We start from the raw sequence: 115,343 nt of genomic DNA, 5'->3' as shown, positions 1-115,343 counted from the left end.
CATTTACCGGCCGGCTGCTGGCACAGGCGGTATTGGAAAAACGGGTGAAACTAACTGACGATATCCGGAAGTACCTGCACGGAACTTATCCTAACCTGCAATTTAAGGATAAACCAATTCAATTGATCCACCTGGCGAATTTGACATCCGGTTTGCCCGACAATCTACCCGAGGTGATGCCCCCGTTCGCAACTAAAGATGACAGCGCCCGGCTTTTTGAAGTTCAGCGGTTTCATAATAGTTATACCAAAACGCAATTTTTAGCTGATTTACACGGCGTTAAGTTAAAACGAACTCCTGGCATGTCGCCTGCTCATTCCAACACCGCCGCCGAACTAATGGGCTTCCTGCTGGAAAATATTTATGGGATGAGCTATGAGGTTTTACTGAAAAAGTATATCACAATTCCGCTACAAATGAGCAGTACTTATGTAACAGTACCGAGTGCTAAAACTGGGCTCAGGGCTAAAGGATATAACCGAAAGGGAATTTTAATGCCGATAATTCCGAAGGATGCCGGCAGTGCAGGTGTACTAACTTCGAGTTTGAACGATATGGTGAAATACCTGGGTTACCAATTGGAAGAAAACGACAGCGAGTTGAAATTAAGCCATCAGGTGAGCTGGGGCGATACCGATACTTATGGAATTGCCCTAAACTGGCAAACTAAAACAAATTTTGACGGTGAACGGATGCTTTGGGGATCGGGTGGTACATTCGGGTTCGCGAGTTATATGTTATTTTATCCGGAAAGAAAATTTGGAGTTGTATTGCTGAGCAACGAAAATGACAACAGTGCCGAAGACGCACTATCGGGCCTGGCGCATGATATTTACGATGCTGTTTATTTTACCCAGGTACAACGCGCCGAAGTTGGCTTTGGGTTTTCAAAGTCGTTGAATACATTGTTGGCAGAACTGGACAAAAGAGGATTTGCAAATGCTGTAGAGGTATCCGGAAATCTGAAACAAAACAATACAAGTTTTAAACTCACAGAGGATGAATTGAACAATTTTGGTTACCGCCTGATTGGGCTTGGGCGAAAGCAGGACGCGCTTGAATTATTTAAGCTGAATGTGGCATTGTTTCCGAAAAGTGCGAATACGTACGATAGTCTGGCAGAAACTTATGATGCTTTAGGCGATACAGCTAATGCAGTTAAATATTATAAAAAAGTATTAGAATTAGATCCGGGAAGCCAGAACGCCGCAGCTTACCTGAAAAAGGTGTTTTAATAGCACGATAAATCAATGGGAGGTTATACTATTTGCAGCGGAACACTTTATAAACTAATAAAAGGCTCCCCTTCAGTGGCGATTATTCGCGATTTGTTTTTTAATGGTGCTATTAGGGCTGCGCTGTTTAGAGGGGTCCGAGCTCCCTATTTCACCAGCTCAAAGCCCCAGTCTTTACCTTTATCCACAGCGGGTACACCTTTGGCCATCCAGACAGGCATCGGTGCGCCTTTCAAAAAATGGTCAAAATATTGTTGCTCGCGTATGGTAATATCCTTGCGGTTTTGCCGCTGAACCAGGTTATGTGCTTCGCCGTTATATTGCAGCAGCCAAACCGGTTTGCCCAGGCGGCGCAGGGCTGTAAACATTTCTATCCCCTGGTACCAGGGGACCGCGCCGTCAGCATCGTTACTCATGATCATTACCGGGGTTTGTACTTTGGGTAATTGGAATAATGGCGAGTTCTCGATATACAACTCTGGCTTTTCCCATAATGTAGCACCAATGCGGCTTTGTGTTTTCTCGTATTGAAATTGCCTGTTAACACCCGACTCCCAGCGAATACCGCCGTATGCCGAAGTCATGTTGGCAACCGGGGCACCGGCCCAGGCAGCGGCATACATATTGGTTTGGGTAACCAGGTAAGCCACCTGGTAGCCGCCCCAGCTTTGCCCCTGGATACCTATATGCGCGCCATCAACCCATAAATTCTTTTTCAATGACTCTACCCCCGAGTTGATGAATTCAACTGCCGAAGCGCCGGGACGGCCGGTTTCATAACTGATATCAGGTGCAAAAACCAAATAGCCGTTACTTACAAAAAATGAAATGGGCAGGCGCGACGGTGTAGGCGCTGGAGGCAGGTAATTATACAATCCCTCGGACAGCCTCTCGTAAAAATATACTATCATGGGGTATTTTTTATTAGCGTCGAAATCCTCGGGCTTATATAAAATACCGGTCGACTTATAACCCTTAGGAGTAGTCCAGTGCACCAGTTCGGCCGTTCCCCAGTTGTATTGGGCCTGCTGGGGGTTGATGCTGCTTAGCTTAGCCTCTTTTTTCAGGTCGGTTGACACGTATAAATCAGGCGAAGATTCGTAATTGGCTTTGGTGTAGATGTAAATTGCCGCCTTTTTAGCCCGGGTTAAATCGCCATAGCTGTATTTGCCCCAGGTTACCTTCTCGGGCGGCACTTTACTATCGGGCATTTTTGTAAAGTATCCCCATTGCTTTGTTTCTTCATCTTGTGCCGATAACCACATTGGCTGTTTTGCAGGAATGAATTTTTGTTCTGGATCGGTAATATCGTACCTGATAATGAGTTTATTTTTGCGTCCTATACCATTGGTGAAGTTGGTGGCTTCGCCGGTTGCAGGATCAATGCTCCATATATCGTACCTGTCGTAAATTAATACAGCCTTATCGTCTTTCGTCCAGCCTGCTAAGCCGTAATCCTGGGCATAGTTGGGTACATCATTCAATTCGTCGCCCATTTTTGTGCCGATTGATTTAGTCAGGTTGGTTTTGGCGCCGGTCATAATCTGGTAGCTGTACCACTGCTGATCGGCAAAATTGAACCATACCACAAATTGGCCGTCCGGCGAGATACGATAGCTCGCTTTTACACCTTGGTTTATCAGCCGTTTGTTGCCGCTTTTGGTATCAATTAAAATGGCCTGTTGTTTGGTGTCGCCTTCCCATTGGGATTGTACGCGTGCGCCGGTATCTGTAACCCCTAAAACATAACGCGCGTCCTTATTCTCGGCCACAAAAACTTCGGGGATTGCCTTGCTACCCAATTGCAGCTGTTTGGACGTTGGGTCTTCGGGCCTGATTACAGCCAAATAGCTTCTTTTGAGTTCCTTTTGCAGGTTTTTGAGCTGTTGGGGCTGCAGGTAATCATCTTTATAATTCCAGATATCAAGCCTGGCTACTTCAAAATCAACAATGGTAGTATCGGCCGGTTTGGGGATAGGGGCAGTGCCAAAAAATAGGTTTGTGCCGCTCTTGCTGAAATATATTTTACCATCGCCGCTCACGGTCCATTTATCGGGCATAGTTTCTAATCCTTCGGCGGCTATCACCGTAGCACTGTCGCGGGTTAGGTTGTAATAATAAAGTTTAAACGGTTTTACCAGGGCTTTCTCAGGGCTCTTTTCAGCGGCAAAAGCAATCTGCCTGCCGGCGTCATCAATGGTTATATTGTGGTAATTGCCCCTGCCTTTGCTGATAGCTTTTACAGCATTTTTTTCTACATCAAAAACATAGAGACCAGAGGTAACTTGCTTTTGCTTTGTCGGCGCTGTAACCGCAAAAGCCACCAGCTTACCATTCTTGCTTACCTGGTAATCGGTAACGTATTTAAATGTATGGGTTATAGTACCCGCCAATTGTTTTACTGTAAGGTCGGCACCGTCTTGTGTTGACGGTGCGGTAGTTTCTTTAATAGCTTTTTTGGAGGTGTCGCCGGGCAATGGCTTTTTTATAGTATCAGCAACAGACAGATAGGCGATTACATTGGCGCTCTCGGCTATTTTAAAGTTTCTGACTGAGGGTATTTTGATGATGTTTTGTGTGGAAAGCGAAATAAATCCTAAAGTGTCCTTAGGGAATTCCGACTGTTTTTTCTTCTTGATCTTAGCCTGCCTGATATCTTTAAAAAAAGGCCTAATCTGGAATACAGCGAATTTACCATCGCTGCTGAAACGCGCAGTATCGGCGCGTGGTATTTGCAATTTGGCAGTGTTTTTCGAATCAGTTATCACCATCTGGGCATCGCCTTCCTGCGGTTTCACAACATACATAATCCATTTACCATCATTACTTATCCGCTGGCCAGTTATGCTTTGCCACCCGTCAAAAACAGAATGGTCTAACGGTTTTTTTGAGATTGTTTGAGCGGATAGGCTAACATAGATAGCCGATAAAAGGGTTATTAGTAAAAGTTTACGCATATCAACTTTGTTAACCATTAAATATGCTCAAAATAGCCCGCTTATAAAAATTAGCCACGGGAAAGTTACAATGTAAAGGGAACAAGAGAGGGCTAATCCGAAAAGTAAAAGCTTAGTTACTTTAGGGTAATTTGTTACATTTGATGAAGGATGAAATACTATTTTAAATACGGAAGAACCTTAAAATATAACAGTTTTAGCGTGTTAGTGTGGTTATTCATCTGTTGGAGTCATGTGTTTTGGCCGCGAAGTAGTGAGCATGGGCACTTTTATTTATGGGCCGGTATTTTTTGTGTCATGGGGGCATTCCTGATCATTAAAAGAAATTATAATTTAATCAAACTTGCACTAACTAAACAGGCAATTTTAGAGGTTGATGAGACTTGCATTTTTGATAGGGTAAATAACATGAAATATTATTGGGATGATATCGAAGAAGTAACCGCAATCGACGATATACTTCTTTTATTAATGTACCAACCCCAGGAATACACAGCGAAAATAAGTGCTATAAAGCGATTTCGCATTTACTCTAAAAAGAAAAAGGCCTTTAGGATTGACTTAGATTGTGTTAAGTCGACTCGTAAAGACCTTGTAAATACGCTTGATGATTTTAGCTTAAGGGCTATTGAAATTCAGCAAGCCAAAATATAATCGCTATATCATTGCCTTATTTAGTGCCTTAATAGCTTCGGCGAAATCTTCTCTTGCAACTAAAAATTGGATGTTTACTTTACGCAGCGCAAAGCCGCAGCTTTTAATATTGATGCCTTTTTGCGCCAGTGCCGTTGCCGATTTGGCCAATAAACCAGGTTGATCCATATTGGAACCGATGAGGCATACCATGGCCATTTTTTCGACAGTTACTTTCTCGTAATCATCTTCCAGTTCCTGTATCAGTTTTTTATTGAAATCCTTATCCCATATCACAATAGAGATACTGTTGGCGCTGGTAGCCTTAAAAGTATAGCTTACGCCATATTTATAAAACAGTTGCATGATATGAAAATCGGTACCTACGTTGCCCACCATCGATGGGTCGTATATATCAATCATCATTACGTGCTCGGTGCCGGTAATTACTTCAACCCTTTTTTTATCGCATATGTACTCGCGTGTGATTAGTGTGCCCGGGTGTTCGGGCTGGAAAGTGTTTTTTATTCTCAGATCGATATCATTGATCTCTAATGGTTTGGATGCTTTTGGGTGGATAGCCTCCATGCCCACATCGGCCAATTGGTCGGCCACATCGTAGTTGGTATTGCCCACGGGGAAACAATTTTCAACACCTACCAATTGCGGGTCGGCGGTACATAAATGGTATTCTTTATGGATTATGGCTTCCTGTGGTTTTACTTCAACGGCTATTTTACTAAAAGTAACTTCAGAATAGCCGCGGTCAAACTCGCGCATAATACCTTCGGTGCCTTTGGCATAACCGGTTACGATGGTGATGGTGCCGGCAAAATCTATATGCTGCAGATCCTTCCGGATGCGCTGATCGATAGTTAAGGACCGGTGATCATGGAAGCCGCTCAAATCTACAAAAGTGGCATTGATGCCCATATTTTGTAGGATATTGGCAAAAACAAAGGCCGAATGACTTTCGCCTATCGATGCCAGAATTTCGCGCGCCGCAAGTAAAACATCAGCTTTATTTACATAGCCAGAGGCAAGGATGTTGGCAATATTTTCCAGGTAAGTTTGTGCGTCTTTAAGGCGTTGCTCAATAAAAGCATCGGCCAAGGCAAGGTTTAAGCCAAGCCCTTCATAGTTTTTATTGAGTTGTTTTAGTTTAACAATAAGTTCTTTAAGGGGCTTGTGGAAATCCTTATAAGTTGCCAAACGGTGATAAACACCAGGGGCCTTGGTTTTCTTATTTTCGAGCAGAAGGTTGGTTACCCCCGAAAATGCCGATACTACAAAGATGCGGTTGTAAAGCTGGTCGCCGCTGCGCTCAAACAGGATAATGTTTTTGATCACATCACCCAATGCGGTCATGGATGTACCGCCGATTTTTTCTACTGTTAACATTATTTTAAAACACGAATAGACACGAATTTTGTCGAATTACACGAATAAAAAACAAATTTCTGTCTATTTAGATATGAAAACTTTATATGATATAACTGCCTTTACGCTAATCAAATTCGTAAAATTCGAAAGAACTGGCACTAATTAGTGTATTGCAGGATTGTCTTGAAACCAATCTAATTCGTGTAATTAGAAAAGATTTGTGACAATTTGTGTGTCAAAATTAATGCTCTTCTTTTTTATAAAGGTCGCCGGCCTTCTCTGCAGATAACTTGATGCCCTTTATCATGGCCGAACTAAAGCCATTGTGTTCCATTTCGTTAAGGCCGGCAATGGTACAACCGCTTGGCGATGTTACCTTATCAATCTCCTGTTCGGGGTGCGATGATAGCTGCAGCAACAAATCGGCAGCGCCTTTAGCAGTTTGCGCTGCCATTTTTAAGGCATCACCCGCGTGAAAACCAATCTCGGTACCGCCTTGCGACGCAGCGCGGATAGAGCGTAAAAAGAAAGCAATACCACAGGCACAAAGTGCGGTAGCTGATGTCATTAATTCTTCATTAATCTGGATACTTACGCCAACGGTATCAAAAAGTGATTTTACCAGGTTAATGTTTTTATTGGTTCCGTTATCAGTGGCAATACAAGTCATGGAGTGGCCAATGGCTATTGCTGTATTGGGCATAGCACGCACCACCTGCACGTTTAATTCCAGTTGCTGGCGAATGTCGCTGCAACTAACGCCGGATATTACTGATATCAGAAGTTGTTTTTCGGGCTTAATTGCAGGCCTTATCTCGTCAAGTAACTTATTCAATTGCTGCGGCAAAACTGCCAAGACTATGATATCCGACTTTTTAACGGCTTTTAAATTGTTATCGGTGGTATGGTAGCCCAAAGCGGCATAATCTGCCAATGCGCCTACATTTCTGCGTGTTAGAGTAATTTGCTGAGGTTTGCAAATACCTGCTTTAACCAACCCTTTGGCTAACGAAAGCCCGATGTTTCCAGAGCCTAAAATGGCTATTTGCTGTGATGCGTTCATGTGGTTTTACTTAAACGAGTTCCAAATGGTTTGTTGTTCTTTATATTTCCTAAATCGTCGCTTTTGCCAATTATTACAGCTTTTACGCCGCAGGCTATCGCTGTAAATGCATTATCGAGTTTAGGCAGCATACCGCTGTGTATAATCCGTTCTTTTTTTAATTCTTCGTAATGCTCCGGGTTTATCTCCCGTATTAATGAGTCATCATCATCAATATCCTGCAAAACCCCTTTTTTTTCAAAGCAATATATCAGGGTTGTATCATATAACGATGCCAAATTCACCGCTAATGCCGATGCAATGGTATCGGCATTGGTATTTAATAACTGCCCTTCGCCATCATGCGTTATCGCGCAAAAAACAGGGGTAAAGCCCGCTTCCATCAGCTTGCTTATATTACCCGGGTTGATTGAATTTTCGTCGATATCGCCCACAAAACCATAATCAATAGTTTTTACCGGGCGTTTTTTTGCTTTAATAAAATTACCATCTGCGCCGGTAAGCCCTATAGCGTTATTGCCAAAACGTTGTAACTGTGCCACTATATTTTTATTGATGAGGCCGCCATATACCATGGTAACCACCTTTAGCGTTTCTATATCGGTTATGCGCCGGCCATCAACAAGCTTTGCTTCAATGCCTAAATCCCCTGCTATTTGCGTTGCTATCTTTCCTCCGCCGTGCACCAATATTTTATATCCATCCAGCGTTTCAAAATCTTTCAGGAAATGATATAAGTTTTCGGAGTTATCTATTACATTTCCGCCGATTTTGATAACATGCAGACTTTTTTTGCCCGCTATTTCGGTGGATTTAATAGAAACTGTATCACTTTTGTTCATTCTTCACAATAATTTAACACGGCGCTTGTTAATTTGACCGCATTTTAAATAGAAATCTGTTAAAAATAAGAAATTATAGTCTATTTCTTGTAAAAATGATTCAAAAATGATTGTTTGGTTACAGTTATGTAAGTTTACAATTTGATTATGAAATAATTAGTATACATCAATTTAAGGCATTAAACTTGCTGTAAATTTTTCCTATGGATAAAAAGAAAGGTACAAAGCCACGTGTCGTGATCATCGGCGGCGGTTTTGGAGGACTTGAATTAGCTAAGAACCTTAAAAATGCACCGGTAGATGTACTGCTGCTTGATAAACATAATTACCATACATTTCAGCCTTTGCTGTACCAGGTAGCGGCCGGTTCTATCGCCGCCGATTCTATCGGTTTCCCAATCCGGAGGATTTTTACCAAGCAGGATAATTTCAGGTTTGCACTTGCCGAGGTTGAACAGATACACCCTGAAACCAATACCCTTACCAGCAATATAGGCACGATATATTACGATTACCTGATTATTGCAACTGGTTCAAATACCAATTTTTTTGGCAACAAAGAAATTGAACACTTTGCTATGCCGATGAAGAATATCCCGGAGGCTTTAAACCTGCGTAGTTTGATATTACAAAACCTCGAGATGTCGTTAGTAACCAAAGACCCGGAAGAGAAAGCAGCTTTAATGACTTTTGTTGTAGTAGGCGGAGGCCCAACCGGCGTGGAGCTATCCGGCGCGCTTGCCGAAATGCGCCAGCTGATTTTGATGAAAGATTATCATGGTTTGCGTAAGCATAATATGAAAGTTTACCTGGTTGAGGGTAAGGATGTTGTGCTTGGCGCCTTCTCGCCGGCAGCATCGGCAAAAGCAAAAAAGTTTTTAGAAGATATGGACGTCACCATTTATAATAGTGTGCACGTACAGAGTTACGATGGCGTCTTGCTTAAAATAGATGACGGCACAACTATACTTACCCGCAATGTTTTATGGGCTGCCGGCGTAAAAGGCGAGGTGCCTGCCGGTTTACCATCAACTAATATCACAAGGGGCAACCGCATACAAGTTGATGAAATTAATAAAGTAAATGGCTACAGTAATATTTTTGCCATTGGCGATGTGTCGGCCATGATTACTACTGAAACACCAAATGGGCATCCGGGAGTGGCTCCTGCGGCTATCCAACAGGGAGAGTGGCTTGCCAAAAACCTGGTGAGGATATTGAATAACCAGGCTACAGTTCCATTTAAATATAAAGACAAAGGATCGTTAGCTACAATTGGGCGTAATAAAGCGGTGGCCGATTTGGGTAAACTGCATTTCCAGGGGTTTTTTGCCTGGTTATTGTGGGGATTTGTGCATTTAATGTCGTTAGCGGGTTTTACCAATAAGGGAATTATATTTTTTAGCTGGGCTATTAACTACTTTAATAAAAACAGCGACAACCGCCTGATTGTACGTTATTTTGATACGGAAACCCGGATGACCGATCCTGAATCTAAATAATAGCGCTTGTTTTAAAACATTGCGACGTTTATTTTATTAGTCAAAAAGTAAACGCCTATGGATTTATTTATTGTAATTGCTTTATTGGTTATTGTAAGCGCATTTTTCTCCTATTTAAATGCACGCTTTATAAAGCTTCCGGGTACCATCGGAATTGTTTTGATAGCTACCATAGTTTCTATCGGAATATTAATTGTTGATAAACTGGACCCAACAACGGCCAGGTATTTAACTACCCTGGCAAAAAATATCGATTTTTCCAAGGTGGTGCTTAATATTATGCTGGGTTTCCTGTTGTTTTCGAGCGCTTTTAATCTCGACGGAAAAAAGCTAAAAAAAGAAATGCGGCCTGTGTTGGTACTAAGCACGTTAGGCGTGATATTATCTACAGCTATTTTTGGTTTTCTCTTATACTACCTGGCTCCATTTTTTCATATCCACATGCCTCTTATTTATTGTTTACTGTTCGGCGCGTTGGTATCACCTACCGACCCGGTAGCGGTTTCGGCAATTGTTAAAAATTCAAAATTGCCTGCGCACCTGGAAACCATTATTTCGGGCGAATCGCTGTTTAACGATGGCGTAGGTTTGGTGTTATTTGTGATTTTACTTGAAATAACCAATGTAGGCGAAAAAAATATAGAGGCTTCGAAAGTAGTTGTACTCATTTTAAAGGAAGTTTTGCTGGGGATTATAGCAGGAGCTGTTTTTGGGTACCTTGCGCAACGACTGATGAAATCGGTAAAGGATTTTCAAACCATTGTGCTTATCTCGTTGGCATTGGTGATGGGCTTATCGGTATTGGCCACCATTTTTGAATTTTCGATACCGTTAGCAGTGGTGACCGCAGGTCTGTTTGCCGGGAGCCATTCCATCAACCAGGATAATAAAGAGCGGTCGCATGAATCGTTGGAAAAATTTTGGCAATTGGTTGATGAAATGCTGAATACTATTTTGTTTGTAATGATCGGGTTACAGCTTATCAATTTACCATTCGTCAACAACTATTGGGTTACCGGGAGCATATCTATTGTGTTTATCTTGATAGCGCGCTGGCTGAGTATTATGCTGCCGCTTACTTTTTTAAGGCGATCATTAAAGGTAAATTACAGCAATATTAACGTAATGACCTGGGCTGGCTTAAGGGGAGGTATCTCCATAGCACTGGCGCTAACTCTGCCAAATACGCCTTACCGTCATCTTATTCTCTCTGGAAGTTATTTTATAGTGATATTCTCGGTAATAGTTCAGGGACTTACACTTAATGCTATGATAAACAGGGCATCTAAGTATATCGAATAAATGCTATTTTAATTTCGACATATATTTGGCGATCTCGCTTTCAACGGAATCCTCGCTTTTACTTAGCGTGTTGATGATGTTTTCACGCTCAAGTACTGATCTGTTCTGACTTAGCTTTTGTTTGCCTTGCAAATCGTCGACGACGATTTCAAATGCCACAATGCCTTTCATCATCTTTTGTTTGTAATCATCGGGCAGGTTATTCCATTGTTGCAGATAGCCCGCTTCATAGTTGTTTATCATTTTAGCTAACAATTCGGCAGTTTCATTTCCTTCGGCTAATAAACTTGCTTTTCCGTAGGCGTGTACAGCTAAATAATTCCAGGTAGGTACATTGGTTTCCTTTTCGTAATTAGCAGGGGATATGTAAGCATGTGGTTCGGTGAATATCACCAATACCGGTTTATTAATTATAGCGAATGCTTGTGGGTTTGCTTTGGCAAAATGAGATAACAGCACCAGTTTACCATTAAGCTGCTCAATCAAAAAGGGGAGGTGGGTAGCAACCGGCACATCATGATCAGCAGTAATAATAGTGGCAAAGCTGTAGCGTTGCATAAAACTTACGGCCTCTTGCTGGTCGGGAAACTTATTGAAAGCCGGTATGTACATAGTTCTCGAGAATCAAGAGTTAAGTTTTTGCTAAATATGTGCATCTATAAAAGCTAACTACAAGCTTTCCAGCATTTGCTTTAGCACAGCCTGCGCCGCCCAAACGCGGTTACCAGCCTCATGTACAACAATGCTGTTAGGCCCGTCCAAAATTTCGTCAGACAGCTCTAAATTGCGGCGAACAGGTAAGCAATGCATCACCTTGGCATCATTGGTTAATTTCAGTTTTTCGTTGGTCAGCATCCATTCCTCATTTTTACCCAATATATTACCGTACGGCTCATAGGCCGACCAGTTTTTTACATAGATAAAATCGGCGCCAGCCAAGGCCTCATCCTGGTTATAACTGATGGTTGCACCTTGGGTAAAATCGGCACAAAGCTCATATCCTTTAGGCTGCACGATGGTAAAATCAACATCGGCCTTGCACATCCACTCAGAAAATGAATTTGGTACGGCTTGCGGCAGCGGTTTAATATGCGGTGCCCAGGTTAATACAACTTTAGGGCGGGCAGTGGTTTTTAATTCTGTTATGGTAACCAAATCTGCAAGGCTTTGCAAAGGATGGCGGGTAGCCGATTCCAGGCTCACTACCGGTACTTTGCAAAACTCTACAAACTTGTTGAATATCATTTCGCTATAATCTTCCTCCCTGTTACGCAGGCCCGGGAATGAACGTACGCCGATAATATCGGCATATTGGCCCATAACACCCGCTGCTTCGCGGATATGTTCAACCGTTGTTCCGTCCATTACAACGCCATCGCGAAGCTCCAGTGCCCAGCCTTCTTTATCGATATTGAGCACCATTACGTTCATGCCCAGGTTAAGGGCCGCTTTTTGGGTGCTCATGCGGGTACGCAGGCTTGGGTTTAAAAACACCAATGCAAGGGTTTTATTTTTGCCCAATTCCTGGTTGGCATAAGGGTTTTGCTTAAGCGCCAATGCCTCTTTTACAAGGGCATCAATATCAGTAACGTCGTTTACAGAAGAAAATAGTTTCATCGGTCGGGATTATTATATATTGCGATCTATTGATTTAAAACATCTACAAAAGCTTCCAAAAATCTATCGGCATGCGCCTTTGTAAGGTTCAGCGCGGGCAACAACCTTACCACGTTTGGCTTAGCCTCGCCTGTAAAAATATGGTGTTTAAATAAAAGCTCTTTACGTGCATGCGCCAATTCTTCTGGTAATTCAATGCCAATCATCAGGCCACGGCCTCTTACTTCTTTTACCTGCTCCAGTTTTTTAAGTTCCTTTATCAGGTACTCGCCAACGGTGGCAGCATTTTGCATTAGGTTATCCTGCTCCATTACTTCCAACACGGCTAAGCCGGCGGCGCAAGCCAAATGGTTGCCACCAAATGTAGTGCCCAGCATACCATAAGCTGGCTGTATTTTTGGCGAAATGATGATGCCGCCAACAGGGAAACCATTGCCCATTCCTTTTGCCATGCTGTATATATCGGCATCAACTCCGGCAAAATCCTGCGAGAAGAATTTACCGGTACGGCCGTAACCGCATTGAACAGAATCAGCTATAAAAACAGCGTTATACTCATCGCATAACGACCGGATTTTTTGCAGAAAACTTTCTGGTGCTACCTGGATACCGCCAACGCCCTGGATGCCCTCGATAATTACAGACGATATTTCGTTATCGGCAAAAGCCTGTGCCAAAGCAGCCTCATCAGCCCAGGGTAAAAATATTACATTGTTGGTTTCGTTAATAGGGGCAACAATCTTTGGGTTATCGGTAACCGCAACTGCTAAAGATGTACGGCCGTGAAATGCCTTGGTAAATGCGATAACCTTCTTTTTGCCATTATAAAACGATGCCAGTTTTAAAGCATTTTCGTTTGCTTCAGCACCCGAATTGCAAAGGAATAGTTGATAATCTTCTTTGCCTGATACCTTACCTAATTTGGTTGCAAGCTCTTTTTGGATAGGGATTTCGATAGAGTTGGAATAAAAACCCAGTTTGTGCAATTGATCTTCTAAGCGCTTCACATAGTGGGGATGTGTGTGCCCGATAGATATTACAGCGTGACCGCCGTACATGTCAAGGTATTCGTTGTCCTGGGCATCGTACACAAGGCTACCCTGGCCCCTTACTATATTTATTGGATTGATAGGATATACGTCGAATAATTTCATTTTCGTTGAGCTTAAAGGTAAAAGCTTAAGGCAGAAAGCCTTTGTTTTCTTAGCGTTTGATAAGGCCAATCAGCATGGCTTTAACGTTGTTAGTTGACTTATTTGTTTGCTGAAACAGATCTTTTTATCGTTGGCAACTGCCTTTAGCCCTAAGCTTAAAAAGCAGCCGCCTTAAGTCGTAGTCCCGTGCGCTCGTCCAGTCCGAACATTAAGTTCATGTTTTGTACTGCCTGGCCCGAGGCACCCTTAAGTAAATTATCCATAATACTGACAATGAATATTTTATTGCCATGTTTTTGTACTTGAATAAAGCATTTGTTGGTGTTTACAATTTGCTTTAAATCGATATTTCTGTTGGTTACATGCGTAAACGGATGTCCGTCATAATAACTTTGGTAAAGTGCTAAAGCCTCACTCTCTGTAAGGTCGCTTTCGGTATATATTGATGCGATAATACCGCGTGTAAAATCGCCACGATAAGGCACAAAGTTGATGGCTTTATCGAAACCAGACTGTAGCTGCTTTAACGATTGCCCTATCTCATTCAAATGCTGGTGATTAAACACCTTGTAAACAGATAAGTTATCGTTACGCCATGTAAAGTGCGAAGTGGCTGCCAGGCTTTGGCCTGCGCCTGTTGAACCGGTAGTCGCGGTAATGTGTACTTCGTTGTTTAACAATCCTTTTGATGCAAGGGGCAATAATCCTAATTGCAAACAAGTAGCAAAACAACCCGGGTTGGCTATGTTTTCTGCCGTTTTAATCGTTTCCCTGTTTAACTCAGGCAAACCGTATGTGAAGTTTTTACTTTTTAATTTTGAATTTTGACTTAAACGAAAGTCCTGGCTAAGGTCAATAATCTTTACTTCGTCTGGAATTTCGTTTGCATCCAAAAACTTTTTAGCATCACCATGGCCAACACAAAGGAATAACACATCTATATCGGTATTAAACTCCGCGGCGAATTTCAGGTCGGTATCACCAAACAAATCGGTATGTACCTCGTAAACATAATTGCCCGCATTGCTGTTGCTATGTACAAACGCAATATCAACGTTAGGGTGGTTAATGAGGATACGCAGCATTTCGCCGCCGGTATATCCCGCGCCGCCAATAATGCCTGCACGTATTTTATTTAATGTTGATCCTGTCATTATTTGTTGATGGATATGAATATAAAATAAACTCCAGGTCACTTTGATCATTGTTGCTGATGAAGTGTTTTTGCCCCGGTAATATTTCGATGCCCTGCTCGGGTTTTAAAACGGTTGTTTCTCCATCAATGGAGAAAGTTGCCCGCCCCTTCAAAATGAAGAACAACTGAGTTGCCTTTTCATGATAGTGCAATTGTTCGGCCGTGTCTGGCGGCATTAGCTCCTGTTTTACAGATAATGCTTCGGTATCAATAAAAGTCCAGCCGTGGCAGTCATCGCCCCAGTTATAATGCTTCAGGCATTCTCCTTTTGAAAAGGTTACGTTCATCATTTGCCTTCGCCGTTTACTTTATGATAGATCATTACCTGGTTACCAAATATTTTGGAGAAACCTTTAACGTCTTCGCCGCTCCAGGAGTTATTCATTTCGCCGTAGCTGCCAAATTTATTCGACATCAAATCATGATCCGATTCAATACCTACAACCTGGAAACGGTATGGATTTAATTGTACAAATACTTTGCCACTTACATTTAACTGTGTATCGGCTAAAAAAGCCTCCATATTGCGCATAATAGGATCATGGAACTGCCCTTCATGCAGCCAGTTACCGTAGAATGCAGAAAGCTGATCTTTCCATGATAACTGCCATTTGGTTAGCACGTGTTTCTCTAAAGTATGGTGAGCCTTTATAATTACCATTGGTGCAGCGGCCTCAAAGCCCACCCGGCCTTTAATACCAATAATGGTATCGCCAACGTGAATATCCCTGCCAATGCCATATGGTTGCGCTATAGCCTGCAAAGCCTGGATGGCTTTGGTTGGGTGATCATATTTTTCACCGTTAATACCAACTAATTCACCTTTTTCAAATTCAAGTACAAGATCTTTCACTTCAGATTCGGTTACCTGGGTTGGCCATGCTTCTTCAGGTAAGCCTAAGTTTGATGTTAAAGTTTCCTTACCACCAACTGATGTTCCCCAGATGCCTTTGTTAATTGAATACTTTGCTTTCTCGAAGTTCATTTCCACACCATGATCTTTCAGGTATTGAATTTCCTCTTCGCGACTTAATTTTAAATCGCGGATAGGAGTGATGATCTTAACTTCCGGAACCAGGATATTGAAAATCATATCGAAACGTACCTGGTCGTTACCTGCGCCGGTGCTGCCGTGGGCAACAAACTCGGCGCCAATTTCTTTGGCGTAGTTAGCAATAGCAGTTGCCTGGCTAACACGCTCGGCACTTACCGAAAGCGGATAAGTGTTATTTTTTAGCACATTACCATAAATCAAAAAGCGAACGCAGGTGTCGTAAAAGTTTTTAGTCTCATCAACCACATGGTGCGATGTAACGCCCATTTTATAAGCGCGTTCTTCAACCCCTTTTAGTTCTTCGTCGCTAAAGCCGCCGGTATTTACAATTACCGAATGAACTTCATAACCAAGGTCCTGTGTTAAATATATACAGCAAAATGAGGTGTCTAATCCGCCGCTGTATGCTAATACTACTTTTTTCTTCATTCTTTTTAGAGGTAAAAGGTTAAAGGCGAAAGGTTAAAGGTTCTCGCCTCGTAATTTTTTGGTAAAAGGTTAAAGGCGAAAGGTTAAAGGTTTTCGCCCCGTAAAAATTTTATGAAGCCAATTAACATGGCTTTTATCTCGTTTATTGCTGTATTAGTATTTTCATAAATTTCTTTTGATATAAATCCCAGGTCATAAATCAGGTAACATGTATATTCTACTTCATGCGCAGATCCTAAAGCATTGTCAAGATAATGAACAAAATCACGATCCGTATTTTTTCCACAACCTTCTACAATATTCAAAGGAATGGAGTATGTTGATCTGCGCAATTGGTTGGTTAAAGCAAAACGTTCTTCCATAGGCATTATAGGTAAAATGTCAGCATACACCTGCTTCGTAAGCAAATGTGATTTTTTCCAAACATCTAACTTTTTATAATCCCTCATTTAATTCTTCTTTTCTACCTTTCGCCCTTAACCTTTCGCCTTTTACCTAAAAAGTTAATCGTGGTGAATTCGTTTCTTAATCGCATTTTCTATCCTTTCAAGCAGCGTCGCCTTATGCGTAATGCGTTTCATTTTTTCCTCGTCCTGCTTCATTTTTTCGGCCGGATCGAATAGCATGGCGGTGCACATACAGTTTTTGCGGCCCTTGCTCATCAGGATATCGTAATTAACGCAGCTTTTGCAGCCTGCCCAAAAGTTTTCGTCCTGCGTAAGCTCGGAGTAGGTTACTGGTTCGTACCCAATTTCTGAGTTTATCTTCATTACCGCCAGCCCGGTGGTTAGTCCGAATATTTTGGCTTCGGGATATTTTTTACGCGAAAGCTGGAAAATAGCATGCTTAATCGCCTTTGCCAAACCCACTTTGCGGAAATTGGGGTTAACAATTAAGCCTGAATTGGCAACAAAATCGCCGTGGCTCCAGGTTTCAATGTAGCAGAAGCCGGCCCAGGTACCGTCTTTATGAAGAGCGATAACTGCTTTGCCTTCCAGCATTTTGTTGGCAACATATTCTGGCGAGCGTTGTGCAATACCCGTTCCGCGCGCTTTAGCCGACTCGGCCATTTCATCGCAAATCATTGTGGCATAATCTACATGCTGAGCTGTAGCAACCTGAATATCAAAATCTTGTATGGTCATTTAAATAGATAATTACCGTTAAATTAATTGGCTTTTGATCGCCTTAATAATTAGATGGCTTTTTTACAAAGAAGTTTAATAAGATCTTTGAGGGGTTTAGTACGGGAAATTAATTCAAACCCTTGGCATATAGGGCCTTCGTCGGGAAGGGCAGGATAAAAAAACAGTTGAACCCAAAGCAGCGGCAATGGGAGCAAATGTTGCTCTTGTTGCGGGCTTATTTAAGCTTGGTTGATTCATTTTTTTTGAGGTATTACTGTGTTTTTAATTTGGGTGCAAATTAGGCCATAAATTTTTACTTATCCAAGAAAAAACTTACATTATAACATTTAAATAGAATTGAGGTAGCCTGGCCGCTATCATCCATTTGAAAAACAGTTAAATAACGTTATCGCTATTTAATTCTGGTGTGCCATGAAATACTGTAAAAACGATATACAAATACTCAAAATTATGCCAAAAAGACGGCACAAAAGTCCAATTAATTTCAACTTTTGTGCAACTAATTGACACTTTTACGCAACTGCCAATAAATCGAATAATTTGGGGACGGGGCACGACGCCGGATGACTTTATTTTCCCTGCGCGATAAGCCCGATAGCGTCTTCGCGCGATTTATTTTCAATTGCCATCACAAATTCTATCGGGCCGCCGCCTTTGCCGCAGCCAAAACATTGAAACATATTTTTTTCTTCGTAAACCATTAATGAGGTAGCCTGGTCTTTGTGGAAGGGGCATTTACCTTTAAGGGCTTTCCGGCTTACTTCGAGCAGGATATATTTGGAGACGATTTCTACGAGGTTGGGTTGGACAGGGGTGGAGATAGATTCTGACATAGACATATAAGATGGGCGAAAATAAGAATTAATATGTGGGAGGTTAAAACTTTTCGTTAGTTAATCAGGATGCTTCGGGATTGTTAACTGAAGAAAGAATACTTATTTTGGCAAAGCGCAAGTCTGGTTAAATATATAGGCCATTTTTAGACGAAGCGTACATCAACAACCAATTGCCGTACTTAACCTTTTAACATTTACCTATGGATCGCGTAGCATTTAAAATGAAACTTTTTCCCGGCTTCGAGCAGGAATACAAAAAACGGCATGATGAAATATGGCCCGAATTATCGGCGCTGCTAAAAGATGCGGGGATAAGCGATTATGCCATCTTCCTTGATGAGGAAACCAACAGCCTGATAGGTGTTTTGAAAGTAGCCGACAAGACTTTACTGGATAACTTACCAGCAGAGGCCGTTATGCAAAAATGGTGGGCCTATATGGGCGATATTATGGAAAGCAATCCTGATAACTCACCGGTAAGCATCCCGTTAAAAGAAGTTTTTTATCTGCCATAAGTATTTAGATATTTTGAAGCTCCTGGCGTTTACGCGTCGAAATTGCCCAATAAATAAATCTACATGTCAGTATTCAACAAAAACTTCAAAATAGCCCTTGTTTTAGTACTTTTAATAAGTGCCGAGGCCGCAACCGCGCAGGTAACATGGCCTGTAGTTACCAGGCAAACCAAACCCTGGGCCCGCTGGTGGTGGGAAGGCAGCGCGGTAAATAAAAAGGACCTTGCTTGGAATATGCAAAGCTACCATGACGCCGGTTTAGGCGGAATGGAAATAACGCCTATTTACGGCGTTAAAGGACACGAGCGTGAGTTTATACCTTATTTGTCGCCACAATGGGTTGATATGCTGAAATATACACTGCAGGAGGCTAAACGTTTGGATATGGGTATTGACCTGGCCAACGCCACAGGCTGGCCTTTCGGCGGCCCCTGGGTAACAGATCAGGATGCGAGTAAGGAACTCTTCTGGAAAAATTATGACCTGAAGGGCGGGGATAAATTAAATGAACCTGTTGTGTTTGTACAACAGCCCCTGGTACGGGCCGACGGCCAGGCGCCAAAGATCACCGACCTAATTGAGCCCATCAGCAGTAATAAAAACCTGCAATTGATGGGCCTTGACCAGGTGCGATTTGAAAAACGCATACCACTCACTGTTTTAATGGCCTACGATGGCAAAGGGCAGGCCCTGAACCTGACCGATAAAGTTGAGGCCGATGGCAAACTGAACTGGACCGCACCTGCCGGTAACTGGAAGCTATATGCGCTTTTTATGGGATGGCATGGTAAAATGGTGGAGCGGGCCGCTCCCGGTGGCGAAGGTTATGTGATTGATCATTTTTCGAAACCGGCACTGGATCATTACATGGATAGGTTTAACCAGGCATTCAAAGGCCAGGATGTAAGTGCTATCCGCGCGTTTTTTAACGACTCGTACGAGGTAGACGACGCCCGCGGGCAATCAAATTTTACCCCACAGTTTTTTGATGAGTTTATTAAGCGCCGTGGCTATGATCTTCGGGATCATTTACCGGCCTTATTTGGTAGTGACGACAAAGAAAACAATAACAGGATATTGTGCGATTACCGCCAAACTATATCCGATTTGTTGCTTGACAATTTTACCAAACCCTGGCATGAGTGGGGTAAATCAAAAGGTGCTTTAATCCGTAATCAATCGCACGGTTCGCCATCCAATATACTGGATCTTTACGCGGCTATTGATATTCCTGAAACCGAGGGGAATGATATCCTGCGATTCAAGTTTGCTACCTCGGCGGCACACGTTACAGGTAAACCGCTGGCTTCATCCGAGTCGGCAACCTGGCTTAATGATCATTTTTTGTCGTCATTAGGCGATGTTAAACAGGCTATTGATGAATATTTTGTAGGCGGCGTTAACCATATTTTTTATCATGGTATCAGCTATTCACCAAAGGATGCCCCCTGGCCCGGTTGGTTGTTTTATGCCGAAGTACATTTTAACCAGACCAATCCATTCTGGAACGACTTTTCAACTCTTAACCAATACATAACCAATTGCCAGTCGTTTCTGCAACAGGGCAAGCCGGATAATGATGTGCTGGTTTATTATCCTTTGTTCGATAGCTTTTCGGAACGCGGCGAAAAAGGTTTACTTAAGCATTATGATGCCATGAAACCCGATTTTAGCGGTACAGGTTTTGAAAACTCAACCCAGGAGATGCTGAAAAAGGGCTACACTTTTGATTTTATATCAGACAAGCAGATAATGGCACTGCAAGCCACCGGCGCCCACATCGCCACCGGTGGAATCAGTTACAAAACCATTTTGCTGCCCGATTGCAGGTATATCCCGCTGGAAACATTCGGTAAAATAATGGATCTGGCAAAGGCAGGAGCAACAGTGGTGGTGTATAAGAACCTGCCGTTAGATGTGCCTGGATATGCCCGTTTAAATGAGCGCGAAAAAGCATTTAAGGATTTACAGGCCGGGTTAAACTTTACCCCGGGGGCCAATGGGGTTAAAACGGCTGCTATAGGCAAAGGAAGGTTTTTAATTGCCGATGATATAATGCCCCTGCTGGATGCCGCGGGAATAAACAGGGAGCGAATGACCGATGATGGCCTTCAATTTGTACGCAGAACCTACAAAAATGGCAACAGCTATTTCATCGCCAATAATAGCGATAAAGCGGTAGATGGCTGGGTAGAGTTATCCGTTGATGCAGCATCAGTAGTGGTATTTGATCCGATGACCAAAATTTACGGGTTGGCCGGCAGCCGGAAACAAGGCAAAGGCCAAACCGGTGTTTACCTGCAACTACAGCCCGGGCAAAGCTGCATTTTGCAAACGTTACCTTCAAAAGTTAATATCGCAAATTATAAATATTACCAGCTTGCAGGTAAACCGGTAAATGTAAATGGCATATGGGCGCTTGCGTTTACCCAGGGCGGCCCAACCTTGCCGCAACCGGTAAAAACCGGTGACCTTAAATCATGGACGGCATTAGGGGGCGATGAATTTAAAGCGTTCTCGGGAACAGGGAGTTATTCAATCACTTTTAAAAAGCCAACCCTAAATGCGGTAGCCTGGCAGCTGGATCTGGGCAAGGTGCATGAAAGTGCCGAAGTTTATCTCAACGGTAAAAAGTTAGTTACACTTATAGGTCCGCAATACACGGTTACTATACCTTCTGTACAGTTAAGGTCGGTCAATCAGTTACAGGTAAAAGTAGCCAACCTGATGGTGAACCGCATTATAGATATGGATAAAAGGAATATCCCCTACAGGATCTTCTATAATACTAATTTTCAGTCACATAGCCCCGGATCCAAAGGCCCGGATGGGCTTTTTACCGCAATAAACTGGCAGCCAAAGCCATCTGGTTTGGCTGGGCCGGTTACCCTTAGGCCGGTTAAATATTTGCTTATTAAATAGTTATATCATGATAAAACCATTAAAATCCATTTTTATCCTGTTAATTGTAGCTTTCGCAGCCCTGGCGTTTGTTAATCAGCAAAAACCAACACTGTACCTCACCGGGGATTCCACAACCCGCAACAGCGATAAGGAAACATGGGGTTGGGGCAGTATTATTCCAAACTATTTTAACCTGGCGAAGATCAATATTGAGAACCATGCGATGGCCGGCCGCAGTACGCACGGGACCATCAAAGGCATTGGCGCCGAGGAACAGGAAATATACAACCCGGTAAGGAAAATACAGGAGGTGGTACATACCTGCGGCTGGTATATGCGCAAGTACATTGCTGATATAAAGGCCAAAGGCGCTACGCCGATTATTTGTTCGCCTGTACCGCGCAATTTTTGGAAGGAGGGCAAGTTTGCCGGCCACAGGAATAAAGACAGCTACGGCCAATGGGCCAGTGAAATAGGCGAAGAAACGGGTACTTATTTCATCGATCTAAATAAAATGATAGCCGATGATTACGAAACGGAGGGCAAAGCAAAGTAAAGGCGACCTATTTGGGAACTGATGTTACCCACACTTTTGAACTGGGTGCATAGTTAAATGCAAAAACCGATCCAGGGAATCAGGTCGTTCAATACTTTGGCGTTGAACAAATATTTGAAGCAGTAACTGTTATGACATTGTTGCAAATGGGGCTGTAGAGACGCATAATTGCGTCTCCCCCAGGACATTCAGGCTTTGCAAGGCCGATTTGCATGTGTGATTTGCATGCGGGAGACACAATTATGTGTCTCTACATTGATTGAAAAAATAACCTTGATAAACAGTAACTGATAATTTGTTACCCCTCCAGCTACCTTGCCGGTACAAAAAGCACGGCATCTGCAACTGTGGCCCCGTTGGCATCTTTGTTGGAGATTTCTACGTAAGCCTGCTTGCTTTTTGATAAATTGTATGGTCCCAAAGCAACCCATTCGCCAGATGTTTGCCCTTCAACCCGGATAGCTGCCTGATCAATTATTTTTTCAGTTGTACTTGTTCCGTCAAAAATGGTGATGTGTGTTTTTGCTGAACCGTTTTTAGTTTTTGGGAAATAAACGTAAACATTATAGCCGCCGCTTTTAACAATATCCGGCCTGAACTTAACCGAGCTGAACGCGCTTGTATTGGCCGTATCAATAAAATAAGTTGGGCCGTAACCGCCAGATTGTGCAACCTTCCAATCCCCGGTGATTTGAACGTGAGCGGTATCATCATTATCAACCAATACCTCGGGCGTGCTGCCATCTGCAAGCGGATTGCTTTTCAATAGCTTCTGCACCGCTGTAACATCCACCAGTTGCACGGGTATTTTTCTGTCAATAGCCTGGCAGGCGGCAACGGCAGCCGATTGACCTAATACCATAAACACGGGTTCCATGCGGATGGAACCGTAAGCAATGTGCGAAGCCGAAAGGCAAACCGGCACTAAAATATTTGAAGCCTCTGCCGGTTTGGGAACAATGGCCCGGTACGAAACCGGGTAGGGGCCAAAACCTCCCACTTCAACGTTGCCTTCGTTTTTAACCATGCCATCAACCACCTGCCTGTCGCAATTATGCGAGTCCATGGTATAGGCCGCCATGCCAACACCATCATTGGCGACCTCTTTTCCCTGGCAGTATTGCTGGGTCATCACCAGTTGTCCTGTCATCCTGCGGGCTTCCCTGATATAAAGCTGGGGAGTCCAGTTTCCATTATCTGTATATTCATCTTTTGGGTAGCCCCATTGTTTCATTTCATTACGGATGTTAGCCGGTATCCGCGGATCGTTACCAAGGAAATATAGAAAGCCTTTGGTATAGGTTTCATGCTCTTTCTGGATTTTTAGCCGTTTTTGATAATCAGCTTCGGGGTAATCCCAGTTCATGCCTATCATATCGGTAGAAAAACCACCCTTATTATTAATGTCAGTCTTCCCATTAGGCATTTTGCTTATGATAAGCACATCGTTAATTGATTTCCACGGGGCTTTTTCCTTCAAGCGAAGCAGCAATTCATATTTTTGAGGATCGTAGTTTTTCGGTTTTGCAATGTCTATCCGATTTTCAGGTGCGTTTGTTAACGTAATGCGAAAGTTATAAGCCTGTACTTTTTTATCGCCCGAGCCGGTTGCCTGTAAACTTGTTTCAGATATCCCCCATAATAAACCGCTTTTCGGGTCGCCGGGTATTTTATATGGGTCGATGCCGTCGGGAAACTGGTGCCCATCCATTAATTCAACGCCGTTGATGGTTTCATGGTACTGGCTGTTTGCTTCCCGCCCAACGGTGTAAGAAACGCCCGAACGGGCCATCAAATCACCTTCATAGGTGCAGTCAATAAATTCTTTTGCTCTAATTGTTATATTGGTTGCCGTTGTAGGTTTCAATGAATTTTCAACTACCATTCCGGTTATCACGTTGCCGCTCTTATTTACTTTGATAAGGCGATTTTGCAATAAAACGGTAAATCCTGCTGTTTTGGCGTATTGGTTAAAAATGGCTTCGGCCACCTTTGGTTCAAATATCCATTGCTCGAATTTTCCGTAATGTTGCCCAATTTTCCGGTAAAAATCCCTGGCCAGGCCGGTAACCACATATTTGTTGCCGATATCGGTATAGCCTAAGCCGCCTGATGTCATGCCGCCCAAATGATTTCCCGGCTCAACCAATACCACAGTTTTGCCCATTTTTTTTGCTGTGTACGCCGCTATTACACCGGCACAGGTGCCGCCATATACACAAACATCTGTTTCAATTGCTTTGACGCCTTGTGCATAAGGCGAAAAAATCGCGCAAAAGTTAATTAGTATGATCAGCAGGATGATTGCCTTAAAGTTTTTCATGGGTGATTGTTTAACATGGTCCAATAATCAGGTATTGCCGGGTATATTTAATCCGGCACCTGTACTGCACTGTCATTAATTACAAAAGGATGCTTTTGCAGCATACGGTAAATTTCGGCCCCTGCCAGTAAAACCGGGCCATAACCGTGTGCTGCATAGTTATTAACAGGTCGGTAGTAATAAAAAGCAGGATCGAACCCCATACCAGTGCCCACGCAGGTGCCTTCTACCTGGCCTTTGTCATTTACTTTTGTACCCACCGCGTTCCAGGCGAGCAGCGCCGCAGGACCGTAAGCTTTGGCATCCAGCCATCCTTTGTTAATAGCTCTTGCAAAGCAATAGGCATAAATTGCCGTTGCCGAAGTTTCAAGATACGAATCGTTCCGGTCAAGCAGCTGGTGCCAAAAACCGGTTGCGTCCTGGCGCTGCGCAAGGCCTGCTGCATGTTTTTTTAGCATTTCTAATAAAATCGCTCGTCCGGGATGGTCCTGCGGCAGGGCATCAAGTAATTCAATAGTTGTTAAAATAGCCCAGCCATTTGCCCTGGCCCAATGAAACTGGGGGTGCGGGTCCATATCCTGCACCCAACCGTGCATATATAATCCGCGTTCGGGGTTAAACATTCGTTTACTGAATAATTGGTATTGCTTCACAACTTCGTCAAAATACTTTCTGTCGCCGGTAAGCGCGCCCATTTGTACCAATGCCGGAAGGCTCATGTACATATCGTCAAGCCATAAGGTATTTGGGTGTGGCCTGTTGCGGGCCAGCGTTCCATCGGCCAGGCGAAATTGTTTTGTGAGGATATAATTGATGTAGTTGTCAATTATCGGCCGTAAATCTGTCTTTACGGCCCCGGTTTTTACAGCTTTGATCATCGCCGCGGCCATTGATCCTGCATCGTCAAGCGCTTCGGGTGTAATGGTTGATTTTACAGGTGTTACTGCCTGAGGGGATGTTTTGACGTAAGCTTTAAACGCGGCAACGGCGGTACCAATATAACTCAACCGGTTTACGGTGTATTCTGTAAATTTTTTATCCCCGGTTGCTGCGCCGGCTTCCAGCATTCCTGTATAAGTTACACCCCATTCATAGCTGATTAGCCTGAAATCGCCGGCTGCAAAAACACTATTGGCGTTTACATTGGCGAAATTATTAATTGCCTGCCCGCCCGGTTTGTCAATGAGCTGATAGGGGGTAACCTCATCCAGGTAATGGTATACTTTATCCAGCACGGCTTTAACGTCGGCTTGCTTGGTTTCTCCGTATGGCGTTATGTAGGCCGGCTTAAGCAGATGTAAGGGTGTGGTTGCATCGTTGTTTTTCGAAACCGAAGTTTGACCATAGGATGCAAATGATATTGTTTGTATTAAAAGCGTAATAACAAAGCAGTTTATAACAAATTGTAAAAGCAGGCAATTGCCGGGTGTACTGTTAGATTGGCTCATGAAATAATGTAATTGGTGGCTGGTTGATGTATTCGGTTATAAAGTTATGATATTAGATGTTCTTCGGGGAAACATTAAGTCAAAATTCAAAAATCAAAATTCAAAAATGATTTTTGGTTTATAGTGGGAAGCTATTAAAAAACGTGAGTGCTGCGGATCTACTCATCATGTAATGGTATTTACACAAATATTCGTTTGAACGCTGGCTACGACTCACCCCGACGAGGCTACGCCCGTCTGCCCCTCTCTCCGCTTCGCGCATAGAGGGGCTAAAAGATCATTTTTATTTTCTCGACCCTCTTTGCGGCGCCAGCCGGAGAGAGGGTCGGCCAGCGTAGCGTAGCCGGGGTGAGTCTTCGCCGCCATGCGATATACGCCAATACCCCTTTCAGAGCGTTTCACGTGATAATCAGCAAGATAGAGTAAGGGCATTGTGCCCGTATTTATAGCCTTTCGTGCGGCGAAAAAATTGCGTCAAAAAAAACAAATTTTAAAACAATTTCTTGAATATTTGTTTTATTTGCTGTCTAATTGCCGATGCTTTATTATACCTGAAAAATATTTTCTTTTTAAATATTTTAGCCTTAACCGTTTAGAAATTTACTGTCGCTTTTTTATCTTTACTATGCCGGATTTAACCATGCGTTGTTTCCTGTTGTTTATGTAACAGCTATTTTAATTAAACTGATCACAATTTAACTCTTCTCATGAAGGACGACATTTTAGAAAACATCTTGAATGAAGCCGGCGTTACACAGGCTGACACCGAGACCCTTGACCTTAAAGAATTACTTAAAGTACTGTCACTTGTTAAAGGGGGCAGGCTTAATGTGCGCATGCCGGTAACCCAGGCCGGCATCAACGGCCGCATTTGCGAAGTGCTCAACGATATTATCGACATGAATGAGCGGTTTGTGGCCGAGATATCTGCTGCCGAGAAAACCATCGGAAAAAGGGGTAACCTGGGCAAACGTATCGAACTATCGGATGCCAAAGGTGAATGGGCCAGCGGTGTAAATTCATTAAACAACCTTATAGAAGATCTTACTTCGCCTACGCTGGAAATTGCGGGGATGATTAATTCCGTAGCCAACGGAGATTTATCTAAACATATCCCATTAGAGATCAAAGGCCATCCGCTAAAAGGGGAGTTTTTGCGCATAGCTAAGGAATCAAACCAGATGCTTTCTAAACTACAGCTGTTCTCCATGGAAGTAACCCGTGTAGCCCGGCAGGTAGGTTCGGAAGGTAAGCTGGGCGAGCAGGCCAAAATTAAAGGTGTAGCAGGCGTTTGGGCCGAACTTACCGATTCGGTGAACCAGATGGCCGGTAACTTAACGGCCCAGGTGCGTAACGTAGCGGCAGTAACCACGGCTGTGGCCAAGGGCGACCTTTCGCGCAAGATCACGGTAGAGGCTAAAGGCGAGATCTTGGAGCTCAAAAATACCATCAATACCATGGTAGATCAGCTCAACTCTTTTTCATCTGAGGTAACCCGTGTGGCGCTTGAGGTAGGTACCGAAGGTAAGCTGGGCGGGCAGGCCAAGGTGCCTGGTGTTGCCGGTACCTGGAAAGATTTAACAGATTCTGTAAACCGTATGGCGGGTAACCTTACCTCGCAGGTACGTAATATAGCCGGTGTAACCACCGCGGTGGCCAATGGCGACCTTTCTAAAAAAATTACGGTAGACGTAAAAGGCGAAATGCTCGAGCTGAAAAAAACCATCAACACGATGGTGGATCAGCTCAACTCCTTCGCATCCGAAGTAACGCGTGTGGCGCTCGAGGTAGGTACCGAGGGTAAACTGGGCGGCCAGGCAAGGGTGAAAGGAGTAGGTGGTGTTTGGAAAGACCTGACTGACTCGGTAAACCAGATGGGAAGTAACCTTACCGACCAGGTGCGTAATATTGCGGGTGTAACCACGGCCGTGGCCAAGGGCGACCTTTCACGAAAAATTACGGTGGACGCCAAAGGCGAGTTGCTGGAATTGAAAAATACCATCAATACGATGGTGGATCAGCTTAACTCTTTCTCTTCGGAGGTAACCCGTGTGGCCCGTGAGGTGGGTTCCGAAGGTCAGTTAGGTGGCCAGGCCAATGTGCCGGGCGTAGGTGGTACCTGGAAGGATTTGACCGACTCGGTAAACCAGATGGCCGGTAACTTAACCGGGCAGGTACGTAACATTGCCGAAGTAACCACCGCGGTGGCCAAAGGCGACTTATCCAAAAAAATTACGGTTGACGTACAGGGAGAAATGCTGGAACTGAAGATCACCATCAATACCATGGTGGATCAGCTGAACTCCTTCGGTTCGGAAGTAACGCGTGTAGCCCGTGAGGTAGGTTCGGAGGGACAGTTGGGTGGCCAGGCCAATGTGCCGGGTGTAGGCGGTACCTGGAAGGATTTAACCGACTCGGTAAATAAAATGGCCGATAACCTTACCTCGCAGGTACGTAATATAGCCGAGGTAACCACGGCAGTGGCCAAGGGTGACCTTTCCCGGAAAATTACGGTAAATGCTAAGGGCGAGTTGTTGGAACTGAAGGATACGATCAATACCATGGTTGACCAGTTGCGCGGTTTTGCATCCGAAGTAACCCGCGTGGCGCGCGAGGTAGGCTCGGAAGGTCAGCTTGGCGGCCAGGCCAATGTGCCGGGTGTGGATGGTACCTGGAAAGATTTAACCGACTCGGTAAATAAAATGGCCGGTAACCTTACCGCGCAATTAAGAAATATTGCCGACGTATCGATTGCGATTGCAAACGGCGACTTATCTAAAAAAATTACGGTTGACGTTCGGGGCGAGATTCTGCAGTTGAAAGAAACCATCAACACGATGGTTGACCAGCTGCGTGGTTTTGCGTCCGAAGTAACGCGTGTGGCGCGGGAGGTGGGTACCGATGGTAACCTTGGCGGCCAGGCCTTTGTGCCGGGCGTTGCCGGTACCTGGAAGGATTTGACCGACTCGGTAAACCAGATGTCGAGTAACTTAACATCGCAGGTGCGCAACATTGCCGAGGTAACCAAGGCGGTGGCCAGCGGCGACCTTTCCAAAACGGTTATCATCGACGTAAAAGGCGAGATCATGGACCTTAAAAACACCATCAACACCATGGTGGATCAGCTCAACTCTTTTGCATCCGAAGTAACGCGTGTTGCCCGTGAGGTAGGTACCGAAGGTAAACTGGGTGGCCAGGCGCACGTAAAAGGTGTGGCCGGTACCTGGAAAGATTTAACTGACTCGGTAAACCAGATGGCATCCAACTTAACCGGGCAAATCCGGGGTATTGCCAAGGTGGCTACCGGTATTGCCAAAGGAAACCTGAAACAACGCCTCTCGATCAACGCTTTGGGTGAGGTGGCCCAGCTTACAGATACCATAAACGAAATGATTGATACCCTGGCGGTATTTGCCGATGAGGTAACCACCGTAGCCCGTGAAGTAGGTGTGCAGGGCCGTTTGGGCGGACAGGCCAGCGTGCCTGGTGCTTCGGGTACCTGGAAGGATTTGACCGAAAACGTAAACCAGCTGGCACAAAACCTTACCGTACAGGTGCGCTCCATATCTGAAGTAGCATCGGCAGTAACCAAGGGTGACCTTACCCGTACCATACGTGTGGAAGCCAAAGGCGAGCTGGAAGCTTTGAAGGATACCATTAACCAGATGATTGCCAACCTGAAAGGGACAACCTTACGTAACCACGAACAGGATTGGCTAAAATCAAATTTAGCCAAATTCGCGCAAATGCTTCAGGGACAGCGCGACCGGAACGCAGTGGCCAACAAAGTACTATCGGAGCTTGCCGAACTGGTGAATGCCCGTTATGGCGCGTTTTATATACTGGAGCAGCCCGAAGCCGCGGACGAGCCCAAACTGAAACTTTTTGCAGGTTATGCCCAAAAGAGCCGCAAACTCATCAACCAGGAGTTTTCGCTGAGCGAGGGGCTGGTTGGGCAGTGCGCTACGGACAAGGAAAGGATCAGGCTTGCCAATGTACCAAATGAATATTTACAAATTAGTTCGGGCATAGGCAATGCGGCGCCTATCGACCTGGTGATATTACCGGTACTGTTTGAAAATAATGTAAAAGCAGTTATCGAGTTGGCTTCGTTTGAAAACTTCAGCGATACCCATATCGACTTCCTCGATCAGCTTACCGAAAGTATCGGTATCGTGTTGAACAACATTGAAACCAATACCCGTACCGAGGAATTATTGAGCCAATCGCAGTCATTAGCCAGCGAGCTTTCGGCACAGCAGGAAGAGTTAAGACGGGCGAACGACGAATTGCATGATAAAGGCCGATCATTGGAGGAAAAGGCCGAGCAGCTTACGCTTACCTCTAAGTACAAGTCGGAATTCCTTGCCAATATGTCGCACGAGTTGCGCACGCCGCTTAACAGCTTATTGATATTGGCCCAGCAGTTGTTTGAAAACCCCGAAGGTAACCTTACCGAAAAGCAGCGGATGTTTGCCAAAACCATCCATTCATGCGGGGACGACCTTATCCAGCTGATTAATGATATCCTCGATCTGTCGAAGATTGAATCGGGCGTAATAGCAGCCGATGTGATGCCGGTTAGCTTTAAAGAAATAGCCTCGTTTGCTGAGTCAACCTTTAAACCGATATCAGAAGCTAAAAACCTGAAGTTTGAGATCGAAGTAGAGGAAACCCTGCCCGAAATGATGGAGACCGATATGCAGCGCCTTAACCAGATCCTCAAAAATCTGCTCTCCAACGCGTTTAAGTTCACCGAAAAAGGACGGGTTAAACTTCATATTTTCCGCCCTGCGGCGGGTCATGAAAACCCAATTGGCTTGCCTGGCGAAGTAATCGCCTTTTCTATCGAGGATTCGGGGATCGGGATCTCTAAAAATACGCAGGGGATCATTTTTGAAGCATTTCAGCAGGCCGAAGGTTCAACCAGCCGTAAATATGGCGGTACCGGCCTTGGCTTATCCATCAGTAAAGGCTTTGCTGAACTGTTAGGCGGAACGATTACCGTGGGCAGCGAATTGGGCAAAGGGAGTACATTTACCCTTTACCTGCCGTTAAAATATCAGGAAGAGAAAACGCCGGTATTAAAAATTAAGGAAAACCTTTCGGTATCGCACCTGCGTACCAACCTTGCCGAAACCGCCGACATGGTAATAGATGATGACCGCCACAACATTGTAGCCGAAGACAGGGTATTATTGGTTGTTGAGGACGACCTTCGCTTTACCAAGATCCTGATAGACAAAGCCCATGATATGGGTATAAAAGTACTGGTAGCAATAAGCTACCTCGAGATTTTTGATAACATCCTCAAATACAATCCGATTGCCATCACGCTTGATGTGAACATGCCCGAATCAAACGGTTGGAAGATCCTGAAATTGCTTAAGAGCGACATTACTTTAAGGCACATCCCGGTACACGTAATATCGGGAGAGGATAACAGGGTAATGGCGCATAAGCTGGGCGCTAAATCATTCAGCCTGAAACCACTGTCAAATACATCGTTACAGGATTTAATTACCGGTATCGTAAGCTTCCACGAGCATACCAAAAAACGGGTGCTGGTGATAGAAGATAACGAAAGCGAGCTTAACAGGCTTTCTGAACTGTTATCAAGCGACAGGGTAGAGGTTGTGGGCGCCGGTACGGCTAAAAGGGCATTGTCGGTACTTAAAAAAGAGATGTTTGATTGTATCATCATGGATTTTGTACTGCCCGATGCTAACGGGCTCGACCTGATCAATAAGATAAACCTGTTAAAGCAGCAGCAAACCACCATCCTCCTGCATTCTGCACGTGATTTTACCCAGGATGAACTGATTCAGCTTAAACGCCTTAATCATAAGATCATCGCTAAAACATCTTCGTCGCACGTTTACCTTTTAGAAGAGATATTGGTGCTGCTGCATGTTGATAAAAAATACATCAGCGAGAGCAAACTGAAAATGATTGACAGTGTGCGCAACCAGGCCGATATACTTGACGGTAAAAAAGTACTGGTTGTTGATGACGACGTGCGCAACCTTTTTGCATTGACGGCCGTATTTGAAAGATCAAAAATAGAGGCAATAACTGCCGAAAGCGGACGCGAGGCACTGGAAATATTAAATAAGGATAAAACCATTGATATAGTACTGATGGATATCATGATGCCGGAAATGGATGGGTACGAAACGATACAGATCATCCGCAAAGAGGCGCGCAATAAAAACCTGCCGATAATAGCGGTTACGGCCAAGGCCATGATTGGCGACAGGCAGAAATGTATCGCCTCGGGCGCATCAGATTATATCACCAAACCGGTAAAAACAGATCAGCTGCTGTCCCTGATGCGGGTGTGGCTGATTAAATAATTATATCTGTAACAAAGTACTTATAAGCACAAAATGGACGACACCAGTATCATTAAGATCCTGTTGGTGGATGATAACGAAAATAATTTGCTATCGATGAGGGTAGTGCTGGAAAAAGATCAGTATGCTTTTTCCACCGCTACCTCAGGGCGTGAGGCGCTCCGGATCCTGCTGAAGGAGGATGACTTTTCGCTTATCCTGCTGGATGTGAAGATGCCTATGATGGATGGGTACGAAACCGCCGAACTTATCTATCAGCGGGATAAGCTGCGGCGGATTCCCATTATTTTTATAACGGCGCATGATTATGAAGAAGCCGCCGTTTTTAAGGGCTACAAAGCCGGAGCGGTAGATTTTGTAAGGAAGCCTTTCAACCCGGATATTCTGCGGTCAAAAGTGGCGGTATTTACCGAATTATACCAAAAAAACCGGTTGCTGAAACAGCAGGAAGAAAAACTGCAGCTGATTAATAACGACCTCATCCTGCTTAACCAGGAACTGGAACAGCGCGTACTTGAACGCACCATCGCACTGGAGAACCTAAACCATGAGCTAAAGGCCCTTAACTTATCAAAAGATAAGTTCCTGTCGGTAATCTCGCATGACCTGCGCAACCCTTTAACATCGCTGCTGGCCTCGTCGGAAAACTTAAAAAGGGACGCCGATAAGCTAAAACCAGAGCAGATTAAACTGTTATCGGGCATCATTAACCGCACTTCGAACAAAATACTTAGCCAGCTGAATGAGCTGGTTGAATGGGCCAAAAATCAGCGCGAGAAAACAAGTTTCCAGCCCGTAAAGCTGCACCTGGCCCATGGCATTAATGAATCGCTTGACCTGTTGCGCGAAACAGCTAATCAAAAAGAAATCAGCCTTGAAAATGAGGTTACCGATGATATTTATATTATGGCTGATACCCTGATGTTTCGCTCCGTGTTGCAAAACCTGGTAACCAATGCTATAAAATACACACCTCATGGCGGCGGCGCTGTAAAGGTTGCTGCCTGTATGGAGGCCGGCATGGTAGAGATTTGCATTCGCGATAACGGCATAGGGATGTCTGAAGACACCAAAGCGATGCTTTTTGGCAATGGCGGCCGGACCTCCATTTTAGGCACCAATATGGAAAAAGGCAGCGGATTGGGCCTTTTACTGGTAAAGGATTTTATAACCGCTCATGGAGGTACAATCAACGTAGATACCGAGGTAGACAAAGGCACCTGTTTCCGGTTTACGTTGCCACATTTTACAGAACAGGCTGAGTTGTAAAGTGGGGGATAATTAGTTACGCTCCGCCGGAAAAGATCAATGAACATGAACCAATAAACCAACACACAAACGTTTGTGTAAGGCCGATCAAAAAACATTTGTTATTTTAAATTTGTGGCACGGCAGGCTTGCTATAAATTTATTTTACATCACACATGAAAAAAACTCTCCTTTTATTTCTTTTCATCATATCTGCAGGTATTGCCGGTGCGCAGCAAAAGCATGTTTTCTCGTTAAGCAAAACTGATTTTTTGCTTGATGGCAAACCATTCCAAATCATCAGTGGCGAAATGCACCCGGCAAGGATTCCCAAAATGTACTGGCGCCAGCGCATCCAAATGGCAAAGGCCATGGGTTGTAATACCATTGCTGCTTACGTTTTCTGGAACTACCTGGAACATCAGCCGGGTGTATTCGATTTTACAACCGAAAACAGGAATATTGCCGAATTTATCAGCATGTGCAAACAGGAGGGGATGTGGGTACTATTGCGCCCCGGCCCGTACGTTTGCGCCGAGTGGGATTTTGGCGGCCTGCCACCTTACCTATTAAAAATTCCCGATATTAAAATACGATGCATGGATCCACGCTATATGGCGGCGGTAACCAAATACGTAAATGCCCTGTCGCAACAGGTAAAGGGCCTGCAATGCACCAGCGGCGGCCCGATACTGATGGTACAGGTTGAAAACGAATACGGCAGCTATGCTAACGACCGGGATTATATTAAAGCACTTAAAAAACTTTGGGTTACTAATGGCATCAATGTGCCATTTTACACTGCCGACGGCCCAACTGCCTTTATGCTGGAGGCCGGCGGTGTTGATGGTGCAGCTATTGGCTTAGATAGCGGCAGCAGTGATGCCGATTTTGACCAGGCCGCCAAACAAAACCCCAATGTGCCTGCCTTTAGCAGCGAATCCTATCCTGGCTGGTTAACGCACTGGACAGAAAAATGGCAAAAGCCTGGTACCGATGGCATTGTGAAAGAGGTAACCTATTTGCTCGAACATAAACGTTCTTTCAACTTATATGTAGTACATGGCGGTACCAACTTTGGCTATAATGCGGGAGCAAACGCGTTTAGCCCCACCCAGTTTCAGCCCGATGTTACCAGTTATGATTATGATGCCCCTATAAATGAGCAGGGAGCACCAACGCCCAAATACTTTGCACTGCGCAATTTGATTGCTAAATATGTAAAGTACAAAATACCGGAGGTTCCAAAATTGATACCAACTGCAGAAATACCGGCATTTGATATGGCGCCTTTTACCACCGTTTGGAAAGAATTGCCTGCGGCCGTTAAATCGCCGCAACCGGTACCCATGGAAGCCCTTGGCCAGTATAGCGGCTTTATATTGTACCGTACAAAACTTATTGGCCATAAAAGCGGCAGCCTTACCATTACCGAGCCTCACGATTACGCGCTTGTTTTATTAAATGGCAAATTGGTTGATACCGTTTATCGCGATGGTGGCAAGTGGACTATCAAATTGCCAAAATCGGATGTGAAAGATCCTCAACTGGATATCCTGGTAGAGAATATGGGCCACATAAACTTCGCCCAATACATGATTGACCGTAAGGGTATTACCGACCGCGTTACCCTTAATGGCATGACCCTTACCAACTGGCAGATTTTTAAACTTCCTATGGACGAAAAATTCATAACCCTTTTAACCAGTAAGTATCCCGAAGGATTTCACGACGGTGTATACTTTAAAGGTAACTTTGAATTAAACAAAGTGGCTGATACCTACCTTGACCTTAGTAACTTTAAAAAAGGAGTTATCTGGGTAAACGGCCACAACCTGGGCCGCTACTGGAATGTTGGGCCTCAGTTCCACTTGTATTGCCCGGCAAACTGGCTGCTTAAAGGAAAAAACAGTGTAACTGTATTTGATATGCACCAGGAAACCAAAACCACCATTAAAGGAGTAAACACCCTGGAGTAACAGTAACCCCATATCGGTATTTTGTGCAGCCTGCCCTTTAAGTTTGAATAGGGGCAGGCTGTTTTATTTGCGGGTACGTTAGGTATGGTAAGTTTATCGTTTTAGCACTTAAGCAAAATGTTTTTGCTGCTTACAACCGCCAGGTGTAAACTATCTTTTAAACGCACTGTAACAATATAACACCTTAAAGCATCTATATTGAAACTATATCCGAATTTAGCGGCTGCTTTGCCGTGCGCGGTAGTGTTGATGATTTAATTTTTAATAATGTTCGTTATCCTGTCTTCAAGAAAAAAACAATCAAAACGTTTTTCTATAGCTTTTGCTATGTTGCCTGTTATCGTTTTAGCAACGGCATCCTGTGGTAATAAAAACAAGCAGGCCGCCAGCCAGGCACAACAGGTGTTGGATTACAAAGTAGTGCAGGTTCAACCACGCCAGGCCACATTGAATGTTGATTATCCCGCCAGTATACAGGGGCAACAAAATATCGAAATAAGGCCGAAGGTGGATGGATATGTTGAAAAAATTTATGTCGACGAAGGCTCCATTGTAACCAAAGGGCAATTGCTGTTTAAAATTAACGCCCCACAATACGAGCAGGAGGTGCGTACCGCCGAGGCGGGTATTAAAACCGCCGAAGCTGATCTGGCACTGGCTAAAATGCAATTGAATAAGGTAAAGCCACTGGTAGAGAAAGATATCATCAGCCACTATGAACTGGAATCGGCCGAGTATACGCAGCAGTCAAAAGCCGCAGCGCTGGCCCAGGCTAAGGCCGCATTAGTAAATGCAAAAGTGAATTTAGGGTACACCACCATTACCAGCCCCGTGAATGGCGTTATAGGCGCGTTACCCTACAAATTGGGCAGCCTGGTAACCAGCAGCACAACCGATCCGCTAACCACGGTTTACAATACCTCAAATGTTTACGTATACTTTGCTCTAAACGAGAAGCAACTGCTTGGTTTTAGTCGCGACAGCACAAATAAAACATCTTTTAAAACCAAATTAAGTCAATTGCCGCCGGTTTCGCTCATATTGCCCGATGGCAGTACTTATGAGCATGCCGGTAAAGTTGAAACCGTGAATGGTTTAATTAACACCGCAACCGGCGCCGCCAATGTACGTGCCGATTTTGCAAACCCGCGCGGGCTTATCCGTAGTGGCAGCAGTGCGGTAGTACGCATCCCTAATGTTGTAAAATCGGCTTTATTGGTGCCCGAAAGCGCCACTTATGAATTACAGGATAAACGTTTTGTTTACGTGGTTGATGATCAGCATAAAATAAAAAATGTAGCCATTAAAGTGATGGATAATACGGCCGGCCAGTTTTATGTAGTTACCGATGGCTTAAAGGCCGGCGATAAAATTGTGCTGGAAAGCTCGGGTAACCTGCAGGATGGTACCGAAATTAAACCAAACGAGGTTAGTGCCGGTTCGGTTTACGGCGGCGTTAAATAATACCGTTTCTTATCCCTCAATTCATTTACAACAGCAATACTATGCTTAAAAGATTTATAGAACGCCCGGTACTATCCACCGTAATTTCGGTTTTGCTGGTAATACTGGGTATTTTAGGGTTAATAAATTTACCTATTTCGCAATATCCGGATATCGCGCCGCCTACCGTTCAGGTGCAGGCCTATTACAGCGGGGCCAATGCCGATGTAGTGCTCAAAAGCGTGATTATTCCCATGGAGGAACAGATTAACGGGGTGGAGAACATGACCTACATGACTTCATCTGCCAGTAATGATGGTTCGGCATCTATCACTGTATATTTCAAAGTGGGCACCAACCCCGATTTGGCGGCGGTAAACGTGCAGAACAGGGTATCAAGGGCCACAAGCCTGCTGCCATTGGTGGTAACACAATCGGGGGTTACCGTTGCTAAAAGCCAGAGCAGTAACCTCATCATTTTCTCACTATACAGTGAGAACCAAACTTACGACGAAACCTTTTTACAAAATTATGCCAAAATAAACCTGGTGCCACAAATTCAGCGGGTAACAGGGGTTGGTAACGCCGAGGTATTTGGTTCAAGGGATTATTCGATGCGTATCTGGTTAAAACCCGATGTGATGTCGCGCTATAACCTCATCCCTGATGATATTACAGATGCGCTTAATGAACAAAATATTGAAGCCGCGCCCGGTAAGTTTGGCGAAAACAGCAATCAATCGTTTCAATATGTTATCCGGTATAAAGGCAGGCTTAAAACAGCTGCCGAATTTGGCGATATCATCATAAAATCGGTTGGGCAGGGGCAATTACTCCGGCTGAATGATGTGGCGCGGGTTGAATTGGGATCATTGGATTACTCTTTTGATATCCAAACCAACGGATTGCCATCTGTAGGTGTGGCTATCAGCCAGACAGCCGGCTCCAACGCACGCGATGTAATCAACGAATCGAAAAAAATATTGAATGCCGCTGCCGAGAAATTCCCCAAGGGGATGAAGATAGCTTACCTGGTTGATGCCAATAACTTTCTTGATGCCTCTATCGAAAAGGTGATTAGTACGTTGATAGAAGCCTTTATCCTGGTGTTTATAGTCGTATTCGTTTTTTTACAGGATTTCAGGTCGACGTTAATCCCTGCCATAGCGGTGCCGGTTGCTATCTTAGGTACCTTCTTTTTTCTTAACCTGTTTGGCTTTACTATCAATTTGCTTACGCTTTTTGCATTGGTACTGGCCATTGGTATTGTGGTGGATGACGCCATTGTGGTGGTAGAAGCTGTACACGCCAAGCTCGACCAGGGATACAAATCGGCAAGGAAAGCATCTATTGACGCGATGAGCGAGATTTCGGGCGCCATAGTTTCTATTACCTTGGTTATGTCGGCGGTATTTTTACCGGTAACATTTATATCGGGCTCAACCGGGGTATTTTACAAGCAGTTTGGTATTACGCTGGCCGTTGCCATCTTGCTTTCGGCAGTTAACGCTTTAACGCTAAGCCCCGCACTGTGCGCGTTGTTTTTAAAGCCACATGAAAAAGGCACCAAAAAGCACGGTTTTATCAATCACTTTTATGTGGTGTTTAATACGGCCTTTGATGCTGTAACCGGTAAGTATAAAAAATCGGTTAACTTTTTGGCGCACAGAAAATGGATAGCCCTTGCCGCCGTAGCGGTATTTGCTACCATATTGATTTACCTGGTAAAAACTACGCCATCCAGCTTTGTACCCAATGAAGACCAGGGGACTGTGTTTGCTGCCATCAGCCTGCCACCGGCATCGTCAATGGAGCGTACCGAGGCTGTTGCCAGCAAAATAGATAGCATAGGCCGTACGTTCCCCGAGGTAGTAAACAGCCTTAAACTGGTTGGATTTAACTTTATTGCCGGATCGGGCAGCGCTTACGCCATGGTAATCATGAAGCTGAAAAACTGGGATGAGCGTAAAGATGAAAGCCAGAGCCTGCAAAGTATCATATCCAGGCTTACCGTTAAAACAGCCGGGCTTCGTGAAGCCAGTGTATTTTACTTTTCGCCGCCAACGCTGCAGGGTTTTGGTAATAGTGATGGTTTTGAATTTCAGCTGCAGGATAAAGGCGGCCACACAGTAGATGAGTTGTTTAAAGTAAGCAACGATTTCCAGACGGCGCTTAAAAAACGAAAAGAGATCCAGAACCTGAATTCGTCATTTAATCCTAATTTTCCGCAATTCCAGGTTGATGTAAATGTGGCTAAGTGTAAAGAGGCCGGTGTAACCGTTAATTCGGTATTGAATACCTTGCAGGGTTATTATGGCGGTTTATACGCATCCAACTTTAACCAGTTTGGCAAGCAGTACCGCGTAATGGTACAGGCCGATTATGACTACCGCGCCAACGAAACCGGCCTGAGTAAAATATTTGTACGTAACAGCGCAGGCACAATGGCGCCAATAACATCATTTATTACACTGAGGAGGGTATTTGGCCCGGAATCTATTTCGAGGTTTAATCTTTTTACGGCAATATCTGTTTCCGGTTCTCCAAACCCGGGGTATAGTACAGGTAACGCCATACAGGCCATTAAAGAAGTGGCCAAACAAACACTGCCTGCCGGGTACGATTTTGAATTTTCGGGCCTAACCCGCGAGGAATTGAGCACCGGCACGCAATCGGCCTATATATTTATGCTTTGCCTGGTGTTTGTATATTTTTTACTTAGCGCGCAGTATGAAAGCTATATCCTGCCGTTCGCGGTATTATTATCGCTGCCTGTTGGGTTAGCGGGTACGTACCTTTTTGCCTGGATTTTTGATATAGGCAGTAACATTTACCTGCAAATTTCGCTCATCATGCTCATCGGTTTGCTGGCGAAAAATGCTATCCTGATTGTAGAGTTTGCTTTAGAGAGGCGCCGGGGAGGGATGGATTTAATACCCGCTGCCATAGCAGGGGCCGAAGCCCGTTTGCGGCCTATCCTGATGACATCTTTTGCCTTCATATTTGGTATTATGCCGTTGATGTTTTCGACAGGGGCCGGTGCAAATGGCAATAAATCCATAGGTACAGGTGCTGTAGGGGGGATGTTTGTGGGGACGGTATTTGGGGTATTTGTAATTCCGATACTATTTATCATTTTCCAATCCCTGCAGGAAAAAGTTGGCCGTAAACCAAAACCCGAAGATGAAGATGATGAGGCAGAAGTGGTAACCGCCCGTTAATTTAGTAAAAGACATTAGAATGAACAGACGGAGTTTTAAATATATATTGCCCTTTACGCTACTATTTGGCGTTGTGCTATCGTGCAAAGTAACCAAAACGTATAACCGGCCGGATATAGGCACAACCGGGCTTTACCGCGATGGGCAAACTACAGATACTGCTACCATAGCGGCTATGCCCTGGCAAAAACTTTTTGCAGATACTGTACTTAAATCACTGATACAGGAAGGGCTGAGTAATAACCTTGATCTTAAAACCGCCGTTCAGCGGATATTGGAGGCGCAGGCCACATTGCAGCAAAGCAAGGCCGCGTTTTATCCATCGTTAAGCGGCAATGCCACTGTAACCCGGTCAAAACAATCATCAGCAGGCTTAAATTATCCTGCCGGTACAATTGTTAATACTTTAACTACCACTTACCAGGCTGGTTTAACAACCTCATGGGAAGCCGATGTTTGGGGGAAGCTAAGCAGTACCAAACGTGCAGCGTTGGCTGGTTTTTTACAAACCGATGCCGCTAAGCGGGCTGTGCAAACGCAATTGATTGCCGATATAGCCAATAATTATTTTACCCTGCTGGCATTGGACAGGCAGTTGGAAATTACCCTTGAAACGCTTAAAAACCGCATTAAAGATGTGGAAACCATGAAGGAGCTTAAGGCCGGCGCAGTGGTAACCGGTGCCGCTGTGGTGCAAAGCGAAGCCAACCGCTATGCCGCCGAAGTATCCATTCCCGATTTAAAGCGCAGTATCCGTGAAACCGAAAATGCTTTGGATATCCTGTTGTCAAGGCCGCCTGGCCCGGTTAACCGCGGCAGTTTGGCCACCCAGAACATGGCCACCGAATTACAGGCGGGCATCCCAACGCAATTACTCACTAACCGCCCGGATGTACAACAAAGCGAGTACGCTTTCCGTGCCGCGTTTGAGAATACCAACGTGGCTAAAACGTATTTTTATCCCTCGTTTACCATCACAGCCTCGGGAGGTTTATCAACCTTACAGCTTAAAGACTTTTTTGTCAATTCCATATTTTACAATATTGCCGCGGGCCTTACCCAACCCATTTTTAACCAGGGTTTGAATAAAGCCCGTTTACGTACCGCGCAGGCGCAGCAGCAGGAAGCACTTAACAGCTTCCAGAAAACATTGCTGGTAGCAGGGCAGGAGGTATCCAATGCATTATATGCACACCAAACCGCCCTTGAAAAACAGGATGCCCGCGGCAAGCAGATCATCGCTTTGCAAAAATCGGTTGAGTATACACAGGAGTTGTTGCGGTACAGTTCAGCCACCAATTATACCGATGTATTAACATCCGAACAAAACCTGCTGGCCGCACAACTGAGTGGCGTTAACGACAGGCTACAGGAGTTACAGGCGGTAGTAAATTTATACCGTGCCTTAGGTGGCGGCTGGCGGTAATAGCGGCTTTGGCGTTTTGCTATACGGTATGGCTGTAAAAAGATACGATGTGCGACCGGGATTCTTGTAGAGACGCATCACATGCGTCTCCCGCCAGACCAGTTTCGATTTGCATGTGGGAGACGCATGTGATGCGTCTCTACAAAAAACAACCATTAATAATCAATATGTTATAATCATGTCATTATAAGGTACGAAGCAATCCCGAACTATGTGGGGCTTAGCATGTCGGGGATTGCTTCGTACCTCGCAATGCCGGTTGTTTAGGGCATTGATTTCTGCATCCCCCCCAAACAAAAAAAGCTTCTTAAAAAGAAGCTCGTTTCCATAGGTAGATGGTATATATTGGTCAGGCAATAAAGCCCGTGAATTGCGATGTGTCAACCTGTTTATTACCAAGCAATTGATTGTGAATGGCCTTAAGTGTTATCACTTCCCTGGTAAATAAATCAACAATTGAATTCTTGATCTTTTTAACTTTTTTTCCGGTATTGATGTGTACTATCTGCATGATTCAATTAATACCAATTCCGTGCCAAAGTATGTTGGTTTTTCTTTATGGTTTAAATTCTATCCGGCGGCCTTCGGTATGGGCATTAAATTCGGGTGCATACATACTTTGCAGGCTGGTAACGCCGGTTGCGTAATTGCCCGGCTGTACTACACGCAGTGTATATTCAAATACATAGTTTCCTTTTTTTAGTGCACTTATAAAAAAGTTGGTGGCCACATCCTTACTTACCTGGTAATAGTGCAAGCCGTCCTGGTATTTATAGGCCGATAGAGTTTCCATCGGCTCGGTACCGGCAGGACGCATGTCTTTTAGCTGGATATAGTCAAAATCACGATCTGCTTTAAGGTAAACTACCACTTTGAGTACATCACCTGTTTTAGGCAGGTGGGCGGCATCAAGCGCAGTAAGTATTGGTCCGGCATCAGTTTGTTTCTGTATAAAGTACTTGCGCTCCAATTGAACGTTGGTGTTTGATGCCGTTATCTTATCCAGCTTTTCGGTGTATTGCCAGTACATAGCCCCCCAGTTAATGGTTTTACTGCTGTTACTTACCTGCACATGGCCCAATGCAGGTTTTACCTGCTCATCAACCCAGGTGGTTTTCAAGTAACCGGTGCCGGCTTCGGCTTTAATGCCGGGCTTTAATGCGGCCAACGGTTTGTTGTTTAAGCTGATGTTTATTTGGGTAGCATCGGCAAGTATATTATCGCCTTTAATCAGCAATGCGTAGCAGGCTGCTGCCGTAGCTTTGGTGGTGCGCCAGTTGGTGGTTTGCTTGTTGCGCAACAGCCATATTTTCATTTCCTCCACTGCTTTTGTATTATTACCCGCTTCGCTAAACAATTCGATCATCAGCGATTGTGTTTCAACCGGCGACTGGTACCAATAATATCCCGGCTTGTTAGCAGCCCAATACATGCCCAATTCGTCAGATTGTTGGGCGGTTTCCAGTAACGATTTCATGATCTCTGCCGCTGTTTCCTTTTTATCAAAACGAAATAGGGTAAGCGCTATCATGGCCTTTTCAAATTCTGGTTGCTGTACCCATTGCCGACTTGCCCGGGCCAGGTAATTAGCCCGGATGATGTTTATCTCTGTACTTGTTTCTCGGTTTTTAAAGTAGCTTAATGCATACCAGGCATGAATTTCGGTGGAATTGATATCCCGGACCATATAATTTTTGATGTACCTTTTTGCGACAACTTCATCAGCTTTAATTTCATTATCAATATACCGGGAAGCATTGATGCTTATGCGCGCCAATGATGCGTCGTTTTTATCCGCAATGTTAAGTTTAACAAGCTGACCAATGCCTGCCAGGATATGCTGGGTGATATACCGGTCAGAGAAATCGCCGCCAAACCAGGGGAAGCCGCCGTTTTGCAATTGTTTTTGTTGCAGTTTGTTTAAATTGGCATTCAATTCATAGCTCATTTTATTCAGGTCGAAGAGAAGCGCGATTCGTTTTTTCTGTTCGGTTTCGTCAACAGCATCCTGCAGCCAAGGGGTTTCTTCCACCAATACTGATTTCAGTTCCGGATTTTTTTCGAGGTTGGATAGCAGGGCTTTTGAATCTGCTGTTTTCCACTGTTCAAATACCTTTTTTATCTGCGGGTAATGGCTCACGATATTCACCGCGAAGCTATTGGCATAAAACCGGCTAAAAATTTGTTCCGAACATTCGTAAGGGAATTCCATCAGGTAGGGTAGTGCCTGCACAGCCGTCCATACGGGGTTTTGGGTATATTCCAGCGTCAACGTTTTATTGGTTAGGGTACTGCTGGTTTGATTAACCAGTTTATCAAACGTAAAGTTTTTGGTTTGGCCGGGGCGTACCATCATGGGCATGGTTTCGGTAACCAGCATGCTGTTGGGGAGCACAGGCAGCGTGTTTTCTTCGCCATCGGTATAATTGCCCGCCGAGGCTGTTAAACGATAGGTGAGGGCCTCCAAACCGGCGGGGATAACCAGTTTAAAAGATACGGCCCCGGTTGATGTGCTATCCAGCTCGAAAGGTTGCTCGGCATATTTTGATTTGCCAAACAGTGCTACAGGCTGTAAGGTAACTGCATTGGTAAATTCAAGTTTAGCCTGCCCTTTCAAATGTTGGTTTGATAGATTCACAACCCGTGCCGAAACCACCAATGTATCGCCCTCCCGCAAAAAGCGCGGCATATTGGCGCTGATCATCATTTTTTTCTGCGTGATAATCTCCTGTTCGATGTAGCCGCTTTGCAAATCCTTATTATGCGCAAATCCCCGGAATTTCCAGCGGGTTAATGATTCTGGCACCGTAAAATCAATCAGCACCTGTCCGCTATTGTCAGTATGCAATTGGGGATAAAAGAAGGCAGTTTCATTAAAGTTTTTGCGGGTAACTATAGGTGCCGCACCAATTTCTTTTGCTCTGCCGGCAAGAAGTTCCTTATCAAATTTTTGGCCGGGCTTGGCTTTTATTTCTCTTAAAACTACTGTATCATCGTATAATTCATCATACATCATAGGAACAGTACTCCGCTGGGTTTTGAATTTAGGCGCCGCACCGACGAGGCCATATGCTTTTTCTTCTTCCACCTCCTGTTTGATATCAGCATTTCCAACTGGCTCATCTATCCTCACATCTACGTTAGGGTCGCCTTTCTGGCTTTTCGCTTCTCCTCTGCCAACTTTGAAATTTGCCTGCATTTCCATTAGGGTTTTCATAATCACGGTTAGCTTGATACCTTTGGTGGGGCGTATTTTGCCGGTTACATAACCCTTGCCGCTGAACGTTAAAACAGACCCTGCAGGCACCTTAATCCTGAAATACCCGTAAGAGTTGGTAATTGTACTTATAGCTAAATTATTAATGCTAACTTTTATACCGGACACCGTGGCGCGTATTCCTGTTACTTTTCCTATAACATCATAACCATTTTTGATAAGCCGGGCGTTGGTGGTATATCGTTTCGCTATTTGTTTATTGCTCCATACTTCCTTTTTATCGGCTACGGTATTGGCATTATAATTAAGATTTTCACTGCCATCATAATCAAAACCTAAATTATCTATGGATTCATAATTTCGGTCAGTTTCTTCATAATACGGCTGGTGTGGCTCATCGCCGGTAGTGTTATCATTGGCCGACGGCGGGATGGTTTCCCACTCAAAATAACGGGCCATATACTGGTATTCGCTAAAATCGGCTTGCCAGCTTAATGGTCGGGCAATATCATCCAGCGAGGCATCATATAAACCTGCCAGTAATTCGGATGTTTGTTTGTTGTCGCCTCCGCTTATCTGTAGTTTCCATTGCTCTTTTTCGCCGGGTTGTAGTTTGTCACGCATGGTTAAAAAACGGATGTTTAACGGTTTAGCCGTGTCTTTTACCATAATGCGCTGGTAATATTGGTATTGCCTGTTGCCGTTTACCAATTCAAATTGTACGGTAAACGCATTTTTGCCAGTTGGCGCTACAGGTACGCTTATTTTTTGCGGCGCACCTGCCTGTAGTTGCAATAGTTGCGATGATAGCAGTGTGGGGCCATCATACGTTTCAAAAAGTACCTTGCAGGCTTTTCCAATTCCTATATAAAAAATTGCAGGTTCCCTGGCTGCAACGATGGTAGTTTGGGCTGTTACCCAATCTTCGGGTTTTTGAATAGGGGCTTTATTTCCAATGTAATTAATGTACTTAATTACAGATGTAGTGTCACCATTTTCGTTTTTAACGCTGATAACCAATGCATATACGCCGCCTGCTGATTTAAAGAGTTTGTTTAGGTCGATATTATTGCCGCTTTTTTGGATATCGATATCCAGGTCGGCTGTTTTTTCCTGGCGCTGCCAGTTTGGGTATTCATCCTGATGGTTATAGGCAAAGTTGGGGAAGTATTTTTCGTAATCGATTTTGCTCATCAACCATTGATCGGGTACATCCCAAAGCCTGTTTTTAAAGAATGCATCGGGACCTTTCAATTCGTATACTTTAATGTTGGCCTTGCCATTTTGTTTTTCATCGTTGCCGTTAAAAATGGTTAAAGCGGCATTGGCGCGTTCGCTGTCAATAGCTTTTTCGGGTACGTCGGCCTCCAGCCGGATTGGATTATCGCTGATGGTGATCTCACTGGTTGCAAAATGCGTTTCGCTATTGGCATCGGTAACGTTGGCCTGTATGCTAAACCGGCAGGTTTGTCCCTTATTTTCGTTATCCGGCCCGTTGGCCAAAAACTTAAACCTGAAGTTACCTTGCTCATCAGTTTTAATGGTATCAACAGCAATTATTGCCTGCTGATTATCATTGTTATATACAGATCTTTTACCACCATATGCAGCGTTAACGTATGGCCGCATTTGCGGCACTCTTGTTACATTATAAGCTACCCTGGCACCAGATAGCCCATATCCCGAAAATGCATTTACCTTACCCTTAACTGTAATGCTGTCGCCAAGTTTGTAAATCTGTGTAAAAGGCTCAAAATCAACTTTAAAAGTAGGGCGTTTGTATTCTTCAACAATAACCGTTATCCGGCCGTTGTCGGTAGATAGGGATAGCCAGCCATTCAGTACATTTTGAGGAATGACAAAAGAAGAAGCCGCGGTTCCAAATTCGTTGGTTTGTAATTGGGTGGTGCCCAGCTGCTTATTGTTTTGGTCATTTAGGGTGATATCCAGGTTCGCTTTCGGCATAATGCTGCTTTTGCCGTTTACACTTTGCAGCTCCATGGCTTTAAAGTAAATGGTTTGGCCGGGGCGATAGATTTGCCTATCGGAAAAAAATACTGTTCTGATAACGGGTGCGCTATTTAAGATGGGCTGTGGCGAGTATGGCTCATCCTTTTCATTATCTGTTAAATGGTCACCCCGGTAGTTTATGGCCACTGTGTATTGATTGCCTTTTGAATCAAAAATAAACGTGCCGTTAGTATCCGTTACTCCGGTGATAACCACCGGCTTCTTTTTTGTATTTCCATACCTCTCCGGGCTGTAAGTGATGGCTATAGTAGCGCCTGCCAGCATATCGCCTGTTTCGCGGTTAGTTACTTTAATCTCCCGTTTTCTGTCGAGCCTTGTCCTCATGACATACGCCAGCCCGCTTACTTTAAACATACCCAGCTGGATAAGGCTATCTTTGCCGCTTTGTTCAGTTGCTAATAAAAGATACTTGCCTGGTTTTAGCGCGTCAATTTTAAACTCGGTAGTATGTTCCTTTAAATCGGTGGTTGCAGGCAGGTTTAGTTGTTGGTTTTGTAATACTTTTAAGGTTTTAATAAAAGCCAAAGTGCTTTTACCTGTCCCGATAGAACCATAATTCTCGTCCAGCTTTCCGATATAGGTTAGCTGTACATCTGTAACCTTATAAATACGGTAGTGCGCTTTGGTAATATTACGGTATTTTAAACCCGCAAGGATGGGTACATCCGGCGAATTCACGTCCTCAAAACTAACCTGCAATTCTTTTTGGGTAATTTCATTTATCTGGCTACCTGCGCGTTGTGCACCCGGGCTTTTAGGGTAACCGGCCATTGCCTTTTGCAGGTAAATCATGGCGGTGGTTAAGCTATCCGCATCACCGCAATACTTGCCAATAGCACATAATGCATCTGCACAAATAACGCCTGCCGAAGTATCGGCAGCAATATTTTTAAGAGCAGCGAGGTACAGGATGTTTTTTTTGCCCAGCGTAGCTTTATCGTACAAAAAAGTGAGCCTTTTCATATCAAGGTCGGCCAAAGCCTTCCTGTCATTTTTTTGCAGATGGAACGCCAATCCCTGTTGCAGCAGGCGGATGCCGCGGTAAAAAGTTGACGCCGTGTCGGTGGTTTTGACATCCAGTGAGGTAAAGGTTTTACTATCGCCAAAAAAACGCGGGTCGTTTATCGAAAACGGCATTTTGGGTTTGGTAAGTGCAGGCTCGTCTGCCAGGAAAAAGTCAAATGCGCGGTGCAAAAGCAGGTCGTATAGCGTAGGCCTTAAAAAACGGGTGTTCTTATCGCCTTGCAAAATACCGTCTAAAATATCAAGCGGGGTGTTTTGTTCCTTATCAGCGTCCTGTAACGACAGTTGATAAAGTTTTGTGGTTTCATTAATAATAGTTGCCAGGTCCCATTTTCTGAAATCTATGTCAGGAACTTCCAGTTTGCTCCGGCCGGCAAATGTGTACCGGTTTTGCTGATAATAATTCCAATACATATCGGCTAAAAAGGATTGTAAAACCGGCTTAACCGGGTAAGATGACCGGCCAATATCGGCTTTCAATGTAGTAATAACACTCACAAGTGCGTCTTCCTGCAAATAAGTTTGGAATTTGGCATGGTAAATAACCGCGCGCACCATCTGCGGTACGTTATTTTCTTTTCGCGCCAGTGCATCAAGTTTGTCAACCTCCATCAATGCCGATTTTGGCAGGCCAACCTCTGTCAATGAGTCGATAGTAAATATGATGTTATGATAGCTGGTTTGAGCCGATGATGGCCGGGCTATGAATAAAAAACAGGCAATAAAAAGGAACTTCAGGGTTTTGCAGGTTTGTGATGGCATAAGGAATGAGGATATGATGGATAACGGTAATAATACCAAAATATGATTGTTAAAATTTGTTAATTATTTACCGGATGCAAAATGCACAGTAAATTCATAAATAATTAAATCAAATGGTAATTAGGTAGGCAGTAGTTATGCCTTGGCGTTATAAATTGTATTTTAAACAATTAAATTTCTTTTTGGGGATTTATTAATTATATCTTTAAGATTATTTTTCCGGGATTATAAACCAATATTTACGCCGAATATCGCCATGAAGCTCAGGGCTTTGTTATTATTTTTATTGATGCAGTTTACATGGAGGCAGGTAAACGCGCAAAATACCCAGTTCCGGTTTTCGCATCTCGATATCAAGGCAGGCCTGTCGCACAACCAGGTAAACTGTATTTATAAGGATAAAAAAGGCTTTATGTGGTTTGGTACACTATCGGGCTTAAACAAGTACGATGGTTATAGTTTTAAAAGCTTTAAACACGTTGCCGGCGATACCACTACATTAGATGATGATTACATTGTAAGCATAAACCCCGGGCCCGAAAATAAACTGTGGATTGAAACCCGTACAGGCTTTAATATTTACGACCCTGCTACCGAAAAGTTCAGCAAAAACCTGATGGGTTTTATGTACAAAATTAAGGTGTACGATACGTACATTTTAGCCATAAAAAAAGACAGGGTGGGCAATTTTTGGTTTTTGGAACATAACGCTACCCAGGGCATCTTTAAGTACGATCCGGTAACAAAACAAACCATCAATCTACGTCATAAACAGGGAGATACCACATCTATTTATTCAAACCTGGTTACCGATCTGTCGGTTGATTCAAAAGGGAACATTTGGCTCATATCAAGTGCCGGCGTATTGGAGCGACTTGACCCTAAGAGCTACAAGGTTAATTACCGCCTAAAGCTTGAGCAGCTGCCCGCAGCATTAAGTACCACTTATAAAATTTTTATTGATAAGCAGGATGATATCTGGGCGTTTGTACCCAGTTATTCAAAAGGTGTGTTTTTCATTAGCCCTAAAAACAAAGTAATTAAACATATTTTAAAAGCCACGGGCACTATAAATACCGATGTTATATCAGATGTTATACAGGATCAGAAAAACAGGATTTGGATTGCCACAGATCATGGGGGGATTAATTTACTTAACAAACAGGATTTTACCACTCAATACCTGCTTAATCGCGAAGATGACGATAAAACAGTAGGCCAAAATAGCATCACCTGCGTTTATGTGGATGATATAGGCATTATCTGGTGCGGCAGCTATAAACGGGGGATAAGTTATTATCACCAAAACATTATAAAATTTGCCAGCTACACGCATCACCTTTCTGATAAAAATAGCCTGCCTTTTAGTGATGTAAACAGTTTTGCTGAAGACAAACAGGGCAATATATGGATAGGCACCAACGGCGGAGGGCTGATTTACTGGGACAGGAAGACAGGCAGCTTTAAACAATACCTGCACAACGCCGCCGATAAAAACAGCCTTACCAATAATGTTGTAGTAAAGCTGTTTATTGATCACGAGCAAAAGCTATGGATAGGTACCTATTATGGCGGCCTTGATTGTTTTGACGGTAAGGTATTTAAGCATTACCGGCACAACGATGCCAATGCAAACAGCATATCTGAAGACAGGGTTTGCGCCATAACCGAGGATAGCGACCATAACCTATTGGTGGGCACTCTATCGGCAGGTTTGAATGTTCTTGATAAAAACAGGAAAATGGTTGCCATATACAGGTTTGACGGAGACATCAACAAAAGTTCTATCCACTCCAATTACATCAGTTCGGTAATTGAAGACAGGCGCAAAAATTTATGGATTGTTACCGCGTACGGCTTAGATCTGTTGGTAAAAAAAGATCACCAGTTTTTGCATTACTTACATGATGATAAAGACCCCAACAGCCTCATTAACAACAATACCAATAATATATTAGAGGATAGGGACGGCTTGATTTGGATAAGTACCCGGGAAGGCATCAGCATATTTGATTACAAAACCGGAAAATTCACCAATATTAATAAGCTTGATGGCTTGCCCGATAATACAGTGATTGATATGCAGGAGTTTAGCCGTAATAATATATGGGTAAGTACCCCTAATGGTTTATCAAGCATCTATATTGATCGTTCGGCAGGCAAGCTTAAGTTTCGTTTTGTTAATTATAATGAAACAGAAGGGCTACAGGGGCGCGAGTTTACCGAAAACTCGTCGTACAAGACCAGGGCAGGGGAGTTGCTGTTTGGTGGCGGTAACGGGTTTAATATTTTTAAACCTTCAAATATCCTGAATAGTACCAATCCGCCTAATTTGGTTTTTACGGATTTGCAAATCTTTAACCAGTCGGTAAAGGTAGGTGATAAGGTGAACGGCTCGGTGATATTAACACAGTCTATCGTGGATTTAAAAGACCTTAAGCTAAAATATAACGACAATGTATTTGCTATAGAATTCGCGGCGCTTAATTATTTTAACCCCGATAAAATAAATTACCAATACCGGATGGACGGCTTTGATAAGCGGTGGATAAACGCCGATAACAAAGTGCGCAAAGCCACTTATACCAACCTTGACCCGGGCAACTATGTGTTTAGGGTTCGCGCCGGCAGCAACGAAAGCTGGAAGGGGAAGGAGCTTACGTTAAATATCAACATATCGCCGCCATTTTGGAAAACCACATGGGCTTACATCTTATATACATTGTTGGCAGTAGGCTCATTGTTATTTCTGAGAAGAAGGGGTATCCAGAAAATACGTACGCAATTTTCTATCGAGAAGGAGCGGGAAGAGGCTCAGCGCATGCACGAGCTGGATTTAATGAAGATTAAGTTTTTTACAAATGTAAGCCATGAGTTTCGCACGCCGCTATCGCTCATTATGGCCCCGGTGGATAAGATTCTGAAACAAATTGCCGAACCTGAGGTGCAACGGCAGCTGATGCTGGTAAACCGTAATGCCAAACGCCTGCTAAACCTGGTAAATCAATTGCTTGATTTCAGGAAGATGGAGTACCAGGAATTAAAGCTGCATAAAATGAACGGCGACATTATTGGCTTTATAAAAGACCTTTCGTTTGCATTTACCGATGTGGCCGATCAAAAAAGTATCCGCTTTATTTTCGACTCAGAAATAGAAACGTACTATACAAGTTTTGATCATGATAAAACAGAACGGATCATGTTCAACCTGTTATCAAATGCCTATAAGTTTACACATGAGGGGGGCCAGGTAAGCGTTTTAATTAACGTGATTGACAAAAAAGATACCGCCGAACATCTGTTAGAAATCAGGGTTATTGATACAGGTATTGGAATTGCCGCCGATAAGCTGAACCGGATTTTCGATCCCTTTTTTCAGAACGATTTACCCGGATCAATGCTTAACCAGGGTAGCGGCATAGGCCTATCTATAACCAAAGAATTTGTTAAGCTGCACGAAGGGGAGATATGTGTTGAGAGCGAATTTAACCAGGGTAGTTGCTTTACGGTTTTATTGCCCCTGGTGCAATTGGATATCAGTGTTTTAACAGATACGATGATGCCGTTTGATCACGACACTGAGCTTGCGCCGTTATATAATCTGCCCAAAAACGATTCCCATAAAGAGAGCAGGGATGGCAAAAGGCCAACAGTATTATTGGTTGAAGACAACGACGATTTCAGGTTTTACATTAAAGACAATTTAAAGTCGGCATTCAATGTGATTGAGGCCGAAAACGGAAAAAAAGGCTGGCAAAAGGCCCTGGCGCAACACCCTAATCTGATAGTAAGCGACATCAGTATGCCCGAGATGAACGGCATCGACCTTTGTTTAAAAATAAAAAATGATAAGCGTACCTCGCATATCCCGGTAATACTATTAACCGCCTTAACAGGCGAAGACCAGCAATTAAAGGGATTGGAAACCGGTGCAACAGATTACCTTACCAAGCCTTTTAACTTCGAGATACTACAATCAAAAATCAGGAATATATTGAGCCAGCAGGAAAGCATGCGTAAAACCTATACCAAACAGGTAGAGGTAAGCCCGACTGAAATGCATATCGATTCGCCGGACGAGCAGTTTATGAAAAAGGTACTAATTTTGATTGATAGTAATATCTCCAACCCCAATTTCTCGGTCGAGGAATTGAGCAACGAAGTTTTTGTAAGCAGATATACCCTCTACAAGAAAATCCTGGCCATGACGGGCAAAACACCCAACGAGTTGGTTCGGTCGATGAGATTGAAACGCGCCGCCCAGCTATTGGAAACAGGCCATTTAACCATCTCGCAAATTTGCCATAAAGTAGGCTTCAAGAGCCAGAAGTATTTTGTGAAGATGTTTAAAGCCGAGTATAATACCATCCCCTCAAAGTACGCCGACGCTGCCGAAGAGATTGAATCTTAGCGTGGTGTAAACTATCGTCATTGCGAGGCACGAAGCAATCCCGAACTATGTGGGACTTAGCACGGCGGGGATTGCTTCGTGCCTCGCAATGACGGTCATAAGCTTCTAAATGATTAGTGTGCGAACTATCCACAAGTTCAAATAATCAAACCATAAACCCTCTCCAAAAGCCGATAGTGTATATCAAAGTACAATGCTTTTGAGAAGGTACTGTTACGCATCAGCTACAAAGCGTCATCCCGAAAGCCCCGTAAAATAGCCTGTTGACCTCGTCAAAGTGATACTATTTTTTCAGTTCAAAATATAATGCTAAACCGTTATGGGGATACATTTGTAACTTTTTTACGCCATTTTTTAACGGATATTTTCAATTATTTTAATTAAATATCTGATAATGAGTACTTTAATACAAGTTGACATTTGTACCCCTATTTATCCACAACCGGGTTTGGTTTCACATATAATTTTACCCTCATTATAAACATGTATTAATGCCCGGCAATAATATTGCCGGTTTAGTATAAACCTGATAAGCGTATATAACCAATTTTATTAAAGCAATTGTTTGCCATTTATTGATGGGAACAACAGGCGCATAAACATTGATGATTGTCATCAATAATTATGTACGTGTTAAAAAAGACGATGGCAGCTATAGTAACGGAACCAATAAATCAAATAAAAACCAAATAAACTAAGTAAATCAATTATGCGAAAAATTCTACGAATGGCATTGCTGTTTTTGTCTCTTTTTGTATGCTTCCGGGCAGGGGCGCAAAACCAGGCGACAGTAATCAAAGGAACAGTAACAGACGACAAAGGCATAACCTTGCCCGGGGCTTCTGTCAGGGTAAAAAATAGCCAGGCTTCGGCTATAACAGATAAAGATGGTAATTACAGCATCAGCGTACCCAATGGCGGTACCGAACTTACTTTCTCGTTTATCGGGATGAAGCCGCAAGACGTTGTTATAGGTAAGAAAACTATTATCAATGTTGTATTGGTCAACATGTCTACCACTTTAACAGATGTGGTAGTTATTGGTTACGGCCAGCAAAAGCGCCAGGACGTAAATGGCGCCATATCATCGGTAACCGCCAAGGATATTCAGAATATCCCACAAACAAGCGTTGACCAATTACTGCAGGGTAAAGCCGCAGGTGTTACCGTTACCAACGGTACAGGCGCGCCGGGTAGTTCGGCCTCAGTGCACATTAGGGGTATAACATCTCTTTCGGGTTCAAATGAGCCTTTATATGTAGTTGATGGTGTATATATTGATGGTTCTGCCTACACCACCCAAAATCAAAACAATGGCGAAAATACAGTTAGCCCGCTAAGCTACATTAACCCAAATGATATCGCATCTATTGATATATTGAAAGATGCGTCGGCGACAGCTATATATGGCAGCCGTGGCTCAAATGGTGTAGTCATTATTACCACAAAAAAAGGTAAAAATAGTTCGGCTCATTTAAATTATGATGGTTATTACGGTATTCAGCAACAAGGGCATTTTCTTAAAATGATGAACCTGCCTCAATACGCCGCTATACAAAACGAGATAGCCGATATTACCGGCATAGGCCGCAGGGGTGAGTTTGCAGACCCCACCTTACTTGGCCCGGGTACCGATTGGCAAAAAGCAGTGTTCAGAACAGCGCCAATGCAAAGCCATAACCTTTCGATGAACGGTGGTAACGAAAACGTGAATTACTATATTTCAGGAGGTTTCCTTAAACAAAATGGTACTATCATAGCGTCAAATTTTAAACGCTACTCCTTTCGTACAAATGTTGAGGGAAAATTGAAGGATTGGTTTAAACTTGGTTCAAACATGACATTGAACCGTACCGATCAAAATATCGGCGCGAGTGATAATGGCGGTATTGTTTACCAGGCGTTATTGAATGCTCCCGATCAGGCAGCCAGCAATCCCGACGGCAGCTATACGGTTTCCACTGCATCTTATGGCGGCGGCGCATTTATAAGCCCTTTAGCTTTGGCAAAATTAAATACTAATAACCTGGTGCGTAGTCAAATAAACGCAAATTTTTATGCTGATATACGTTTCACTAAAGATTTGACTTTGAGATCAGAAATTGGAGGTTATGATAACTTTTCAAAAAGTGTATTATTTTTCCCGTCGTTCACGGTAACTTCTCCAACTAATCCCTCATTTATATATGGCAATCCCGTAGCAAGTTTAAGTGAATATTCGGATCAGGCTTTAGGCTGGAACTGGAAAGAGTACCTTACCTACAATCATACGTTTGCCAAAAAACATACTATAACCGCGGCTGCGGGTTATGAACTAAATGAAGGTATGTACAACAGTATGAGTGCCGGAACTAATACGTTTTTAAGTAACGATTTGCCTACGCTTAATCTTGGTGGTGCCAAAATACCTACAATTGGCGAAAACAAGTCGTCAAACACTTTAGAATCTTTTTACGCTCGTGCTATTTATGATTACGATAACAGGTATAGCTTAACCGCTACAATCCGTTCAGATAGGTCTTCAAATTTTGCACAAGGCCATCAAACCGGTTATTTTCCATCTGCTGCTATTGGATGGACGCTCTCAAATGAATCATTTATGAGCGGCATTAAAAGCGTTGCCGATAATGTTAAGCTACGGATAGGTTATGGCCAGGTAGGTAACCAGAATATTCCGGGCTACCAGTACGGATCGGCACTTAATCCTACTATTACCGGCTTGGGTACAGGTTTTAACGTATCAAATTACAATAATCCAAATCTAACCTGGCAAACATCTATACAAACTGATATAGGTTTGGATTTTACTTTATTCGGCAGGGTTAACGCGGCTGTAGACTGGTATAATAAAACTTCGAAGAACTTCCTTTTCCAGGCACCTTTACCTGAGTTTTTAACAGGTGGCCCAAATTACCTTGGCGGAATCAGCGCGCCTTATGTAAATGGCGGTGAGGTTAGTAATAAGGGTATTGAGTTCAGCATAAATTCAAAAAACATTGTTTCAAAAGACTTTAACTGGAATACCACAGTAACGTTTTCCCATTACGTTAATAAAGTTGTTTCTACCTATAACAATAGTGTAATTAATGCAAGTATCACTAATACATATTTGCAAATTCCTGTTACTCAAACTAAAGTTGGCGGCCCTATAGGTGAGTTTTATGGCTATACAGTTAAAGGCATATTTAAAACTGCTGATCAGTTGGCAAACGCGCCAGTACAATTTGGACAGCCTACCAGTACTACATTAGGTGCCACAGGTGCAACAACTTTAGGCGATATACAGTATGTTGATACCAATCATGATGGTAAGATAGATGCAAGTGATATTAGCGCTATCGGAAATCCCAATCCTACCTTCACCTATAGTTTTACCAATAATTTCAGCTATAAAGACTTTGATCTGTCTATATTTTTGTATGGCTCATATGGCGGTAAAATACTCAATGCGCTGAATTACAATCTTGAGGGATTGAACGGATTATATACCAATCAATTGGCCGAAGCTGCAAATTACTGGAGCCCATCTAACCCTAATGCAACCATTCCTGCTCCCAAGGGCGGTGTTAACCCTAATCTAAATATGTCTACAAGATTTTTGCAAAGCGCCTCTTTCTTAAGGTTTCAAAATGTGCGTTTAGGGTACAGTCTACCTTCAAATTGGGCTAAACATATCGCGCTTAACCGTTTAAAACTGTATTGTAGTGCACAAAATCTCTTTGTAATAACAGGTTATAAGGGGTTAGACCCAGAGATTGGCCAGCAAAACCAAAACGTGTTTTTAACCAACGTTGATTTAGGAAGGTACCCTTCCCCAAGGGTATTTACGTTTGGAGTAAACGCAGAATTTTAATTTGACCATAAAAGATTTAAAATGAAAGCAAATATTAAATATATACTCAGCGCTACAGTTATTGGCTTAGTTACCATAACAGGCTGTAAAAAAGACTTTTTCAACAGGCCGCCCGAAAACGCGATTGCAATTGATAATTTTTATAAAACCGATGCCCAGGTATCATCAAGTACAATTAACCTTTACAATTCACTTTGGTTTAATTATTGCGCTAAACCAGGTTGGGCTGTATGCGAGATGACAGGCGGTAATGGCCGTAGTTATTCGTCAGATGTTACCGATTTTGGTAACCTGAATAGTGCCGTGACCAACCTCAATTCGCAGAATGATGCCGCATGGTCGTCATTGTGGACTGTTGTTGCGCAGGCTAACGCCCTGATCAATTTAATGCCCCCAAGAGCAGGCGCGGGCGTAACCCCGGCTGTTTTAAATAACGCCCTGGGCGAAGCCCATTTTATGCGCGCTATGGCTTATTTCCATATCGTCAGGTTATGGGGCGCGGTGCCGATTATTGAGGATGCCAGTAACTTTTTAACCAATTTCCAGGTAAATAGCAACAGGATAGAAGACATATATACCTTCATGGTTAAGGATATGAAGTTTGCCGAGGCAAATTGTACTAAAATGATCAGGACTGGTTCTATCACACAAGGCCATGTATCCAGTGGTTCCGCTTCGGCTATGCTGGCCAAATTATACCTGTATATGCAGGATTACCCTAACGCACTTGCAGAGGCACAAAAAGTGATCAACAGCGGAGAGTTTAAATTATATGGTATAGATCTGCCCAATAAAACTTACAACGATCTGTTTAAAACAGCCAACAATAATAACGAAGAAAGCATTTGCCAGATACAATGGGCGGGTGGTGCATCGTATGGCCACGGCAATCCGGCGCAGGCATCTTTAGCCGCCAACGGTATTATTACGGGTACGGGTGATGGTTACAGCGTATTAGGCCCCACTATCGACTTGCAAAATTCTTATGAAGGTGGAGATTTACGCCTGCATGCTACTATTATGCAAGCTAAGGATTTTTATCCTGAAATTACAGCAGCGGCCGGCGGTTACACCGTGCCTGACAATATTAATTCACAGGGAACCGATGCTGCTATCAAAAAATATGTGGTTGGTACACCTGCCGATAATGGCGGCATAGGTGCGGCACAATCTGCGGCAAACAACACGTACTTAATGCGTTATGCCGAAGTTTATTTAATTGCAGCAGAAGCAATTGTTGGCAAAAACGCAACATCTACAGATGCACAGGCTTTAGCTTACATCAATGCCATCAGGAAAAGGGCAAACCTGGCACCGTTAACAGTTATAAAACGTAACTACACAGTTGCTAACCCTAACTACGACGCCACCTATAACAATGCTGTGCCTAAAACTATTATCAAGGATGATATTTTGGCCGAAAGAAGGCATGAATTTGCTATCGAAAACGACTACTGGTTTGACCTTTGCCGCATTGATGGATGGAATGGTATATTAAATAACAGCCACCCACTGGCTACGCAGTTTATAAGCCAGCAGGAAAGGGGTACTTACGCCAATGACCGCAAAACTGTTTACCATAGCGCGGTTACACCAAAAAGCACCGACTTTTTATTGCCTATACCAATTAATGAAACAACCGCCGATCCTAAATTATTAGAACCAGCAGTACCATACACTTTTAAATAAATACAGCTATGAAAAATTTAAAATCGATATTTTCTTACTGCATACTTTCGCTCGTGGTGGTATTCAGTATCAGCTCCTGTAAAAAACATGATAGCGGTGGTGACGGCCCTCCGGTTATAACCAGGATACGCACCGTATATAAAAGCACCCAAACATCGCAAACCGTTACTGCTTTTGATTCAACTACAACCGATGGGAGTATAGGGACCTTATATGCAGTGATAGGTAATAATTTAAGCACAACTAAAGCTATTTATATTAATGGTGTTTCTATATACTTTAACATAGCATATTCATCAAACACCACGCTTCAGTTTTCAGTACCTACAACGGTGCCGTTTAGTAACGACACTACCAGTAATGTACTTACCGTTGTTACCGCCCATGGAAAAGTTAGTACCCCTTTTATAATTGAACAGCCTGTCCCTGGCATAACAACAGTTAGCCAGTTGGCGGGTAACGCCGGCGATGTTATTACCATAACAGGTACAACATTCAATGGCCTCACAGGTGTGTCATTTGGTACAGTACCGGCTACGGTACTTACCAAATCGCCTACGGTGATAACCGTAAAAGTACCATCGGGTTTAACTGCAGCACATTTACTGGTTACCACATCGGCTACTAAAGGCGGCGGCGTAGGTACAGGACCGGTTGTAACTTCGGGCACAAGTTTATTGTCTAACAACGTTTCGTCAGCAAAACAAACTAATTCAATATTTGGGTTTAGCTCGGCCATTTATGAAGATACATTCGAAAACGGCTGGTACGATTATGGTTGGGGTGGCGGAGCGAAAACTGATAACACAAATATCAGGAGAGGAACCACATCCAGAACATATAGTTACACTGGCGGTTATGACGGGTATGCAATGCAACCAGGTAGCAGCGTCAATGTTGGTGCTAATACGGCTCTTAAGTTCTCAATATTTGGCGGTAAGGGAACTACCGGTAAAAATATCCATCTGACACTAAATTATAATTTTAACACCGCCGTTCAGATAACACTTACCGAAGGCAAATGGACAGATTATCAGATTCCAATCGCTAACTGGGCAGACGCCGGTAATCCAGTTCCATCAAGCATCTTCGCTCTGGTTTTCCAGGAATTTAGTGGCAATTCATCTACTTTTAGTATTGATGATGTTGGAATTGTAGATATTAAATAACAGAATTAACAGGCCTGATTAATATCGCCGCCGGGATAAACCTGGTGGCGATATTTTAAATTCATTTGACTGATGAAAGCGATTAAAATAATATTCAGCATGGGTTTGATATTGCTGATGTTAAAAGCCAACGCGCAAAAAAATCTGTTAACCAATGGTGGTTTTGAGGACGATTTTTATGGCTGGAATGATGGCGGTGGGCAAATTACCCCCTGGAATATTAAAACCGGCAAAAACAGTTGCGCCATTGTAACCACCAGCACCGATAAGTGGGTGGGGATTGATCAAACCGTCGGGATTCCTAAAAAAGCTACGGCCATCGAATTTAGTGCCTGGTTAAAAACCTTAAATGTTGTTAAAGGCAAAAATGATTGGGAAGGTGCCCTGTTTAGCGTTGCTTTTTTGGATGGCAGTGATAAAGAAATAAATGGCGGCGACAATATTGCCCGCCTAACCGGCGACCAGCAATGGACGCTTTATACCAAAGTGATTAAAATACCCCAAAAGGCCGTAAGTTTTAAAGTTTTGATTGCTATGGGCAACGCCTCGGGGACAATGATAGCAGACGATGTTACAGCTAAAGAGGTAATTGAGCAACCTGCCGTAAAGTAAACATCTTATACAGCTACTTAGCCTAACTAACTTGTTTTTGAATTTTGTGATACTGATTATTTTATGACGACAAGCAATGTAATGCGCGAAAATACCCCGCTGACAGCAGGCGATTGCTTTACTGTTTTTGCGAAGGTTGATAATAATTTTGAAGGACCGCTTCATTACCATGACGATTATGAGTTGCATTTGGTTTTAAACGCCAAAGGGGCCAAACGCGTTGTTGGCGGACATATTGATGTAATTGATGATTTGGAACTGGTGCTGGTAGGTCCGGGCCTTTATCATGGCTGGTTTACCAACGAGTGTAAAAGCCAGCAGATAACCGAGATTGTCATCCAGTTTCATAAAGACCTTTTTGACGAGAAATTTTTACAACGTAACCAGCTGAGTTTTTTGAAGGGAATGCTGCAGCGTGCGCCAATGGGGGTTCTTTTCTCGCCCGAAACAATTCTGGCGGTTAAAGACCGGCTCCTGGCGCTAAATAAGCAGAGCGGCTTTACATCGGTTTTAGAATTGCTATCCATATTGCACGAATTGTCAACATCGGCAGATATGAAAACCCTGTCGGATCCCAGCTTTATTAACGAGAAATTTTACCATAACAGCCGCCGTATCGAAAAAGTATTTGAGCATATGAATATCAACTACAACCGGAAGGTGTCCCTTGCTGAGGCTGCCCGTGTTGTTCACATGCCCGAGGCCTCTTTCAGTAGGTTTATAAAAAAGCGCACCGGCAAAACTTTTACCGATAGTTTAAACGAAATAAGGTTAGGACACGCCTCTCGGATGCTTATTGACTCGACAACTACGGTCGCCGAGATAGCTTATGAGTGCGGTTTTAACAACATATCCAATTTCAACAGGATTTTTAAACGCAAAAAACAATTTACACCCAACGAGTTTAGGTCAACCTATATGGTTGCAGGTTTTATGCATGGCCCGCACGTTGGCTTAAAAGCATCAGTAGCTTAATTTATACAAAAAAGGCAAAGAAAAAGGCCCGATAAATACCGTTACGGTAAAAAACAGGAAAATGAAAGTGATAATAAATAGTGTATTTACAATATTATTGGCCCTTATAACTTTAACGGCATGCAAAAAGGATAAAAAGACCGATACAACGGTTGTTGATACAGGAAACGGGGGGGCAACAGGCCCAATTACTTCGCCAACCGACCCCGGCGTCGCGGTTTCGCAAGGTTTTTTTTTAGATAGCTGGACAGCTAAAACATTTACAAAGCCAGCTACAACAAGTGCAACAAAGCCAGCGGCATCGTCAGTTACCGTAACTGCAGATTTTGCCCAGGTAGTCTCGAAGGTGTCAAACAACCTGTTTGGCAATAATATCAATCCTTTTACCAGTCAATATACCGACGCAGGCCTGGTAAAAAACATTACCAATCTATCGCCCAATATTATCAGGGCACCGGGAGGCAGTTTATCTGATGTTTACTTTTATGATCTGCCTGCGGGCGGCAGACCAGCTGATGTGCCTGCTCAATTATTAAAGGCCGATGGCAGCGCCGATCCTACTTCAGGATATTGGAGCGGAATGGTGACCGATAGCTGGTCTATAAGCCTTAGCAATTACTATTCGCTGTTACAAAAAACCAATAGTACCGGTATTATCACGGTAAATTATGGCTATGCCCGTTATGGGTTAAGCGATCATCCGGTTGAAACTGCCGCGCATTATGCTGCGCAGTGGGTAAGGAACGATAAGGGCCGAACTAAATTATGGGAGGTGGGCAATGAAAATTTCGGCAACTGGGAGGCCGGGTATCGTATTGACGTATCGAAAAATAAGGATGGCCAGCCCGAAATTATAACGGGCCAGCTATACGGAACACATTTTAAGGTTTTTGCCGATTCGATGCGCAAGGCTGCCAGCGACATAGGCGTTTCCATAAAAATAGGTATTGTACTTACCGAAACAGACGACCAAAATAATACTACAGGTGGGCAAAACTGGAATGCAGGTGTACTATCTGCTGCCGGCTCATCACCCGATTTTTTTGTAGTACATAATTATTACACGCCTTATAACCAAAATTCAACACCCGAAGTTATCCTGGCAACGCCATCGGCAGCTACTGCTCCGATGGTAAGTTGGGTAAACAATTCTGTTCAAAAGGCTGGTTTGGCTCAAAAGCCCATTGCGCTTGACGAGTGGAATATATTTGCTTCCGGGTCAAGGCAGCAAGTGTCTTATGTGAGTGGTGTGCATGCTGTTTTAGTACTGGGCGAGTTAATTAAAAACCAGGTAAGCATGGCCTGCCGCTGGGATTTGGCCAATGGAGGCAGCGATGGTAACGACCATGGTTTATTTACTTTCGGCCAGGATGGCACTGCAAATTTTACCCCGCGGCCGGCATTCTACTACCTATATTATTTTCAAAAATACTTTGGCGACAGGATGATCAGTTCGACAGTTAGCGGAAGTACCGATATTGTTAGTTATGCATCTTCGTTCACATCGGGCGAAGCTGGTATTACTCTTGTAAATAAAAGTAGTGCCGATAAGGTAGTTAGCATCAATTTCAAAAATTACTACACCGGGTCTAATTATTACTATTATACCTTGAAGGGTGGCACCGACAACGGCTCGTATTCGGGCAAAGTAACCGTTAACAACAACGGCCCCGCCGGCGATGTTGGTGGTCCGGCTGGTTATGCCACGCTTGCTGCAAATTCATCTGGCACCAGCGGAGGGATAACTGTGAACGTACCTGCAAGGGGTGTGGTGTTTTTGGTTTGCGATAAAAAATAAATACCGTGTTTAACGGGTAGTCCATAGGGGAACGTATTAAGTTCTGAGCCCTAAGCCAATTTATTCTTTTTTGACTTAGAACTTGGTACTTTCAACTTAACAGTGGTTTCACTTAAAATATGAAGCCGCATTCTTAAAAGATAGTTTTTGGTGCAATTACCTTTGTTATAGGTAGTGTAAAACGTGTTTGTTACGGCACCGGTTGTCGTAGCAGGCCGTTTTATTTTTTATCCCAAAGCCTGTTGGTAACTACCTGGCCAATTACCTGCTCACGGTAATTTCGGCTTATAGGAATTTTGCTGGCCTGGATAAATATCTCATTACCTTCGATCCCATCAATTTTATTGACGGCCACAATGTATGATTTATGCACCCTGATAAATGACTTGCCAGCCAGGTTCTCCTCCAGGTTTTTAAGGGATAGCATGGTTACATATTTACCTTTCAGGGTAAAAATGTTCACGTAATTCTGCATTCCCTCTACATAAAGAATTTCTTCCAACGGCACCTTTTCATATTTGCTTCCGCATTTAATAAAAAAGTAATCATCCTGCCTTTCGGCTTTATTGATGTCTGCCGATGTTGTTTTGGTTAGCAGCCGGTGATAATCCCGGGCTTTGCTGGCCGCCTTAAAAAAACGTTCGAAGGTAATGGGTTTAAGCAGGTAATCCAGCACATCCAGCTGAAAGCTTTCCAACGCATAGGTAGGGTAGGCGGTAGTAATAACCACCATAGGCGGTTTTTGCATAATCTTCAAAAACTCTATCCCGTTCATTTTAGGCATCTGGATATCCAGGAAAATCAAATCGGCAGGTTGCCGGTCAAGCAGTTTCATAAGTTCGAGCGGGTTTTCGCAGGTACCGGCCAATTGTAAAAAATCTACTTCGCGTACGTAGTTCCCAAGCCCTTCGCGGGCCAATGGCTCATCGTCAACAATTATACAATTGATATTCATATTAAGCCATTTGCATTGTTGGTGATATTTGGAGCACAGCAAGTGTTAGCTGTAGTTTTACCGTAAAAGTATCGGGTTGACTGTCAATATCCAATTCATAAATGCCGGGGTACATTAAATCGAGCCTCCGTTTAACGTTGGCCAGCCCTATGCCTCCATATTTTATAGCCTGGTTTGCTTCGCCGGCTGCTGTACTGTTGCTTACAAACAGGCTAAGTCGTTGCCCCCGCAGCTCAAGTTTTATGCTGATCCAATTACCGCCGTTTACATGGGCAGATACGTGCTTGAAAGCATTTTCTACAAACGTCATCAAAATAAAGGGGGCAATGCCCAGTTGGCCTGCAAAAGGATCATGCAGCTGTATATCAGCTTGTACTTCGGTATCGTGCCGCAGTTTTTCCAGTTCTATAAAATTTTCAAGATAGGCTATTTCTTTTTGAAGGGGGATTTGCTGATCGTTGCATTCATACAACTGGTGCCGTAGCAATTCAGAAAATTTGGCCAGCGAAGCCGATGCCATATTGGGGTTTTTGTGGATAAGGAAAAATATGGAATTGATGCTGTTAAACAAAAAATGAGGGTTAAACTGGTATTTTAAAAATTTAAGCTCGGTTTCCAGCTTTTCTTTTTCCAGCATTTGTTGCCTTTTTTGCGTTTGTGCCCAGGTTTTAGTAAGCTTAATACTCATGGCAAGGGTGCTGCTGGCCACGATTGAAGGCAGCGGATTGGCCAGGAAAAGTGTGAAGAAGTTATGCGGGCCGTTACCATATAAATCATCCATTGTTTTGCCCGATAGGATGGCGCTTAAAAAATACCCCGGAACAATCAGCATGGCAGCGCTGATAATCGTTAGTAACTCGTAAGTTATGTATTGCGCAAATTTGCCCTTTTCCATATAGCGTGGCATCAGGAAATACAGGTTAAAATACGCAGCCAAAGCCTGGAATACCAGGTAAAAACTAAACTTTACCGTATAGGGTGAAAAAAAGATGCTGCGCGCCACGCCAATAGGATCGCCCTGGGAAAATACCCACCACAGGTAATTGTATAAAAACCAAAAAGGAAGATGGTACAATTTATACCTGATAAGCCAGTTTTGTTGGGATTGAATTTGAGGCATAAGCTAAAGATACAGCTAAATGAATTATTTTTTTATGGCCACAATCTCAATGGGGCTAATTAATTGACCAAATGCACCTGTTGGTGTATAACCGGTAAATTATAATAAAAGCAGGCTGTTTTAATAAACTTCGGCGCTTTTAATGTATTTCGTCAATCGGCGTAGTACGCTGGTCAATCGGTTTTTTGTGGTATGCAGAGTTTGTATTCCTTTGGATATACAATCATCGTAACCGGCCTATGAAATACTTACTCGTCAGCTTCCTGTCGTTTTTTTGCCAGGCATCGTTTGCCCAGGTATCAGGTAAATTTGTGGATGCCGGCGGGCAGCCCGTATCATTTGCAACGGTAATATTATTAGATAGTACCGATAACGCGCTCATAAAATCGTCGCTTACTGATGATAAAGGCAGCTTCAGGTTAGATCCTGTCGGCCAGGGCCGGTACATTGTTAAAGTAAGTGATATGACTCATGAAACCTGGGCGTCGCCCGTATTTGAGCTTACAGGCGCAAAGCCATCAAAAAACCTTGGTATTATTGGGCTAAAAGCGGCCTCCAAACAATTAAGTGAGGTTACCATTGTGGCCAACAAACCTTTGGTACAACAGGAGCCGGGCGGGATGGTAGTAAATGTACAAAGCAGCATATTAACAAAAGGAAGTTCGGTGTTACAAGTTCTGCAGCGCTCGCCCGGTGTTATCGTCAATCCCCAAAACACGGGCATCACTCTGAATGGAAAGGCAGGTGTAATGGTTATGCTGGATGGCAAGCTGATGCGGATGTCGATGCCGCAGGTGCTTACTTTGCTAAACGGCATAAGCGCCGATGACATTGAAAAAATAGAACTGTTAAATACCCCGCCCGCCAAATACGACGCCGACGGCAATGCCGGGCTTATTAACATTGTTACCAAAAAAAATAAACAGCAAGGCACAAACGGGTCTGCTACTGTTACGGCTGGGTATAGCCGGGGCGAAAAGGGTTCAGTAAATGCCTCAATCAACCACAATACCGGTAAAGTGGGCCTGCGGGCTTCTTATTCGTACGCCCATGATCGCGGCCGTAGTGAATTATTTGCAAGCGGGACAGAAATCGTCCCGGCTATAGGCGGGCAAACCGAGTTTTTATACACAGGCCAGGGAAAACCGGTGGCCAAGTATCAGGATGCTGAAATTGGCGCCGATATCCGGCCCAATCAAAAGACAACCGTTGGCGCCAGTATCTATTTTGCGGCCGGGAGCAACCACAACAATAATTACAACCATGGGCACTATGCCCTTAAGCCCGATTCTGTTTTGCTCTTTAATTCCTACCTCGATGGTATTAATCACACTTACAATACCATTGGCAGCATTTACCTTGAACGGGAACTCAGTAAAGGCGAAAAAATCAATTTTGACGCCGATTATATTTATTACAAAAACAACGGGCAAACTAATGTTGAAAGCACCTTTGTTGATAATTATGGCAACCTGGCCGGTGCCGGCGACAGCCTGTATGCCCCCCGCCAACGCGACCTGGCCAGTACCGCTATAAAAGTATCGGTACTTAAAGTAGGTTACTCAAAACAAATAAACCCAAACCTGAAATTAGAAGCAGGGGTAAAAGGCACCTTTACCCGCAGCAACAGTGTATCCGGGATAGAAAACATGCAAAACGGCCAGTGGATGTTGAGTAGCGTAGGGGTATCCAATAACCTGGTTACAAAGGAGATGATTGGCGCGGGGTACGCAACTTTGAATGTGAAGCTGGATACGGCTACCAGCCTTACTATTGGCGCACGCTATGAATACTCGCACAACAGTACCGATAACGCCAGCAATGCGCAATATAACATCGACCGGAAATTGAAGAAGCTGTTTCCGAGTGTATTTCTGACGCGGAAACTTAATGATCAATCCGAATTACAGTTATCCTATACCAAACGCGTCAGCCGCCCATCGTACAGCGACCTGGCTTCGTATGTAACCTATAATGACCCGGTATCTGTTTTTACGGGAAACCCTTTGTTAAAACCTACCATTACCGATAATATTAAACTGGCTTACAATTACCATGATTACCTGTTTTCAATTTTATTCAGCCGCGATAAAGATGTGATATTGCAAACACAAATTTCTACCGGGCCATCTAAAGGGCTGGTTTACCTCGCCCCGCAAAACGCGCCTTATCAAAATAATATCACCCTGCAAACAAGCATCCCGGTAAAATTAACAAGCTGGTGGGATGGGCGTTATGGTTTTGTTGGCGGCTGGCGGCAATACAAAGTGGACTACACGCCGCAAACTTTTATCAAAACCTACTTTGCCGGATCGGTTGATTTTAGCGAAACATTTAAACTTCCTAAAAGCATTTCGGTGGAGGTTTCCGGTTATGCCTATTCACCGGCGTATTATGCTACCTCAAGAAGCAACGGAAACGGGATGCTTAACTTTGGGATAAAAAAGGAACTGAATAACAATAAAGGCAGTTTCCAGCTATCAGTTACCGATTTGTTATCATCGGCAAGTTATTACAGTTACATTGGCCACCTAACCCGCGATGCTTTTAATTCACAGGTAGATGTTCGCTACAACGGCGAATCAAGGAGTTTCCCCATTATCAAACTTACCTATTATCGGTCATTTGGCTCAAAAAACAAGGTTCAACGAAAAGGTGATAATGCCTCCAAAGATGAAAGAGGACGGTTATAAATTATATAAAAAATTGTGTCCTATATTAGGGCATGAAAAACATTATAAAAATCTGCCTTTTATTAATGGTTGTGGCCCAATCGGGCTTTGCCCAGCAAAAAACTTTCATGAATCCATTGCTGCCTTCCGGTGCCGATCCCTGGGTTATTTACAAAGATGGCTTTTACTATTATACCAATTCAACGGGCAATCACCTGGCTATCTGGAAAACAAAAGATATTACGCAGCTGAAAACTGCTGTTAAAAAAACAATCTGGGTGCCGCCGGCAGGCACCAGCTATTCAAAAGAACTTTGGGCACCCGAACTTCATTTTATAAAAGGTAAATGGTATATGTATTTTGCTGCCGATGATGGTAATAACAACAACCATCGGATTTATGTGCTCGAAAACCCGGCTGCCGACCCGACAGAAGGTACCTGGACATTTAAAGGCAAAGTAGGCGACGATACCAATAAATGGGCCATAGATGTATCGGTATTTGAAAACAAGGGACAATTATACATGATCTGGGCGGGCTGGGAAGGCGATGTTAATGTGCAGCAAAACATCTACATAGCCAAAATGAAAGATGCCTGCACCATTGACGGCCCGCGGGTAAAAATATCAAGCCCTGAGTTTGACTGGGAAAAGTATGGCGACCTTGGGGCACAATCAAACCCGCCGCATGTTAACGTAAACGAAGGTCCCGAGATTTTAAAACATAACGATAAGCTGTTCCTGGTATACTCGGCCAGCGGCTGCTGGACGGATTATTATGCCCTTGGTATGCTCACGACATCAAAAAACAGTAACTTAATGGATGCCGCATCATGGAGAAAGTCGGTCCAACCGGTGTTTAAGCAATCGCCGGAAAATGGTGTTTATGCACCCGGCCACAATTCATTCTTTAAATCTCCTGACGGAACGGAGGATTGGATATTGTACCACGCCAACTCCAAACCAGGCCAGGGCTGTGGTAATGACCGGTCGCCCAGGGCGCAAAAATTTGGTTGGAAAAAAGATGGCTCACCTAATTTTGGCATACCGTTAAAAGAGGGAGTGGTTATGGCTGCACCATCGGGTAATTAGCAGCAGATATATTTTAGTAAAATTTAGCAGAATTAAAACTGTTAACGTAATATTAAATATTGTAACAAATTGATTATATTGAGCGCAAATAGCTGTCAAATTAATAAGAATTTGGTTTGATGATTAAAAATGACTTAATTACAGAATAAATATTAACTGATGCCTACTCGTTATCCAATCAAAATAATATGTTATTTTGTTATGGCCCTGCTGTATAAAACAGCATCGGCACAATCTGCCGATAGTTCAAGCTATGATGCTGCTGTTGGTAACGTAACAAACCGGTTTTACCAGGGCGTTGGCGAACAATCGCGCCTGTATAATGGCCTGGTTTATGATTCTTACGATTCATCCATTAAAGGCAGCCCTTACCTTGACGATGTTGATGCCTGGCGCCCTGGCTCGGTTGAGTACGATGGGCAAAGCTTTGAAAATGTATCCATGATTTATGACCTGTACACCGATCAGCTGGTGGTGCTGCTCTACAATCATGCCTCGCCAATTGCGCTGATAGCCGATAAAGTTTCCAGTTTTGATTTACACGAGCGGCATTTTGTTAGGGTACCCAACAGCAATGGTGGTATAAAAACCGGTTTTTACGAACAGCTTTATGGCGGCAAATCGCAATTAATAAAACGATCCGAAAAATTGCTTAAATCCACATCCGGGCCCAACGGCCGGGAGCGGTTTTTTGTGCCCTTTAAAGAGGTGCCCGATTATTATATCAAAAAGGGATTGGTCTATTACAAAGTGAGCAGCCAAAGCTCGGTGCTTGACCTGTTTGCCGATAAGAAGAAAGAGCTTAAGCAATACATAAAAGACAAACATCTACAGTTTGATGACCTGCGCGAACTGGCGCTGACTTCGGTAACGGCCTATTATGATAGTATAACCAAATAATATGAAAAAAATTTACCTGGCTATTATTCTTTTATTGGCGGTTAAACTATTGCATGCGCAGGTTACTTCAAAAAGCATCAGTGTTAATTTTCAACAGGCAGGCATTGATCAGTTTGCCGGCGATCTTGAGGTTAAAACAGGCTATCGGTTTTATTATGATCGTACCCAATTTGATAGCTTAAAAATTACCTTACAGGTAAATAACCAGCCGCTGGAAGATGTGCTTAGGCAGGCTTTTCATAATTCGGGCTTTCTGTATACCGTTGTTGCATCAAAATTGCAGGTTTTTTTAACGCTTGGTAAAGAAATTCAGATACAACCGGCCGAAGGTTATTTTAACTTAAAGCCAGGGCAAAGCAAACCGGTCATGCCATCGCCGGTAATTGATTTTACAACAGCGCCTGTTAAAAAGCCGGTAATTGAATCAACCATCGAAAATAAACTGTACGAGATTGGCATAAAAAGCAATGAGCTGAAACCCGGCAAAGCTACTTTATCGGGTTATGTTAAAAGTGCTAAATCGGGCGTGGCCATAGCGGGCGCAAGCATTTATGTAAGCAATACCAGTATTGGGGTTACAACAGATCAGTTTGGTTATTTTACATTGGCGCTGCCCCGTGGCAAGCAGTTATTGATAGTAAAAGGTATAGGCATGAAGGATGCGCACCGGCAAATTATGCTTTATACCGATGGCGAACTGAATATTGAATTGCAGGACCAGGTAACAACGCTTAAAGAAGTAAAGATATCGGCAGATAAAGTGGCCAATGTGCGCAGTACCGAAATGGCTGTAAGCAGGTTGGATATTAAAAGTATAAAGCAGGTACCCGCTGTTTTTGGCGAGGCCGATGTTTTACGTATTGTATTAACCTTGCCCGGTGTGCAAACCGTTGGCGAGGCTACAACCGGCTTTAACGTAAGGGGAGGCGCTGCAGACCAAAACCTGATATTGCTTGATGACAAAACAATTTATAACCCAGCCCACTTTTTTGGTTTCTTCTCGGCCTTTAACCCCGATATTGTAAAAGGGATTGAACTTTACAAAAGTACCATCCCCGAAAAATTTGGCGGCCGTTTATCATCGGTGTTGGAAGTTACCGACCGCGAGGGCAACAAAAAAAACTTTACAGGTTCGGCAGGCATAGGGCTGCTTACCAGCAGGCTTAATGTTGAAGGGCCTATAGTGAAAGATAAAACATCGTTTATTTTTGGCGGCCGCACCAGCTATTCAGATTGGTTGTTAAAATTATTGCCCGAGGAATATAAACACAGCCACGCATCGTTTTATGATTTTAACCTCGATTTAAGTCACCAGGTTAATAAGGACAATAATATTTATATCACTACCTATTTAAGCAACGATAATTTCAGGTTAAACAGCGATACCACTTATAACTACAGTAATAAGAACGCCAACATTAAGTGGAAGCACAATTTTAGCAGTAAGTTATACAGCCTGTTGAGCGTTGGTTACGATGGGTATAAATATGATATTGCCAGTACAGCAAACCCGGTTAACGCCTACAAACTGAAATTTGGTATTAATCAAACCAATTTAAAGGCCGATTTTACCTACTACCTTAACCCTAATAACACCATCGACTTTGGTTTAAGCTCTATTTATTATAAACTAAACCCAGGCAGCGAAACGCCCAATAGCTCATCGTCATTAATAATTCCCGATAAAGTGGCTGATGAACAGGCTTTGGAAAGTGCCTTATACCTGGGCGATAAAATTGACATTACGCCCGATTTTACCATTAGCGCGGGTATCAGGTATTCGTTGTTCAATTATCTTGGCGCACAAACTGTGCGTAATTACGCTCCCGGCTTACCGCGCACTCCGCTCAATGTTGTCGATAGTACCAACTATGGCGGAGGCAAAGTAATAAAAACGTATTCCAGGCCCGAAATCAGGGTATCTGCCCGTTACAATATCCAGGATGACCTTTCATTAAAGGCCAGTTACAATACCCTTGCACAATACATCCACCAGTTGTCAAACACTACCGCTATATCGCCCATTGATATTTACAAATTGAGCGATCCCAACATCAAACCACAATACGGCAGCCAGGTATCGTTCGGCATATTTAAAAACGCCCAGCAAAACACCATCGAAACATCCGTAGAGGTTTATTACAAACACATTGACAATTACCTGGATTATAAAAGCGGGGCAAAACTGGTAATGAGCCACGCTATTGAGCAGGAAGTTTTAAATACCCAGGGCAAGGCCTACGGGGTTGAACTTTCGGTTCGTAAAACAACGGGCAAGCTTAACGGCTGGGTTAATTACACTTACTCGCGCACATTTTTAAAGCAGGACGATGCCATTGCAGGCCAGCTCATTAATGGCGGTGCATACTACCCGGCCAATTACGATAAACCGCACAGCTTTAATTTTACCGGTAATTACCGGATAACCCATCGTTACAGTGTTTCGCTGGATGTTACCTACAGCACCGGCAGGCCTATAACATTGCCTATTGCCAAATATTATTCAAACGGTGCCGAACGGGTGTTTTATTCTGGACGGAACGAATACAGGATCCCGGATTATTTCAGGTCCGATTTTTCTATCAATATAGATGGGAACCATAAAATACACCAAACCTTCCATAATTCATGGACGGTTGGGGTTTACAATTTAACAGGAAGGCAAAATGCTTATTCAACGTTTTTTCAGCAGCAGGGCGGAGCAATCAACTCGTACCAGCTGTCCATTTTTGCCAGGCCGATACCTTTTATAAATTATAATATCAAATTTTAATGTTGATAGCGGGGAAAAATGATAGCACGGTTGATTTATTTAACAAGGTTTTTGGGGAATTAAGATGATGAAAAGGATACTATACATACTGTTTGTATTGATGGGCGCAATGGCCTGTAAAAAGCAGATTACCATTGCGCCTTCGGCCAAAGTAACCAGCTATTTGGTTGTTGATGGTAATATCTCATTAGGCGATTCTACCACCATAACCTTACGCCGTACAGTTAACCTGGATAGTAACGCAAAAGCCAACCCCGAATTGGGCGCTGTAGTAACCGTTGAAAGCGCCGGTGGCACGAGTTATAAACTGACCGGTAAAAGTAACGGAACTTATGTATCAGCGCCTTTAAACTTATCTGCAAACGACAAATACAGCCTTAAAATTACTACGCAAAATGGCGGTAAATATGCTTCGGATTTTGTGCCGGTGAAAAACTCGCCGCCAATTGACAGTGTAAGGACTGCAATAACCGGCAACGGCTTACAAATTGGGGTTGATACACATGACGCAACTAACAGCAGTAAATATTACAGATGGGAGTATACTGAAACCTACCAGATCCAAAGCGCGTTTGAATCATTAATTACGGTGGTTCAAAATCCATCGGCGCCACCACCTGATTTTCAGTATATCCGGCCACCTGCACAAAGAGTATATAATTGTTGGATGAGCGATACCTCCAACACCATAATTACCACCACAACGGCGAAGCTTTCCGCTGATAAGGTAAGTAATGCGCCCCTGACGTTGATTCGTGCGAACTCAGAAAAATTTAGGTTTAGGTATAGCATCCTGGTAAAACAATATGCAATTACCGCCGACGCATTTAATTATTTTGAGCTGCTAAAGAAAAATACTGAACAGATTGGCGGGATTTTTGATCCGCAACCATCGGAGTTAACAGGCAATTTACATTGCATCAGTAACCCTAACGAACCGGTTATTGGTTTTGTTACAGTAGGACAAGTAACACAAAAACGAATTTTTGTTGATAAAGCCAGCCTTCCGGCAAACTGGGGGGCTGAGACGCCTTATGGTAGCTGCCACCTGGATACGTTATTATATGCGCGAAAAGTTACCAGTACCATTCCAACTATCCCGCCTATATATGTTAATGAAGTATATAACCTCATTTATTCGGGTTCAGCGTTAACGGTTGATTATGCGCCAGGAGGCTACACAGCATCAACACCGATATGCGTGGATTGCACCTTGCGAGGAACAAATAAAAAACCATCATTTTGGAAATAAAACAATACCAAACCATGAAAAAAATTACCAGCATTTTTTTCGCAGTAGCGATCATGTCAATAACCAGGTTGTTTGGGCAGGTATTACCCGAAGTGCAGGCCAATTTTAATGATTACACATCAAACGCGCTGCAGGAGAAGTTATTTGTACATACCGATAAAAACGGCTACACCGCAGGAGAAGTGCTTTGGTTTAAAGTATTTAATGTGGATGGTATTTTTATGAAACCCATTGGGTTAAGTAAGGTGGTATATGTTGAAGTACTTGATGATAAGCAAACGCCGGTATTGCAAACAAAAATTGCCATGAAGGATGGCAGGGGAAATGGTTCATTGTATATCCCGGTTAATTTGCCAACAGGTAATTTTGTATTGCGGGCTTATACCAGTTGGATGAAAAACTTTAGCGCCGATTGCTATTTTTCAAAAAAACTGGTCATCATAAATCCGCTGAAAAGTCCGGTAAAGGCAGAGAAAGCACCGTTAGCAGCCTATGATATCCAGTTTTTTCCGGAAGGCGGGCACCTGGTTAGTGGAATAGCAAGTGTAGTAGGGGTAAAAGCTGCCGATAAATGGGGTAAAGGCGTAAATTTTAAGGGCGCTATTGTTAGTCAGAACAATGATACGGTAGCCAGGTTTGAGCCATTGAAATTCGGAATCGGCAGGTTTGTTTTTAAGCCTCAAAGTAATACCACCTACCGTGCAGTCATTAAAATTGACGGTAAATTGATACAAAAGGATATTCCTGCTATAAGCGATAAAGGCTATGTAGTGAGCTTAAAAGATAATGGCAACGGCCAGCTTTCGGTTAGTGTAAATACAAACCTGCCCGATGGCAACGTTTTCCTTTTTGCTCAAAGCCATCAAGTGGTTAAAGCAGTGCAATCATCTGCTGTAACCAATGGTATCGCCAGTTTTATTGTAGATAAAAGCAGGCTTGGCGAAGGAATATCGCAAATAACCATTTTTAGCGCCGATAAAAAGCCGGTTTGCGAACGCCTTTATTTTAAACGTCCAACAAAAAAACTATCTATAAGCGCCGGTACAGGCGCTACGCAGTACGCCATGCGTAAAAAGGCCGATGTTACTGTAGCCACGCAAGGTGCAGGTAATAAGCCTGTTGCCGCCAGCCTGTCGGTATCTGTTTACAGGGTGGATTCGTTGCAGCACAACCAACAGGAAGATATCTTGAGTTACTTATGGTTAAAATCGGATTTAAGAGGGGAAATTGAATCGCCAGGTTATTATTTTAACGATAAAAACACCGTAACTACCGAGGCTGCAGACAACCTAATGCTTACCCAGGGTTGGCGAAGCTTTGCGTGGGACGATGTTTTAAATAAAAAAACACCGGCTTTTAATTTTTTACCCGAGCTAAGCGGCCCGGTTATTACTGCTACCCTGGTTAATAAACTTAATAACCAGCCCGAAAAAGATATCCAGGCCTACCTTGGGATACCGGGTAAACATATCCAACTGTATGCCGCTAAAAGCGACGCCCGTGGTAAACTGGTATTTAACATGCGGGAGTTTTACGGGCCAAATGAAATTGTGGTTGAAACCAACACCGTTGTTGATACCAATTACCGTATAGATGTTTTGACGCCATTTTCTGACCAGTTTGCTAAGACGACAACGCCGCATTTTGACGTTACACCTGGCCTGCAAGCAACTTTTGAAGATGCTGCATTAACAATGCAGGTCCAAAATATTTACAATGGCCCAAAAATGAGGCAGTTTACCGATCCCCGCCCGGATACCACGGCATTTTATGGAGCACCCTACAAAACTTACCTGTTAGATAACTATACCCGCTTTACTACAATGGAAGAAGTAATGCGCGAATACATTAGGGAGGCAAACGTTTTTCATACCGGCAATCAATTTCATGTAAAAGTGGTTACCGGTATTGGCATAGGCTTCCTGGCCGATGATGACCCGATGATGCTGATAGATGGGGTGCCATTTTTTGATATGAATAAAGTGTTTAAGGTTGATCCGCTCAAAATTCGTAAACTCGAGGACGTGCCATTTAACTACTCGCTGGGGCCATCATATGAACATGGGATATTTAGTTTTACCAGCTACAAAGGCGACCTGGGCGGTGCCGAAATAGACCCGCATGCGGTGGTGCTTGATTATGAAGGCTTACAGCAAGAACGGCAGTTTTATTCGCCGGCTTACGATACCGATACCCAAGCTGCCAGCCACATGCCCGATTTCAGGAACGTACTTTACTGGTCGCCATCTGTAAACACGGGTGCCGATGGTAAGCAACAATTGTCATTTTATACATCCGATCAGCCTGGAACTTATATCGGCGTAATACAAGGGATAACCCAAAGCGGCGAGGCAGGCAGCCAAACCTTCAGTTTTGAAGTAAAACCGAGTTATTCATCGCAGGTAAAGTGAAAGCACTTCTATACAAAAACAAATGGCGGGTTGTTTTTAAGCGACCCGCCATTGTTTTTTAATTGGCTATTTCTCTCTTCTTTCCGGCATACCCGGTAATGGTGATCTTACTTACATCCGCGTCAACCTGCAGGTTACGCGATGATTGCGACAGGTAAGTAGAGCCGTAGTAAAACTCTACCCGTTTTTTACTGCCGTTTTTATAAGTGATATCTGCAAAAAAATCATCAGCCTTTAGTTTGATGTACTTTTTAGGCTTCATACCAATGCCGGTTTGCCTATATACTTTCAGGCTGTCCTGGTTTTGGGTGGCTACTAAAATATCACCTCCCTTAGCTGATTGTATGGCGGCCAGCGCTTTGGCATCTCCATTAATAAACAGCCCGCTTTTAGCTACAGATAGGGGAGCGAAGCCGCCTTTACCATTACCTTTTAGGTACAAGCCCATAAAGGCATCATGCCGCCCGGTAAAAGGCTCCATTCCAAAATCGTTACCTGCCATTACCAGGTCAAGGTTGCCGTCCTGGTCAATATCTTTAGCAACCATACCGTACACGGGCGCCATTTGTGTGGCTAATGGCATAGGGCTTATTGTAAATTTGCCGTTTCCTTTATTGGTAATAAAGCTGGTGTTCATGTCCGTGGCTTTCATGATCACCGCGTTTTCTTTGTCCTTGTCGCTCCATAAATCATCCATAGTAGCTTTGCCGAAGCCCCTGTAGCTTGGGTATTTTTTGCGGATAGAGATCAGCTGGCTTATTAAATCGTCGCGGGTGTGCATCGGGAAGGGTTTTTGCAATCCATCCTCGGCTTTCATGTAGCAAAATATCATAGCGTCGAATGAGCCGTTGCCATCAAGGTCTTTGCCCATAATGGTCATTGGTTGTTCAAAAGTTGCTTTGTAATTTGAGTTTTGGCCCAGGTTACCGGCTACATAATCCACCTGGCCATCGTTATTAAAATCACCGGCAACAATACTGTTCCACCAGCCAACATGGTTGTCAACTCCCGTTTTAATTTTGGCAAAACCATTACCGGTATTTTTGTAAAAGGTTACCGGCATCCACTCGCCAACAACAACCAGGTCAGCAAGCCCGTCGTTATCAAAATCAGACCATAGCGCATCGGTAATCATCCCGCCGTGAACCAGTTCGGGGCAAAGCTGTGTGGTTACGTCGGTAAATTTGCCGCCGTCGTTCCTGAAAATATGGCTCACCGGCGATGATGGGTAAGCACCCGAAACAGACCGCCCGCCTACAAACAGGTCAAGGTCGCCATCGCGGTCAAAATCGGCTGCGCGTACACAGGAGCCATTATCATACTCAACCGGCACAGTACCAAAGCTTTTGGTAAACTGGCCCTTACCATTGTTTATATATAGGCGGTCTTGCGCGGTGGTATGGTCTTTCGGGAACTCGTAGCTGCCGCTAACTACATATAAGTCAAGGAAGCCATCGCCATTGGCATCAAACAACAGTGCGCCCATATCTTCTTCTTCCTTGAAATTATCGTTTAAAAAACGATTATTGTCCAAGGTAAACTTACCGTCGGCACCTTGCATAAAAAACACGCCTTTATTGCCTGCAGCCCCGCTAACATAAAAATCGTCGTAGCCGTTGTTATCTATATCACCCACAGCAATAGATGGCCCATACTGGCTTAGTTTATGAGGTAAGGTTGGTTGGATGTTGTAATCAATGGCATCTTTTTCCTGGTGCACATATTTGATGCCCAATTGGTTTGCTGCTGATTGGAATATTGGTGCGCGCTCCAGCGGAAGCTGCGGACTGTAATTGCCCGAACTATTTTTGTATTGCAGGTTGATAGTTTGATTTGCCTTAATATTTTTTACCAATTCGGTCTTGCCATCTGCCCAGCGGATGCGCATTGAATCAATTTCATTAGCAGTGTCGATACCGAAATGTGCTTTAGCATCATCGGTGCTCATGTAGCCGCGGCAGGGCTGCTGGTCGTAAAGTTGTTGCTTGCCCTGGTAGTAAATACGCATGGTTGCACCAATGCCGCCAAGGTTTTTACTATCGCCCGTTAACTTAACGGTGAGGTAATGGTGCATTTTATTTACCTGTGTTTTGCTATTCAGCGTATTCTCGTAAATGAAGGCATCGTCATCAATATTGTTGATCACCAGGTCAAGGTCGCCATCGTTATCAAGGTCGACATAAACGCCGCCGGTCGAAAAAGTTGGCTTAACAATACCCCAGTTTTTCGACTGATCGGCAAACATATAACCGCCCTGGTTTTTAAAAGCATAACTGGCCGTTTTAACAACCGGGAACGAATCGGCTGCGGCCAACGTGCGGTTTTCCTTTACCGTACGGCCCTGGTCGTTACTGTATAGGGCATGGTCAAGGTCGGTTACATCGCGGGGGTAGCCGTTGGTAATTACCATATCGCGGTAACCATCGTTATCAAAATCGGCCACTAACGGTGTCCAGCTCCAGTCGGTTTGGTAAATGCCGGCCATGTAGGCTATATCACTAAACTGGGTGTGCCCCAGCGGCGTTTTTCCCTGGTTTAACTGCAATACGTTACGGATATATTGATGCTCGTAATTGAATTTTTTGTTATTGATGTAGGTAATGTAGTTATCGCCCATCAGCATAGTTTTTTTACGCACATTTTCTTCGGGCAGCATCTCTAACGATACCAGGTCGGGCAGGCCGTCGTTGTTGATGTCTACCAAATCCGACCCCATTACCGACCAGCCGGTGTGCTTAAAATAGTCGCCCGCGCGGTTGGTAAATGTTCCGTTTTTGTTGTTGATGTATAGCACATCGTTTGATATAAAGTCATTGCCCACATAAATATCAGGCCAGCCGTCGTTGTTAATATCTGTTACCGATACCGAGTTGCCAAAGCCCTCAATTAAAATCCCTGCCTCTTTAGTAACATTGCTAAAAGTACCGTTACCATTGTTGCGGTACAGTCTGTCGTTATTTTCGGCGCTTCCATCAGTCAGTTTAGGGCGGTACGCTACCGGGGTGGTTTTGCCTAAAAAGTTGGTCAGCAGATACATATCCAGGTCGCCATCATGGTCGTAATCAAAAAATATGGCTTGTGTGCTGTAGCCGTTATCATCTAATCCGTAGGCCTTTGCTTCGTCTTTAAAAGTGGGGATGCCATCTTTATTGTTGCCCTGGTTAATGTAAAGCATGTTACGGCGCTGTTCGGCATTTGATTTAAACGACGCGCAAACGTAAATGTCCATTTTGCCATCGTTATTAATATCCACAACAGATACACCCGCGCTCCATTTGCCTTCGCCATCAACGCCGGCAGTACTGGTTATATCGGTAAATTTTAAGTCGCCTTTGTTGAGGAATAGCTTGTTGGCCACCATGTTGCCTGCAAAGTAAACGTCGGGCAGGCCATCGTTATTAAAATCGCCTATGCCGACGCCTGCGCCGTTGTACAAATAAGGATGGTTAAGAATGTTGATGCTGTCGCTTGGGCTTAGGGTGTTCTTAAAATCGATGCCGGTTTGCGATGCATCCAAGAGTTTAAAAAGGGTAGGGCCGTCCTGCCTGCGCGAGCAGCCGGCGGCCAAAAAAAGCAATAGTATAAGCGCGGGTTTAAACTTAATGAGTAAAGGTTTTATCATGTAATTACAGTAAAAATTTAATAATGGTTTATGCTTTGGTCGAGCTTTAACTTATTGAAGGCTATACAGTAAGCGTACGTAAAGAAAATGGATTTTGATATAAAGGATTCTGCAAATCATCTCAATATTTCGTCAAATTGTATCGCTCAATACATGTTTATGGATTTCCTGTTAGCTTTGATGGATAGCCTATCCGGGCCAATTAACCTTTATTAATTTTATCGGAACCCATACATGAATAAACTTTACTTTACTGTGTTTTCTGTTGTCTTGTTGTTTGCCTGTAATAAAAATAACGGGTGGAAAAAATCAGCCGAAAACCCCAATTACATCCATCGTTCGGTACGCGAGGTTAGCGAGGTAATGCTGCATGATATTTATTCGCCGCCGGTGGCAAGCCGTATTTATGCTTATATTACCGTTGCAGGATACGAGGCCGCACGTAACGGCAACACAAAATATCTGTCGCTTGCGGGCCAGGTAAAAGGCTTGGATTCAATCCCCAAACCCGAAGCCGGCAAAACATACTGTTACAATTTAGCTGCCGCGCATGCCATTTTAACGGTTGGGAAAATCCTGGTGATGTCGGAAGGCCGGATAGAGGCTTTCCACAGCGGGCTGATGGATGAATTTAAAAATACCGGCATGCCCGACGATGTATACCAAAACTCGATAGCTTATGGAAAGTTGATTGCCGACCGGATCATTAAATGGGCGGGCAAGGATAATTACAAGCATACCCGTTCGTTATCAAAATACGATGTGCAAACAGACGATGCCACCTGGAAGCCGACACCACCGGCCTATATGAAAGGGGTGGAGCCGCACTGGAACGAAATACGTCCTTTTTTACTGGATTCGGCACAGCAGTTTAAGCCTGCAAAAGCTGTAGATTTTTCAAAGGAACCCACCAGTTATTTTTATAAACTGGCTGTTGCTGTCAGGGATGCGGGCCAACACTTAACACCAGAGCAAAGCACGATAGCCAAATATTGGGATGATAACCCGTTTAAAGTTAATACCAATGGGCATACCATGTTTGCCACAAAAAAAATATCTCCCGGGGGCCATTGGATAAACATTGCCGGGTTGGTTTGCCGCCAGGCAAAAGCCGACTACGTCCGTTCGGCGGAGACTTATGCCTGCCTTGCTGTTGTAATTGCCGATAGCTTTATTAATTGTTGGGACGAAAAATATAAAAGCAAAGTTATTCGCCCCGAAACCTATATTAACCAATATATTGATCAAAACTGGATGCCGTTGCTGCAAACCCCACCATTCCCCGAGTATACCAGTGGGCATAGCGTAGTTTCAAATGCATCGGCAGTGGTGCTCGGCAAGTTATTTGGCGATAATTTTACCTTTACCGACTCTACCGAAGTGGAGTTTAGCATCCCCACCCGTAAGTTCAAATCATTTAAAGCAGCGGCCGATGAGGCAGCCATCAGCCGGTTTTACGGCGGTATTCATTATATGCCATCCATTGTAAATGGCGTTGACGAAGGCATGCGCATTGGCCGGTTTGCATTAACTAAACTAAAAACACATAAATAGTAGTATCGACCAGTACCAGGCGACAAATATTTGAATGCGCCTAAATTTGGCTATCCATTTAGTGTTAACCATGATAAAATATAGAATGCTGATTATCAAATATTTAAATTTTTTATCTGAAAAGTGTTAAGTTGTGTTAACCCAATTAGATGCGTTTGCCCATTATCAAGTATCAAGATTTTTTGACTTCCGGACTTTCGGACAAAAAACTTCCGGACTCAATACTAATAAGTTTTAATCTTCTGATTCTTTTTATTTTGTTGATACTCGGTAGGGGTGGTGCCAAATTGTTTCAAAAAGTTACGGCCCAGGTGCGATTGTGAGCTGTAACCTACCATATTGGCAACTTCATAAATCTTATAATCGCCATCTTCAAGCAGTTTTGCAGCTGCCTTAAGGCGGGTTATATTAATCAGTTCGTTAATGGTTAGGTTTGATATAGCCTTAATTTTACGGTACAACGTAGGCTTACTCATGTTCATCAGGCTGGCAATCTGCTCCACATCAAGGTCGGGATTTTGGATGTTGTGGTTAATTACCGCGTTAAGCTTATCCAAAAAGCTTTCGTCCGGTTTGGAGTAGGCCATGGTTTTAATATTCGCCAACGGCGAACTTGCAAAATGGTCTTTGATTTTATTGCGGTTAATAAGCAGATTGGCTATTTGCACCTGTAAATGCTCGGGCGAAAACGGTTTTTCGATATAGGCGTCTGCGCCTACTTCCAGGCCTTCTATTTTGCTTTGCAGGGTATTTTTGGCCGTGAGTAATATAATAGGGATGTGACTATAATCAAATGTGGTTTTGATGCGTTTGCATAATTCAAAGCCATCAATTCCCGGCATCATTACGTCGCTGATGATAAGCTGGATGTTTTCAATTTCTATCATATCCAGCGCTTCCTGGCCGTTTAATGCTTTTATTACAGCATATTTATCGCTCAGGTCATCCGAAATAAAATCAAGGATCTCGGGATTGTCATCTACCAAAAGTATAATCGGTTTCATAAAGTCAAAATTTTCTTCTTTAATAATATCGGTTAGTTCATAATCGCCGGGAGTAGTATGCAGGTCAAATTCCTTTTCCTGGTGAATGGGCAAGGTCAGGTTAAAAATGTTAAAATCGTTGATTGATTTATTCAACACCAATAATCCTTTGTGCAATTCGGCAAGTGAGCGCGATAGGGAAAGGCCTATCCCTGTACCAATTTGCTTTTCTGATTCCTTCATCCTGAAAAATGGCTCAAATATTTTTTCGCGCATTTCATAGGGTACAATGTAGCCGTTGTTCCTTATTTCAATGGTAAAAGTATTATCGCCTGGTTCGGGTTTTAACAGTTCAACTTCTATCACGTTTTCGCCATATTTAATGGCGTTATTGATCAGGTTACTTATTATTTTGGTAAAAGCTTCAATATCAACGTAAGCATACAGTGTTTTATCTGCACATATTAGTGTGTATCGTTGCCCTTTTTGCTCGGTTAGCGGTTTAAACCTCAAAAATATATCGGCCAGTAAATCAGCTATGTTTGTTTTTACAAAACTCAGGCTAAAGCCATTGGTTTCTGTTTTCCTGAAATCAAGCAGTTGATTGGTAAGATCGAGCAGCCTGTTGGTGTTTTTCTCCATGATCTTCAGGTTGTTTTGAATCTCGGGCACATGCTCCGATCTTTTGATCACTTTTTCCATTGGCCCTTTAATAAGGGTTAGCGGCGTACGTATTTCATGCGCTACGTTGGTGAAAAATTCAATTTTGGCATTATATATCTGTTTTTCCTTGTCGCTCTCCAGTATTTCAATCAGCCGCTTATTGCGCTGTTTGTTGCGATTGTGATACTGCTTCAGCAGATAGTAGCAAATAAAAATAACCAACATAGCATATAGGATATAAGCCCATATACTTTTCCAAAAGGGTGGTGCTATGTTAATTACAAGCGTGGTTTCTTTGGTGGTCCAAACACCATTGTTATTGGCGGCCTTCACTATAAAAGTATAATGACCGGGCTGCAGCTGTGTAAAGTATACTTTCCGGTTTCGTTTTAAATCTGTCCAGCCTTTATCAAGCCCCTTCATGGTGTACTTATACTGGGTCATTTCGGGCGATGGGTAGCTTAAAGCGGCAAAATCAATACTAAACGACGACTGGTTGTAATTTAAATTGATGTGTTTGGTGTAGATGATTGATTGGCTAAGCAGGGAATCGGCCCCTTTTACCATAATCTCTTTATTATGCACCTGGAAACCAGTTATATATACCGGGGCTATGTAGTTGTTATTATTAAAGCCGGCCGGGTTAAAACTTACCATACCCTTAACGCAACCAAAATACAGGGTGCCGTCGGTATCCTTAAACGCCGAGTTATAGTTAAACTGGTCGCTGAGCAATCCATTGGCTTTTGTATACACCTTAATGCTGTTGGTATTTATATTAAGGCACACCAGGCCACGGGAGGTGCTTACCCATAGGTTTTTATGATCATCCTCCAGCATCCGGAACACATAATTGCTGGGGAAGCCATTATCCAGATCATAAAACTTAAAGTCGTTTTTTACAGGGTCGTGCCGCCATAAGCCAAGGCCATCGGTTGCAAACCATAAAATGTGGTTGCTATCTTCAAATACTCCGTTTACTGTTATGCCGTTTAGCGCATTTTTTACCGGGTAATTGTAGGGTACATGATAGCTGGTATCTTTTACCGGATCATACCGGTAAATACCATCACGCACAGTGCCAATCCAAAGCATCCCCGTATGGTCTTCAAAAATGTCATAAATAAAATCCTGAACGGGTATCTTATCAATAAGTGTAAAATCTTTTTCCTTGCGGTTATACAGGTAAAAACCCCTGGTTGCACCAATATATATATTGCCGTTGCGCGTTTTGCGAAAACATATAACAAAATTGCTTTTTAACGTTTTACTGTCTTTTCCGGCAATATAAACTTTAACTACTTTCCCGCTGGGGATATCCATGATATCCAGGCCGTGCTCAAATGTGCCTATAAAAAGACTTTTCCCATCGGCAATCAGTCCATGGATATTGGTATTAGTGATATCTGTATTGCCGCCGGGCAGGTAATGTGTCCAGGTATGTTTATCGGCGCTCAGTTTGTTCAGGCCATTATCCTCGGTCCCCATCCAAAGGTTACCGTAATCGTCTTTGCAAATTTCGCGTACAACATTGCCTTTGAGTGAGTTTTTCTCGTCGCCGGGATAGAATTTATTAAAAGCCGAATATTGTTTAGGATAATAGTTTACCCCACCAAAATAAGTACCTGCCCAAATGCCTCCTTCCGAGTCGTGACACAAGGTATAAACCGCGTTATCTGATATGGAATAAGGATCATTGTATTTTTTTCGCAGGTTTAAAAAAGTGCCATGCACGTCGTCGTAAATAAATATGCCCGATTCTGTAGCCAGCCAAAACTCGTGTTCGGCATATTTGGCAAAATCTCTTACATATATCTCTGTTTTGTTGTCGTTATAAGTTAGTAAGTCGCGGTAAGTGCCTGTTGCACAGTCAAAATCTTTAAAGCCCTGGCTTGTAGTAGCTATAAAAATTTTGTTATTGCCTGCACTTATAATTTTTTCGATGAAATTTGATGGCGCCCATTTGGAGTGGCTGGTTATGCTATAGCTTTTAAACAAATTGTGTACAGTATCCATCCGTTCGATACTGCCCCGGCTGGTGGATACCCACAAGTACCCATCATTATTTTGCGCTATGCCGGTTGCCTCAAAATGTTGCTGCGGAAAGTAATCGGTAATTTGTTTTGTTTTGGTGTTAAATTTGATGAGCGAAGCGCCCGCCACGTACCAGCAGTTATTGTAATTGTCGAAAACAATATTGCGCACACCGTTGGTATTGGAGGGGTTTACGCGGGTAAAGCTTTCTGTTTTACTGTCAAATTTATCAATCCCTTCATCTGTACCGGCCCATAGGTTGCCATCATGATCAAGTGCCAGTGCATGCACCATATTGCTGCAGATACTCTTGTTGTTTTTGGGGTTATGCCTGAAAACCCTGAAGCTATAACCATCAAAACGGTTTAAACCATCGCGCGTGCCAAACCATAAAAATCCCTGTTTATCCTGCAGGCTGCAGTAAACTGTGTTGTTTGACAAGCCCTGCTCAACCTGGTAATGCCTGAAGTAATAAGGCTGTGCATTACAGATACTGAAGGATAGTATAAATAGTAAAAAAAATAAATATGCAGGTTTCAAAATCGATCTCTTGAACAAATATAGCCATTCTGAACAAGGGTTTTCGTCTGAATAAAAATTGATACTTTTTGACTAATTATTGAGATGATTTGGTTAATAAGGAGCCCCCCTAAATCTTTTTCTTTACATCGTGATTTTAGATATGTCAACATTACATTTTTTAAAATCAACAATTAACCAATAACAAATCAATTTATGAGAAAATTTTTACTACTCAGGCATGGGGGGCCCTCCCGCGTGCAATGGCCGCCCAGTAAATGGGGCCAAAAAGTAACATTAGTTGTATTCTCTATCATGAGCTGCCTGCTTTTTTCGCTTGGTGCATCTGCACAGGTGAAGGTAACGGGAACGGTAACTGATACCACGGGCGAAGCGCTAACAGGCGTTGCCGTACGTATTAAAGGCGCCCAGGGTGGATCAACAACTGATGTAAAGGGACAGTTTAGCTTAACTGTACCTGATGCCAACAGCGTGCTGGTATTAAGCTATATTGGCTTCGCCACAATGGAATTTCCGTTAAACGGGCAAACAAGTATCAGAGTGCGGCTAAAAGCAACTAACTCATCACTGCAAGAAGTTGTAGTAACAGGTTACGGTTCACAAAAAAAGGAATCCATTACGGGCGCTATCTCCAGCGTAACCAGTAAAGATCTTGATCGCGTGCATGCCGGTTCAACGGTGAGCACGGGTTTGGCAGGTAAAATTCCAGGTGTAACTTTCAGAATGTCTGAAGGCAGGCCGGGAGCAAGCGCCAGCATACAAATCCGTAACATGGGTTCGCCTTTGTATGTAATTGACGGTATCCAACAGGATGAAGGCCAGTTTAACAACCTTGCGCCAAACGATGTGGAAAGCATTACTGTATTGAAAGACGGCTCGGCAGCTATTTACGGTGTACGCGCGGCAAACGGTGTTGTGGTGGTAACCACTAAAAAAGGTAGTGGCGATGCGCGCATTAATATTGATGCCTATACCGGTTACCAAAACTGGTACAGGTTCCCGAATGTATTAACCAACTCGTACGATTACATGCGTTACCGTGCCGAAGCAGAGGTAAACAGCAATGGATCAACCCAGATAACCCCGGCCGAGCTTGAAAAATACAAGACCGGTACCGAAAAAGGTTATCAAAGCTTTAACTGGCGCGATTATGTGTTAAAGGCAAATAACAATGCCCCTCAAAACTCCGTGAACGCCAACTTTACGGGTGGTACTGATAGGGTTAACTATTATGTATCGGCAACCAACCTGTATCAAAACTCGCAGTTAGGTAAAGAGTATAAATTTAACCGTTCCAACATCCAGTCGAATGTTTCGGTAAAAGTTGCTGCTGGCTTAAAAGTAAGCCTTGATATTAACGGCCGTATTGAAACCCGCGAAAATCCTGGTGTACCTGGAGGTGACGATTACTTTTTGGCCCGCTTTGCGGTGTTAAGAAATACACCTTTAGAGCGTCCGTATGCTAATGACAATCCAGCCTATTTGAACGATATTGGCCATACCGAATCAAATTACGCGTTCCTTAATGATAAACTTTCGGGTTTATACCACAGCGACTGGCGGGTTTTGCAAACCAACTTTGGTGCAGAGTATCAAATTCCGGGCATAAAAGGCTTAACTGTTAAAGGTTTATATTCATATTACCTTGCCGATTATTTGCTGAATAACCAGGAGTATACCTATAATGCTTACACCTACAGGCCGGCTACCGACACTTACGATGTAACCGGTGGCAGTACCAACCCCTGGAGAGAGCGCGAACAGCGTAAAGAGTTTGCCAAAACTTACCAATGGCAAATTAACTACAACAATACTTTCGGCAAGCATACTATAGGTGCAACATTTGTTTCCGAACGCATCGAATTGCAGCACTTACGGAACTGGCTGCATGCTTCACCTGTATCCAATAACTTACCGCTTATTTATTTCCCTATCATGGATAGGTATGACGACAGCGATGATAAAGAAGCACGTACAGGCTACATCGGTCGTTTTAACTACAATTACGACAATAAATATTACTTTGAAGCTTCGGCAAGACGCGATGCATCATACCTGTTTGCACCCGATAAACGTGTGGGTTATTTCCCCGGCGCATCTGTTGGCTGGAGAATTACCCAGGAAAGTTTTGTTAAAAGCTTATTAGGCGAAACCAGTGTACTTAACGACCTAAAATTAAGGGCATCATATGGTGTATTAGGAGACGACAGAAACCTTATCGGTGCTTATTCCTACATTCCTGGTTACAACTATAATCAAGGTACGGCTATCATAGGCGGCAACCCGCTGGTAACCTCAAGAGATAAAGGTATCGTAACCAAAAATATATCATGGCTAAAAAGTAAAATATTTGACATTGGCGCCGATTTTAGTTTGCTGAACAGCCATTTAAACGGTACGGTAGATTATTTTTACCGCAAGCGCACAGGCCTGCTTGCTCGTAAGTATGACGTGGTACTGCCATCGGAAGTAGGGTACGATTTGCCGCAGGAAAATTTAAACAGCGATGCGCAGTTTGGCGAGGAAATATCGCTTAACTACACTAACAGAATAGGCGCCTTTACTTACAACGTTGGAGGTAACTTTTCTTATTCGCGATCTAAGGATCTGCAACAATACAAGCCACTGTTTAACAACTCGCTCGATCAATACCGTAACTCGGCAGCAAACAGGTATTCTCATATCGATTGGGGCTACCAGGTTATTGGCCAGTTTACCTCACAGGAACAAATCAATAATTATAAAATCAACAACGATGGCAAGGGTAATATATCCTTATTGCCAGGCGATTTGATGTATAAAGATCAAAACAACGATGGACGGATTGATCAGTACGATGAACGGCCGATTGGTTTTGGTTACGGCACACAACCCAATATTAACTTTGGATTTACCTTAGGCGGCGCTTATAAAGGCTTCGATTTTCATGCTGATTTTTCGGGAGGCGCGGGTTATACCTGGTTCCAGAACTGGGAAACACGCTGGGCTTTCCAAAACAACGGTAACCTAAATGCCATTTTTACCGATAGGTACCACCATTCGGATCCATTTGATGTAAACAGCCCGTGGGTTCCGGGTAAATATCCGGCAAACAGGGTTAATCCCGGATTTGGCCATTCCGATTATGAGTTGAATGGTCAGCGTAACTCTACTTACTGGTTGCATAATGTAAAATACCTGCGTGCCAGAACGCTTGAGTTAGGTTATTCGCTACCGGTTAATATGTTAACAAAGGTGAAGATCAGGAAAGCAAGATTTTATGTTAACGCATACAACATGTTTTCATTTGATAACCTGAAACAATACGCGGTTGATCCGGAAGTAACGGATGATAACGGGCTTCAATTTCCTCAAAGCAAGGTACTTAACTTCGGTGTTAATTTAACCTTTTAATTATCCCTTAAGTTTAAATTCAATGAAAAAAATAACTATAACAACCATGTTTGCAGCACTGTTAATTACAGGTGCATGTAAAAAAGATAGCGAGTTCCTGGATGTGCCGCCAAAGCAGATCATATCTGCTGATGTCGCGTTTTCAGATCCGGCGCTTGTACTGTCTATCTTAGGCGATCTTTACAACAGGCAGGTAGATTTTTCTGGTCTGGACAATGGCTGGTCATCTTTTACCGATTTTAGCGAGTCGTTCCCATCAGAAAACGGGAGCTATTTCTTTGTACAAAGAACCGGTTGGGGCTTTGGTGAGTGGGGTTTATACGATTACACCTACATCAGGGACCTTAACCTGTTCATTGAGCGTGCTACGGCCGCTACCAAACTTACAGACGATGTTAAAAATGGCTTTATTGCCGAAGGCAGGTTTTTGCGTGCCAACTTTTACTTCGAGATGGTAAAAAGGATGGGCGGCGTACCACTTATCACCAAATCATTAGATTACGATTTTTCGGGCAACGTAACACCGCTGCAAATACCGCGCGCCAAAGAATCGGAAGTATATGATTTTATTATCAGCGAAGCCGAAGCGATTAAAGATCTGGCCACCAACGTTACCGATAAATCAAGGGCCTCAAAAGGCGCTATCCTGGCCATGGAGGCAAGGGCAGCTTTATATGCCGCTTCAATTGCTAAATATGGCGCTACAACGCCAGTGGTTACTTTACCAGGTAACGAAGTAGGTATACCTGCAAGCATGGCAACCGGCTACTATACCAAAGCACTTACGGCTGCAAAGGCTATTATTAGTGGCAGCGCAGGCAACTATCAGTTATACAAATCATTACCAGACGCAAGCGACAACTTTGCCAACCTTTTCCTGGATAAAACCAGCCCCGAATCAATCTTTGTGGAAGACTTTAAAGCAAACGGTGGTAAAACACACGGCTTTACCACCAACGATCAGCCTTTTTCTATCTCTGACGAAGGTTTAGATGCGGGCAGGTTAAACCCATCATTAAACCTGGTAGAAGCGTTTGAAAAGCTGGATAATACTTATGCGCCTATGGCTACTAAGGATGGCTCAGGTGATCCTGTTTATTATACCAGCCAGTTAGACATATTTGCGGGCAGAGATGCGAGGCTTGCCGGCACTGTGCTGTTGCCAAACGGCTTGTTTAAAGGAAAACGTACCGATGTAATGGCTGGGTATCAGTTAGCCAACGGAACGATCATCAGCAGTGGCGATGCCACACAATTACAGGAAGTGCCAGGTTTAGGCCGTGTGCAGGTTGTAGGAAAAGACGGCCCCGTTAATGGCGCCGAGTTTCGCACGCAAACAGGCTTTTATATCCGTAAATATCTTGACCCTACTGTAGGATCGGGTCGTCGCGGCCGTGGCAGCGATGTCAATTTCATCCGCTACCGTTATGCCGAAGTTTTGTTAAATGCGGCTGAGGCATCTGCCGAATTGGGCGATTATGCTACAGCTTCAACCTATATTAACCAGGTACGTGCAAGGGCAGGCCTTAACACGCCGCTTGTATTAACACCGGCTAATTATTTTGACAGGATAGTACATGAACGCCGTGTAGAGCTTGCTTTTGAAGGACATACTTTGTTTGATATGAAGCGCTGGAGGCTGGCTCACATTGTTTGGGATGGTAATACAATGGATGTTGCCGATTTGGTAAGCAATATTGGCAATGCTAAAAAACATAATACCCAGCCTTTTGGTTTGTGGCCATATAAATATTACAACCCGGGCAATGCCAATAACGGCAAGTGGATTTTTAAAGAGGTAAAACCAAGTCCGGTTACGGGCTCAAACAGGTTTCAGTTTGGTAATTATTATTCGCAAATTTCGGATGATATTATTTCCAAAAACCCTAAAATTATTAAGCAACCAAATCAATAGGTATTAATTAAAATAAGATCATGAAAATAAAATTTCATCATATCATAATAGCGCTCTTACTTGCAACCACGGGCTGTAAGAAAGATAACTACGACGCGCCGTCGGTAACGCTAAAAGGGCATTTAACTTACAAGGGAGACAATATTAATGTTGAAACCAACCAGGTGCCTTTCGATATTTATCAGCCTGGATTCGGCAAGTCCGGATCAATCAGGGGATTTTTTGACCAGGAAGGCGCTTACTCGTTGTTGCTGTTCAATGGTAATTATAAATTTACCATGCCCGCCAACCAGGGTCCGTTTTTGTGGAAGGAACTTAGCCCCGGAAAACGTGATACTGTTGCCATAAACTTAAGTGGCAATCAAACTGTAGATATTGAAGTAACACCATATTACATGTTACGTGAGGCCAAGTTTACTGCAGCCAGTAAAAAGGTAACAGCGGTATTTAATATCGAGAAGGTAATTACCGGCGTTAACGCAAAGGATATCGAACGTGTTACTTTATACCTTGGTAAAACCCAGTTTGTATCCGAAAACGGCGATAACCGTATCGCCAGGACTGATTTGGCGGGTTCGGCGATTGGTGGCCTTAACAATGTTTCGTTAACTGTTAATATACCAACTATTACGCCTACCCAAAACTATGTTTTTGCCCGGGTTGGGCTAAAAATTGCAGGGGTTGAAGATATGATCTATACTCCTGTAACAAAAGTGTCTTTCTAAGTTAATAATTGGTTGGGGTCGTACTGTGCGGTGCGGCCCCTTTTTAGTAGTAAGTATCAAGTAGTAAGTATCAAGACAACTGTTTTTTAGTATCAAGTAGTAAGTATCAAGACAACTGTTTTTTAGTATCAAGTAGTAAGTATCAAGATAGCTGCATTTTTTTAGTATCAAGTAGCTACGGCAAATACATGAAGTGAAACCGCAAGTAAAAATCTTACTACTTACTACTTACTACTTACTACTTACTACTAATATTCCCCATCAAACGAATGAAAAAACTAAATTTATGCCTTGCGGTTTTTACTGCGGCCTTTTTATCGGCTAATGCGCAGCAAAGCAGCTGGCACCTTATCAAAACAAAAATTACAACACCCTGGGCCGACAAGGTTGACCCAAATGCACCGCTGCCCGAGTATCCGCGTCCGCAGCTGGTAAGGGGTAACTGGCAAAATCTGAATGGATTGTGGGATTACGCCATAGTGCAAAAAAGTATCGCAGGCCCTGCCAGGTATGAAGGTAAGATATTGGTTCCTTTCGCCGTCGAGTCTGCCCTTTCGGGCGTTGGCAAAACGGTAGGGAAGGATAGCATGTTATGGTATAAAACTACCGTCACACTTAATAAAACATTAAAAGGCAAAGATGTATTGCTACACTTTGGCGCTGTTGACTGGCGTGCCGAAGTTTTTGTAAACGGCGTAAGCGCCGGTAAGCATGAAGGCGGCTTCGATCCCTTTACATTCAATATCACCCCTTATTTAAAAGGCGGTGCAAAACAAGAAATTAAAGTGAGCGTGTGGGACCCAACTAATGACGGCCCGCAACCACGCGGTAAACAGGTTAAAAGTCCCGAGGGGATCTGGTACACGCCCGTAACCGGCATATGGCAAACAGTTTGGCTGGAAGGCGTTGTCAAAACGCATATCGAGGCCACCAAACAAACCCCCGATATTGATAACCACACATTAACGGTTTCGGCCGAAGTAACCGATAGCCAACCCGGCGACCAACTGAAAATAACTGCCTGGGATGGCAAGACCAAAGTTGACGAAAAAATAGTTGATGCAGGCGCCGCCGCCGTATTAGATATAAAGGACGAAAAATTATGGTCGACAACAGATCCTTTCCTGTACGATTTACAGGTAGCCGTTATCCGCAAGGGCAAGCCTGTTGATGAAGTAAAAAGCTACTTTGCCATGCGCAAAATTTCGCTTGGTGCCGATGCCAAGGGTGTACAACGCATGTTGCTGAACAATAAGTTTGTTTTTGAATACGGCCCGCTTGACCAGGGCTGGTGGCCCGATGGCCTGTATACCCCGCCAACTTACGAGGCCATGAGCTACGATATTGACCAGTTAAAAGCCATGGGCTTTAACATGATCCGTAAGCACATTAAGGTTGAACCTGCCCGCTACTATAACTATTGCGATAAAACAGGTATGCTGCTTTGGCAGGATATGCCAAGCGGCGATTTGGGTAACCACTGGGAAAACCGCCCCGGCGTGTTAGACGGGCAAACCGATCAGCAACGTACGCCCGAATCGGAAGGTTATTACCGCAAGGAATGGAACGCCATCATCAACTCATTATACAACTACCCTTGTATTGTGGTTTGGACGCCGTTTAACGAAGCCTGGGGGCAATTTAAAACGGTTGAAATTACAGAATGGACAATGAAAAAAGACCCATCGCGCCTGGTGAACAGTGCCAGCGGGGGTAATTTTTACGATACCGGAAATATGGTTGATTTGCACAATTACCCGCACCCTGCAATGCCGCGCCCCGAGATTTTTGGTAAAACCAAAGCCGTGGTACTGGGCGAGTTTGGCGGCTTGGGCTGGCCTGTTGACGGGCATACCTGGCAAGCCAACAAAAACTGGGGCTACCAGAACTTTAAAAATGGCGACGACCTGCTAAAACGTTATATCACCTTTACCGATAGATTGCAGGAACTTATAAAACTTGGCCTTTCGGCAGCGGTATATACGCAAACAACCGACGTAGAAGGAGAGGTTAACGGTTTCATGACTTACGACCGTAAAGTGATTAAAATGCCTGTGGAATTGTTACGCAAAGAAAACGTGAAACTTTACAATCCGGCGTTGGTGAAATAAATGATAGGAACGATTTAGCGGCGACTGAACTGCGTAGCTATCACGAGCACAAACAACAACAAAAAGCGTGAATAATTCTCTTAGAACGGAGAGAACTTAATTCGCAGAAATGAAATTTAGAACCCTCTCCTTTGGAGAGGGCAGGGTAAGGCTAATATATTTATATATGAACAATTTGAATAAGACAGGGAAAAGCATCTGCTTAATTGTTTTAGCATTATGCAGCAGTGTTTATACAGCATCGGCACAAGCAGTAAAGGCATCGGTAGTAGCAAAGGTTAATAACCAGCAGGTGAATGCCAATTACGTTGATAACCGGGCTCCACTGCAGCACGAATATTTTACCAAACTGCCGGTAGGCAGCATAAAAGCTGGTGGCTGGCTAAAAAAAGCATTGGAATTACAGCGCGATGGCCTTACCGGTAACCTTGGCGAAATAAGCGTTTGGCTATCAAAAACTAATAATGCCTGGTTAAATAAAGAAGGCAAAGGCGAATATGGCTGGGAAGAATTACCTTACTGGTTAAAAGGCTACGCCAACATTGGCTATATGCTGGGCGATCAAAAGATTATTAAAGAAGCCAAATTCTGGATTGATGCGGTATTGAATAACCAGCGCGACAACGGCGATTTTGGCCCGGCCCGTACCAATAAAGGTAACCGCGACCTGTGGACAAATATGCCTATGCTTTGGTGCCTGCAATCGTATTATGAGTACACCAAAGATCCGCGGGTTATCCCCTTCATGACCAAATATTTCAGGTACGAATTATCGGTACCGGACGACCAGTTTTTGGAAGATTACTGGGAAAACAGCCGTGGCGGCGATAATATGCTGAGCGTTTATTGGTTGTACAACCGCACCGGCGATAAATTTCTGCTGGATTTAGCTGCCAAGCTGGATAAAAATACCGCTAACTGGCGCCAGGCCAATAACCTGCCCAACTGGCATAATGTAAACGTAGCACAATGCTTTCGCGAACCGGCAACTTTTTACCTGCAGCGCCATGATCCAAAGGATCTGGCTGCTACCTACAACGATTTTAACCTCATCCGCAAAATATATGGCCAGGTACCCGGCGGCATGTTTGGCGCCGATGAAAATGCCCGCAAAGGTTATGACGACCCACGCCAGGCCGTGGAAACCTGTGGCATGGTTGAGCAAATGACATCAGATCAAATGCTGTTAGGATCAACCGGCGATACCTTTTGGGCATCCAACTGCGAGGATGTGGCATTCAACACGTTTTCGGCAGCCTTTATGCCCGATTATCGTTCGTTGAGGTATTTAACCGCGCCTAACATGGTGCTTAGCGATGGCAAAAACCACAGCCCCGGCATTGCCAATGAAGGTCCGTTTTTGATGATGAATCCTTTTAGCAGCCGCTGCTGCCAGCACAACCACGCGGCGGGCTGGGTATACTATGCCGAAAACAGTTGGATGGCTACACCCGATAATGGTATTGCAGCGCAACTGTATACACAAGGGAAGGTATCGGCAAAAGTTGGCAAGGAGGTAAATGTAAATATTGTAGAAACCACTAAATATCCTTTTGAAGATGAGGTGAGCTTTACGGTAAATGCGTCAAAAACGGTTGCTTTTCCACTTTACCTGCGGATACCAGAGTGGTGTAAGGCTGCATCGGTAAAGGTAAACGGTATCCCCGTAAAATTGAGTTCGGCCACCGGCGATTATATTAAAATAGCTAAAACCTGGAAAAACGGCGATAAAATAACCCTGCATTTACCTATGCAATTAAAAGTACGCCGGTGGGAGCAAAATAAGAATAGCGTGAGCGTAAACTACGGTCCGCTAACTTATTCGCTCAAAATTGATGAGCAATACACCAAGGAAGATAGCCGTACCACAACCCAGGGCGATTCGCACTGGCAGCCTACGGCCGATCCGCAAAAATGGCCCTCGTATGAAATTCATGCAGCATCTGATTGGAATTATGGTTTGGTAATTGACCAGGAACATCCTGAGAAATCAATTGAAATTATTCATCGTGCATGGCCAAAGGATAATAATCCATTTACAAATGCCAACGCGCCCATTGAGTTAAGAACAAAAGGTAAACAAATTCCCGGCTGGGCAATTGATCAATATGGCCTTTGTGGTGTGCTGCCACAAAGCCCGGTTAAAACCGGCCAGCCAACAGTCAATTTAACATTGGTGCCCATGGGCGGCGCAAGGTTAAGAATTTCGTCGTTCCCGGTAGTTGAATAGGCATTTATTAAAGCGATGTAGCACTCACTGTTGCGATTTTTAAAATATGACAATTGTTAATTTGTTGATTATTAGATAATTGATATTTTTCTCTGTTTCACCTGTTGCGAACGCAACAGTTTTTTAGTCCAATAAAAAACAGGTTTAAATATACCTGATTATAAATAATAATGAAGCGAATATACTGTTGGCTAATCTTTTTTTTCACCCCGCAATTGTCATGCGGGCAGGAAAAAACGCCTGTAAAAGCAAGTGATCAGGTGGATATCGCCTGGGATCAGTCGACGCTAAAACGGGTATCTGCCCATGGTGGCAACTATGCCCGTGCCATACAACTTAGTAATGGTCATCTGCTTTGTGTTTATGAAGGCGACGGAGGGATACAAAGTACAGTGAGTACCGACCTGGGCGAAACCTGGCTTGCCCCTGTAAAGGTAGCCTCATCAGTTCCGGGTGTTAATATGGCCGTCCCTGATATTTTGGAACTGAAAGACCACTCGCTGCTTATATCCTATAATCCCCGGCCGCATCAAGTAAATGGTGTGGCAGATACTACCAAACATTTTGCCATTATCACCAAAAAAAGCTATGATGAAGGTAAAACCTGGACAGATGAGCGCTTGATATACCAGGCCGGCTACCGGTTTGAGGATGGCTGCTGGGAGCCATCGCAATTGCAGTTGCCTTCCGGCGAAATTCAGCTATTTTACTCTGACGAGGGCATCTTTACGCAATCGAATGAGCAAAATATTTCGCTCTTCAGATCGTACGATGACGGCCTTACCTGGACAAAGAAACCCGAAATAGTATCATTTACACCCGGCCACCGCGACGGGATGCCTGTACCTGTTTTGTTAAAAGCAACAAGTGAGATGGTGTTTTCCATCGAAGATAATGGCGGCGGCCAGTTTAAACCCTCCATCATTCGCAACAGCATTGCGCAAAACTGGCAAAAAACCGTTGGCCCTGGCGATGCGGAACGTACTTACCCACTTACACCCAGGTTGCCACAGGCGGTTTATGCCGGCGCACCTTATCTGCGGCAGTTGCACAGCGGGCAAACTATTCTATCGTACCAAAGCACACAAAACCGGGATAATAATGGCGATTTGGCCTGTATGCAGGTGGCCGTTAGTGATGATAATGCAAAAAACTTTAAGAATGTAAGCACACCATTTAACGTACCTTTAAACAAGCATGGCTTGTGGAACTCACTGTGTGTGCTTAGCGACGATGCTATTATCGCCTTGACATCAACAGATGCTTATGGCAGCAACGCCATCTGGATGATAAAGGGACATTTGACCAATAAAAAATTGAATTAAACTATTAAACACTTATAGATGCAAACTAAACTAAAATTATTGGCCATCGCTTTAATAATGCCATTGAGCATGAAGCTATCGGCCCAGCAAAAAGCAACAGCACCCGTTTGGAGCCCGCAAAAAGCCAGCGCCTGGTACGCCAAAAACCAGTGGCTTGTAGGCAGCGATTTTATAACCAGCAACGCCATTAACCAATTGGAAATGTGGCAGGCCGATACCTTCGACCCGAAGACTATTGATAAAGAACTGGGCTATGCGCAAGGTATTGGCATGAATGTAATGCGGGTGTTTTTGCATCACCTGGCCTGGCAGCAAGATCCAGCCGGCTTTAAAAAGCGGGTGGACGAATACCTGGCCATATCCAGCAAACACGGCATTAAAACCATGTTTGTTTTTTTTGACGATTGCTGGAACAAAGTGCCAAAAACAGGTAAACAGCCCGAGCCAAAACCTGGCATCCACAATTCGGGCTGGGCGCAGGACCCCGGCCAGCCGGCATCCGAAGAGATGGCCAATTCGCCGGTGTTGGAAAAATATGTGAAGGATGTATTAACCACTTTTAAGGCAGACAAGCGCATATTACTTTGGGATTTATATAACGAGCCAGGTAACTCCGGTAAAGGGAACAAAAGTTTGCCGTTGCTTAAAAACGTATTTAAATGGGCCCGCCAGGTAAACCCAAGCCAGCCGGTAAGTGCAGGTGTATGGTCATGGGGATTAGAGGATTTAAACAAGTTCCAGGTAGCTAACTCGGATGTAACCACTTATCACGATTATTCGCCGGTTGATGATCACCTAAAAACTGTTCAATTCCTGAAAATGATAGGACGGCCCTTAATTTGCACCGAATATATGGCCCGCCCGCGTAACAGCACATTTGCAACCGTATTGCCTATGCTGAAAAAAGAAAACGTAGGCGCCATAAACTGGGGCTTTGTAACCGGCAAAACCAATACCATTTATGCCTGGGATACCCCAATGCCCGATGGCGCCGAACCAAAACTGTGGTTCCATGATATTTTTCACAAAGATGGCACGCCATATAAAACTGAAGAAACAGAACTGATTAAAAGCCTGACAGGACGGGGAAAATAGATTTCAGATGTGCAGATGTCAAATGTGCAGATTAGGAGGGAGCCGTGACATGTTTGAAAATCAAAAGAGGCTGTATCTAAATCAAAATGACCGTCTGAGAATCGCCTGAACGAAAATTGCCTCCATCAGGTACCCGAATAAATCACACAAATAAGAGGCTGATCGTGATTTATGATACAGCCTCTTTTGCGGATTTGTCATTTTTTCTGTAATAGCCACCAGTCTTGTTAAATAAATAGCGATGAGGGTTAAAAAGACCAGTTACTTAATTGCCGCGTGCCTTGCTTTAATGGGCTTGTTGCTTGTTGATGATGTCGCATCAGCGCAGATCATCAGGCAAAAAAAGTTTAAAACCAGCCCGGGAGTATTCGTAAGCGCCTCCGGCGCCCGATTTACCATAACCTGGCCCACGGGCCAAGGCAACAACGGCCGACTGGTATTGAATCTGAAAAATGACGAACCATTATTCAACAGCATCGGATTAAGTAAAGACGGCGTATACCAAACCATTATCCAAAACGTCGATCCGCAGTTCATTATCTCCGAAGGCAAGCGCGACCTGGTGTCCCAAAACGGATGGAATATATTTTTTGATAAGGTTCCCCTAAAACTGCATCAATCCTATAAAGTTGACTTTCATAAAAGGGATATCAACGTAAATAGCTCGGGTTCACGAACTGTAATTACGATGAGTGGGGCAGAAGCCCCCAATTTTAAGGGCGACCTGCAGATAACACTCTATAACGGGCAGCCCCTGTTAAACATAGCCGCCGTTGTATCAACCCAAAAAGATTCGACAGCGATATTGTATGATGCCGGTTTGGTGGGGAAGGAGCGGCCTGTAAAAAACATCAGCTACAGCGATGTTTACGAAAAACTGCAAACAGCAGTTATTAATCAGCCTGATACCGCTAAAAACATAGCCGTAAAGTATCGTGCAATCATCGGCACAAATGATAAAGGGAGCATTGCGGTTTTCCCGGCGCCGCACCAATACTTTTACCCATTAGATGAAGCTTTTAACCTCAAATTTGTGTGGTACGGCAACAATTACCGCCAAATGCTCGACGGCTTTGGCATTGGTATACGGCAGGAATTAAATGGTGATAAACGTTATGTACCCTGGTTTAACGCACCGCCGGGAACAAAACAGCGGCTTAACTTTTTTTGCCTGTTAGGTATTAATGGCGCACCGGCATTGTTAGCCCATGTGAAGGAATTTACGCATAATGACAGCTATAAACCCTTGCCGGGCTACAAAACCATGGCCAGCCATTTCCATAATGAGTTTATTATGAGTGTGGTGCTTAAAGGTAAGCCCGTACCCGATAGCCCAGGTTTTGTAAAAGTATTTAAACGGTTGGGCGTAAACATTGTGCACCTGGCCGAGTTTCACTATACAGCCCACCCTAAAGGTCCCGACGAACAACGTTTACAGGAGTTGAAAACTTTGTTTGAGCAAAGCGCCCGCTTATCCTCGTCAAACTTTTTGTTGTTGCCCGGCGAAGAGCCGAATGAGTTTTTTGGAGGCCACTGGCTGGAGTTTTTCCCGAAACCGGTTTACTGGATCATGGACAGAAAAGAGGGTATGCCGTTTGAAACTACCGATGCTGAACATGGCAAGGTTTACCACATTGGGGATAAAAACGATATGCTGAGGCTGCTGCAAGCCGAAAATGGACTGGCCTGGACCGCCCATGCCCGCACCAAAGGCTCAACAGGGTTTCCGGATGCCTATAAAAAGGAAGATTTTTTCCTGTCGGACAGGTTTTTAGGTGCTGCCTGGAAGGCGATGCCAGCCGATTTGTCGCAACTCAGGTTGGGGAAACGGGTGCTGGATTTGATGGACGATATGAATAACTGGGGCCTGCATAAAAAAGTGCTCTCGGAAGCCGACTTGTTCAGCATTGAATCGGAAAATGAAATGTATGCCCACATGAATATCAATTACCTGAAACTGGATAAACAACCGGAATATAAACAAGGCTGGCAGCAGGTTTTGAATGTGTTGCAGCAGGGTAAGTTCTTCTCCACCACCGGCGAAGTTTTGATTGAAGATTTTAAAATAAATGGCCGGTCATCTGGCGAAACTGTTGCCCTGCCTGCCAATGGGCAATGTCACATCTCGTTTAAAACCAGCTGGACATTCCCGCTTAATTTTGCCGAAATCATATCTGGCGATGGTAAGCAGGTTTATCGCAAGCGCGTTAATCTTGATGCAACCAAAGCATTTGACAGCAGGTTATTTACCTTAACAGAAAACCTTAAAGGCCGCAAATGGGCACGTTTGGAAATATGGGATGCCGCCGCTGATGGCGCTTTTACACAATCCATTTGGTTTAAATAAAGCGCCTTGTTACTTTTTTAATCAGAGCAAACAAATCTAAATGGTTAACTGCAAAAAGTTGTTATTTAATAATAGCTAACGGAATAAGCTTATGGCGCGGGAAGATATGAGCATTACAGTTCAGTGTTAACCATGGTTAAATATAAATAGTTGATTGTAAGGTATTTGTAAGCGTTTTGTCTGAAATGTGTTAAGTTATGTTAACCCAACTTGATGCGTTTGCCCTGCTTTTTTAATGCTTATACTCTAAGTTTCGCCAAATCAGCTTAACTTGTAGGCCTATCAGCAAATGAACAAGCAAGTAAAAATCACAAATGGCCGTATCATTACGCCCGCGGGTATCATTAACGGTACCGTACTCATCAACCAAACAAAAATAACGGCTATATCCCAGCGCGATATCGACGCGCCGGACGCGCTGGTAATTGATGCTCATGGTAATTATGTTTCGCCGGGATTTATTGATATTCATGTACATGGCGGTGGTGGCCACGATTTTATGGATGGTAACGAGGAAGCTTTCCTGGAGATAGCCCGTACGCATGCACGTTATGGTACCACAGCCATGGTACCCACAACGCTAACTGCGGAGAAGGCCGATCTGCTCAAAACACTCGATTTGTATGCCAGTGCCGATGCTAAAAATACCATGGGTGCGCAATTTTTAGGTATGCACCTGGAAGGGCCATATTTTGCCATGAACCAGCGCGGCGCGCAGGACCCGCGCTATATTCGCAATCCCGATGAGGAGGAGTATAAAGAGATTATTGCTTACTCCAAAGCAATCAAACGCTGGAGTGCTGCGCCGGAATTACCAGGCGCAATTAAGTTTGCCAAATACCTACAGGCCAACGGTATAATGCCGGCTTTGGCGCATACCGATGCTATTTACGAAGAAGTTGCCGCAGCTTTTGAAAACGGTTACAGGCTGGCAACGCATTTATATTCTGGCATGTCGGGTGTAACAAGGCGCAATGCTTACCGTTACGCCGGGGTTATTGAAGCAGCTTTTTTGATTGATGCGATGGATGTGGAGGTTATTGCCGATGGTATTCATTTGCCTGCGCCGTTATTAAAACTGGTTTACAAAATTAAAGGGCCGGATAGGATTGCGCTCATTACCGATGCCATGCGGTCGGCGGGTATGCCCGAGGGGGATAGCATACTGGGCAATAAGGATACCGGTTTAAAAGTGATTGTGGAAGATGGCGTTGCCAAACTGCCCGACCGCAGTTCATTTGCCGGCAGTGTGGCCACCTGCGACAGGCTGGTACGTACAATGATGACAATGGCCGATGTGCCGCTGCCCGAAGCCGTAAAAATGATGACCAAAAACCCGGCAACAATTATGGGGGTAGATGACCGTAAAGGCGCTTTGATTGAAGGCCTTGATGCCGACATTGCCATATTTGATGAGCAGGTAAATATCCAGGCAACTATTGTGAACGGGAAGGTGGTGTATGGTTGTGAGTTGTGAGTTGTGAGTTGTGAGTTGTGAGTTGTGAGTTGTGAGTTGTGAGTTGTGAGTTGTGAGTTGTGAGTTGTGAGTTGTGAGTTGTGAGTTGTGAGTTGTGAGTTGTGAGTTGTGAGTAAAATGGCCGCCAAGATAATCAAAATCCAAAAAATCAGACAAATCTGTTCAATCCCGGTTCAGACAATGCGATAGGGATGGGCGTGGATACCTGCCCGTGTGTAAGGCCTTGAAGGCGTATGAACAGACAGCCCGGGCCGCAGGTATCGCCCAATTTTTGGGGTGAATTCAATTTAAGTGGTATTCTTGATTTTATTCGGTTCTCCCAATCTGAAAAAATCAATAATTCGCTAATTCAATAATTCACTAATTGAAGATTCCCTTATCACAAGCGTTGATGGTAAAACTATCTCTTTATTGTTTTCAGCCGCTTTACCGGCCAGATGGTCAAATAATAATTGCGCGGCTTTTTTGCCCATATCAAATGCGGGCTGCAAAATGGTTGTGAGCGGCGGGTTCAGGATGGGGGCCGTTATCTGGTTGGTAAAGCAAACCACTTTAACGCCCCGCGGAATGTTTAGCTTTAATTCATTACAGGCCAGGTAGGTTGATGTGGCCAGGTGTTCAACCGTAGCAATAATACCATCCGGCTTTTGAAGTGTAAGATGTTCTTTTATTACTTCAACATTTTCGTTGTTATATTTATTTGAACAGGTAACCATGCCCGATTCCTTTGGCTGGATGCCCCGTTCGGCCAAAGCCTTTTTATAGCCTTGTTCCCTGGCCGATAGGATGGAGGGGTAACCTTTGATGGTAACGAGGGAGATGTTTTTACAACCGGCATCCAACAAATGATTGGTAGCTATGTATGCGCTGTTCAGGTCGTCGGTAGTGATTTTTACCGAATTCAGGTCATCAAAAACCCGGTCGAAAAACACGATGGGCACGCCTGCCTGTTGCAGGGTTTTAATATGGCTGGTATCTTCGGTATTGCTGGCTACCGACATGATTACCCCGTCAACCCGGCCGCTGGCCAGTTCGCCAAACATGTAGGCTTCGCGCTCGTAACTGTCATGAGTAAGGTAAATCAGTGTATGGTATTTTTTTATGGCTACTATGCTTTCAATACCGTTGATGGCCTGGCTAAAAAAGCTGTCGGCAATCTCGGGGATAATAATGGCAATAGTGTTGCTGGCTTTTTTACGGAGACTGCTGGCATAGGGGTTGGGCACGTAATTGAGCTTACGGGCGGCTTCAATTACTTTCAGCTTGGTTTCGGGACCGATGTCATGGCTATCCCTAAGGGCTTTTGATACAGTGGCGATAGATACATTGAGCACTTTGGCCAGTGTCTTCATGTCTACTTTGTCGCTTTTGGGTGTATCAGCCATAATGGTGTAATGTAAATTATCTGATATAATAAGGGCGCTAATTTAGTTAAACGTTTAAGCAAATAAATAATATGATTTTGCTAAATGTATAGTAGTAATTAAGCATGTTTGGATTTTATAGCCATAAGGAACTGTTTACCAATTGCATTTCCTTTAATAAAATTATAAACTTATGAGCAAGTTAAAAGAAACATCCGGCCGGGGCGTATCAAGGGATACTATAGCGGTAAAGAAATTACTAAAGCTGTATCATTGACATTTGATAAACGTACACCATTGCCAGTCCATTTTATTTTATAGATTTGAGAATTGAACCGGGTATAACCTAATTCCCATTGCAAAAACAAACATGCTGAAGTACATTTCCATAGGCGATCTTATCGTATTTTTTACTTATTTCGTTTTGGTATCCGTATACGGTTACCTGGTTTATCGCCGTAAAAAAGCAGAAACTAATTCCAGTTCGCATAGCTTTTTCCTGGCCGAAGGGTCACTTACCTGGTGGGCTATAGGCGCGTCTATCATCGCGTCCAATATCTCGGCCGAGCAATTTATAGGCATGAGCGGCGATGGTTTTTTTGCAGGCATTGCCGTAGCCGTTTACGAATGGCTGGGCGCGGCCACGCTGATTATTGTAGCGGTGTTTTTTATGCCGGTGTATATCAAAAACAAAATTTACACCATGCCGCAGTTCCTGAAAGACAGGTATAACAGCGGCGTGGCGCTGGTAATGTCGATATTTTGGCTGGCGCTGTACATATTTATTAACCTTACCGCCATTTTATATCTTGGCGCGTTGGCCATTAACGGTTTGCTTGGCGGCGATTATCTGCATCCGATCATGATCGGCTTGGCAGTATTCGGTGTAATCATCGCCCTTGGTGGTATGCAGGTAGTTGGTTATACCGATGTGGTACAGGTTGCAGTGCTCATTATTGGCGGGCTTGCCATTACGTATTTATCGCTGACTATTGTAAGCGACAAATTTGGTTTCGGTCAAAACGCGCTTACCGGTTTAAAACTCATCCTGAAAGATTCGCCCGATCATTTCCACCTCATCTTTAAAAAGCCTGCTCATGGCGCGTCTGTTGAAACAATAAGTAAATACTTGATTCTGCCAGGCTTTGCCATGTACGCTGGTGGCCAGTGGATAAGCAACCTCAACTATTGGGGCTGTAACCAGTATATAACTCAGCGTGCACTGGGTGCCAATTTGCATACTGCCCGTACGGGTATCCTGTTTGCCAGCTTGCTTAAAATCCTGATGCCGGTTATTGTAATGTTGCCGGGTATTGTAGCCTTTGTATTGTACAAACACGGCGATTTGCCAATGCTTGTTGGTGGCAAAAAAGACGGCGCTTACTCGGCCATATTATCCTTTTTGCCTTCGGGCTTAAAAGGTTTATCACTTGCCGTTTTAACTGCGGCAATTGTGGCATCAATAGCGGGCAAAGTAAATAGTATATCTACCATTTTTACGCTGGACGTTTATAAAAACTATATGAGTACCAAAGCTACCGAGCGTAATATGGTTTGGGTAGGCAGGATAGCGATTGTGTGCAGCCTTGTAATTGCCGTGGCCTTTACCTGGAACGATATGCTGGGCATCAGTGGCGAGGGCGGTTATACCTTTGTTCAAAAATACAGCAGCTTTGTGAGCCCGGGCGTGTTAGCTACATTCCTGTTGGGTATGTTCTGGAAACGCACCACCGGCGAGGCCGCCATTATAGGCATCCTGACTGGTTTTGCAGCTTCGGTATTTTTCAACCAGTTTGCGGTTAAGGTATTCGGACCCGAAACATGGTTGTACTCGGCGTTTATAAACCCAGCCGGTGTTTACGAAATTCCTTTTTTCATATGCCTTGGCTGGTCGTTCCTCACAACTTTTGGGGTGATGGTTTTAGTAAGCTTATTTGGGCCTGCGGTTAATGCAAAATCTATCGAGGTTGATAAAGGTATGTTTAAATTGAAGTCGTCATCGATAGTGCTTATTGCGGTAATATTGCTGTTTCTATCGGCCATTTACGTGCGGTTTTGGTAGTTATAAAAATATGACACAACCGTATGCCACGGGTTGCTAAACAATGATATTCCAGTTTTTATAATCAATGCTTTATTTACACCGCGTCTGATAGCGAAGTAAAAGTAAAATCACGGATCCTCATAGGAGGGATCAGCGCGTTTTGGCCCGATTCGCCACTTACCGTACGTTCGGATTTACCCAAAGCATCCAGGTTATTAAGCATAATAACCGGGCTTTCGTTAAACCTTAAGTTCTTGATCGGAAATTTGATTTGTCCATTCTCGATATAAAATGTACCGTCACGGGTAAGGCCGGTAAACAATAGCGTTTGCGGATCAACCGGGCGAATATACCACAGGCGGGTAACCAAAATTCCTTTTTCAGTTCCTTTTATCAATTCTTCTAAAGTGGCGTTGCCTCCCTCCATAATTATGCCATCGGGATTTGGAATCGGTTTCACGCCTTGTTTTTGAGCCCAGTAACGCGAGTATGTGAAGTTTTTAACTACTCCTTTTTCAATCCAGCTTCTTTTCACCTGCGGTTGGCCATCGCCGGCCCAACTGCCGGTTGGCAAATCGGGGTGCGATGGATCGGAGTAAATGTTTACCCTTTCATCAACCATCTTTTCGCCAAGTTTGGTTTTGCCACCTGGTTTGCTCAAAAAGCTGCGGCCTTCATCGGCACTGCGTGCATCAAGGCCGCCGTACAATTGCTCAAGTAATACAATACCGGCGGCGGGCTCTAAAATTACCGTGTATTTTCCCGGTTCAATAGCTTTGGCACCTTTGGAGCCGGTTGCCTTTTGGGCAGCTATCTTGGTAAACGCCAGTGTATCCAGTTTGCTTACATCGTTATAGCCCTTGGTAGAGTATCCCGAGCCCGTACCATCTTCTGAACGTAAGGTTACCGAGAAATTTACATCTGTAGAGGTATTGTAGGCAAACAAGCCATGCGAATTCATCATCGAGCTAAAACCCGCGCTGTTTTGCAAAAAGCCTGCTGCTATTAATTTATTTTCTTTTGCTGTATCCAGGCTTTTGCCCACCATATCTGTCCGTAATGCAGGGGTGATAGCCGCTGTTTCGGGGACAAACGTTTTTGAACGTGGGGCGTAAGTTTGCGGGCCTAAAAAGGATACAAACTCCGGGTTTTCGGGTGCCAGTTGTGCCAGCTCTTCCGATAAGCGAACGGCTTTTTCAACCGAGGCATCATCATATTCGTTGGTGGTTACCACACCCAGTTTTTTACCAAATGCTGATGAAATAACCATACTGGTTTGGCTTAACGAACCACTGGTAGATACTGTATTACGGGCGTACCTGATGTTGCCCGAGTCTGATCCGCCAAAGTTGATCTCGCATTCATCGGCTTTTGAATAGCCCAGCGCCTTTTTTAATATCGCGCGGCATTCATCTTCTGTTAAAATTGCCATATATTAAATTTTTCTTGCTGTATTAATTACGTTAACTCCTTTAAATAATGCTGTTGATGACCCGTGAGATACGGCGCTGGCCTGCATAGGCTGGCCTTTACCATCAAAAAATGATCCGCCTAAGCGATAATCATTGGCATCGCAAACTGCGGCGCAGGAGTTCCAAAACTCCTGGGTGTTTGACTGGTAAGCCACATCATTCAGCATACCTACAATTTTGCCATTTTTGATCTCGTAATAAAGCTGGCCGCTAAACTGGAAGTTATACCGTTGCTGATCTATCGAGAACGAACTATCGCCAATGATGTAAATGCCTTTTTCTACGTTTTTGATCATATCATTTACGCCCATAGGCACCTTACCGGGTTGTAAGGATATGTTGGCCATACGCTGGAATTGCACATCCTGCCAGCTTTGCGAATAACAACAGCCCTGTGATTCTTTTAAACCAATGATATGCGCCTGATCGCGGATGGCCTGGTAGTTAACCAAAATACCGTCTTTAATAATATCCCATTTTTTGGCCTCAACACCTTCATCATCATAACCAACGGCGCCAAGCGAACCAACCTGGGTTTTATCGGCCACTATGTTTACATTTTTGCTGCCGAAGTTGAATTTTTTTGATTCCCATTTATCCAGCGTAAGGAAACTGGTACCTGCAAAGTTGGCTTCGTAACCTAACACACGATCAAGCTCGGTAGGGTGGCCAACAGATTCGTGGATGGTTAACCAAAGGTGACTTGGATCTAAAACCAGATCGTATTTACCTGCTTCAACAGATTTTGCTTTCAGCTTTTGATCGGCCTGGGTAGCTGCCGCGCGGGCATCTTCCAGCATATCATACCTATCTTTATAAAGAGTTGTCACGCCTTTTATCTTGTCGCTTTCGCGTGGGGTCATATATTCATAACCCATGCCGCGTGGTGCGCTTAACGACTGGCGCGTTTCAAATTTGCCGGTTTTGGAGTCTATTTTAGTAACCGCAAATAAAGGCCAGATGCGGTGGATATCCTGGTCGATATACGAACCATCGGTGGATGCAAAGTATTTTTGCTCATTTACTAAAAACAGGATGGAGTTTACATAATTGGCGCCGCCTTTCATGGCTGCGTCATTTACGGATAGCAGTAAATCTGTTTTTTCTTTCATCGGCACTTCAAACGCGTTGCGCTCAATCGGCGTTTTCCAGCTTACTTCGCCGTGGCCCTTTTGAGGCACCAGCTGCACCGGGTCGGTTTGGATGCGGGCGTTTTCTTTGGCTATAGCTACAGCAAGCTCGGCTGCTTTGGCTATGCTGTCGTTATCCAGCTTATCTGTAGCGGCAAAACCCCAGCAACCGTTGGCAATAACGCGGATACCCATACCGTACGATTGGGTATCAACTATATTTTCAACCTTGTTTTCGCGGGTTACCACAAACTGGTTAAGGTAGCGGCCTATACGCACATCGGTATAAGTGGCACCTTTTGACCGGGCAGCATTTAAAACCACATCGGCCATTCGTTTTTTAAGGGCCACATCTACCGGGCTCATAGCATGGCCGGGCAAAACGGGCGAACCGAAAACGGGGATCCTGCTAAGCATGGATGCACTAATGCCCATTCCGGTTAGGTAAAGGAAATCTTTTCTTTTCAAGGTCAGTCAGTTTTAAGTCCTAAATATAACGAGCGAAGTTTGAATATTTAAGTGTTTGAAGCAAGATCGTGTGATTTGTTACGGATTATCTTAAGATTTTCTGACGGTATAGGCTTTTTGCAAGCTGATGGTGTACTCCTGGGGGTCGGGTAAATCTGCAGCTTGTTGTCAGTCATCGGCAATAGACGATAATGCTAATTAGCCGGGCCTTAATCCCACATCCATTAACTCAGTATGTATATAAGGGCCATCTTGTTGCCCCTGCTTCAGTACATAGTATTCGTTTATCATTAATTTACAGCTTAGGTTTAAGTAAATTAACTGAAATTGCAGGCAGATATTCCCGATCAATAATTTAGCGCGTACATAATAATATTTACCCCAAACATGGTATTATCCTCGGCCAGGAAGCGTTTGTTCCTGTAATCATAGTCCCATTCGCAGCCATAATCTTTACTGCTATACAATACGGCTATACGCCCGTTAATTTCAATGGCCTTCAAATAGTCATGCACAAGGTCGTCGCCCCAGCCATTTAATTCAAAGCTGGTGGTAGGGGGGCCCTTATCGAAGGAGAAAAAGGAGTGGTATATTTTATGGTTGTTAGGGATTTTTTTTAACGCCGTTGCGCCAAACAAAGCAGCCATTTGCGCTTCGAACGATTTTGCAAATAACCCATCGATATCGTGGTTGCAATCGTCCACAAAAATAAAACCGCCATTCTCGGCATACTTTTTAAAATTCGCCCGTTCTTTGGTGTCAAACTGCACAAGCTTGTGGCCGCTCAGGTAGCAAAATGGATATAAGAAAATATCGTCGCTGCTCAGGGGGATCACTTTTTCCTGCTGATCGATGGGGATGGTGGTATACTCCAGCAGGGAATTAAGCAGGTTTGATGGCATGCGCTGATCTGTATCCCAATCGCCGGAGTGATAACTTAACCTGGTAAACGTAAATTTTCCGCTGAATGCCATCGTGTTTTAAAACCTTAAAAGTAGTACAATATTTTATGCTGATGCTACATTTGTTTGCATTGCTTGTAAAGTTTTGGATACTTTATTTAATTTTTAATAAAAAATACTGGTTATTAATCAAAAGGGTGATATATTGGGAGAGTACATTAAAAACGTATTAAGTTGGAACTGACCGAAAATAATATAAAAGCGCTGCTTGCCAAATTGCCCGCTTTAAAAGGCGAAATTCAAAAGGTAATAGTAGGGCAGGATGCCATATTGGACGAATTGCTGGTAGCATTTTTAGCCGGAGGCCATTGCCTGTTGGAAGGTGTGCCCGGCCTGGCCAAAACACTCATCGTAAAAACCATGTCGCAGGCGCTGCACCTGGCCTTCAGGCGCATCCAGTTTACTCCCGATTTGATGCCTACGGATATTATAGGCACCGAGATACTGGAGGAAGACCATGCTACAGGCAAACGTTTTTTTAAATTTAATAAAGGTCCGCTGTTTGCCAACATTATCCTGGCCGATGAAATTAACCGAACGCCACCCAAAACGCAATCGGCGTTGTTGGAAGCGATGCAGGAGTTTGAGGTAACATACGGCGGACAAACATACCCGTTAGATAAGCCGTTTTTTATCCTGGCTACCCAAAACCCTATTGAACAAGCCGGCACTTACCCATTGCCCGAAGCCCAGTTAGACCGTTTTTTATTGCTGATAAAAATTGGATACCCAACCGAGCAGGAAGAGTTTGAAGTACTGAACCGTACTACCGGTACCAAAAAAGCCGATGTTAAAGCAGTAATAACCGCCGAAGAGATTATCCAGGCCCAGGCACTGGTAAGGCAGGTTACTATAAGCGAGGACCTGGTGAAATACGTGAGCCAGGTAATCCGCTCAACCCGCCCCGATACCACCACTGTAAGCTATGTAAAAGAATGGGTGCGCTGGGGTGCAGGCCCGCGGGCAGGGCAGGCCTTAATATTGACGGCCAAAGCTCGAGCCTTATTAAAAGGCAGGTATGCTGTTTTGATGGAAGATATTCACGCTATGGCCCCGGCTGTGTTAAGGCATAGGATATTGATGAATTTTAAAGCCGAGGCTGAAGGCATAACATCTGATAAAGTGACGGTGGAGTTGATAAAAACAATAACAAGACCTAAAACGATTTAATACCCGTCATTGCGAGGAACGAAGCAATCCCATACATGCAAATCTACTTGCTAAATCGAGGATTGCTTCGTTCCTCGCAATGACGCTTTTTAGAAAATCCGAAATCAAAAATGCAGCTTGATCCAAAAGTATTAATGACCATTAAGGATTTGCCATTGCTGGCGAAAACGGTTATTGATGGCTTTATGAATGGGTTTAACAAAAGCAAGGTGAAGGGACCCGGGCTTGAGTTTAGCCAGTACCGCAGCTATCAGCCCGGCGATGATTTGCGCTGGCTGGATTGGCGCATGTTTGCCCGGAGCGACCGGTATTATATCCGCGAATCGGAAGTAGAAACCAGTATTTCGGTAAAGTTTTTGGTTGATGGCAGCGCTTCTATGGATCATGACGATAACGGAATTAAAAAGATAGACTATGCCCGTTTCCTGGTGGCATCGCTGGCCTGGCTATCCAATTTGCAGGGCGATTCGGTAGGGTTGTATGTTTTTCAGGATGGAGGTTTGTTTTCGTTAGCATCCAAACCCGATCCGCAACATTTGCAGCGGTTGTTTTATCACCTGCAACAGGTTAAGCCCAATGGCAGGTTTACGCAGCCTGTTCATTACAAAGAGCTGTTTGCCGGCGACGGACGTAAGGAGTTGTTGGTATTTGTCACCGATATGTACCAGGCCAATGGCGAGATCAACAAACTACTGGATTCACTAACAGCTTTAAAGCATGAAGTGGTAGTATTTCACCTGATGGGCAAAAACGAGCTTGATTTTGACTTTGACGGATATGCTTCATTAGAAGACCTGGAAACCGGCGAGACCATCGAAATAAATACCCAACAGGCAGCCGACTACCAGCAAAAGCTGAAAAGTCATTTAGAGGCTATCAGAATGCAATTACTCGGTAAGCATATATATTACAGGATGCTCAGCACCGCCCAGCCACTGGATGAAGCCCTGCGGGATTTTTTAACACAACGAAACAAAAGTAAATTTTAACTCAATACTCACCCACTCAAAACTTATAACCCCAATAATGCAGTTTTTAACTCCCATCTGGTTGTTTGCCATTGCCGCGATAAGTATCCCGGTAATAATACACCTATGGAACATCAGGCCGGGCAAAACCCTAAAGGTTGGCAGCATTGCCCTGATAACCGCAGCGGCGCAAAAAAGCAGCCGGAGTTTTAAGCTGAACGATGTGTTGCTATTAATTTTACGATGCCTATTTTTATTGATCCTGGCCTTATTATTAGCCGCGCCTTTTTGGCAGCGCAGACAGACAACAGCCAAAACAAAGGGCTGGGTGCTCATCCCCAAAGCCAACCTGAAAGAGACCTATAAAAATTTGAAATTTACTGTAGATTCTTTGGCTAAAATTGGCTACGAATTTCATTTTTTTGATGAAAATTTTAAGAAGTTTGAACTAAATAAAACACTGAATGATAGTTTATTAAAAGATAAGCCTGAAGTAAAAAATTACTGGAATATGGTGGCAAAATTAAACGAAAAGCTACCGCCAACCCTGCCGGTTTTTGTACTTACCCCAAACCAGGCAAAGTACTTTAACGGCAGCAAACCATCAGTGTCGCTCAACCTGCATTGGCAAACCTATACCCCAGCCGATTCGGTGAGCACATGGGTTGAAAATGCCTGGTTCACCAGTAATAATTCAATAAAAGTTATCGAAGGAAATAGCAGGTCATCGGGTACCTATTTTACGAATTATGTTATCCAATCAGAAGGCGATCCAAAATCACCATTCATATTAAATGTTGACCATGGCAACCCGGTTATCAGCTTGAAAACGGCCCCGGAAAAACACACGCCGATTGATACAGGCGCTTTACGGGTAGTTATCTATAGCGACAAATACAGTGTTGATGAAAGATATTTAGGCGCTGCTTTACAGTCGATTATCGACTTTACCCAACGTAAGGTTGTAGTCAAAAAATATGCTGATGCGGCGCAAATACCGGCAAAACAGGACTGGTTATTTTGGCTGTCTGATAAACCTGTTGACGCCAATGTCCTCAGTAAAGCTGCCCATGTGTTAAACTATCAACAGGGGAAGATCTGGGCGGAATCATCGTCAATAAAAACCAGCAGCGCTTTTGCTTTAGTCGAAAAGGAAGAGCCCACAGCGATTTATAAACTGGTTAAAAATGAAATTTCGGGCGGTAAATCTATTTGGGTTGATGGCTATGGCAACCCTGTTTTAACGCAGGAGCAAAGCCCACAAACTACTCAGTATCACTTTTATTCCCGTTTCAATCCCGCCTGGAATGACTTGGTTTGGAGTAATAATTTCGCAAAGCTATTATTGAAGTTGGTTTTGTATGATACTGATTATAAAGTGATAAACGATTTTTATTTAACTAAAATTGACCACCGGCAAATGATGCCAAATATAATTTGGTCGGCAAAAAACATAGATAATAGTAAAATAATTACGCAAACAGATCTATCGCGCTATTTCTGGCTGATACTGGTTGCCGTGTTTATTGTTGAAAGATGGATTGCCCATAAAAATAAGCCTGTATTAAAATGATTGAACAGACAGGTATAAATAAAATAAACGCGATACGCAGGTGGTATATCAGTTATCAGCTGCTTGCCGATTTGCTTTTTGCCGCTGCTATATCGCTGCTTTCAATTGCTTTGCTGAGGTATTTATTTAAAGTGCCGGTGCTTTGGGCGTTACCGTTATTTGTATTATGCCTGGTAATTTTTCTGTTCATTCATCGGATCTGGAAAACCAGCGACCTTTTAATAGCCAATTTCCTTGATCAACAATATTCCGAACTGGAAGAAAGCAGCGGGCTAATATTAAAACCAGCATCAGAATTAAACCTGCTGGAAACATTGCAGTTACAAAAGGTAGAAACTCAGTTGCAGACTGTTCCGCAGTGGCATAATTCGTTTTTAAAGCGGGCAAAACTTGCGCTACTGTTGCTGTTGTTTGCAGTCGGATTGACCTGGGTACTAAACAAACAGACGACGGCAAATCAACCTATAACAAGAAAGGCCTCATCAACTGAAAATAATGCCATTCCCGAAAAGGTACTGCCTCAAATATCCTCGATTGAGATAGCTGTACATCCTCCGGCCTACACGGGTAAACAGCCACGTAGCCAGGATAAATTTACTTTAAATGTAGAGGATGGCTCGACCGTGAGCTGGAAAATCGCCACCAATATCGCGGTTAAACAGGTGGCACTGCTGTTTAATGATAAGGAAACTATTAACATTAAAAATATAAACCCCGATAAAACCGCCTGGCAAATTCAAAAACTGATTAACAAGCCTGGTTTTTACCAGGTTAATGTAGACGGCAAACTTTCGGACTTATACCAGGTACAGGTAATAACGGACCAGCCGCCGGTTATTCATATCAAATCGCCTAAACAATATACCTATATTGATGCCGGCGAGGCGCAAAGGGTAAATATTGACGCAACCGTTAATGATGATTATGGTGTAGCAAACGCGCTTGTTTTCGCGACGGTAGCTAAGGGCAGCGGCGAGGCCGTAAAATTTAAAGAGTATAAACTCGATTTTTCTACCTCGTTCAGTTCGCACCAGCCGCAGTATAGCCTGCAAAAGTTAATTAGTTTGCCGGCTTTAAACATGGAGCCTGGCGACGAACTTTACTTTTACATACAGGCAACCGATACCCGTCAACAGCAAAGCCGCACGGATGTTTATACCGTATCTATACAGGATACTGCTCAATTGTTAAGCATGGATGGTATGCTAAGCGGTGTAAACCAAAAGCCGGAGTTTTTCCGTAGTGAGCGGCAGATCATCCTTGATACCGAAAAATTGCTGAAGGATAAAGACAGCATCACAGCCGTGAAGTTTAATGACCGGAGCAATGACCTGGGTGTTGATCAAAAGCTGCTCCGCCTGCGCTATGGTAAGTTTTTGGGCGAAGAGTCAGAATCGGACATTAATCCAGCGGATGTGAAAGATGATCCGGTTGGGGATATCAAAAATTACGGTAATGCGGCGGTAATATTGGATAAATACACTGATAAACATGATAATGCCGAAGATGCCCAGTTTTTTGACCCCGAACTTAAAAAACAACTCAAAGCTACGCTTACAGAAATGTGGAAGGCCGAATTGCAATTAAGGCTTTACAAACCACAGGACGCATTGCCATTTGAGTATAAAGCACTGCGATTGCTAAAAGATTTGCAGCAAAAATCAAGGATGTATGTAGCTAAAACCTCTTATAACC

67 protein-coding genes (2 of these 67 cut by a window edge) are annotated in these 115,343 nt (G+C 43.7%); 42 read left to right on the top strand and 25 right to left on the bottom strand.

What is annotated here, in order from left to right:
• Positions 1-1,235 carry the 3' portion of a serine hydrolase domain-containing protein gene (locus AC1RM2_RS28835; protein WP_492988616.1) on the top strand. It extends 247 nt beyond the left edge of the window, so the window shows 1,235 of its 1,482 coding nt (coding positions 248-1,482); its start codon lies off the left edge, out of view; its stop codon occupies positions 1,233-1,235.
• Positions 1,236-1,381: 146 nt separating this feature from the next.
• Here the strand turns inward: AC1RM2_RS28835 and AC1RM2_RS28830 are convergent, their stop codons facing one another.
• Entirely contained in the window at positions 1,382-4,210 is a 2,829-nt protein-coding gene (locus AC1RM2_RS28830) for a S9 family peptidase (RefSeq protein ID WP_492988615.1), read from the bottom strand.
• Positions 4,211-4,342: 132 nt separating this feature from the next.
• Here AC1RM2_RS28830 and AC1RM2_RS28825 point away from each other — a divergent pair, with 132 nt between their 5' ends.
• Complete coding sequence (locus AC1RM2_RS28825) at positions 4,343-4,846, top strand: hypothetical protein (protein ID WP_492988614.1); 504 nt, start codon at positions 4,343-4,345, stop codon at positions 4,844-4,846.
• Between the two features lie 3 nt (positions 4,847-4,849).
• Here the strand turns inward: AC1RM2_RS28825 and AC1RM2_RS28820 are convergent, their stop codons facing one another.
• From AC1RM2_RS28820 to argB, 3 genes are all read right to left on the bottom strand, one after another.
• Positions 4,850-6,226 carry an aspartate kinase gene (locus AC1RM2_RS28820; protein ID WP_492988613.1) on the bottom strand — a complete coding sequence of 459 codons (1,377 nt, stop codon included), beginning with the start codon at positions 6,224-6,226 and terminating at the stop codon, positions 4,850-4,852.
• 223 nt (positions 6,227-6,449) lie between these two features.
• The gene (gene proC, locus AC1RM2_RS28815) at positions 6,450-7,271 is read right to left on the bottom strand and encodes a pyrroline-5-carboxylate reductase (RefSeq protein ID WP_090647124.1); all 822 of its coding nucleotides are present in this window, start codon (positions 7,269-7,271) and stop codon (positions 6,450-6,452) included.
• The gene (gene argB / locus AC1RM2_RS28810; protein ID WP_492988612.1) at positions 7,268-8,113 is read right to left on the bottom strand and encodes an acetylglutamate kinase; all 846 of its coding nucleotides are present in this window, start codon (positions 8,111-8,113) and stop codon (positions 7,268-7,270) included. The genes proC and argB overlap by 4 nt, the downstream gene beginning before the upstream one ends.
• A gap of 203 nt (positions 8,114-8,316) precedes the next feature.
• On the opposite strand from argB, the gene AC1RM2_RS28805 reads away from it, so the two are divergent.
• Together AC1RM2_RS28805 and AC1RM2_RS28800 are read left to right on the top strand one after the other, a co-directional pair.
• The gene (locus AC1RM2_RS28805) at positions 8,317-9,615 is read left to right on the top strand and encodes an NAD(P)/FAD-dependent oxidoreductase (RefSeq protein ID WP_492988611.1); all 1,299 of its coding nucleotides are present in this window, start codon (positions 8,317-8,319) and stop codon (positions 9,613-9,615) included.
• Positions 9,616-9,672: 57 nt separating this feature from the next.
• Positions 9,673-10,917, top strand: coding sequence for a cation:proton antiporter (locus tag AC1RM2_RS28800; protein ID WP_492988610.1), 1,245 nt, complete (start codon positions 9,673-9,675; stop codon positions 10,915-10,917).
• A gap of 3 nt (positions 10,918-10,920) precedes the next feature.
• Here the strand turns inward: AC1RM2_RS28800 and AC1RM2_RS28795 are convergent, their stop codons facing one another.
• The 9 genes from AC1RM2_RS28795 to AC1RM2_RS28755 all read right to left on the bottom strand — a co-directional run bounded on the left by AC1RM2_RS28795 (position 10,921) and on the right by AC1RM2_RS28755 (position 18,347).
• Positions 10,921-11,529, bottom strand: coding sequence for an FMN-binding negative transcriptional regulator (locus AC1RM2_RS28795; protein WP_492988609.1), 609 nt, complete (start codon positions 11,527-11,529; stop codon positions 10,921-10,923).
• A gap of 57 nt (positions 11,530-11,586) precedes the next feature.
• Entirely contained in the window at positions 11,587-12,534 is a 948-nt protein-coding gene (locus tag AC1RM2_RS28790; RefSeq protein ID WP_492988608.1) for an N-acetylornithine carbamoyltransferase, read from the bottom strand.
• Between the two features lie 26 nt (positions 12,535-12,560).
• Complete coding sequence (locus AC1RM2_RS28785) at positions 12,561-13,688, bottom strand: aspartate aminotransferase family protein (protein ID WP_492988607.1); 1,128 nt, start codon at positions 13,686-13,688, stop codon at positions 12,561-12,563.
• Positions 13,689-13,843: 155 nt separating this feature from the next.
• Positions 13,844-14,842: an N-acetyl-gamma-glutamyl-phosphate reductase gene (gene argC / locus AC1RM2_RS28780; RefSeq protein ID WP_492988606.1), complete on the bottom strand. Its 999-nt coding sequence runs from the start codon at positions 14,840-14,842 to the stop codon at positions 13,844-13,846.
• Positions 14,820-15,173: a cupin domain-containing protein gene (locus AC1RM2_RS28775; protein ID WP_492988605.1), complete on the bottom strand. Its 354-nt coding sequence runs from the start codon at positions 15,171-15,173 to the stop codon at positions 14,820-14,822. Before AC1RM2_RS28775 ends, argC begins: the two co-directional genes overlap by 23 nt.
• Positions 15,170-16,366: an argininosuccinate synthase gene (gene argG / locus AC1RM2_RS28770; RefSeq protein WP_492988604.1), complete on the bottom strand. Its 1,197-nt coding sequence runs from the start codon at positions 16,364-16,366 to the stop codon at positions 15,170-15,172. The genes AC1RM2_RS28775 and argG overlap by 4 nt, the downstream gene beginning before the upstream one ends.
• A gap of 83 nt (positions 16,367-16,449) precedes the next feature.
• Entirely contained in the window at positions 16,450-16,815 is a 366-nt protein-coding gene (locus tag AC1RM2_RS28765) for a four helix bundle protein (RefSeq protein WP_439698073.1), read from the bottom strand.
• Positions 16,816-16,869: 54 nt separating this feature from the next.
• Positions 16,870-17,511 carry a GNAT family N-acetyltransferase gene (locus tag AC1RM2_RS28760; RefSeq protein ID WP_477362143.1) on the bottom strand — a complete coding sequence of 214 codons (642 nt, stop codon included), beginning with the start codon at positions 17,509-17,511 and terminating at the stop codon, positions 16,870-16,872.
• A gap of 572 nt (positions 17,512-18,083) precedes the next feature.
• Positions 18,084-18,347 (bottom strand): CHC2 zinc finger domain-containing protein, encoded by a 264-nt coding sequence (locus AC1RM2_RS28755; protein ID WP_492988603.1) that lies wholly within the window; start codon positions 18,345-18,347, stop codon positions 18,084-18,086.
• Between the two features lie 203 nt (positions 18,348-18,550).
• Here AC1RM2_RS28755 and rhaM point away from each other — a divergent pair, with 203 nt between their 5' ends.
• From rhaM to AC1RM2_RS28740, 3 genes are all read left to right on the top strand, one after another.
• A complete protein-coding gene (gene rhaM / locus AC1RM2_RS28750; RefSeq protein ID WP_492988602.1) occupies positions 18,551-18,865 on the top strand; it encodes an L-rhamnose mutarotase in 315 nt (104 codons plus the stop codon).
• 63 nt (positions 18,866-18,928) lie between these two features.
• Positions 18,929-21,787, top strand: a complete 2,859-nt coding sequence (locus AC1RM2_RS28745) for a glycosyl hydrolase (protein ID WP_492988601.1) — start codon at positions 18,929-18,931, stop codon at positions 21,785-21,787.
• 7 nt (positions 21,788-21,794) lie between these two features.
• Complete coding sequence (locus AC1RM2_RS28740; RefSeq protein WP_492988600.1) at positions 21,795-22,325, top strand: SGNH/GDSL hydrolase family protein; 531 nt, start codon at positions 21,795-21,797, stop codon at positions 22,323-22,325.
• Between the two features lie 310 nt (positions 22,326-22,635).
• Here AC1RM2_RS28740 and AC1RM2_RS28735 read toward each other — a convergent pair whose 3' ends face one another.
• The gene (locus tag AC1RM2_RS28735) at positions 22,636-24,648 is read right to left on the bottom strand and encodes an FAD-dependent oxidoreductase (RefSeq protein ID WP_492988599.1); all 2,013 of its coding nucleotides are present in this window, start codon (positions 24,646-24,648) and stop codon (positions 22,636-22,638) included.
• A 47-nt stretch (positions 24,649-24,695) separates the two neighbouring features.
• Positions 24,696-26,096 (bottom strand): glycoside hydrolase family 88/105 protein, encoded by a 1,401-nt coding sequence (locus AC1RM2_RS28730; protein ID WP_492988598.1) that lies wholly within the window; start codon positions 26,094-26,096, stop codon positions 24,696-24,698.
• A 707-nt stretch (positions 26,097-26,803) separates the two neighbouring features.
• Here AC1RM2_RS28730 and AC1RM2_RS28725 point away from each other — a divergent pair.
• The 6 genes from AC1RM2_RS28725 to AC1RM2_RS28700 all read left to right on the top strand — a co-directional run bounded on the left by AC1RM2_RS28725 (position 26,804) and on the right by AC1RM2_RS28700 (position 41,769).
• The gene (locus tag AC1RM2_RS28725) at positions 26,804-32,452 is read left to right on the top strand and encodes a HAMP domain-containing protein (RefSeq protein ID WP_492988597.1); all 5,649 of its coding nucleotides are present in this window, start codon (positions 26,804-26,806) and stop codon (positions 32,450-32,452) included.
• 33 nt (positions 32,453-32,485) lie between these two features.
• Positions 32,486-33,721 carry a hybrid sensor histidine kinase/response regulator gene (locus tag AC1RM2_RS28720; RefSeq protein WP_492988596.1) on the top strand — a complete coding sequence of 412 codons (1,236 nt, stop codon included), beginning with the start codon at positions 32,486-32,488 and terminating at the stop codon, positions 33,719-33,721.
• A gap of 155 nt (positions 33,722-33,876) precedes the next feature.
• Complete coding sequence (locus AC1RM2_RS28715; protein WP_492988595.1) at positions 33,877-35,679, top strand: glycoside hydrolase family 35 protein; 1,803 nt, start codon at positions 33,877-33,879, stop codon at positions 35,677-35,679.
• A 267-nt stretch (positions 35,680-35,946) separates the two neighbouring features.
• Positions 35,947-37,143, top strand: coding sequence for an efflux RND transporter periplasmic adaptor subunit (locus tag AC1RM2_RS28710; protein WP_492988594.1), 1,197 nt, complete (start codon positions 35,947-35,949; stop codon positions 37,141-37,143).
• Positions 37,144-37,184: 41 nt separating this feature from the next.
• The gene (locus AC1RM2_RS28705; protein WP_492988593.1) at positions 37,185-40,343 is read left to right on the top strand and encodes an efflux RND transporter permease subunit; all 3,159 of its coding nucleotides are present in this window, start codon (positions 37,185-37,187) and stop codon (positions 40,341-40,343) included.
• Positions 40,344-40,362: 19 nt separating this feature from the next.
• Positions 40,363-41,769, top strand: a complete 1,407-nt coding sequence (locus tag AC1RM2_RS28700) for an efflux transporter outer membrane subunit (RefSeq protein ID WP_492988592.1) — start codon at positions 40,363-40,365, stop codon at positions 41,767-41,769.
• Between the two features lie 349 nt (positions 41,770-42,118).
• Here the strand turns inward: AC1RM2_RS28700 and AC1RM2_RS28695 are convergent, their stop codons facing one another.
• A complete protein-coding gene (locus AC1RM2_RS28695) occupies positions 42,119-42,280 on the bottom strand; it encodes a hypothetical protein (RefSeq protein WP_492988591.1) in 162 nt (53 codons plus the stop codon).
• A 45-nt stretch (positions 42,281-42,325) separates the two neighbouring features.
• The gene (locus AC1RM2_RS28690; protein ID WP_492988590.1) at positions 42,326-48,802 is read right to left on the bottom strand and encodes an alpha-2-macroglobulin family protein; all 6,477 of its coding nucleotides are present in this window, start codon (positions 48,800-48,802) and stop codon (positions 42,326-42,328) included.
• Positions 48,803-49,058: 256 nt separating this feature from the next.
• On the opposite strand from AC1RM2_RS28690, the gene AC1RM2_RS28685 reads away from it, so the two are divergent.
• The 7 genes from AC1RM2_RS28685 (at position 49,059) to AC1RM2_RS28655 (ending at position 63,309) form a co-directional block, all read left to right on the top strand.
• The gene (locus tag AC1RM2_RS28685; protein WP_492988589.1) at positions 49,059-53,213 is read left to right on the top strand and encodes a hybrid sensor histidine kinase/response regulator; all 4,155 of its coding nucleotides are present in this window, start codon (positions 49,059-49,061) and stop codon (positions 53,211-53,213) included.
• 709 nt (positions 53,214-53,922) lie between these two features.
• Positions 53,923-57,066 carry a SusC/RagA family TonB-linked outer membrane protein gene (locus AC1RM2_RS28680; protein ID WP_492988588.1) on the top strand — a complete coding sequence of 1,048 codons (3,144 nt, stop codon included), beginning with the start codon at positions 53,923-53,925 and terminating at the stop codon, positions 57,064-57,066.
• A gap of 21 nt (positions 57,067-57,087) precedes the next feature.
• Positions 57,088-58,755: a RagB/SusD family nutrient uptake outer membrane protein gene (locus AC1RM2_RS28675; protein ID WP_492988587.1), complete on the top strand. Its 1,668-nt coding sequence runs from the start codon at positions 57,088-57,090 to the stop codon at positions 58,753-58,755.
• A gap of 8 nt (positions 58,756-58,763) precedes the next feature.
• Positions 58,764-59,924, top strand: coding sequence for an IPT/TIG domain-containing protein (locus AC1RM2_RS28670; RefSeq protein WP_492988586.1), 1,161 nt, complete (start codon positions 58,764-58,766; stop codon positions 59,922-59,924).
• 72 nt (positions 59,925-59,996) lie between these two features.
• Positions 59,997-60,536, top strand: coding sequence for a carbohydrate binding domain-containing protein (locus AC1RM2_RS28665; protein ID WP_492988585.1), 540 nt, complete (start codon positions 59,997-59,999; stop codon positions 60,534-60,536).
• Between the two features lie 63 nt (positions 60,537-60,599).
• Entirely contained in the window at positions 60,600-61,511 is a 912-nt protein-coding gene (locus tag AC1RM2_RS28660; RefSeq protein ID WP_492988584.1) for an AraC family transcriptional regulator, read from the top strand.
• Between the two features lie 61 nt (positions 61,512-61,572).
• Positions 61,573-63,309: an alpha-L-arabinofuranosidase gene (locus tag AC1RM2_RS28655; protein ID WP_492988583.1), complete on the top strand. Its 1,737-nt coding sequence runs from the start codon at positions 61,573-61,575 to the stop codon at positions 63,307-63,309.
• A gap of 220 nt (positions 63,310-63,529) precedes the next feature.
• Here AC1RM2_RS28655 and AC1RM2_RS28650 read toward each other — a convergent pair whose 3' ends face one another.
• Together AC1RM2_RS28650 and AC1RM2_RS28645 are read right to left on the bottom strand one after the other, a co-directional pair.
• Positions 63,530-64,264: a LytR/AlgR family response regulator transcription factor gene (locus AC1RM2_RS28650; protein WP_492988582.1), complete on the bottom strand. Its 735-nt coding sequence runs from the start codon at positions 64,262-64,264 to the stop codon at positions 63,530-63,532.
• A 1-nt stretch (position 64,265) separates the two neighbouring features.
• The gene (locus AC1RM2_RS28645) at positions 64,266-65,384 is read right to left on the bottom strand and encodes a sensor histidine kinase (protein WP_492988580.1); all 1,119 of its coding nucleotides are present in this window, start codon (positions 65,382-65,384) and stop codon (positions 64,266-64,268) included.
• Between the two features lie 239 nt (positions 65,385-65,623).
• Here AC1RM2_RS28645 and AC1RM2_RS28640 point away from each other — a divergent pair, with 239 nt between their 5' ends.
• The 6 genes from AC1RM2_RS28640 to AC1RM2_RS28615 all read left to right on the top strand — a co-directional run bounded on the left by AC1RM2_RS28640 (position 65,624) and on the right by AC1RM2_RS28615 (position 76,483).
• The gene (locus AC1RM2_RS28640) at positions 65,624-68,077 is read left to right on the top strand and encodes a TonB-dependent receptor domain-containing protein (protein ID WP_492988579.1); all 2,454 of its coding nucleotides are present in this window, start codon (positions 65,624-65,626) and stop codon (positions 68,075-68,077) included.
• A gap of 32 nt (positions 68,078-68,109) precedes the next feature.
• Entirely contained in the window at positions 68,110-69,147 is a 1,038-nt protein-coding gene (locus tag AC1RM2_RS28635) for a glycoside hydrolase family 43 protein (protein WP_492988578.1), read from the top strand.
• A 201-nt stretch (positions 69,148-69,348) separates the two neighbouring features.
• Positions 69,349-70,047 (top strand): hypothetical protein, encoded by a 699-nt coding sequence (locus tag AC1RM2_RS28630; RefSeq protein ID WP_492988577.1) that lies wholly within the window; start codon positions 69,349-69,351, stop codon positions 70,045-70,047.
• A 1-nt stretch (position 70,048) separates the two neighbouring features.
• Complete coding sequence (locus AC1RM2_RS28625) at positions 70,049-72,820, top strand: TonB-dependent receptor (RefSeq protein WP_492988576.1); 2,772 nt, start codon at positions 70,049-70,051, stop codon at positions 72,818-72,820.
• A 67-nt stretch (positions 72,821-72,887) separates the two neighbouring features.
• The gene (locus AC1RM2_RS28620) at positions 72,888-74,072 is read left to right on the top strand and encodes a DUF4249 domain-containing protein (RefSeq protein WP_492988575.1); all 1,185 of its coding nucleotides are present in this window, start codon (positions 72,888-72,890) and stop codon (positions 74,070-74,072) included.
• Positions 74,073-74,086: 14 nt separating this feature from the next.
• The gene (locus AC1RM2_RS28615) at positions 74,087-76,483 is read left to right on the top strand and encodes a hypothetical protein (RefSeq protein ID WP_492988574.1); all 2,397 of its coding nucleotides are present in this window, start codon (positions 74,087-74,089) and stop codon (positions 76,481-76,483) included.
• A gap of 58 nt (positions 76,484-76,541) precedes the next feature.
• Here AC1RM2_RS28615 and AC1RM2_RS28610 read toward each other — a convergent pair whose 3' ends face one another.
• A complete protein-coding gene (locus tag AC1RM2_RS28610; RefSeq protein WP_492988573.1) occupies positions 76,542-80,105 on the bottom strand; it encodes a VCBS repeat-containing protein in 3,564 nt (1,187 codons plus the stop codon).
• 87 nt (positions 80,106-80,192) lie between these two features.
• On the opposite strand from AC1RM2_RS28610, the gene AC1RM2_RS28605 reads away from it, so the two are divergent.
• Both AC1RM2_RS28605 and AC1RM2_RS28600 read left to right on the top strand, forming a co-directional pair.
• Positions 80,193-80,321 (top strand): hypothetical protein, encoded by a 129-nt coding sequence (locus AC1RM2_RS28605; protein ID WP_492988572.1) that lies wholly within the window; start codon positions 80,193-80,195, stop codon positions 80,319-80,321.
• A gap of 18 nt (positions 80,322-80,339) precedes the next feature.
• Positions 80,340-81,659 (top strand): vanadium-dependent haloperoxidase, encoded by a 1,320-nt coding sequence (locus AC1RM2_RS28600; RefSeq protein WP_492988571.1) that lies wholly within the window; start codon positions 80,340-80,342, stop codon positions 81,657-81,659.
• A 224-nt stretch (positions 81,660-81,883) separates the two neighbouring features.
• Here AC1RM2_RS28600 and AC1RM2_RS28595 read toward each other — a convergent pair whose 3' ends face one another.
• Complete coding sequence (locus AC1RM2_RS28595; RefSeq protein ID WP_492988569.1) at positions 81,884-85,879, bottom strand: hybrid sensor histidine kinase/response regulator transcription factor; 3,996 nt, start codon at positions 85,877-85,879, stop codon at positions 81,884-81,886.
• Between the two features lie 195 nt (positions 85,880-86,074).
• Between AC1RM2_RS28595 and AC1RM2_RS28590 the strand changes: the two genes are divergently transcribed.
• The 9 genes from AC1RM2_RS28590 (at position 86,075) to nagA (ending at position 102,497) form a co-directional block, all read left to right on the top strand.
• Positions 86,075-89,272, top strand: coding sequence for a SusC/RagA family TonB-linked outer membrane protein (locus AC1RM2_RS28590; RefSeq protein WP_492988568.1), 3,198 nt, complete (start codon positions 86,075-86,077; stop codon positions 89,270-89,272).
• Positions 89,273-89,294: 22 nt separating this feature from the next.
• Positions 89,295-91,187, top strand: coding sequence for a RagB/SusD family nutrient uptake outer membrane protein (locus AC1RM2_RS28585; RefSeq protein ID WP_492988567.1), 1,893 nt, complete (start codon positions 89,295-89,297; stop codon positions 91,185-91,187).
• 20 nt (positions 91,188-91,207) lie between these two features.
• A complete protein-coding gene (locus tag AC1RM2_RS28580; RefSeq protein WP_492988566.1) occupies positions 91,208-91,912 on the top strand; it encodes a DUF3823 domain-containing protein in 705 nt (234 codons plus the stop codon).
• Positions 91,913-92,181: 269 nt separating this feature from the next.
• Complete coding sequence (locus AC1RM2_RS28575) at positions 92,182-94,023, top strand: glycoside hydrolase family 2 protein (RefSeq protein WP_492988565.1); 1,842 nt, start codon at positions 92,182-92,184, stop codon at positions 94,021-94,023.
• A gap of 109 nt (positions 94,024-94,132) precedes the next feature.
• Entirely contained in the window at positions 94,133-96,253 is a 2,121-nt protein-coding gene (locus tag AC1RM2_RS28570; RefSeq protein ID WP_492988564.1) for a beta-L-arabinofuranosidase domain-containing protein, read from the top strand.
• Between the two features lie 170 nt (positions 96,254-96,423).
• Positions 96,424-97,578: a sialidase family protein gene (locus AC1RM2_RS28565; protein ID WP_492988563.1), complete on the top strand. Its 1,155-nt coding sequence runs from the start codon at positions 96,424-96,426 to the stop codon at positions 97,576-97,578.
• 18 nt (positions 97,579-97,596) lie between these two features.
• A complete protein-coding gene (locus tag AC1RM2_RS28560) occupies positions 97,597-98,673 on the top strand; it encodes a cellulase family glycosylhydrolase (protein WP_492988562.1) in 1,077 nt (358 codons plus the stop codon).
• Between the two features lie 241 nt (positions 98,674-98,914).
• Positions 98,915-101,020 (top strand): CehA/McbA family metallohydrolase domain-containing protein, encoded by a 2,106-nt coding sequence (locus tag AC1RM2_RS28555; protein ID WP_492988561.1) that lies wholly within the window; start codon positions 98,915-98,917, stop codon positions 101,018-101,020.
• A 289-nt stretch (positions 101,021-101,309) separates the two neighbouring features.
• The gene (nagA, locus tag AC1RM2_RS28550) at positions 101,310-102,497 is read left to right on the top strand and encodes an N-acetylglucosamine-6-phosphate deacetylase (RefSeq protein WP_492988560.1); all 1,188 of its coding nucleotides are present in this window, start codon (positions 101,310-101,312) and stop codon (positions 102,495-102,497) included.
• Between the two features lie 344 nt (positions 102,498-102,841).
• Here the strand turns inward: nagA and AC1RM2_RS28545 are convergent, their stop codons facing one another.
• A complete protein-coding gene (locus AC1RM2_RS28545) occupies positions 102,842-103,882 on the bottom strand; it encodes a LacI family DNA-binding transcriptional regulator (RefSeq protein WP_492988559.1) in 1,041 nt (346 codons plus the stop codon).
• Between the two features lie 349 nt (positions 103,883-104,231).
• Here AC1RM2_RS28545 and AC1RM2_RS28540 point away from each other — a divergent pair, with 349 nt between their 5' ends.
• The gene (locus AC1RM2_RS28540) at positions 104,232-105,923 is read left to right on the top strand and encodes a sodium:solute symporter family transporter (protein ID WP_492988558.1); all 1,692 of its coding nucleotides are present in this window, start codon (positions 104,232-104,234) and stop codon (positions 105,921-105,923) included.
• A 76-nt stretch (positions 105,924-105,999) separates the two neighbouring features.
• Here AC1RM2_RS28540 and AC1RM2_RS28535 read toward each other — a convergent pair whose 3' ends face one another.
• The 3 genes from AC1RM2_RS28535 to AC1RM2_RS28525 all read right to left on the bottom strand — a co-directional run bounded on the left by AC1RM2_RS28535 (position 106,000) and on the right by AC1RM2_RS28525 (position 109,949).
• Entirely contained in the window at positions 106,000-107,337 is a 1,338-nt protein-coding gene (locus AC1RM2_RS28535) for a TldD/PmbA family protein (RefSeq protein WP_439697781.1), read from the bottom strand.
• A gap of 3 nt (positions 107,338-107,340) precedes the next feature.
• Positions 107,341-108,975: a TldD/PmbA family protein gene (locus AC1RM2_RS28530; RefSeq protein WP_492988557.1), complete on the bottom strand. Its 1,635-nt coding sequence runs from the start codon at positions 108,973-108,975 to the stop codon at positions 107,341-107,343.
• Between the two features lie 347 nt (positions 108,976-109,322).
• On the bottom strand, positions 109,323-109,949 hold the full coding sequence (locus AC1RM2_RS28525) for a DUF4159 domain-containing protein (protein WP_492988556.1): 627 nt from the start codon (positions 109,947-109,949) through the stop codon (positions 109,323-109,325).
• Between the two features lie 162 nt (positions 109,950-110,111).
• On the opposite strand from AC1RM2_RS28525, the gene AC1RM2_RS28520 reads away from it, so the two are divergent.
• The 4 genes from AC1RM2_RS28520 to AC1RM2_RS28505 all read left to right on the top strand — a co-directional run.
• A complete protein-coding gene (locus AC1RM2_RS28520) occupies positions 110,112-111,107 on the top strand; it encodes an AAA family ATPase (RefSeq protein ID WP_492988555.1) in 996 nt (331 codons plus the stop codon).
• Positions 111,108-111,217: 110 nt separating this feature from the next.
• Entirely contained in the window at positions 111,218-112,096 is an 879-nt protein-coding gene (locus tag AC1RM2_RS28515) for a DUF58 domain-containing protein (RefSeq protein ID WP_492988554.1), read from the top strand.
• 37 nt (positions 112,097-112,133) lie between these two features.
• Positions 112,134-113,648: a BatA domain-containing protein gene (locus AC1RM2_RS28510; RefSeq protein WP_492988552.1), complete on the top strand. Its 1,515-nt coding sequence runs from the start codon at positions 112,134-112,136 to the stop codon at positions 113,646-113,648.
• A protein-coding gene (locus AC1RM2_RS28505) for a hypothetical protein (RefSeq protein ID WP_492988551.1) crosses the window boundary here: on the top strand, positions 113,645-115,343 show its 5' portion. The gene runs 428 nt beyond the window's last position; 1,699 of the gene's 2,127 nt are visible here — the first part of the coding sequence; its start codon is at positions 113,645-113,647; its stop codon lies off the right edge, out of view. The genes AC1RM2_RS28510 and AC1RM2_RS28505 overlap by 4 nt, the downstream gene beginning before the upstream one ends.

The sequence above is a fragment of the Mucilaginibacter sp. GW822-FHT03E02 genome (assembly GCF_058801545.1).
Note: the sequence above shows the minus strand (reverse complement) of the source record. Positions and strands in the feature narration are given on the sequence as shown.

Coding starts and splice junctions, on each gene's coding strand:
- AC1RM2_RS28760 (WP_477362143.1), bottom strand. CDS start 17,511: ATGACCATACAAGATTTTGATATTCAGGTTGCTACAGCTCAGCATGTA.
- AC1RM2_RS28615 (WP_492988574.1), top strand. CDS start 74,087: ATGAAAAAAATTACCAGCATTTTTTTCGCAGTAGCGATCATGTCAATA.
- AC1RM2_RS28610 (WP_492988573.1), bottom strand. CDS start 80,105: ATGATAAAACCTTTACTCATTAAGTTTAAACCCGCGCTTATACTATTG.
- AC1RM2_RS28570 (WP_492988564.1), top strand. CDS start 94,133: ATGAAATTTAGAACCCTCTCCTTTGGAGAGGGCAGGGTAAGGCTAATA.
- AC1RM2_RS28710 (WP_492988594.1), top strand. CDS start 35,947: ATGTTCGTTATCCTGTCTTCAAGAAAAAAACAATCAAAACGTTTTTCT.
- AC1RM2_RS28720 (WP_492988596.1), top strand. CDS start 32,486: ATGGACGACACCAGTATCATTAAGATCCTGTTGGTGGATGATAACGAA.
- AC1RM2_RS28525 (WP_492988556.1), bottom strand. CDS start 109,949: ATGGCATTCAGCGGAAAATTTACGTTTACCAGGTTAAGTTATCACTCC.
- AC1RM2_RS28715 (WP_492988595.1), top strand. CDS start 33,877: ATGAAAAAAACTCTCCTTTTATTTCTTTTCATCATATCTGCAGGTATT.
- argG (WP_492988604.1), bottom strand. CDS start 16,366: ATGAAGAAAAAAGTAGTATTAGCATACAGCGGCGGATTAGACACCTCA.
- AC1RM2_RS28620 (WP_492988575.1), top strand. CDS start 72,888: ATGAAAAGGATACTATACATACTGTTTGTATTGATGGGCGCAATGGCC.
- proC (WP_090647124.1), bottom strand. CDS start 7,271: ATGAACGCATCACAGCAAATAGCCATTTTAGGCTCTGGAAACATCGGG.
- AC1RM2_RS28635 (WP_492988578.1), top strand. CDS start 68,110: ATGAAAAACATTATAAAAATCTGCCTTTTATTAATGGTTGTGGCCCAA.
- AC1RM2_RS28600 (WP_492988571.1), top strand. CDS start 80,340: ATGAATAAACTTTACTTTACTGTGTTTTCTGTTGTCTTGTTGTTTGCC.
- AC1RM2_RS28625 (WP_492988576.1), top strand. CDS start 70,049: ATGAAAAAAATTTACCTGGCTATTATTCTTTTATTGGCGGTTAAACTA.
- AC1RM2_RS28665 (WP_492988585.1), top strand. CDS start 59,997: ATGAAAGCGATTAAAATAATATTCAGCATGGGTTTGATATTGCTGATG.
- AC1RM2_RS28590 (WP_492988568.1), top strand. CDS start 86,075: ATGAGAAAATTTTTACTACTCAGGCATGGGGGGCCCTCCCGCGTGCAA.
- AC1RM2_RS28735 (WP_492988599.1), bottom strand. CDS start 24,648: ATGAAAAACTTTAAGGCAATCATCCTGCTGATCATACTAATTAACTTT.
- AC1RM2_RS28630 (WP_492988577.1), top strand. CDS start 69,349: ATGGCCCTGCTGTATAAAACAGCATCGGCACAATCTGCCGATAGTTCA.
- AC1RM2_RS28510 (WP_492988552.1), top strand. CDS start 112,134: ATGCAGTTTTTAACTCCCATCTGGTTGTTTGCCATTGCCGCGATAAGT.
- AC1RM2_RS28830 (WP_492988615.1), bottom strand. CDS start 4,210: ATGGTTAACAAAGTTGATATGCGTAAACTTTTACTAATAACCCTTTTA.
- AC1RM2_RS28645 (WP_492988580.1), bottom strand. CDS start 65,384: ATGCCTCAAATTCAATCCCAACAAAACTGGCTTATCAGGTATAAATTG.
- AC1RM2_RS28785 (WP_492988607.1), bottom strand. CDS start 13,688: ATGAAATTATTCGACGTATATCCTATCAATCCAATAAATATAGTAAGG.
- nagA (WP_492988560.1), top strand. CDS start 101,310: ATGAACAAGCAAGTAAAAATCACAAATGGCCGTATCATTACGCCCGCG.
- AC1RM2_RS28740 (WP_492988600.1), top strand. CDS start 21,795: ATGATAAAACCATTAAAATCCATTTTTATCCTGTTAATTGTAGCTTTC.
- AC1RM2_RS28700 (WP_492988592.1), top strand. CDS start 40,363: ATGAACAGACGGAGTTTTAAATATATATTGCCCTTTACGCTACTATTT.
- AC1RM2_RS28655 (WP_492988583.1), top strand. CDS start 61,573: ATGAAAGTGATAATAAATAGTGTATTTACAATATTATTGGCCCTTATA.
- AC1RM2_RS28640 (WP_492988579.1), top strand. CDS start 65,624: ATGAAATACTTACTCGTCAGCTTCCTGTCGTTTTTTTGCCAGGCATCG.
- AC1RM2_RS28605 (WP_492988572.1), top strand. CDS start 80,193: ATGGATTTTGATATAAAGGATTCTGCAAATCATCTCAATATTTCGTCA.
- AC1RM2_RS28825 (WP_492988614.1), top strand. CDS start 4,343: ATGAAATACTATTTTAAATACGGAAGAACCTTAAAATATAACAGTTTT.
- AC1RM2_RS28560 (WP_492988562.1), top strand. CDS start 97,597: ATGCAAACTAAACTAAAATTATTGGCCATCGCTTTAATAATGCCATTG.
- rhaM (WP_492988602.1), top strand. CDS start 18,551: ATGGATCGCGTAGCATTTAAAATGAAACTTTTTCCCGGCTTCGAGCAG.
- AC1RM2_RS28535 (WP_439697781.1), bottom strand. CDS start 107,337: ATGGCAATTTTAACAGAAGATGAATGCCGCGCGATATTAAAAAAGGCG.
- AC1RM2_RS28755 (WP_492988603.1), bottom strand. CDS start 18,347: ATGTCAGAATCTATCTCCACCCCTGTCCAACCCAACCTCGTAGAAATC.
- AC1RM2_RS28805 (WP_492988611.1), top strand. CDS start 8,317: ATGGATAAAAAGAAAGGTACAAAGCCACGTGTCGTGATCATCGGCGGC.
- AC1RM2_RS28795 (WP_492988609.1), bottom strand. CDS start 11,529: ATGTACATACCGGCTTTCAATAAGTTTCCCGACCAGCAAGAGGCCGTA.
- AC1RM2_RS28650 (WP_492988582.1), bottom strand. CDS start 64,264: ATGAATATCAATTGTATAATTGTTGACGATGAGCCATTGGCCCGCGAA.
- AC1RM2_RS28680 (WP_492988588.1), top strand. CDS start 53,923: ATGCGAAAAATTCTACGAATGGCATTGCTGTTTTTGTCTCTTTTTGTA.
- AC1RM2_RS28585 (WP_492988567.1), top strand. CDS start 89,295: ATGAAAAAAATAACTATAACAACCATGTTTGCAGCACTGTTAATTACA.
- AC1RM2_RS28515 (WP_492988554.1), top strand. CDS start 111,218: ATGCAGCTTGATCCAAAAGTATTAATGACCATTAAGGATTTGCCATTG.
- AC1RM2_RS28670 (WP_492988586.1), top strand. CDS start 58,764: ATGAAAAATTTAAAATCGATATTTTCTTACTGCATACTTTCGCTCGTG.
- AC1RM2_RS28800 (WP_492988610.1), top strand. CDS start 9,673: ATGGATTTATTTATTGTAATTGCTTTATTGGTTATTGTAAGCGCATTT.
- AC1RM2_RS28555 (WP_492988561.1), top strand. CDS start 98,915: ATGAGGGTTAAAAAGACCAGTTACTTAATTGCCGCGTGCCTTGCTTTA.
- AC1RM2_RS28575 (WP_492988565.1), top strand. CDS start 92,182: ATGAAAAAACTAAATTTATGCCTTGCGGTTTTTACTGCGGCCTTTTTA.
- AC1RM2_RS28540 (WP_492988558.1), top strand. CDS start 104,232: ATGCTGAAGTACATTTCCATAGGCGATCTTATCGTATTTTTTACTTAT.
- AC1RM2_RS28675 (WP_492988587.1), top strand. CDS start 57,088: ATGAAAGCAAATATTAAATATATACTCAGCGCTACAGTTATTGGCTTA.
- AC1RM2_RS28725 (WP_492988597.1), top strand. CDS start 26,804: ATGAAGGACGACATTTTAGAAAACATCTTGAATGAAGCCGGCGTTACA.
- argB (WP_492988612.1), bottom strand. CDS start 8,113: ATGAACAAAAGTGATACAGTTTCTATTAAATCCACCGAAATAGCGGGC.
- AC1RM2_RS28565 (WP_492988563.1), top strand. CDS start 96,424: ATGAAGCGAATATACTGTTGGCTAATCTTTTTTTTCACCCCGCAATTG.
- AC1RM2_RS28705 (WP_492988593.1), top strand. CDS start 37,185: ATGCTTAAAAGATTTATAGAACGCCCGGTACTATCCACCGTAATTTCG.
- AC1RM2_RS28685 (WP_492988589.1), top strand. CDS start 49,059: ATGAAGCTCAGGGCTTTGTTATTATTTTTATTGATGCAGTTTACATGG.
- AC1RM2_RS28745 (WP_492988601.1), top strand. CDS start 18,929: ATGTCAGTATTCAACAAAAACTTCAAAATAGCCCTTGTTTTAGTACTT.
- AC1RM2_RS28690 (WP_492988590.1), bottom strand. CDS start 48,802: ATGCCATCACAAACCTGCAAAACCCTGAAGTTCCTTTTTATTGCCTGT.
- AC1RM2_RS28820 (WP_492988613.1), bottom strand. CDS start 6,226: ATGTTAACAGTAGAAAAAATCGGCGGTACATCCATGACCGCATTGGGT.
- AC1RM2_RS28660 (WP_492988584.1), top strand. CDS start 60,600: ATGACGACAAGCAATGTAATGCGCGAAAATACCCCGCTGACAGCAGGC.
- AC1RM2_RS28695 (WP_492988591.1), bottom strand. CDS start 42,280: ATGCAGATAGTACACATCAATACCGGAAAAAAAGTTAAAAAGATCAAG.
- AC1RM2_RS28775 (WP_492988605.1), bottom strand. CDS start 15,173: ATGATGAACGTAACCTTTTCAAAAGGAGAATGCCTGAAGCATTATAAC.
- AC1RM2_RS28545 (WP_492988559.1), bottom strand. CDS start 103,882: ATGGCTGATACACCCAAAAGCGACAAAGTAGACATGAAGACACTGGCC.
- AC1RM2_RS28730 (WP_492988598.1), bottom strand. CDS start 26,096: ATGAGCCAATCTAACAGTACACCCGGCAATTGCCTGCTTTTACAATTT.
- AC1RM2_RS28765 (WP_439698073.1), bottom strand. CDS start 16,815: ATGAGGGATTATAAAAAGTTAGATGTTTGGAAAAAATCACATTTGCTT.
- AC1RM2_RS28790 (WP_492988608.1), bottom strand. CDS start 12,534: ATGAAACTATTTTCTTCTGTAAACGACGTTACTGATATTGATGCCCTT.
- argC (WP_492988606.1), bottom strand. CDS start 14,842: ATGACAGGATCAACATTAAATAAAATACGTGCAGGCATTATTGGCGGC.
- AC1RM2_RS28580 (WP_492988566.1), top strand. CDS start 91,208: ATGAAAATAAAATTTCATCATATCATAATAGCGCTCTTACTTGCAACC.